Source organism: Paenibacillus sp. JGP012 (genome assembly GCF_014203995.1).
In the GTDB taxonomy this organism is placed as follows: domain Bacteria; phylum Bacillota; class Bacilli; order Paenibacillales; family Paenibacillaceae; genus Paenibacillus; species Paenibacillus silvae.
This window is the reverse complement of sequence record NZ_JACHKG010000002.1, coordinates 403,700-519,042: the sequence shown is the minus strand read 5'-3', so window position 1 is coordinate 519,042 and position 115,343 is coordinate 403,700. Positions and strand designations below refer to the sequence as shown.

Annotated in this window: 102 protein-coding genes, 1 pseudogene and 1 riboswitch (1 of these 104 cut by a window edge); of the genes and pseudogenes, 36 read left to right on the top strand and 67 right to left on the bottom strand. The window is 49.4% G+C overall.

The window, feature by feature from the left end; genetic code table 11:
* Positions 1 to 1,640, bottom strand: partial view of a tubulin-like doman-containing protein gene (locus HNR77_RS04740; RefSeq protein ID WP_184181218.1) — the 5' end (the start) only. The gene continues 1,750 nt to the left of window position 1, outside the view; 1,640 of the gene's 3,390 nt are visible here — the first part of the coding sequence; it begins with the start codon at positions 1,638 to 1,640; the stop codon falls past the left edge of the window.
* 239 nt (positions 1,641 to 1,879) lie between these two features.
* On the bottom strand, positions 1,880 to 3,673 hold the full coding sequence (locus HNR77_RS04735; protein WP_184181216.1) for a vWA domain-containing protein: 1,794 nt from the start codon (positions 3,671 to 3,673) through the stop codon (positions 1,880 to 1,882).
* Between the two features lie 268 nt (positions 3,674 to 3,941).
* Between HNR77_RS04735 and HNR77_RS29915 the strand changes: the two genes are divergently transcribed.
* A complete protein-coding gene (locus tag HNR77_RS29915) occupies positions 3,942 to 4,091 on the top strand; it encodes a hypothetical protein (RefSeq protein ID WP_216515037.1) in 150 nt (49 codons plus the stop codon).
* Complete coding sequence (locus HNR77_RS04730; protein WP_184181214.1) at positions 4,088 to 5,020, top strand: hypothetical protein; 933 nt, start codon at positions 4,088 to 4,090, stop codon at positions 5,018 to 5,020. Before HNR77_RS29915 ends, HNR77_RS04730 begins: the two co-directional genes overlap by 4 nt.
* A 1,445-nt stretch (positions 5,021 to 6,465) precedes the next feature.
* On the opposite strand, the gene HNR77_RS04725 is transcribed toward HNR77_RS04730, so the two are convergent.
* Both HNR77_RS04725 and HNR77_RS04720 read right to left on the bottom strand, forming a co-directional pair.
* Positions 6,466 to 8,019, bottom strand: a complete 1,554-nt coding sequence (locus HNR77_RS04725) for a DEAD/DEAH box helicase (protein WP_184181212.1) — start codon at positions 8,017 to 8,019, stop codon at positions 6,466 to 6,468.
* Between the two features lie 227 nt (positions 8,020 to 8,246).
* A complete protein-coding gene (locus HNR77_RS04720) occupies positions 8,247 to 8,609 on the bottom strand; it encodes a hypothetical protein (RefSeq protein WP_184181210.1) in 363 nt (120 codons plus the stop codon).
* Between the two features lie 399 nt (positions 8,610 to 9,008).
* On the opposite strand from HNR77_RS04720, the gene HNR77_RS04715 reads away from it, so the two are divergent.
* On the top strand, positions 9,009 to 9,404 hold the full coding sequence (locus tag HNR77_RS04715; RefSeq protein ID WP_184181208.1) for a hypothetical protein: 396 nt from the start codon (positions 9,009 to 9,011) through the stop codon (positions 9,402 to 9,404).
* 372 nt (positions 9,405 to 9,776) lie between these two features.
* Here the strand turns inward: HNR77_RS04715 and HNR77_RS04710 are convergent, their stop codons facing one another.
* Positions 9,777 to 11,240 carry a SulP family inorganic anion transporter gene (locus HNR77_RS04710; protein WP_184181207.1) on the bottom strand — a complete coding sequence of 488 codons (1,464 nt, stop codon included), beginning with the start codon at positions 11,238 to 11,240 and terminating at the stop codon, positions 9,777 to 9,779.
* A gap of 701 nt (positions 11,241 to 11,941) precedes the next feature.
* On the opposite strand from HNR77_RS04710, the gene HNR77_RS04705 reads away from it, so the two are divergent.
* A complete protein-coding gene (locus HNR77_RS04705) occupies positions 11,942 to 12,583 on the top strand; it encodes a hypothetical protein (RefSeq protein ID WP_184181205.1) in 642 nt (213 codons plus the stop codon).
* Positions 12,584 to 12,669: 86 nt separating this feature from the next.
* Positions 12,670 to 13,296, top strand: a complete 627-nt coding sequence (locus HNR77_RS04700) for a hypothetical protein (RefSeq protein WP_184181203.1) — start codon at positions 12,670 to 12,672, stop codon at positions 13,294 to 13,296.
* 123 nt (positions 13,297 to 13,419) lie between these two features.
* On the opposite strand, the gene HNR77_RS04695 is transcribed toward HNR77_RS04700, so the two are convergent.
* The 30 genes and pseudogenes from HNR77_RS04695 to HNR77_RS04550 form a co-directional block, all read right to left on the bottom strand.
* Positions 13,420 to 15,090, bottom strand: coding sequence for an ABC1 kinase family protein (locus HNR77_RS04695; protein ID WP_184181201.1), 1,671 nt, complete (start codon positions 15,088 to 15,090; stop codon positions 13,420 to 13,422).
* Positions 15,091 to 15,477 (bottom strand): phasin family protein, encoded by a 387-nt coding sequence (locus HNR77_RS04690; RefSeq protein ID WP_184181199.1) that lies wholly within the window; start codon positions 15,475 to 15,477, stop codon positions 15,091 to 15,093. It abuts the gene before it with no gap.
* 72 nt (positions 15,478 to 15,549) lie between these two features.
* Positions 15,550 to 16,188 carry a ThuA domain-containing protein gene (locus HNR77_RS04685; protein WP_184181197.1) on the bottom strand — a complete coding sequence of 213 codons (639 nt, stop codon included), beginning with the start codon at positions 16,186 to 16,188 and terminating at the stop codon, positions 15,550 to 15,552.
* 92 nt (positions 16,189 to 16,280) lie between these two features.
* Positions 16,281 to 16,460 carry a Rossmann-fold NAD(P)-binding domain-containing protein gene (locus HNR77_RS04680; RefSeq protein ID WP_184181196.1) on the bottom strand — a complete coding sequence of 60 codons (180 nt, stop codon included), beginning with the start codon at positions 16,458 to 16,460 and terminating at the stop codon, positions 16,281 to 16,283.
* The gene (locus HNR77_RS04675) at positions 16,461 to 16,661 is read right to left on the bottom strand and encodes an SDR family NAD(P)-dependent oxidoreductase (protein ID WP_184181194.1); all 201 of its coding nucleotides are present in this window, start codon (positions 16,659 to 16,661) and stop codon (positions 16,461 to 16,463) included.
* 9 nt (positions 16,662 to 16,670) lie between these two features.
* Positions 16,671 to 16,817, bottom strand: a complete 147-nt coding sequence (locus HNR77_RS04670; protein ID WP_184181192.1) for a hypothetical protein — start codon at positions 16,815 to 16,817, stop codon at positions 16,671 to 16,673.
* 305 nt (positions 16,818 to 17,122) lie between these two features.
* Positions 17,123 to 18,814: a cobyrinic acid a,c-diamide synthase CobB gene (locus HNR77_RS04665; RefSeq protein WP_311768575.1), complete on the bottom strand. Its 1,692-nt coding sequence runs from the start codon at positions 18,812 to 18,814 to the stop codon at positions 17,123 to 17,125.
* A 953-nt stretch (positions 18,815 to 19,767) separates the two neighbouring features.
* Entirely contained in the window at positions 19,768 to 20,856 is a 1,089-nt protein-coding gene (locus tag HNR77_RS04660) for a cobalt-precorrin 5A hydrolase (RefSeq protein WP_184181188.1), read from the bottom strand.
* A complete protein-coding gene (gene cobM / locus HNR77_RS04655) occupies positions 20,849 to 21,646 on the bottom strand; it encodes a precorrin-4 C(11)-methyltransferase (RefSeq protein ID WP_184181186.1) in 798 nt (265 codons plus the stop codon). The genes HNR77_RS04660 and cobM overlap by 8 nt, the downstream gene beginning before the upstream one ends.
* Positions 21,643 to 22,476 (bottom strand): precorrin-2 C(20)-methyltransferase, encoded by an 834-nt coding sequence (gene cobI, locus HNR77_RS04650; RefSeq protein ID WP_184181321.1) that lies wholly within the window; start codon positions 22,474 to 22,476, stop codon positions 21,643 to 21,645. Before cobI ends, cobM begins: the two co-directional genes overlap by 4 nt.
* Positions 22,477 to 22,659: 183 nt before the next feature.
* Positions 22,660 to 23,943, bottom strand: a complete 1,284-nt coding sequence (cbiE, locus tag HNR77_RS04645; protein WP_184181184.1) for a precorrin-6y C5,15-methyltransferase (decarboxylating) subunit CbiE — start codon at positions 23,941 to 23,943, stop codon at positions 22,660 to 22,662.
* Positions 23,906 to 25,060 (bottom strand): cobalt-precorrin-5B (C(1))-methyltransferase, encoded by a 1,155-nt coding sequence (locus HNR77_RS04640; RefSeq protein ID WP_184181182.1) that lies wholly within the window; start codon positions 25,058 to 25,060, stop codon positions 23,906 to 23,908. Before HNR77_RS04640 ends, cbiE begins: the two co-directional genes overlap by 38 nt.
* Positions 25,061 to 25,337: 277 nt before the next feature.
* Complete coding sequence (locus HNR77_RS04635) at positions 25,338 to 25,985, bottom strand: precorrin-8X methylmutase (RefSeq protein ID WP_184181180.1); 648 nt, start codon at positions 25,983 to 25,985, stop codon at positions 25,338 to 25,340.
* A gap of 128 nt (positions 25,986 to 26,113) precedes the next feature.
* The gene (gene cobK / locus HNR77_RS04630) at positions 26,114 to 26,884 is read right to left on the bottom strand and encodes a precorrin-6A reductase (RefSeq protein ID WP_184181178.1); all 771 of its coding nucleotides are present in this window, start codon (positions 26,882 to 26,884) and stop codon (positions 26,114 to 26,116) included.
* 290 nt (positions 26,885 to 27,174) lie between these two features.
* Positions 27,175 to 28,287: pseudogene (locus tag HNR77_RS04625) on the bottom strand (sirohydrochlorin chelatase); the annotation flags it as partial.
* 921 nt (positions 28,288 to 29,208) lie between these two features.
* Positions 29,209 to 31,146 (bottom strand): precorrin-3B C(17)-methyltransferase, encoded by a 1,938-nt coding sequence (cobJ, locus tag HNR77_RS04620; protein ID WP_184181319.1) that lies wholly within the window; start codon positions 31,144 to 31,146, stop codon positions 29,209 to 29,211.
* 403 nt (positions 31,147 to 31,549) lie between these two features.
* Positions 31,550 to 31,740, bottom strand: a riboswitch (cobalamin riboswitch).
* Between the two features lie 374 nt (positions 31,741 to 32,114).
* The gene (locus tag HNR77_RS04615) at positions 32,115 to 32,942 is read right to left on the bottom strand and encodes a uroporphyrinogen-III synthase (protein ID WP_184181174.1); all 828 of its coding nucleotides are present in this window, start codon (positions 32,940 to 32,942) and stop codon (positions 32,115 to 32,117) included.
* A 131-nt stretch (positions 32,943 to 33,073) separates the two neighbouring features.
* Entirely contained in the window at positions 33,074 to 34,303 is a 1,230-nt protein-coding gene (locus HNR77_RS04610) for a GerAB/ArcD/ProY family transporter (RefSeq protein ID WP_184181172.1), read from the bottom strand.
* 18 nt (positions 34,304 to 34,321) lie between these two features.
* Positions 34,322 to 34,543, bottom strand: a complete 222-nt coding sequence (locus HNR77_RS04605) for a hypothetical protein (protein WP_184181170.1) — start codon at positions 34,541 to 34,543, stop codon at positions 34,322 to 34,324.
* A complete protein-coding gene (locus tag HNR77_RS04600; RefSeq protein ID WP_184181168.1) occupies positions 34,536 to 35,735 on the bottom strand; it encodes a Ger(x)C family spore germination protein in 1,200 nt (399 codons plus the stop codon). The genes HNR77_RS04605 and HNR77_RS04600 overlap by 8 nt, the downstream gene beginning before the upstream one ends.
* A 4-nt stretch (positions 35,736 to 35,739) precedes the next feature.
* Positions 35,740 to 37,338 carry a spore germination protein gene (locus HNR77_RS04595; RefSeq protein WP_184181166.1) on the bottom strand — a complete coding sequence of 533 codons (1,599 nt, stop codon included), beginning with the start codon at positions 37,336 to 37,338 and terminating at the stop codon, positions 35,740 to 35,742.
* 149 nt (positions 37,339 to 37,487) lie between these two features.
* A complete protein-coding gene (locus tag HNR77_RS04590; protein ID WP_184181164.1) occupies positions 37,488 to 37,826 on the bottom strand; it encodes a hypothetical protein in 339 nt (112 codons plus the stop codon).
* Between the two features lie 50 nt (positions 37,827 to 37,876).
* Entirely contained in the window at positions 37,877 to 38,578 is a 702-nt protein-coding gene (locus tag HNR77_RS04585; RefSeq protein ID WP_184181162.1) for a pirin family protein, read from the bottom strand.
* Positions 38,579 to 38,694: 116 nt separating this feature from the next.
* The gene (locus HNR77_RS04580; RefSeq protein ID WP_184181160.1) at positions 38,695 to 38,868 is read right to left on the bottom strand and encodes a hypothetical protein; all 174 of its coding nucleotides are present in this window, start codon (positions 38,866 to 38,868) and stop codon (positions 38,695 to 38,697) included.
* Positions 38,869 to 38,951: 83 nt separating this feature from the next.
* A complete protein-coding gene (locus HNR77_RS04575; RefSeq protein ID WP_184181158.1) occupies positions 38,952 to 39,365 on the bottom strand; it encodes a DoxX family protein in 414 nt (137 codons plus the stop codon).
* A 65-nt stretch (positions 39,366 to 39,430) separates the two neighbouring features.
* The gene (locus tag HNR77_RS04570) at positions 39,431 to 40,294 is read right to left on the bottom strand and encodes a M56 family metallopeptidase (protein WP_184181156.1); all 864 of its coding nucleotides are present in this window, start codon (positions 40,292 to 40,294) and stop codon (positions 39,431 to 39,433) included.
* 1 nt (position 40,295) lies between these two features.
* Positions 40,296 to 40,712 (bottom strand): BlaI/MecI/CopY family transcriptional regulator, encoded by a 417-nt coding sequence (locus tag HNR77_RS04565; RefSeq protein WP_184181154.1) that lies wholly within the window; start codon positions 40,710 to 40,712, stop codon positions 40,296 to 40,298.
* A gap of 236 nt (positions 40,713 to 40,948) precedes the next feature.
* The gene (locus HNR77_RS04560; protein ID WP_184181152.1) at positions 40,949 to 42,400 is read right to left on the bottom strand and encodes a catalase; all 1,452 of its coding nucleotides are present in this window, start codon (positions 42,398 to 42,400) and stop codon (positions 40,949 to 40,951) included.
* A gap of 358 nt (positions 42,401 to 42,758) precedes the next feature.
* Complete coding sequence (locus HNR77_RS04555) at positions 42,759 to 43,571, bottom strand: winged helix-turn-helix transcriptional regulator (RefSeq protein ID WP_184181150.1); 813 nt, start codon at positions 43,569 to 43,571, stop codon at positions 42,759 to 42,761.
* A complete protein-coding gene (locus HNR77_RS04550) occupies positions 43,547 to 43,942 on the bottom strand; it encodes a Fur family transcriptional regulator (RefSeq protein ID WP_111272302.1) in 396 nt (131 codons plus the stop codon). The genes HNR77_RS04555 and HNR77_RS04550 overlap by 25 nt, the downstream gene beginning before the upstream one ends.
* 304 nt (positions 43,943 to 44,246) lie before the next feature.
* On the opposite strand from HNR77_RS04550, the gene HNR77_RS04545 reads away from it, so the two are divergent.
* Positions 44,247 to 45,341: a diguanylate cyclase gene (locus HNR77_RS04545; RefSeq protein WP_311768571.1), complete on the top strand. Its 1,095-nt coding sequence runs from the start codon at positions 44,247 to 44,249 to the stop codon at positions 45,339 to 45,341.
* A 136-nt stretch (positions 45,342 to 45,477) separates the two neighbouring features.
* On the opposite strand, the gene HNR77_RS04540 is transcribed toward HNR77_RS04545, so the two are convergent.
* Positions 45,478 to 46,416, bottom strand: coding sequence for an aldo/keto reductase family protein (locus HNR77_RS04540; RefSeq protein WP_184181146.1), 939 nt, complete (start codon positions 46,414 to 46,416; stop codon positions 45,478 to 45,480).
* A gap of 203 nt (positions 46,417 to 46,619) precedes the next feature.
* Positions 46,620 to 48,257, bottom strand: a complete 1,638-nt coding sequence (locus HNR77_RS04535) for an ATP-binding response regulator (protein ID WP_184181144.1) — start codon at positions 48,255 to 48,257, stop codon at positions 46,620 to 46,622.
* A 526-nt stretch (positions 48,258 to 48,783) separates the two neighbouring features.
* Between HNR77_RS04535 and HNR77_RS04530 the strand changes: the two genes are divergently transcribed.
* Together HNR77_RS04530 and nrdG are read left to right on the top strand one after the other, a co-directional pair.
* Entirely contained in the window at positions 48,784 to 50,745 is a 1,962-nt protein-coding gene (locus tag HNR77_RS04530) for an anaerobic ribonucleoside triphosphate reductase (RefSeq protein ID WP_184181141.1), read from the top strand.
* Positions 50,742 to 51,251 carry an anaerobic ribonucleoside-triphosphate reductase activating protein gene (gene nrdG / locus HNR77_RS04525; RefSeq protein ID WP_184181139.1) on the top strand — a complete coding sequence of 170 codons (510 nt, stop codon included), beginning with the start codon at positions 50,742 to 50,744 and terminating at the stop codon, positions 51,249 to 51,251. Before HNR77_RS04530 ends, nrdG begins: the two co-directional genes overlap by 4 nt.
* 110 nt (positions 51,252 to 51,361) lie before the next feature.
* Here nrdG and HNR77_RS30155 read toward each other — a convergent pair whose 3' ends face one another.
* Positions 51,362 to 51,493, bottom strand: a complete 132-nt coding sequence (locus HNR77_RS30155) for a hypothetical protein (RefSeq protein ID WP_260410288.1) — start codon at positions 51,491 to 51,493, stop codon at positions 51,362 to 51,364.
* Between the two features lie 5 nt (positions 51,494 to 51,498).
* Entirely contained in the window at positions 51,499 to 54,330 is a 2,832-nt protein-coding gene (locus tag HNR77_RS04520) for a glycoside hydrolase family 3 C-terminal domain-containing protein (protein ID WP_184181137.1), read from the bottom strand.
* A gap of 381 nt (positions 54,331 to 54,711) precedes the next feature.
* Here HNR77_RS04520 and HNR77_RS04515 point away from each other — a divergent pair, with 381 nt between their 5' ends.
* The 6 genes from HNR77_RS04515 to HNR77_RS04490 all read left to right on the top strand — a co-directional run bounded on the left by HNR77_RS04515 (position 54,712) and on the right by HNR77_RS04490 (position 59,589).
* On the top strand, positions 54,712 to 56,256 hold the full coding sequence (locus tag HNR77_RS04515) for an FAD-dependent oxidoreductase (RefSeq protein WP_184181135.1): 1,545 nt from the start codon (positions 54,712 to 54,714) through the stop codon (positions 56,254 to 56,256).
* A 338-nt stretch (positions 56,257 to 56,594) separates the two neighbouring features.
* Positions 56,595 to 56,924 (top strand): PadR family transcriptional regulator, encoded by a 330-nt coding sequence (locus tag HNR77_RS04510; protein ID WP_184181133.1) that lies wholly within the window; start codon positions 56,595 to 56,597, stop codon positions 56,922 to 56,924.
* Complete coding sequence (locus HNR77_RS04505) at positions 56,917 to 57,522, top strand: DUF1700 domain-containing protein (protein WP_184181131.1); 606 nt, start codon at positions 56,917 to 56,919, stop codon at positions 57,520 to 57,522. The genes HNR77_RS04510 and HNR77_RS04505 overlap by 8 nt, the downstream gene beginning before the upstream one ends.
* A complete protein-coding gene (locus HNR77_RS04500; RefSeq protein ID WP_184181129.1) occupies positions 57,519 to 58,424 on the top strand; it encodes a DUF4097 family beta strand repeat-containing protein in 906 nt (301 codons plus the stop codon). The genes HNR77_RS04505 and HNR77_RS04500 overlap by 4 nt, the downstream gene beginning before the upstream one ends.
* A 129-nt stretch (positions 58,425 to 58,553) precedes the next feature.
* The gene (locus HNR77_RS04495; protein WP_184181127.1) at positions 58,554 to 59,273 is read left to right on the top strand and encodes a 3-ketoacyl-ACP reductase; all 720 of its coding nucleotides are present in this window, start codon (positions 58,554 to 58,556) and stop codon (positions 59,271 to 59,273) included.
* A 118-nt stretch (positions 59,274 to 59,391) separates the two neighbouring features.
* Entirely contained in the window at positions 59,392 to 59,589 is a 198-nt protein-coding gene (locus HNR77_RS04490) for a hypothetical protein (protein ID WP_184181125.1), read from the top strand.
* Positions 59,590 to 59,847: 258 nt separating this feature from the next.
* Here the strand turns inward: HNR77_RS04490 and HNR77_RS04485 are convergent, their stop codons facing one another.
* On the bottom strand, positions 59,848 to 60,396 hold the full coding sequence (locus HNR77_RS04485; RefSeq protein ID WP_184181123.1) for a helix-turn-helix domain-containing protein: 549 nt from the start codon (positions 60,394 to 60,396) through the stop codon (positions 59,848 to 59,850).
* A 249-nt stretch (positions 60,397 to 60,645) separates the two neighbouring features.
* Between HNR77_RS04485 and HNR77_RS04480 the strand changes: the two genes are divergently transcribed.
* From HNR77_RS04480 to HNR77_RS04465, 4 genes are all read left to right on the top strand, one after another.
* Positions 60,646 to 61,323 carry an alpha/beta hydrolase gene (locus HNR77_RS04480; RefSeq protein ID WP_184181121.1) on the top strand — a complete coding sequence of 226 codons (678 nt, stop codon included), beginning with the start codon at positions 60,646 to 60,648 and terminating at the stop codon, positions 61,321 to 61,323.
* Positions 61,320 to 62,093 carry a DODA-type extradiol aromatic ring-opening family dioxygenase gene (locus HNR77_RS04475; RefSeq protein WP_184181119.1) on the top strand — a complete coding sequence of 258 codons (774 nt, stop codon included), beginning with the start codon at positions 61,320 to 61,322 and terminating at the stop codon, positions 62,091 to 62,093. The genes HNR77_RS04480 and HNR77_RS04475 overlap by 4 nt, the downstream gene beginning before the upstream one ends.
* Positions 62,094 to 62,389: 296 nt before the next feature.
* Positions 62,390 to 62,998, top strand: coding sequence for an SMI1/KNR4 family protein (locus HNR77_RS04470; protein WP_260410287.1), 609 nt, complete (start codon positions 62,390 to 62,392; stop codon positions 62,996 to 62,998).
* Positions 62,999 to 63,167: 169 nt separating this feature from the next.
* Entirely contained in the window at positions 63,168 to 64,172 is a 1,005-nt protein-coding gene (locus tag HNR77_RS04465; protein ID WP_184181115.1) for a cation diffusion facilitator family transporter, read from the top strand.
* A 136-nt stretch (positions 64,173 to 64,308) separates the two neighbouring features.
* Here the strand turns inward: HNR77_RS04465 and HNR77_RS04460 are convergent, their stop codons facing one another.
* Complete coding sequence (locus HNR77_RS04460; RefSeq protein ID WP_184181113.1) at positions 64,309 to 64,896, bottom strand: NAD(P)H-dependent oxidoreductase; 588 nt, start codon at positions 64,894 to 64,896, stop codon at positions 64,309 to 64,311.
* Between the two features lie 134 nt (positions 64,897 to 65,030).
* Here HNR77_RS04460 and HNR77_RS04455 point away from each other — a divergent pair, with 134 nt between their 5' ends.
* Both HNR77_RS04455 and HNR77_RS04450 read left to right on the top strand, forming a co-directional pair.
* A complete protein-coding gene (locus HNR77_RS04455) occupies positions 65,031 to 66,065 on the top strand; it encodes an AraC family transcriptional regulator (RefSeq protein ID WP_184181317.1) in 1,035 nt (344 codons plus the stop codon).
* Between the two features lie 186 nt (positions 66,066 to 66,251).
* Entirely contained in the window at positions 66,252 to 66,752 is a 501-nt protein-coding gene (locus HNR77_RS04450) for a hypothetical protein (RefSeq protein ID WP_184181111.1), read from the top strand.
* A 366-nt stretch (positions 66,753 to 67,118) separates the two neighbouring features.
* Here the strand turns inward: HNR77_RS04450 and HNR77_RS04445 are convergent, their stop codons facing one another.
* The 5 genes from HNR77_RS04445 to HNR77_RS04425 form a co-directional block, all read right to left on the bottom strand.
* Entirely contained in the window at positions 67,119 to 67,643 is a 525-nt protein-coding gene (locus HNR77_RS04445) for a hypothetical protein (protein ID WP_184181109.1), read from the bottom strand.
* 251 nt (positions 67,644 to 67,894) lie between these two features.
* On the bottom strand, positions 67,895 to 68,968 hold the full coding sequence (locus tag HNR77_RS04440; protein ID WP_184181107.1) for an ABC transporter substrate-binding protein: 1,074 nt from the start codon (positions 68,966 to 68,968) through the stop codon (positions 67,895 to 67,897).
* On the bottom strand, positions 68,965 to 69,774 hold the full coding sequence (locus HNR77_RS04435; protein ID WP_184181105.1) for an ABC transporter permease: 810 nt from the start codon (positions 69,772 to 69,774) through the stop codon (positions 68,965 to 68,967). The genes HNR77_RS04440 and HNR77_RS04435 overlap by 4 nt, the downstream gene beginning before the upstream one ends.
* Positions 69,758 to 70,582: an ABC transporter permease gene (locus HNR77_RS04430; protein ID WP_145404555.1), complete on the bottom strand. Its 825-nt coding sequence runs from the start codon at positions 70,580 to 70,582 to the stop codon at positions 69,758 to 69,760. Before HNR77_RS04430 ends, HNR77_RS04435 begins: the two co-directional genes overlap by 17 nt.
* Positions 70,572 to 71,681: an ABC transporter ATP-binding protein gene (locus tag HNR77_RS04425; RefSeq protein WP_184181103.1), complete on the bottom strand. Its 1,110-nt coding sequence runs from the start codon at positions 71,679 to 71,681 to the stop codon at positions 70,572 to 70,574. Before HNR77_RS04425 ends, HNR77_RS04430 begins: the two co-directional genes overlap by 11 nt.
* A gap of 255 nt (positions 71,682 to 71,936) precedes the next feature.
* Between HNR77_RS04425 and HNR77_RS04420 the strand changes: the two genes are divergently transcribed.
* Complete coding sequence (locus HNR77_RS04420) at positions 71,937 to 73,199, top strand: MFS transporter (RefSeq protein WP_184181101.1); 1,263 nt, start codon at positions 71,937 to 71,939, stop codon at positions 73,197 to 73,199.
* 15 nt (positions 73,200 to 73,214) lie between these two features.
* On the opposite strand, the gene HNR77_RS04415 is transcribed toward HNR77_RS04420, so the two are convergent.
* The 4 genes from HNR77_RS04415 to HNR77_RS04400 form a co-directional block, all read right to left on the bottom strand.
* On the bottom strand, positions 73,215 to 74,471 hold the full coding sequence (locus tag HNR77_RS04415) for a nitric oxide synthase oxygenase (protein ID WP_184181099.1): 1,257 nt from the start codon (positions 74,469 to 74,471) through the stop codon (positions 73,215 to 73,217).
* Positions 74,472 to 74,598: 127 nt separating this feature from the next.
* Complete coding sequence (locus tag HNR77_RS04410) at positions 74,599 to 75,078, bottom strand: Dps family protein (protein WP_184181097.1); 480 nt, start codon at positions 75,076 to 75,078, stop codon at positions 74,599 to 74,601.
* 419 nt (positions 75,079 to 75,497) lie between these two features.
* Positions 75,498 to 76,244 carry an HAD family hydrolase gene (locus HNR77_RS04405; protein ID WP_311768570.1) on the bottom strand — a complete coding sequence of 249 codons (747 nt, stop codon included), beginning with the start codon at positions 76,242 to 76,244 and terminating at the stop codon, positions 75,498 to 75,500.
* Positions 76,245 to 76,341: 97 nt separating this feature from the next.
* Positions 76,342 to 76,569, bottom strand: a complete 228-nt coding sequence (locus HNR77_RS04400; RefSeq protein ID WP_184181095.1) for a hypothetical protein — start codon at positions 76,567 to 76,569, stop codon at positions 76,342 to 76,344.
* Between the two features lie 191 nt (positions 76,570 to 76,760).
* On the opposite strand from HNR77_RS04400, the gene HNR77_RS04395 reads away from it, so the two are divergent.
* The 3 genes from HNR77_RS04395 (at position 76,761) to HNR77_RS04385 (ending at position 81,197) form a co-directional block, all read left to right on the top strand.
* Positions 76,761 to 77,696, top strand: a complete 936-nt coding sequence (locus HNR77_RS04395) for a zinc ribbon domain-containing protein (RefSeq protein WP_184181093.1) — start codon at positions 76,761 to 76,763, stop codon at positions 77,694 to 77,696.
* 324 nt (positions 77,697 to 78,020) lie between these two features.
* The gene (locus HNR77_RS04390; protein WP_184181091.1) at positions 78,021 to 78,770 is read left to right on the top strand and encodes a DUF3105 domain-containing protein; all 750 of its coding nucleotides are present in this window, start codon (positions 78,021 to 78,023) and stop codon (positions 78,768 to 78,770) included.
* Between the two features lie 750 nt (positions 78,771 to 79,520).
* Positions 79,521 to 81,197 carry a methyl-accepting chemotaxis protein gene (locus tag HNR77_RS04385; protein WP_260410304.1) on the top strand — a complete coding sequence of 559 codons (1,677 nt, stop codon included), beginning with the start codon at positions 79,521 to 79,523 and terminating at the stop codon, positions 81,195 to 81,197.
* A gap of 202 nt (positions 81,198 to 81,399) precedes the next feature.
* On the opposite strand, the gene HNR77_RS04380 is transcribed toward HNR77_RS04385, so the two are convergent.
* Entirely contained in the window at positions 81,400 to 82,353 is a 954-nt protein-coding gene (locus HNR77_RS04380; protein ID WP_110895788.1) for a nucleoside hydrolase, read from the bottom strand.
* A gap of 265 nt (positions 82,354 to 82,618) precedes the next feature.
* On the bottom strand, positions 82,619 to 84,850 hold the full coding sequence (locus HNR77_RS04375) for an MMPL family transporter (RefSeq protein ID WP_184181087.1): 2,232 nt from the start codon (positions 84,848 to 84,850) through the stop codon (positions 82,619 to 82,621).
* 232 nt (positions 84,851 to 85,082) lie between these two features.
* On the opposite strand from HNR77_RS04375, the gene HNR77_RS04370 reads away from it, so the two are divergent.
* Positions 85,083 to 85,727: a TetR/AcrR family transcriptional regulator gene (locus HNR77_RS04370; RefSeq protein WP_184181085.1), complete on the top strand. Its 645-nt coding sequence runs from the start codon at positions 85,083 to 85,085 to the stop codon at positions 85,725 to 85,727.
* Positions 85,728 to 85,795: 68 nt separating this feature from the next.
* On the opposite strand, the gene pdxR is transcribed toward HNR77_RS04370, so the two are convergent.
* Positions 85,796 to 87,253, bottom strand: coding sequence for a MocR-like pyridoxine biosynthesis transcription factor PdxR (gene pdxR / locus HNR77_RS04365; RefSeq protein ID WP_184181084.1), 1,458 nt, complete (start codon positions 87,251 to 87,253; stop codon positions 85,796 to 85,798).
* A gap of 185 nt (positions 87,254 to 87,438) precedes the next feature.
* Between pdxR and HNR77_RS04360 the strand changes: the two genes are divergently transcribed.
* A complete protein-coding gene (locus HNR77_RS04360; protein ID WP_184181081.1) occupies positions 87,439 to 88,026 on the top strand; it encodes a GNAT family N-acetyltransferase in 588 nt (195 codons plus the stop codon).
* Between the two features lie 52 nt (positions 88,027 to 88,078).
* Here the strand turns inward: HNR77_RS04360 and HNR77_RS04355 are convergent, their stop codons facing one another.
* Positions 88,079 to 88,975 (bottom strand): diacylglycerol/lipid kinase family protein, encoded by an 897-nt coding sequence (locus tag HNR77_RS04355; RefSeq protein WP_184181079.1) that lies wholly within the window; start codon positions 88,973 to 88,975, stop codon positions 88,079 to 88,081.
* A gap of 321 nt (positions 88,976 to 89,296) precedes the next feature.
* On the opposite strand from HNR77_RS04355, the gene HNR77_RS04350 reads away from it, so the two are divergent.
* Positions 89,297 to 89,866 carry a hypothetical protein gene (locus tag HNR77_RS04350; protein WP_221443683.1) on the top strand — a complete coding sequence of 190 codons (570 nt, stop codon included), beginning with the start codon at positions 89,297 to 89,299 and terminating at the stop codon, positions 89,864 to 89,866.
* Positions 89,867 to 90,116: 250 nt separating this feature from the next.
* Here the strand turns inward: HNR77_RS04350 and HNR77_RS04345 are convergent, their stop codons facing one another.
* The 4 genes from HNR77_RS04345 to uxaC form a co-directional block, all read right to left on the bottom strand.
* Complete coding sequence (locus tag HNR77_RS04345; RefSeq protein WP_311768569.1) at positions 90,117 to 92,000, bottom strand: ABC transporter ATP-binding protein; 1,884 nt, start codon at positions 91,998 to 92,000, stop codon at positions 90,117 to 90,119.
* On the bottom strand, positions 91,997 to 93,724 hold the full coding sequence (locus tag HNR77_RS04340; RefSeq protein ID WP_184181077.1) for an ABC transporter ATP-binding protein: 1,728 nt from the start codon (positions 93,722 to 93,724) through the stop codon (positions 91,997 to 91,999). Before HNR77_RS04340 ends, HNR77_RS04345 begins: the two co-directional genes overlap by 4 nt.
* Positions 93,721 to 94,305, bottom strand: coding sequence for a MarR family winged helix-turn-helix transcriptional regulator (locus HNR77_RS04335; RefSeq protein ID WP_184181075.1), 585 nt, complete (start codon positions 94,303 to 94,305; stop codon positions 93,721 to 93,723). The genes HNR77_RS04340 and HNR77_RS04335 overlap by 4 nt, the downstream gene beginning before the upstream one ends.
* Before the next feature lie 348 nt (positions 94,306 to 94,653).
* Complete coding sequence (gene uxaC / locus HNR77_RS04330) at positions 94,654 to 96,093, bottom strand: glucuronate isomerase (protein ID WP_184181073.1); 1,440 nt, start codon at positions 96,091 to 96,093, stop codon at positions 94,654 to 94,656.
* Positions 96,094 to 96,349: 256 nt separating this feature from the next.
* Here uxaC and HNR77_RS04325 point away from each other — a divergent pair, with 256 nt between their 5' ends.
* Together HNR77_RS04325 and HNR77_RS04320 are read left to right on the top strand one after the other, a co-directional pair.
* Positions 96,350 to 97,102: an MBL fold metallo-hydrolase gene (locus HNR77_RS04325; RefSeq protein ID WP_184181071.1), complete on the top strand. Its 753-nt coding sequence runs from the start codon at positions 96,350 to 96,352 to the stop codon at positions 97,100 to 97,102.
* A gap of 82 nt (positions 97,103 to 97,184) precedes the next feature.
* Complete coding sequence (locus tag HNR77_RS04320) at positions 97,185 to 97,379, top strand: hypothetical protein (protein WP_184181069.1); 195 nt, start codon at positions 97,185 to 97,187, stop codon at positions 97,377 to 97,379.
* 243 nt (positions 97,380 to 97,622) lie between these two features.
* Here HNR77_RS04320 and HNR77_RS04315 read toward each other — a convergent pair whose 3' ends face one another.
* Together HNR77_RS04315 and HNR77_RS04310 are read right to left on the bottom strand one after the other, a co-directional pair.
* Positions 97,623 to 99,110, bottom strand: a complete 1,488-nt coding sequence (locus tag HNR77_RS04315) for an alpha-amylase (RefSeq protein WP_184181067.1) — start codon at positions 99,108 to 99,110, stop codon at positions 97,623 to 97,625.
* 218 nt (positions 99,111 to 99,328) lie between these two features.
* Positions 99,329 to 101,647 (bottom strand): helicase C-terminal domain-containing protein, encoded by a 2,319-nt coding sequence (locus tag HNR77_RS04310; RefSeq protein ID WP_184181065.1) that lies wholly within the window; start codon positions 101,645 to 101,647, stop codon positions 99,329 to 99,331.
* Positions 101,648 to 101,913: 266 nt separating this feature from the next.
* Between HNR77_RS04310 and HNR77_RS30580 the strand changes: the two genes are divergently transcribed.
* Entirely contained in the window at positions 101,914 to 102,414 is a 501-nt protein-coding gene (locus HNR77_RS30580) for an antibiotic biosynthesis monooxygenase family protein (protein ID WP_184181063.1), read from the top strand.
* Between the two features lie 1,131 nt (positions 102,415 to 103,545).
* On the opposite strand, the gene HNR77_RS04300 is transcribed toward HNR77_RS30580, so the two are convergent.
* The 4 genes from HNR77_RS04300 to cidR all read right to left on the bottom strand — a co-directional run bounded on the left by HNR77_RS04300 (position 103,546) and on the right by cidR (position 107,049).
* The gene (locus HNR77_RS04300; RefSeq protein WP_184181061.1) at positions 103,546 to 104,217 is read right to left on the bottom strand and encodes a GNAT family N-acetyltransferase; all 672 of its coding nucleotides are present in this window, start codon (positions 104,215 to 104,217) and stop codon (positions 103,546 to 103,548) included.
* A gap of 187 nt (positions 104,218 to 104,404) precedes the next feature.
* A complete protein-coding gene (locus HNR77_RS04295) occupies positions 104,405 to 105,085 on the bottom strand; it encodes a GNAT family N-acetyltransferase (protein WP_184181059.1) in 681 nt (226 codons plus the stop codon).
* A 51-nt stretch (positions 105,086 to 105,136) separates the two neighbouring features.
* Positions 105,137 to 105,994, bottom strand: a complete 858-nt coding sequence (locus tag HNR77_RS04290) for a carbon-nitrogen hydrolase family protein (protein WP_111270688.1) — start codon at positions 105,992 to 105,994, stop codon at positions 105,137 to 105,139.
* A 161-nt stretch (positions 105,995 to 106,155) separates the two neighbouring features.
* On the bottom strand, positions 106,156 to 107,049 hold the full coding sequence (gene cidR, locus HNR77_RS04285; RefSeq protein WP_184181057.1) for a cidABC operon transcriptional activator CidR: 894 nt from the start codon (positions 107,047 to 107,049) through the stop codon (positions 106,156 to 106,158).
* A 210-nt stretch (positions 107,050 to 107,259) separates the two neighbouring features.
* Between cidR and HNR77_RS04280 the strand changes: the two genes are divergently transcribed.
* The 5 genes from HNR77_RS04280 to HNR77_RS04260 all read left to right on the top strand — a co-directional run bounded on the left by HNR77_RS04280 (position 107,260) and on the right by HNR77_RS04260 (position 110,711).
* A complete protein-coding gene (locus HNR77_RS04280; protein ID WP_145404607.1) occupies positions 107,260 to 107,631 on the top strand; it encodes a CidA/LrgA family protein in 372 nt (123 codons plus the stop codon).
* Complete coding sequence (locus HNR77_RS04275) at positions 107,628 to 108,308, top strand: CidB/LrgB family autolysis modulator (protein ID WP_184181055.1); 681 nt, start codon at positions 107,628 to 107,630, stop codon at positions 108,306 to 108,308. Before HNR77_RS04280 ends, HNR77_RS04275 begins: the two co-directional genes overlap by 4 nt.
* 148 nt (positions 108,309 to 108,456) lie before the next feature.
* The gene (locus HNR77_RS04270; RefSeq protein ID WP_111270659.1) at positions 108,457 to 108,966 is read left to right on the top strand and encodes an AbrB/MazE/SpoVT family DNA-binding domain-containing protein; all 510 of its coding nucleotides are present in this window, start codon (positions 108,457 to 108,459) and stop codon (positions 108,964 to 108,966) included.
* A 128-nt stretch (positions 108,967 to 109,094) separates the two neighbouring features.
* On the top strand, positions 109,095 to 109,772 hold the full coding sequence (locus HNR77_RS04265; protein ID WP_184181053.1) for a Crp/Fnr family transcriptional regulator: 678 nt from the start codon (positions 109,095 to 109,097) through the stop codon (positions 109,770 to 109,772).
* 102 nt (positions 109,773 to 109,874) lie between these two features.
* Entirely contained in the window at positions 109,875 to 110,711 is an 837-nt protein-coding gene (locus HNR77_RS04260; RefSeq protein ID WP_184181051.1) for a HEAT repeat domain-containing protein, read from the top strand.
* A 104-nt stretch (positions 110,712 to 110,815) separates the two neighbouring features.
* Here the strand turns inward: HNR77_RS04260 and HNR77_RS04255 are convergent, their stop codons facing one another.
* Positions 110,816 to 111,190, bottom strand: a complete 375-nt coding sequence (locus HNR77_RS04255) for a DoxX family protein (RefSeq protein ID WP_184181049.1) — start codon at positions 111,188 to 111,190, stop codon at positions 110,816 to 110,818.
* Positions 111,191 to 111,661: 471 nt separating this feature from the next.
* On the opposite strand from HNR77_RS04255, the gene HNR77_RS04250 reads away from it, so the two are divergent.
* The gene (locus HNR77_RS04250) at positions 111,662 to 111,949 is read left to right on the top strand and encodes a winged helix-turn-helix transcriptional regulator (protein WP_184181311.1); all 288 of its coding nucleotides are present in this window, start codon (positions 111,662 to 111,664) and stop codon (positions 111,947 to 111,949) included.
* Positions 111,950 to 112,196: 247 nt separating this feature from the next.
* Here the strand turns inward: HNR77_RS04250 and HNR77_RS04245 are convergent, their stop codons facing one another.
* Positions 112,197 to 113,201 (bottom strand): Gfo/Idh/MocA family protein, encoded by a 1,005-nt coding sequence (locus HNR77_RS04245; protein ID WP_184181047.1) that lies wholly within the window; start codon positions 113,199 to 113,201, stop codon positions 112,197 to 112,199.
* Positions 113,202 to 113,272: 71 nt separating this feature from the next.
* Positions 113,273 to 114,931: a glycerol-3-phosphate dehydrogenase/oxidase gene (locus HNR77_RS04240; protein ID WP_221443681.1), complete on the bottom strand. Its 1,659-nt coding sequence runs from the start codon at positions 114,929 to 114,931 to the stop codon at positions 113,273 to 113,275.
* Between the last annotated feature and the right edge of the window lie 412 nt (positions 114,932 to 115,343).

Sequence of the window (115,343 nt, the reverse complement as noted above, 5' to 3'; positions counted from 1 at the left end):
AAAGCACTCTTCGCATCACCCAGCTTCTCTTCGGACTGCTCCTGAGCCGCTTCAATATCCCGTGGAATACGGAAGGCATTCTCGCGCAGCGTTTCGATGTACGACTGAATCATTTTCAGTACACAGAAGCCTTTTTCCGTATAAATCAAACGAGATACATAGAATGGCCCCTGTTCAGGATGCAAAAACATACGCCGAATCTGCTCTGTGAATTGACCCGCAATCTCGCCTGGCAGCTGTTTCTTTGCCTTGATGTATTCCTCACGGGCACGTGCCAGGAAGTTCTGCTCCAGCTCTGTGTCCATGTTGACGACCTGGGATTTCACAACGTTGCCATAGGACAGGCGTTCGCTGTTCTGGTAACCCGGCAGCGGCTCAGGTACGCGGGATTCAAACGCTTTGACCACACTTTCGAGATCGATGCCCAGCTTGCGGGCGAACTTCTCGGTATCCTCCTGATTCGGCGCTTTGGAGAACATGGTGCTCATTTTGTCAAACATCCGGTACGCCAGATACGTGGTCATCTCTTCAATCGGCAGTACAGCGGACGAAGCACCGATGATGTTGTAATCATAGTTGGCCGGGTACACCTTGTTCATCTGTGCGATGTTAGTTCGAATGTTGCTGATATAATCATGGATGGCAAATTCCTCGCCTGACTGCTTCTCTTCGCTGGAGATAAAGTTGGTGATATTCTCCGCAGTAACGTTCATGCAGTAGTCGTAGGCGTTCTCCAGCAGTTTGCCCTCTGTATTCGTTGCCGAAATCAGGTGACACAGGTTAAATGGCGGCAGCGGCGAGTTTACAGTCAAAATATTGCCGTACTTCTGTGTAAACCGCTCACCGCGACTGTCCACGTTCATCCAGTAATCCAGCTCTTTGAGCGCAGCATATCCGTTCTTGCGAATATACTCGCGTGTGTGCTCGCTCAGGCTTTTGTTGGACAGGTTTACGTCTGGCGTGAACAAGTAACCGAGCGTATTGACACGGTCAATACCGGCCGAACCGTGATCCCGCTCGATGATGCCGCGCACGATATAGGAAATATCGAGGAAGCAGCCGCTGCCTGTACCCCCGGATAGACCGGTGAGCAGGAATACCATCAGTTTTTTGTTCGTGCCAACGGACAGGGTCTTGATTTTTTTATCAATGGCCTGCACGACTTGATTGATCTTTGTAAACAGCAGCAAACGTCCTGCCTGACGCACCCCTGCCGCTCCGTTCATGCCATCTGTAATGCTTAGCTCAGGGGACAGCCAGTCCGTGATATACGGCTCCAGCACACTGCGATTCTGCAAAAGCCCGCCAATCTCGGCATTGGACAGCAGTACAAATTCGTTGATCGGATCAAGTCCGATGCCTCTGTATTTCTTCGCCCGATCCTGCTCGTTTGTCTCGAACGCCAGAAATTCAACGTTGTCAGGCTTCTCCATCTTTTTCTTGGACACCGGGTCCTGCGGCAGCTTGAAACGGCGGTTAATCTGGTATTTCAGACGCAGCAGCGCGTCAATCCCCGTTCCACCCAGACCGATAATCAGAATCGGGTTATCAATCGTATCGACTCTGATTTTCTCACTGACAATACCTCCGCCCAGTGATACATCCAGTTGTTGAATATGTTCTCTAACAATCGGTTTCATTCAATATCCTCCCTGTATTTCAATTAAAAAGACTAAAAATCTCATTTACACTTGCCACTCCGATAACAGAATAATCTTACGATCGCTGTTATCCCCAGATATCTTTGAATATGTTTTTCAAGGTTGATATCCGGTGATAAAGGCGAACGCTTCGCTTCTCCAGATTTTTTCTGTCCTCTCCGTTAACGTGTAAATTTTATTCTGTCTTTTAAAGCTCTCATTCACTGAGCTCCAACATGTTACACCAAATACTCGATCAAAATCGTTTTATCCGCCTGTTGCAGCGGGATGCTCAGCCGATCACCGTTCTTCAGTTCAACGCCTGAGCTTGCATCTACTGCACGCCCGGATTTCTCCAGCGTACCTCCTGCGGCATTGCGGATCATCAATCGGTCCCCATTGCCAGGTGTGAAAATATATTTCTCGGTTTCCTTCAGCTCAGGGTCAAGCTGCAGCAATTGATGCAGGTGGAACTTGCCCCGGAAGGATGCCAGCTTCTTGTATTGCGGATAAGACTTGTCCCCTGTGTTCTCATCCCGGACCTCAACGATGATCTGACCTACAAAACCGCGGTTTTTGCGTTTCAGCCAGCCCATCAGGAACCAGCCTCCTACCGCCACCACGATCAATGCGATCACGCCCAGAATGACAGGCATCCAAGGGAACGGCTTGTCATTGGCAGTCGCTGGCGTTGTCGGCTGTGCCTGACTTCCGCCCGCTCCACCAGCGTTAACGATGATCGGTGCACTTTCACGGTAGAAGCTATCTTCCTCCGCACGAATAATCAATTCATAGTTATGATTGTCAGGCACCTCAAATGTGCCAGTAAAACCTGAGCCTGTGTTTTTGAGCGGCTGCTGCTCGGTCTTGCCTGTGTCCTTGTCCTGGACAACCAGCGTCGCCTTCATATCCGCATACAGGTCATTATCCTGAAGCGGCTGTCCGCCGTTTTCCAGTCTCGCGGTCAGATCGATCTTGTCGCCTTTCGTATAGGACTTGGTCTTAATTGGGTCCGCAACGAGCTGAAGATCGTAGTTAAACAGCAGGTTGATATCAATGCTGTCTTTCGGAGCCCCTTTAACCCGAAGCTTCCAGTCGCCCTCCTGCGGTTTCAGCAGCTTCACAAGAGAATAGCTTTTGGACGTCGACAGCTTGGCTTCTTTGGAATTCAGATTAATGCTCTTGCCGGAAGGATCGGTTAACTGCACCTGTACCGGCTTCGAGGACATGATGGAAATATTGGCTTCCAACACGCTGTCGTTTGGTACGTTCACGGTAACTTCCTGATAACTGCCGTTTGCGGTTACAGAGGGCAGCTTCACCACATTGAGCTTGGCATGATCGGCAAAAATTTCACTTAAAATCTGCGGCAGATCATCCGGTGTATCGGTAATGAATGACTTACCTCCTGTTTGCTTGGCAAGGTCTGCAAGTGCATTTTTGTTCAGCTTGCCGTCCGCGTTCAAGCCAATCGTGTAGACAGGAATGCCTTTGGCCTGCGCATCCTTGACGGCTTTTGCCAGATCAGCATCGGACTGAGCCTGTGTGCGCCCTTTGCTTTTGTTAAAATCGTTGTTGCCATCGGCCAGCAGCACAATCATCGGTGAATGAGACGGGTCAGCGCCATGGTTCAAGATGTTCATGGCCTCCGCAACGCCTACTGAAATATCGGTGTATGGCCCTCGGCCGAGCTGGTCGATGAAGTCCTTCAGATTGCTTTTGTCTGCATCCGACTGAATCTCCAGCATTGCCTTTTCCCGCTCCACCTGATCGGTGTAAGCTACAATGCCTACTTTATCGCCAACGGTTGGCAGCATATCTATAAACATTTTCATCGCTTCGTTACTGATCTTGTCGCGATCACTTGTATTCATGGAGTTACTGACATCGGCAACAAGCACAGCGTCAATTCCACTTGTCTGCGTCTGAGCTGCTTCCGCTTGGGGAAGCAGGGCCGAAGGCAGCAGCAAGGTCAGTAATGCCAGCAGAACCAGAGTTCCGCTGAGCCAGCGTATTTTGCGTGTCCGCAGCATGGGGTGTACTCCTTTACGTTTGAGATTAAAATGGGAATAGTTTATTATAGGCGTCAAGCCTTAAAGAAATCTTAACAGTCTTCTAATAAAATCTGAAAAGCACCCCTATTCTGAGTTACAGTTTTGTAATGTTTGACAAAAATCGACGATTCTAGGTCTTTTGTTGGAACTAATATTCCAACTATGGAAATATGATATAGTTATTGCCACCAAACTGCAATATAACAGCGCTTGGTTTCTCAACTCAAGCCTTGGAAAGGGACGGATTATGGTTACATACGTATGCCTCGCCATATTGTTTCTTTTTGTCGTTATCCGGATGATCACATTCCAGCTGCATCGCCGGAAGCCGGTTTCCCGTGAAGATACGGACCGCACCCTGTACAACATTCTGAATGGCGGGCGTGATGGAGCATGAGCACGAAAAAAGTGGTTTCTATCCGGCCATTTAACCGAACGACATATGCCTTCGAAAAGTTGCACGTATGCAAGCGCTGCGGGCAGTATACTTGCCTATGGGAAGATCACTGCACCTCCTGCGGGCGCAAAACACTTGTTACCATACAAGAGAAAGCAGGCTCCCGGGTTAAACGCCGCATGGTGCGTGATGTTTTGCTGGTTATGCTCATCGGCACAGCTGCCGTTTATTTCGGTGAGACGCTGGACCAGTCCATGATTGCTGCTACAGTGACGTTGCTGCTGCTCGGCGGCCTGATCTTCTTGCAGCAGCGTGCCTTCCCGATTGAAAAGCTGCGTCAGATGAAACGTATGCTGCAGCTGGACGAAGAAGGCGTGCGGCAGGGCATCAACCGCAACTGGGCTTTGGTTGCTGAAGCCCGCAAAGAGGACGAGGTGCTCGCCTACGAGATGCTGCGCGAGATCGGCTCGCTGGTCAACAATGACCGGATTCGGCTGCAGCAGGTGGCGCTGCTGCAATCGTTTGTTCTGCGCAGCGACATGGATCTTCAGCTCCGGCCCCTTCTGCTCCAGAACTTCGAGCGGTTGCTTGCCGAATATATCGGCGAAGTTGCAAGGCTGAAGCCGGAGCTGGTTCGTGAAGACGCGATTCGTTATATCGCGACGTATGAGGTTCACATTTTACAGCTGCATAATGGCATACAGATTCTGACCGCCGTTGCCGCAGCTGCCGTACGCAAAAGCAAATATATTGAACTGTTTCCCAGCCTGATTACCCGTTACGCTCGCTTTATGCCGAAAGACCGATTTATGCGGCTCTATCACACCATCGAGCGTTATCCAGCCAAAGCACGGGGAGGTCTCGCCGAGTCCGTGGGCCGAGTGTATAACGAGAAGTACCGGGATTCGTATGCCGATGTTCAGATTTGATGAGCACAGCCGAGGCTGGCTAAATGGCAGCACACTAGGGATGTAAACGGAAGCGTATCAGATCAAACAAGTGAAATAATGCAAAGTTACTCCCTATATATAGACGAGCCTATCACTCCGTATCCCTGCATCCTTGCGATTGTTCCATCCTTAATCATATAAGTTCCAAGCAGAAAACACCCCGTCCTTAGGTCTAGGATGAGGTGTTTTGTTACCTAGACCTGAGAATGAGCTATTTTAGTGAAAAAGGGCCGATTGCCGCATGATCGTTGTGATCAGTAACGATTAAACAGTTACGGGGAAACGCCTGACCGGGATGGAGAAAAAGCGGAACTTGCGAGATACGCAAGATGGTGGAATCCCTTGAGAATTGGGAAGCACGGGAAGGCCGCTGGATGGAGGATCGCACAGGATTGTCAGGCCTCGGAGAGGACGTTGGGTGGAGGAGCGCACTGAATTGCTAGGCTTGGGAGGAAGTTGGGGGAAGGGGACTGAATTGCTAGGCTTGGAGTTGACGTCGGGGGAAGGGCACACTGAATTACTAGGCTTGGGGAGGAAGTTGGGTAGAAAAGCGCTCGGGATTTAGTTTCTCTGCATACGCTAACGATTCCAGGACACCTTATTTGCGCCAAATGGGCCTCCTGAAAATTCTAACGATTCTCAGTAACCTTATTTCTCCAAAATGACCTCATTACACCCTCCTTCTGCCCAATATTCGCCAAATAGCGTTCCTACGAATCGTTAAAAATTTCTATCCCCCAAAAATGCCTAAATAAGACTTCTGGGAATCGTTAGCGCTCGGAGGCTTGCTTGGGAGTAAGATAAAACTGTAGGTCGGCGGTGTATGGAGATAGTGTGTGCCGTGCGATGTAATGAAGGTTCGGTGGTGTTGTGTTGATTCGTTATACGTTAGTTACTCGTACATCTGATAGAATACAAAAACTACGGCGCGAGATGTGTGGGCTAATTTCGTGGTGATCATGCGATTACGGGTGAGGAAGAAGGATGACTGGGGTGCTGTAGGGCGGCTGAGGAGAGGGCGAGATGACTTTACAGTAATTATGTGACGGCGAGATAGAAAGATATCTGAGGTGTTGTCTGGACGAATGGCTAGAAGCCAGTAATTATGTGGTGGCAGTTAAGGTCGAGGCTCAAAATAGGGCGGGGAATCCAGGTTTTAAATGCAGTGGTGGCGGGTATATAGCACAGCTGGTAAAGGTTGCGATGGTTGTGAGCTGGAGCAGTATTTACCTGTGTAAATAAGTGCATGTGTGTTTGTTGTAAAAAAGGGCCGCGACGTGGCTCCGTCGCGACCCTTGGTCCGAGCGTTCGGTACATTTTGTACACGAACGCTCTCGGTATGTGCCACGCCGCATCCGCTAATGCGGTGGCATGGCTAAGCTCGCTGGCGCAATGTGCGGCTGCTGCCGCTTGCGCCCAAGAAGTTACCGCCCGCGACGAGAATCGCGGCGGTCGCCCCTGCCCGGACCGCGTCCCGCGGAGTCCGGGCGGCCAGTGCCAGCGCCGCCGCGCCCAGCGGTGCGCTTGTCGGCGCTGCGTCCAGCCCAGCCGCTGCTGCTGCGCTCTTCGCCGCGGCTTGCATCACCGCGGCCGCCTTGGCCCGTGCCGCGGCTGCTGTCGCTGCTGCGCGCCGAACCGCGGCCCGTGCTGCGCTCTTCGCCGCTGCGGCCGCCACTACGCCCACCGCTGCGGCCTCCTGCTCCGCCGCGAGAACCCCTACCGCTGCGACCACCGTCTCTGCGGTCGTTCCGGCCAGAGCCGCGACGAGCACTGCCTGTCCCGGCAGAGCGGCCGCCACGCTCCTCATCGCCTTCGCTATGAATAGAGCGACGTGTAGCCCCCGTAGAAGCAACTGGACCTTCACTGGTCCACTGGATACGGTTCAGCTTCTGATTCGTGCCTTCCTCAATTCGGGCAAGCTCCGGTCTGTCATGCTGGGTCGCAAATGTCACCGCAAGACCTGTACCGCCCGCACGGCCCGTACGACCGATCCGGTGGATATAACTTTCCGCATCATGCGGGATGTCATAGTTGAATACGTGGGTAATCCCTTCCACGTCCAGTCCACGTGCCGCAACATCTGTAGCAACAAGCACTTGCAGCTTCGCATCACGAAACTTCTTCATGACATTTTCACGCTTCGCTTGAGACAAGTCACCATGAAGCTCATCGCTGTCATAGCCTGCTTCACGCAAATCCTCGTTCAGCTTCGATGCCCGGCGCTTCGTCCGGCAGAAAATAATCGCCAAATACGGGCGATACGTATCAATCATGCCGCAAAGCGCAGCAAACTTGCCGCGATCCGTGCATTCCAGCACCTGCTGGCGAATCTGATGGATCGGGATCACTGACTTGGAGGAAACCTTCACGTCCTCCGGGTCTTTCATATAGTTTTTCGCCAGCACACGAATGCCCTTCGGCATCGTTGCCGAGAACAGCATCGTTTGACGTTTATGCGGCAGTTCACGAAGAATTGTCTCCACATCGTCCAGGAAGCCCATGTGCAGCATCTGATCCGCTTCATCCAGCACCAGTTTTCTCACATTATCCAGCTTCAGCGTTCCGCGGCGCAGATGATCCAGCAGACGGCCCGGTGTTCCTACAACGATCTGAGTTCCGTTATTCAGCTTGCGCAGCTGCTTCTCCACATCCTGTCCACCATATACGGCAAGCACATGAATCTTGTCATCGTTCGCTGTCAGCTTCTTCGCTTCTTCCGTAATCTGCAGAGCCAGCTCACGCGTTGGAGCAATGATCAGCGCCTGCGGGGAGCGGTCGGATACGTTAATTTTCTGAATGATCGGCAGCAAAAAAGCGAGCGTTTTCCCTGTGCCCGTCTGTGCCTCGGCAATAATATCACGTCCGCCCAGCAGTACCGGAATCGAGCGTTCCTGTACCGGAGTCGGCACGGCAATTCCCTGATGCCTCAATACCTCGCACCATTCCGGGCGAATGCCTAGTTGTTCAAAGTTTGTCAATCGTTACACCTCTGTATGTTCATTTAGATAAGTTCATTTCATAGAAAAACTCAGTGACCTGAGACATGATGCGCAAGGCATCCTCGTATTAACTTGAATTCGTCTATTCCGCGGCTGATTTCCGAATACGAGCCTGCATTTTATTTCCTACGCCGGATATTGTCATGCTAGTCACATCTGTATCTGTTTCGGAAGGTATACCCACGTTCAAATTAGTTTTCCTGAATTCAACGCTGCTTATGAAATGAATTTTTAAAAAGCAATCCATCCGTTGCTCTTCTTCTCCATACCCTGTAGTTTACACGTTCATCCAGCAAAACAAAAGGGAAACCGAGCCACTGCACCAACTTGTAGCAAAGGAGCTCACCTGCTCCGGCCATTTTTACAATAAAGTTCAATCCGTCAGATGTAATCAATTCGTACCATGGACAGCAGCGGAAGCAGACCTTTGGATGGATAGAGAGACGGTCAACAGGAGTGTAAGGCATCGCTTGCAGTAGAAAAAAGATTATCTTTGCAGGCTGATGCATTTTGCTGACTGCCTCCTGTAAAGGCACTTGCTGCCTAGCAGCAGCTTGGATGATGGTCATACAGTTATCCATAAAACGGATTAACACTTACTTTGTTCTCTGAGGTAACTTAGACCGGTAAAATTGCGTTGATTTTAATGTACAGGTCAGTCAGCATACGCGTCTCAACCAGTTTTGTCAGCGCAAGTCACCGTTATGGCTATAATAAGCTGAACCATTTTATTTACACGTTAACGGAGAAGAGAGAAAAAGCTGAAAAATTGGAGCTAACAGCTATCTGCTGAGAAAGATGTATCGAAAAAATAAGCTACGCCTTTTATTACGGATTCCCCCTTTAGAAAAGGAAATAGGAAAACTCCGGGGATAACAGTGATTACAGTGATTGAAAGGTTATTCTGGTCATTGAAGTGAACTGTGTAAAATCCTTTAGATATAGAATGCAACAGGAGGAATATTGTTATGCAGAAGCAGAAAAACAGTTTACGCAAACGGTTGATGTGGGGACTGCTCGGTATATTCTTGCTGCTGCTCGCTCTCAGTTTACTATCCACCCTGAACAACGTCGGTTACAGCAATGTAAAGCAAATCATACGTTTGGAAACCAGCGGCCCTTCCATGATCCGCATTGAACATCCCAAGGAGGGGATGGAACGTTATCTGACCAAAGATGAAAATGACCCTCAAGAGCGATTGAAGTCACGTATGGCACGTGAGGGCTGGGCATATGAACAGCAGGAGGGCTCCGGTTATTTTTTCACCAAAGACGGTCAGCAAGCGATTGTGACCCTGCAAAGATGGAATCATTTTTACGTTATCTACAATATCAAGGCGGGAGTCGTGAACCTGGAGGGGTAGCTAATGAAGTATTGAACCAGCAGGAAAAAGCTCTAACGATCCCCACAAACCTTATTTGCCCCACTTTGGCATAATCCACAATCTAACGATTTCCAGAAGTCTTATTTCGCTAAAAATATGAAAAAATGGCCTCGATATCAGCAAAATGAGCTAAATAGCGTCTCTGTGAATCGTTAGAAAATTAACATGCTTGAATTTGCCCAAATAAGACTTCTCCGGAGCGTTAGCGCTCGCGGCCTACAAAAAACGGCTCCCTACCGGGTCCAAACCCGGAAAAGGAACCACTATAACACAATGTGGCCTGTTACATCTGCCAACCTTGTGCCTGCCAAAACCTGCTACTGAGTCAACCTAGCCTGCACAAGAGATTGCTTACGCGCCGTGCCCTTCAGCACCTGCACCCGAAACGGCAAAGCCGCTGCGCTCCAGCAGGAGAGAGCTTTCTTCGTTCAGGCCACGCAAATGCACGGTTTTGCCGAGCTTGGCGTATTTGAATTTCACTTTACCGATCGCCACAACCGCCGTGTTATCCCAGATATGTGAACCGCCAAAATCTATCGTGATCTCCTGGGGGTCTGTCTCTGCATTAAATTCATCCACAAAATGGGACGAGGAACCGAAGAAGAAAGGCCCATGTACACGGTATACCTTCTGACCCTGCTCATCTGCGGCCTGTACACGAATTTTGGTCTGCTTCCAGCCAAAATGCAGCACACTGAGCACCACACCCACCAGCACCCCGAGGGAGAGATCATGCGTGTATACAACGATCGCTACCGTAACGACCATGACGATCGCTTCCGCACGAGGTACACGGGCAATATTTTTAACTGAGCTCCAATCGAATGTACCAATACACACCATAAACATAACACCAACGAGCGCTCCCATCGGCACTTGCTTCACCACACCGCTGAGCAGGAGCAGTAGAATGGCGAGAAACGCACCAGCTGTAAATGTCGACAGCCTTCCGCGTCCACCCGACTTCACATTAATGACCGACTGGCCGATCATCGCACAGCCGCCCATGCCGCCAAACAGCCCATTCACAAAATTCGCAATGCCTTGACCGCGGACCTCACGATTTTTGCTGCTCTTCGTCTCCGTCATCTCATCCACAATAGTTGCGGTCAGCAGCGACTCCAGCAATCCGACCAGTGCCATCGTAAACGAATACGGCAGCAGTATCATCAGGGTATCCCATGTCCACGCAATATTCGGAAGATGGAACATCGGCAGTGTGCTTGTCAGATTGCCCATCTGACCTACCGTTTTTACATCGAGATGAAAAACAACCGTAATTATCGTCATAATAATAATGGCAATAAGCGGAGCCGGAACGGCCTTGAAAAAACGCGGCAAAATATAGATAATCGCCAGCGTACCCGCCACCATCGCATACATCATCCAGTTTGCTCCGGTAAAATGCGTCAGCTGCGCCATAAAAATCAGAATCGCAAGGGCATTCACAAATCCGGTCAAGACCGAATGAGGCACAAACGTGATGAATCTCCCTACTTTAAATATGCCTAAAATAAACTGAATGACACCCGTCAAAATCGTCGCTGCGAAGAGATATTCCACCCCATGATCCTTGACGAGCCCTACCATCAGTACCGCCATTGCTCCTGTAGCTGCCGAGATCATGCCCGGTCTGCCACCCGCAATGGAAATGACGATGGCAATCGTAATAGATGCATATAACCCGACCATGGGATCAACTCCTGCAATGATCGAGAACGCAATGGCTTCCGGAATAAGCGCCAGCGCTACCGTAATGCCAGCCAGCACATCTCCGCGAATGTTGCCAAACCACTGTTGTTTTAACGTATTCATATGTTGTTGCTTTGCCTCCTTGATTTGTCCCTCAAATAAAAGAAGATTGACGGATTTAATTCACACAGATATTATCAAATTTCTCGAAATATATATTAAGTAGTGGGAATCTCTCCGTAAATTTGTATGTGCTATTCTGAGAGTGTTGATGATCCTATACTCATTTTACTTAATAATTCTTAGATTTCATCATCTTCACAATTGAGGGGAATCCACTTACATTTCCTTTCCTGAAACTTACTAAATCTATTTCCTTAATTAAGTGCTGTATGAAATTTATAAGTTACTCCTTGTCATAAATGTTATTGACCTATTATTACAGTCACGGCACACAATAATATCAAATAAGTTAAGTATAAAAGATAAATATATTGCTTATCTCTCAATGTCTATTTGAGTTAAATATTCATTTATACTTACTCACCCTATCATATTTTGAAATCATACATTTAAATTTAAAAAATAATAAGTATTCTGAAGAAGATTTTTGTGTATTTTTTTACTTATAAATACATTAATATAACTAATATATCATTTACCCATTGATATCCATTGAAGAATAAGGTAATATTTAGGAGTATTAAAATAATAATTGAAGGAAGTGACGTGTTGAAGTCAAATTTTCTAAAAAAAAGTTTATTGGTTTTAAGTTTCTTTGTATCTTCTCAGCAGCCGCCCCTTACTCCGTTTTAGCTTCTGAAGTGAGCACACCTGAAGAGAAAGTTACAGCTAGACAACAATATGAGTTATCCAAAAAAAATAATTACATAGTTCCCAATGATAGGATTGATGAGTTATCATTAGGTGAGCCTCAAGTAAGTATTATGGCTGAAAATCCTGGTACCGGCGCAACTCGCGTAAATCTTGTTACATACGGATGGTATGGACAACCAATCGTTCAAGATCAGAAGTCGGGTAATTTCGATCTTATTAAGGGCGCTGTAATAGTCATCTTGGGGCCTCTGTTAACTACAGCTGGAAGCGTTGTATTGTCAGTTGCAGATCTTATTTTGTCTAATGTTGACACTACTCAATATGCAACTGCTAAAACAATGATTTCATATAACTATCCAACAAAACAAGGACAAGTATACTATTCTAATGCTTGGCATACTCTCTTTGAAAGCACAAATAGAAATACCTATAAACATTATTATTCCATTTTTATTGATTCAAATAAAAACTCAAGACAAGGAACAGTTGACTATGTTCCTGCAAATGGTTATTCGGCTATAAAAGTTGAGTCTGCACCTAACTATAATAATAATTCATTTATTCAGAACAAAGCTTATCAAAACTACTTGCAGGGCAAGAAGTATACCGATGAAGATTGGACAAGATAATAATTTCTGATTTTACTATAACAGATCTGCATAAATTAGCAGATCTGTTATTCATATTAAGAATACTAAAAGACGGAGGTATGACTTTGAATTCACGCTTAATTAACTCGATAATGGGCTTCTGTATTGTATTCTTATTAGTCGGCTGCACTGCAAATACGGAAGGAACAAAAGACACACCTAAATCTGATGATATCATTTATTCTCAAGAGTATACGAAGGAACTCAAAGCCATAGAAAAAAACATGCTTGAGAATCCTGAAGTATTCCATGAAACTTCAAATAAAAATTACAAAATTTCTGCAACTGTTAATTTAAGTGTTCAAGATGGGGTTGAAAGAATGGTATATGAAATTTTCGTGAAAGACCCTAAGATTAAACTTGAGGATCTTAAAATGAGTTTTAACTTGAATCCTGATATGTTACAAAGGCTTAATACGAGTAATATTTTTGAAAGTAATGTTTTGAATGATGCCCCGCTCACAATCTCTACTGATAGTGAAACTACTGGAGCTAGTCTATTTAGAGCTTTTTTACTTGATAAATCGAAATTAGATAAAGAAACTCTTAATCTGTATAAAGATATGTTTGTGAAAATATCCTATGAAATTGATGAGAAAGTCCATCAAGATTTTTTCAAACTTCAAGCAACTCCTTCAGAAGAGATACAAACCTATTTAAAAGAAGCATCTTCAGAAAATCAAAACAAATAATCGATTATAAAGCACATACGATAAACAGACTATAACTCATAAAAATAAGTCCACTTAATGAATCTGAACAAAGTGGAAATTATAAAAAATCCGACATTTCATTCTGATTGTCGGATTTTTATGTTAAAACCTGCCTGATTTGAATATCGAATACAACAGGAATGCCACCATCAGAATTGCTACGAGGAATCCAAGCTCAATCACCGGGATATCCCACAGCATCGTGGACTGGTGACTGATTGAAGAACCGATAATAAGTCCAACCATGATGATACAGAAGGCAAGCAGCACGATGCTAAACGACAAACGATTACTGATCTGATCCAGTCTGCGCATCAGCAACTCCAGCTCGGGTACACTGATCTCCAGCCTGAGCTTGCCTTTACTAATAATGGAGGAAAGCTGGCGCAATTGCTCTGGCAGTCCCATGACACTTTCCGCCATATCTGCCGCGCTACGGAACAACCGATTTTTGATGCGTCCTGCGCTAAAACGTTCCTTCAACAGCTTTCGCCCGAATGGCTCCGCCATATCCACGATACTCAAGGTAGGATCAAGATGTTCAATAACCCCTTCCACGGTCAGCAAGGATTTGCCCATCAGCAGAATATCGGCTGGCATGACCACCCGATGCTTCTGCGCAACGCCAAACAGGTCATTCAACGCCTGTCCTACACTGATTTTGGAAAAAGAAATATCATAATACTTGGAGCGCAGCTTGTCCAAGTCACCATGCAATCCGCGTATATCCATATCATCCGGCATCATGCCAAGCTTCTCAATTGCCCGGATCATGCTGTCGGTGTCCTTGCGCATCAGCCCGATAATCAGCGAAGCAAGATGTTGTCTCATCTCTTCGCTCAGACTGCCCACCATGCCGAAGTCAATAAAAGCCAGGCTTCCGTCCTTGAGCACCATCAGATTGCCTGGATGCGGGTCGGCATGAAAGAAACCATGCATAAAAATCTGATTCAGCAATGCATCAACCAGCCGCTGTGCAATGTTGTTCAGATCATGACCACGCTGGATCAACCGCTCCCGATCATTCAGCTTGATGCCTTCAATGTATTCCATGGTCATTACGCGAGAAGACGTCTGATCCCAGTAAATGACCGGAATTTTCACCTTGTTATCCTGTAGATATTGCTGCGCGATCTTCTCCGTGTTACGCCCTTCTACTGTGTAATCCAGCTCCGCCAGCAGTGCCTGGGCATACTCTTCAACCATCTGGGGAATCTGATACTGCTTCACCCAATCCCAGCGCTTCTCCGCCATCGCGGTCAGTTCCCTTAGAATATCCAGATCACGCTGTACGATCCGTGATATGCCCGGGCGCTGAATTTTGATCGCTACCGCCTCACCGCTTCGAAGCTTGCCCAGATGCACCTGACCGATGCTGGCCGCTGCCACCGGGGTATCCTCGAACCGGGAAAAGATCTCCTCCAGCGGTGTATCCAATTCCTGTTCCAAAATACCCCGTGCCGTCTCTGAAGAGAACGGCGGGACCTGATCCTGTAATTTTACCAATTCATGAATAACAGACTCCGGCAGCAGATCTGCTCTTGTACTCGCAAGCTGCCCCAGTTTGACAAACGCCGGCCCCAGCTCCTGAAGCACCAGCCTGATGCGCTCACTCAGCGTTTTGGTCGGCTGCGCTTCACGCGACATCCATCGTCTTGGCAGTGCGAGCAGCTGGAATAATCCAAGCTCCTCGACCATATAACCGAAGCCATGACGCACCAGCGCCATGGCAATTTCCCGGTATCTGCCGACATGTTTGATCCGCACAGCCATCTATTCGATCTCGTTCCCTTTGAGAGGAGGTGAATCTTCGGAAGGAGCCGGGGTTTCATTACCTTGAAGCTGCGGGGTCTGACTGTGACCGAGTTCAGCCAGCTTTTTCTCAAGTACAGCCACGCGCTGCTCCAGACTGGTCACGTCACTCTCCGATGCAACGCCTGCTTCCTGAAGCACACGTTTGACCTGCTCCTGAATGACACGTTTGAGCTGGCTCTGTTCTTCATCTCCGCGCTCCATCAACCGTTCAACAAACGCTTTGGATTCACCAGGCGCAAGCTGCCCTCGTTTAACCAAATCATCCACGGCTTTCTCGATTTTTTCCTTGCTGACTACGGTAAGACCAAGACCTAACGAGAACGCCTTCTTGAACAAATCGCTCATCTTATTCATCCTCCTCTTTGTTGTTTATATATTATACCTTTTCAACCCCTGCATGCAAAAAGGAGGCCGCGATTACACGTACCGTGCTGCCCATTTGCCTGCCTGCAATACCAATCGACGATACATTTCATTGGAAAAGGATGGAACAGAATGTCCGGGCATCAAATATACGATTCGGCCAAGCCCATATTTATGAGCCCAGGCTGCCGGCTTTGGGCCTTCTTTAGACTGATACTCCAGCAAAATTTTCGTTTCGGCGAAGGAGCCAAATTCAAACTCGTACGGCTCTTCTTCCATTGTGAAATCGGATACGCCCTCCGTGACCGGATGACTCTCCGCTGTCACCGTAAACTCCAGCGGTGCGTAAGGCGGATGATGCAGAAATTTGGCACCGATCATCTGCTTTAATTCATAACGATTCTGAAGGGAAATACCGTTATGTAAAATAACCAGTCCTCCCCCGTTGCTCACATAGGATAACAGCCCTGCTGTCTGCTGAGGGGAGACTTTCCCTCTCCAATCGTCCATGTATGAAATACACACATCAAACCCGGAAATATTTTCGAGCAGAAGCATGTTGCGGTTCTCACTGCACTGGACTGTAATTGTATCCTGAAAAATCCGGCTGATCTCCGCATCTACCCCTTGCAGCGGATGCCAGTCTGGATGAGTATAATCTCCAATTAATAATGCCTTTTTGCGATGATCCATCATCATCATCTCCTTTCATGTCGTCCCGGCTCATCTGAACTCTTCTTCAGCACCATTGGTAATCTATGCGTAAAGCATACGTCGAAGGACCACTACCAGGGCAGCATTTCCCCCTGTAATCTACATATGCGGGCTTGTTCTCCCTTGAATTGTTCATGCTGGTCGATCAGTGCTGCAATATGCTGTGCTGACGCATCAGGTGTCAGATCAGCGGAAGCATCCAGTTTGCCCCTCATATAAATCTGTACCCAGCCCGGATGCACCAGCAACACTTATCTGCCCTCTCGCTTCAGTCCATTGTGTATCAAACGTGCCTGCATATTCAAAGCCGCCTTGGACATGCAATAGGCAAACCAGCCGTCCCGGCTGCACTGCTCAATACTGCCTGTCTCGGAGGAAATATCCACGATCAGCTTGGTCTGGCCTTGAAGAAGGAGCGGCAGCAGCGCTTGTGTGACACGCAAAGAACCCAAGGTATGACGTTAAATACCTGCCATCCCTGCTATGTTCACCGGTCCGTGGATAGGATCGGTAATACTTCCTAGTATAGCCGCATTATGGATCAGCATATCCAGATGGCCGATATCCAGCTTCACCGTTTCTGTGAAGAGCAATGTCCCTTCCTTCACAGATACTCCATCCCTAACACATTCCACATGCTAAACCAAAAACCTCTAATCCCACAAGCAGCAAGCGAACTTCACGACCAAAGTCTCAGGAATGCAGCGCAGGATGCATACGCCATACGTCCCTTGTCGAAACCCGAGCTAAATCTGGAGAATCCAGGCGGATTCAGGAATTACAGGAGCATTACGCTTACAGGATCAGATAAGGATCGATAAGCGGGATTACCCTTTTGACCGAGCAAACTGAGAAATAACATACATGAATGAGAAGATGGATCATCTTATCATAGAAATTCTCGATCAGGTGACTACAGCGTCCGCTGCTGGCGATATTTTTTGCAATGATGCACCCAGCGCTGTGCCGCTGCTGGATACGAGCCAAGATGAATATGGGTGTAACCTGCCACAACACTGCCTGCTGCGTAGCCCTCCTGCTTCAACCCACGCAGTCCCTTTGTCTCATATGCGTAAGGAATCTCGTCCTCTGCACGATAGGTCATCGTAGAATAATGGAACTCATGTCCTCGAAGCACTTCCCCCTGTTTCAGCAAAAAAGAATCCTGAACCGCAGTCGCCTCCCTGTACCCCAGCGCAGCTCGCTTCTTCTGCATCTGCACCTGTGCAGGAATAATGCCTGCCATGGTATAGGTTACGCCTTCACGGTCTGTGAGCGTTTCGCCAAGCACCATATAGCCGCCGCACTCCGCAAACAGCGGCATCCCTGAACGGACTGCTTCGCGCAGCCCTTCCAGAAAACGTTCGTTTCCGGCAATCACTGCCGCAAACTCCTCGGGAAAACCACCGCCAAGGTATATACTGTCTGCTTCAGCCGGTATGCTCTCACCCGCCAGCGGACTGAAATACTGCAGCCGGGCTCCCGCCGCTTCCAGCAGCTCCAGATTATCGGGATAATAGAAGTTAAATGCCGCGTCCCGTGCTACGGCGATAACAGGCTGGTACGTGTCTGATGCGACATGCAGCTCGATGGATTGAGAAGCAGCCCCAACACTGTTCGCATGAACAACGTCTTCCGCGCTAATTTTACTTCTGGTGCGAACTTCGTCAGCCGCACCAGCCTGGTTGAGTATGCCGCTGCTGTGAGCAGTGTTATTTGTGCTAAATGAACTTGCCTGGTCACAGCTCTGAACTGTTTGATCTGAACTGCTTGAACTCGCTGTGTCACTGTTGTGAGCGGCACTGTTGGCTGTATCGACGAGGCTCACATCATTTGTGCTCGCAGCATGCACTGTATGATCTTCATTAGTTGTACCAGCTGTCTTTGAGCGGTCTTCACCATACTCGCGTCTTTCTGAACACTGGAGCGGTGAAGCACTTGCTGCCAGCTCCAGCAGCAGATCCAGATCCGTGCCTTCCAGTAGCACATCGGCTGCCCGCTGGAACAAAGGCTCCAGTTCACCGCGTTCAATTGCAGGCACCAGTCCGAGATGTCTCTCCGGGATAGACATGTCCTCATCACGTTTCAGCCAACCCACGACCGGAATGCCGCACATTTGCTCAATAGCTTTTTTAACAATCGTATAATGCCCTGCGCTTCCGCATCGGTTTACAATGACACCTGCAATGTTTAATTCAGGATCAAGTTGCTGAAACCCCAGTACAATCGCTGCTGCACTGCGTGCCATACTGCGTACATCGACAACCAGAATTACAGGTGTTTGCGTGACCATGGCAATCTCCGCTGTAGAGCCTGTGTTGCTGAGCGGGTCCTTGCCATCGTAAAGTCCCATCACGCCTTCAATAATAGAAATATCATGTCCCGCGGATGCTCGTGCAAACGTCTCCCGCACATAGTCTGGCGATGTCATCCAGGCGTCCAGATTACGGGAAGCTCGTCCTGTCACTGCCATATGATAGGTCGGATCAATATAATCGGGGCCACATTTGAAGCCTTGTACGCTCAATCCGCGCTGGGCAAGTGCCTTCATCAGGCCGAGCGTAACCGTTGTTTTGCCTGCACCGCTACCTGTACCCGCAATGATTAGCCGAGGTGCGCGAGGTGCAGCTTGGCGATCGGAAGCTGTCGTACTTGCTGCTTCGTTCGTAAATGTTGCTGGCACGTTCTGATTATGAAAAATATTTCTCTCGGCTTGGTTATTGCATGTTGTGGCAACAACCTGACTGCCGGATGTCGCTGTCACAGCTTGGTTACCAGATGCTGTTGTGACAGCCTGATGATTGTTGGCAGCTGCAGTGACAGCAGGATTGTTGGATCTCGTGTTCACCGCCTCGTGGTTGGATGCCATTGCTTCGGGTTGACTACTGGATGCCACTGCTCCGACTTGATTACTGGGTACCACTTCCCCAACGTGATTATTGGGTACCATTGTCCTTTCTTGGTTGTTGGGTACCCTTGCACTGTCTTGTTTTCCGGGTACCACTGCTCTGTCTTCATTATTGGATACCATTGCACTGCCTTGATTATTGGGTACCACTGCACTGCCTTGATTGTTGGATAAAGTAGTTTTAGTGTTCATCATGAATCCCGCCTTTGATCCGAATATAACAAATAGACCATCCCATATCGGTTCCAACGGCCTGGGACGGTCATTTATTTACATGAGGTGGTGTAGCATCATTTTTTAGGGTGCACGCTCTAACGATCTCAGATGACGCTATTTGGCTCAAAATGGGAAAAGCAAAATTCTAACGATTCCTGCAGACGTTATTTGACCATTTTGGGGCGTAAATAGCAATAATTGAGGCTTTTCGTCCCAAATAGCGTTGCTCAGAATCGTTAGAATTGAAACGTGTGCTTTTTTCACGAAATAAGCTCTCTGGGGATCGTTAGCGTTGGAGCATCGAGGTACAATCTACGTTCGGTAACACCAGCCTGTAAAAGCCTGTTAAGCCGAAAAAGTATTCGTTGGCTGCACCGCCCAGTGCCGCTTCCCCAAGGCATACGGATGGGTGCACACGCCGCCGCTAATCCTGCTTAGTCAAATGCAACTCTTGCTACGGAAATGGTCAGGTTGCCGCTCTTTTTCTTTTCCAGCAGCCAGTGGTCAGCCCCTGAAGAAAGCAGCGCAGCAGGTTCACTCACGCCATAGGCTCCAGTATATTTGAACACCGTTTCCGATGGATTCGGCAGCTTGACTGTATTCAGCTCCGCTGGGGTATAGGTTACAAGTTCCCAGCCGTATTTGGCACATAGAGCGAGCAGGCCAGCTTCATCCTTTTTCAGATCAATCGTGGCAACGTTGCGCACGCTCTTCACGGACAGGGACAGCTCTTCCAGTGTCGCCAAAACTTCCTGCTCCAGCTCTTCCAGCGCAGTGCCGCGATTGCAGCCCATGCCGAGCACAAGACTTTTCGGACGATACAGCACACCGTTTGCCAGAAAACGTTCCTCTTCCGCAGCCGTAAGCAAACGGTCGCTGACCACCAAGGCAGCATTAAACGCAAATGTTTCAGCCTCCTGCATGCTGCGGAAGACCCGGATATGGTCGGGCACAGGTTTATTGTAACGCCACCAGTTGCGTTCACCCGTCTCCTGAATGAGCGCAACCGACTCCTCGTTGACCACCGCCGCACTCACCGGGGTTGCTTTATCAAAGCTGTCCACGATCCAGCCCAGCTCACGCCCGAACATATCGACCGGAATCGTGCCCTGTACGTCCGAAGCTGTCGTGATGACTGCACGCGCACCAAGCACTTCCGCCACTTGACGCGTCAGTTCATTGGCACCGCCAAGGTGGCCGGACAGCACGCTAATGACATTCTCGCCGCGGTCATCGATGACCAGTACGGCAGGATCGACTTTTTTGTCCACCAGCAGCGGAGCAATCATGCGTACAACGGCACCCAGAGAGATAAACAGAATGATACCGTTATATCGTTTGAACAGGTCTGGCAGGATCAGCTTCACCGAACCTTCGAACAACGTGTATCCCAGCTGCTCTTCATCCCCACGCGCAAATTTGCTCATATAATAAACGTCTGTGCCCTGAAACTGTCCTTCCAGATTACGCACCATCTCCACACCATGCTTGGTAATGGCTACGGCAGCAAATGGATTACTCACCAGACTTCACTCCTTTGCGGTAGCCGTGGGTGAAGGACTTATCATACAGCTTCGAGCGGTGTGCATCCCGGTTGACCAGATCAGGGTCAAGCGCCCAGCCTGCCAAAATCATCGCATGCATCGTAATGCCTGCGGCACGCAGATCCGCAGCCAGGTTGGCCAGCGTGGTACGCACAATTTTCTGATCTGGCCATGTGGCCCGCTGCACCACCGCGACCGGTGTATCTTCACTCCAGCCTGCGGCGAGGAATTCCACCACGACTTTCTTTGCCAATGTTGCACTCAGGAAGAGCGCTACCGTACTGTGGTGGGATGCCAGATCGCGCAGCTTTTCCCGTTCAGGCACAGGCGTACGCCCTTCCGCACGCGTCAGGATGACCGTCTGCGTAAGTTCCGGCACAGTGAGTTCCGCGCCCAGCGCCGCTGCTGAAGCAAACACCGAGCTAACACCCGGAATGATCTCGTACTCCACACCCAGCTGCTTCAACAGAACCATTTGTTCCAAAATCGCACCATACATCGCCGGATCACCCGTATGTACACGAGCCACACTGCGTCCCGCCTGAACTGCAACGCACATCAGCTCAACCTGCTGCTCCAAATCCATGCCGGAGCTTTGCAGCACCTCGGCTTCGGGCTTGGCTGTCGCAATCAGTTCATCATTCACGAGGGAATCCGTGTACAGAACGAGGTCGGCATTTTTTAAAATATTCGAACCCTTTACTGTAATCAGCTCGGGGTCTCCCGGACCTGCACCGACAATATAAACTTTCGGCTCCAATGTTTTCATTTGCTCACCACCATCAGGCTCAAATATTCCAGCTCCTGCCCTTTCAGTTCACGGGCGTCACGCCAGACGAGTTCATAAGGGGACGTGACTTTGGTAACCACCGAGGCTTTGCCGCCCAGTCCCATCTCGTCAAGCAGCTCCAGCATCGGGTCAAGCACCTTTGCTACTTTAATAAACACAATTGTATCGTGATGCTCAATCGCCTGCCGCATTGCTTCTTTGTCCGCTGTAGCCGGAATAATACCGACCTGCTCATCCCCATCTGCCAGATGCATATCCAACGCTGCCGCCGCACCAAGGACGGAGGAAATGCCAGGGATCGAGCTGATTGGTACTTCAGGATGCAGTTCACGCATCAGACGTGCAAGGTGAATAAACGTGCTGTACAGGTTCGGATCACCTTCCGTTACAAAAGCGACATCCTTGCCTTGCTTCAGCGCTTCCCAGCACGCTTCCACGGTTTTTCCCCACTCTCGCTCCAGCACAACCGGGTCTTTGGTCATCGGAAAGATCAGACCCAGCATCTCTTTCTCATCCGGATTCACATATAGTTCCACGATCTCATGGGCGTAGGATTTGCCGCCTTTGCGTTTCTTCGGGTAGGCGACCACCGGGCACTCGCGGATCATTCGATATGCTTTGACGGTAATCAGTTCCGGGTCTCCCGGCCCAACACCCACGCCGTACAGTGTGCCGATCGTTTTGCCCTCCGATGGTGCAGCTGCGCGTAATTCTGACAACGCAGACGCATCTGAGGAGGGCGTGTTTGCAGTCGCGATTTCAGTTGTACCGACTCCGACTCCAGCTCCTGTTCCTGATGCACTCTCCATTTCGATTGCTGCTCCTCCTGCTGCGTTACCTTCCGAATTCATTCCTGTGATGCCTGCTGCACCGCTCGCAGTTTCGCTTGCGGCCACAGTGCCGTGTGCTGCTACACTACCTGACGTATCCCTTGTGATGTTTCCTGTTGTTGTGCTAATGCTGCTCTCCCCCTTTGGTTCCTTGGCAAAAAACTATTCTGCTCCGTTCACAGCTTCCGCTTCGTCTGCTGCGATATATTGGCCTGTAATCACATAGATCGGGTTCAGTCCGTCAAAACGGGTCATGTTCAGGATCGGCTTGCTCCGCGCCGTCTGCAGCAAAGTCACGGAGGCGTCCATGCCAGCTTCGCGCATCGCCTTCATGCTGTCATGCAGCGTTTCGATGGTCGCTGCATTGACCACGATGCGTCCCTCGGGGCGCAGCCGGGACGCACACAGGGCGATCAGCTGCGCGAGCTCGCCGCCGCTGCCGCCAATGAACACCGCATCCGGATCGGGTAGTTCGTCCAGCCCCGCTGGCGCTTTGGCATGCAGGACAGTGAAATCGGTCCGGAATTTGACACGGTTGGCCTCGATGTTCACGAGGTCACCCTCGTTTTTTTCGATGGCGAAGATCTGGCCTCGCGGCGCCAGCCGCGTGCACTCCACCGCCACCGAGCCCGAACCTGCGCCGATATCCCACACGATGCTGTCCTCGCCCAGCTTCAGCTCGGACAAGCTGAACGCGCGGACTTCACGCTTGGTGATGAGGCCTTTTTCGGGTTTGCGCTGATAGAATTCCTCATCTGCAAACCCGAAGCCTTTACGCGGCACCGGTGCATCCTTGCGGCGAAGCAAAATGACGACGTTCAGCGGGCTGCACTCAGCTGCTGCCAGCTCGTCCAGGGTGTAGTGGCGGGCACGTTCATCTGCCGCGCCCAGGTTCTCTGCAACGTAGGCATCATACTCGGTCATGCCGAACTGTTGCAGATACGCCCCGATCGCAGCGGGGCTGTTGTGCTCGTCCGTGAGCAGCGCCACTTTGGCTTTGCCATCGATGCGCTGGGCGAGGCCTTTGAGCGGGCGACCGTGCACGCTTTCGAGCACGGCGTCGTGCCAGCTCTCGCCAAGCTTGGCAAAGGCCAGCTGCAGCGAGCTGAGATTAGGCCGGATGTCCAGCTGATCCGGGCCAAGCTTACGCGCGAAATAACCGGCGATGCCGTAAAACAGCGGGTCTCCCGAGGCGAGCACAACGATGTTGTGCGTGTCCTGTAACGCTTTTATTTTCACAACGAGATCGTTTAGACTGCTCTTGATCACAATCTTCTCTCCAGCAAACGCCGGGAAAAATTGCAGCAGGCGCTCGCCGCCTACCAGCACATCAGCCTCCTGAATGAGATTCAGGCTCTCTGCTGTCAGCCCCGCTGCGCCTTCTTCGCCTACGCCAATGATGCGAATGTTACGATTCTTTGCTCCATTTGTTGTGTTCGAGTTCACTGATTTCCGCCCTCCCCAGTTCCATTCCTTTCATGGTGACCAGCACCACTTCCACCGTTACGCCGCCGCCCGCATGTTCCAGACAGTGCTGGCAGGCATATAAGCATAACTTTTCAAAATAAGGCAAATATCCCGCTTCGGTCATCATATCCGCCACCTGAGTCGCCGTGTTGGCTTCCTCGATCGCTTGCGCCAGTTCATCTCCGGCCCCGGTCTCGCGAGCCACGGACGCAAGAAATCCAAAATCCACCGGCGCGCTCTTGGAGTGCACCATCATGACCCCTTGAGCGACTTTGGCGAATTTGCCGGGCATGCCGACCAGACTGATGCGTTTCATGCCCAGTCGTTTCCCATGTTTGATCGCAAAGCCGACAAAATCGCCCATCTGAATAAAGGCTTCCTCCGGCAGTTCGGGCATCATTTTCATCGCATACTTCTCACTGCTGCCGCCTGTCGTCAGCACAATATGCTCACAGCCGGAAGCCTGCGCAACGGAAATGGCCTGTACTACACTAGCTTTGTACGCTGAAGTAGAGAACGGAACGACCACGCCGCGTGTGCCTAAAATGGAAATACCTCCAAGAATGCCAAGCCGGGCATTAAGCGTTTTCTTCGCGATTTCTTCGCCGTCCGGCACGCTGATCACTACTCGCACACCTCTGGCAGCGCCATATTCCGCAAGTACCTGAGTCACCGCTTCGGTGATCATACGCCGCGGCACGGGATTAATCGCTGCTTCGCCTACGGGCACGGGCAGACCGGGCTTGGTAACACGGCCCACACCGATGCCGCCATCCAGCTCCACTCCAGGCTCGTCCCGCCAGGACACATGCGCAATGATTTTCGCCAGATGGGTGGCGTCCGGGTCATCCCCGGCGTCTTTGATCGTGGCACAGGTCGCCGTGCCATCCGTCATCAGCCCCTGCTCGATCAGCTCGAACGAGTGGTCAAAGCCGGCGGGCAAGGAAACCACGGCTTGCGCAGGGATATGTCCCGTTAACAGGAGCTGCGTTGCTCCTTTGGCAACCGCCGTAGCACACGCCCCCGTCGTAAAGCCGGAACGCATCGGCTTATCCGGGTCCGGTGCCTCTCCGCTTTTCATGCGTTTCTTTTCCATGGCTTTGAACCTCCCGTCCTTCTTCTTCCTGTTTTTTGTTGGTCTTACGTCAATTGTTGGTTGGTTAGCTGTCCATTAGTTGCACATTAGCTGCACCCCTATTCACTTCCGTTGGGCACCCTCACCGTACCTCACGCACACGTTTTAGCCAGACTTCCGTTCACTGGTGCCCTGCACGCTAACCATATTACGATAAGACTCCTACTCACGGATGCGGACATCGCTTTGCTCCGACCTTCGACTTCTACAATGAGGCCCGCCTGAGTACTCCGGCGATCTATGCCTTTACAGCCATCAGGGAGATGGCGTTCAGGGCCGCTACCACGATCGTACTGCCGCCTTTGCGGCCGATGTTAGTGATAAACGGAATGTCCAGCTTGCGCAGCTCGTCCTTGGACTCGGCGGCGGATACAAAACCTACCGGCATGCCGATGATCAAACCCGGCTTGGCCTCGCCCTCTTTTACAAGACGAATCAACTCCAGCAGCGCAGTTGGTGCGTTACCGATCGCATAGATGCCGCCTTCATACATTTGGGTTGCTTTACGCGTCGAGATGATGGCACGGGTGGTGTTGAGACGTTTGGCCTCCTCCATCACGTCCGGGTCGGAAATATGGACATGCACATCACCGCCAAATCCACGAATGCGATCCTTGCTCACTCCCGCCTGAATCATCTGCACATCAGCAATGACCGATTGGCCTGCACGCAGCGCCGCAATTCCTGCCTGAATGGCATCAGGGTGAAACACCATGCTGCGTCCCAGTTCAAAATCCGCTGAAGCGTGAATAACACGCTGTACAACTGGATACTGCTCCTCTGTGAACGGATGCTCCCCCAGTTCCTCGGTAATCATTTCAAAGCTTTTGCCCTCGATCTCCTGCGGCTGCACCGTCAGTGGTTTAAACTCTGTTTTGAAATCCATGTACTCACACCACTCCCTGTAAAATATTATTGGATCAATATCATCATCGTATAGGTACTGTCCCGCGCTTCAAGGCAAGCCAACCCTTCAAAGCTGAACTATTCAAATTAGGCCTATCAGGCAAAGGACTACTCCCCTAAAATTCCGCTCAGCTCGTCCAATACACCGTCAAAATGATCAAACACCGTGCCAAACTCCGCCTCCGGACGCGAGATCAGCACAACATGAATGCCAAGCTCAAGCGCAGACTGGATTTTCTCGTCCACCGCTCCGGTTTTGCCGCTTTCCTTGGTGACCATCACGGTCGTTGCATAATGCTTGTAAAGGGCCTCGTTCATTTCTCGGGAAAAAGGTCCCTGCATCGCAATAATATTGCGCTGCTCCACGCCCAGCTCACCGCATTTCTCCATATTGTCGAGACGGGGGAGCATGCGTGCAACAAGGCGTATATCCGGATCACCGAGCAGGTGCTTGGTGAAGAGTTGCAAGGTTTTGCTGCCTGTCGTCAGCATGACAGAGCCTTTGAGCTCTTTGGCTTTGAGCGCCGCTTCATCGTAAGATGACACCACATGCAGCAGTGCATGGTCATCGTAAGCAAGCCCGGTACGTTCATAACGAATGTAAGGGATGCCCGCCAGCTTCGCGGCTTCCATGGCATTCGCATGGGCTTCCTCGGCAAAAGGATGGCTTGCATCCACAAGGACAGGGCTGTTTTTTTCACGAATCAGCTCGATCATTGCCTCTACTGTCAGACGGCCCGTACGAACTGGGAGACCGGCTTCTGTCAGACTTTGAGCTGCGCTTTCGGTTACAACGGAAGTCAGCACGTTATGGCCTTGCTGCTGAATTCGGATCGCGAGCTCGCGTGCATCGCTGGTGCCACACAGCATAAGGATCATGAGCGCTTCACCTGCTCTGAAGCTGATGCCACCTGTGCCTGAGCGGAGGATGGGTCAAGTTGTGCTTTTGATGCTGCGTGCTCTGCCTCCAACTGCCTGCTGTTCCGGTTGCCTTCATGCTGTGGGTGCGCAAGGTGCAGTTCTTCATCATGGTCATGATGAAAATCAGCCGTGCGGTGGATAGCAGTCTTTGCAGCGTGATCATGTGCATGCTGTTGTTCGTAATGTTCCTGGTGTGAGTGTATGTGTTCCGCTCCTGAGTCACTGTGATCGTCATGCGCGTGCCCATCATGGCTGTGGACATGCCCGTGCTCGTGGTGGTCGTGTCCATGGCTGTGGCTGTGATCATCGTGGTGATGGTCATGTCCATGCTCATGAGTATGATTCTGATGATGGTGATCATGGTCATGCCCGTGCTCGTGATGATGATGGTCATGATGGTCGTGGTCGTGCCCATGATCGTGGTCATGATGGTCGTGATGGTGGTGATGGTCGTTATCATGGTCGTGCCCGTGATCATGGTCATGGTGGTGGTGATGATGCTTGGCTGCTTCAAGTCTGAATTGGCAGTTGTCACAGTTTGCTGTCACCCGCCCGTATAATCCCTCATGCGCACGCTCCAGCACCAGCTCGACCAGCTTCGGATGGAAACCGAAATATCCGCCGATTTCAACCTGGACGTCAGGATGCGCGGCTGCAAATTCAGCCGTCATCTCATCAATGCGTTTAATCAGCACACCGGTAAAGAGAAAGTACGGCATGATGATGATTTTTTTCGCACCCAGCAGGAGACAACGTTCCAATCCATCCGGGAAGGAGGGCTGGGTTACCCCGATAAAGCTGCTTTCCGCCCATCTGTACGGCAGCTTCTCCCACAGCATGCGGGTCATTTTGAAAAAGTCACTATTGGCATCCGGGTCACTGCTTCCACGTCCAAGCACAAGCACGGCGGTTTCCTCATCCGTTACGGCTACGGGAGCGGGAGGGGCAGCAACGGCTGTGGCGGTTCCTCCTTCACTGTGAGCTCCAACCCGTACAGGCTGCGCTTCTTGCAGGCGAGTCTGCATGATCTGCACGACTTTTTCATGCACACCAATCGGACGACCATATATAAACTGCACCTGCGGATAACGTGCTTTGGCACGGTCAATCGCATTCGGAATATCAATCTTGGCATGACCGGCTGCAAACAAAATAATCGGTACCAACACGACACGTGTCGCCCCTCGGTCCACACAAGCAGTCACACCGTCAGCAATACTCGGTCTGGTTAATTCCAGAAAACAGGTCTCCACCAGTGTATTCTCTGGCGCTTGTTCAGCAACCTCACGTGCAAACTCCTTTAACTCGCGATTCCCCTCAGGATCACGACTCCCGTGTCCCACCAACAAAATTGCATCCATCTTCTTATTTCCTCCTCTGCCCGATCCGCAGATCAGATTTCTCATATCCGATTCAATTCCATATATTCGTAAGGCTCTTCACCCGGTTCCAAGGAGGAGCATCTGTTAAGACATATATCAAGTGACCCATATTAGATTAATTACCAGGCTTCTACTGAGCTACTAACGAGCTTCTTATGAGCTTCTATCGAGCTTCTACTGAGTTTTTACTGAACTACTACCGAGTTTTCACTGTGCTTCTACCCACTGCCTGCTGAGTTTATACTGGATTTTTCTGGTTTTCACTGGTTTTGGCCAAGTTTGAGTTTCTACTGGTTTTGACCAGGTTTTTGGAGTTTCTACCGGGATTCTACTGGGTTCTCAACTAGGCTTCTACCTGGCTTCTACCACTACCAGATTTTCCAGGAACACCGTATCCCTCGCGCTAACTGTAACCATCTCACTTACTTCAAACCACTACGCTTACAACCCCGCGCTAACGATTCCAGATGACGTTATTTGCACCAATTTACCCTCGCTGGAATTCTAACGATCTCAGGAGACGTTATTTCACCAAAATGATGCCTTTCACCCCAACTTTAGGCGGTTTTTAATGAAATAGCGTTCCTACGATTCGTTAGATTTTCAAACAGCCCTTTTTCCGCGATATAAGGCTTCTGGGGATCGTTAGCGCTTAGGGGCCGCAATCTGGTCTAAAAAAACTTGGCTACCCCCAGTGATTGACCTGTGTCTTCTATCTTCCTAGCTAATGATCGATCGAGTTTCCTATCCCTAGCCAGTGATCGAACAACGGTGTCCTCTATCTCATATCATCCTGTTCTTCTATCTCCTGTCTTTCTGTCTTTCTGTCTTTCTATCTTCACATCTCTCTATCTTCTATCCTGTATCCTCGTTCTCTTAGTTATCACATCAGTTACTTCATCAGTCACCGCATACCGGGTTAACTTCCACGGTGACTGGTGCATCCACGTGACGGAAGCCCTGAATGACACCCACCCGTTTGAAAAACTTGTGGAATCGCTCGTTTGGATGGCCTTTTTCTTTGTACTCCGCCACAATACGCTCTACGATGCCGCCAATCTCGTCTCCAGGAATTCCTTCTGCTACAGGCTGAGCCGGGTGCGCGTTGCGCCCGAACTTTTTGCCGCCAAGGAACAGATCGTACGCGCCTTTGCGGTAGACGATGCCGATGTCCTCCAGCACCGCCCCGTAACAAGCCATGCCGCAGCCGTTCAGCGCTACACTGGTTTCCTTGGGAGCAGATAAACCGCCAATGACTTCCTGCAGATGATTAGCCATCGGTACAGCATCGTCCTTCTCCAGGTTGCAGAAGTCACAGGCTTTGACCTTGATGACATCACCGATCGGCACCACGATAAAGTTCGCGGCACGCAGCTGCTCCACGAGCGTGTCCGGCTCAAATGTCGGCACCCGCAGAATAATCTGGTGCTCGGGTGTATACTCCAGCTCGCCGTCCTCGCTTGCACACTGCGCCAGCAGGGCCATCTGGGCGGCGGTGAATTTTTTGTTGCCCACGCCGGGCGACACGCCGATCTCAAAGAGCGGCGCCTTGCGCCCCGGCACGGGCCGAGCTGCGGTGCCAACCGCCGCAGCACCGCTGGCGCCTTGCGCGCCTCCGGCTGCCGGGCCTGACGCAGCTGCGTCCAGCCAGCGGCTTGCCGCTTCGCCCGCGAGCGCGCCGCCTGCCGCGAGCCGCGTCAGCGCCTCGGCGGCGAGCTCCGCTGCGCCGGCGCGTGGCGCCACAGCGGCTGCGCGCGGTGCGGCCTCCGCCGCCGCGGACGCGGGCCGCTCTGCGGCAAGCACGGCGGTGCCAGCGGCAGCGCTCGCCGGGCTTGCCGCAGGCGTGGCGGCCGCCCATGCGCCTGCGGGCGGCGGCCCTTGCGGAGCCGTGCCCGCTCCGGCGCTGGCGCCGCGCAGGGCTGGCTCCGCCGATGGCGCGGCTTGCGCTGGGCGCGCCGCGTCATCGCCCGCTGCCTCGCCGGAGGCGGCAGCGCGGGCTTCCCGAGCGCCGAGCGACCATGGCTCGGCTTCGGTGCGCAGCCGCTCATGTGGTCTGAGCGGCTGTTCCGCGGAGTTCAGCGTATATTTCCGCTGATATCCGCGCGGGGTGACCATGATGCCTTCGTACATCATGGTGGAGGAATTGCCGATAATCACGGTGGTCAGCATGCCGATATCGTGATTCAGCATATCCTCGAGCGTGGTCATGACCACGTCCTGACGCTCGCGGTATGCACTTTTGACCAGACCAACAGGTGTCTTCGGATCACGATAACGCAGCAGCATCTCCTGCGTCTCTACAATCTGGCGTGTACGCCGTCCACTCCGGGGATTGTACAAAGCAATGACAAAATCAGCCGCAGCAGCTGCTTCAACCCGGCGAATAATCGTCTCCCATGGTGTCAGATGATCGCTAAGGCTGATCGTACACGCATCGTGCATGACGGGTGCGCCAAGCAAGGAAGCACAAGACTGAATCGCAGATACACCCGGAATTACCTCGACAGCTACCCCTGTATCCGGTGTCCAGCCCTGCTCGATCAGCACTTCATACACCAGCCCGGCCATACCATATACCCCTGCATCTCCACTGGAGATAACCGCTACGATATGACCTGCCTCCGCCTGCTTGACTGCCTCCTGCGCTCGGCTGACCTCCTCCGTCATGCCTGTACGTACGATGGCTTGTCCGTTCAGCAAAGGCCGAATCAGATCAACATACGTGTTATATCCAATGATGACCTCGCTTTCCTGCAATGCATCCAGTGCACGCTTCGTAATATGCTCCATCGCACCCGGACCAAACCCGATGATGAGCAGCTTGCCTTGCTTTTGCATACTACTTCCTCCCTCATTCCACTTGTCTTGCTGTTCATGTCCCTTGCCGATCGATCTGAACATGCCAAAACTCATCTACCCGCATCTCCAGCCAGCCGATGTCCAATATTCCAACATGTACTGCATCTTCTTCGGATACAGCCACGATTCAATAGCTCCCATGCATTCAGCATCACTTGTTATTTCAAATATCCCGATTGGGTCCATCATTTTACGATGATAAAAACAAAAAAATCCCATCCTGATCACGGATGAGATACGCATGTACGTACACTCAGGAAAGCTGGCCTGGGCTTCCTCTGAAGAAACACACACAGCCACGAGGCCCCTGTGGGGCCTGCTGGAGCAAACCGATGTTTGCCCATTTCCTGAATTATCGTACACCACTCCTTTCCGCGAAGGGTTTGGTGACACATGCAAGGTAGGTCTCCTGGCTCTGGATCATCAGCTGTCTTTTCTGTCTTCCCCGTTCAATTCGAGTGACTTATATCGAAAAGTGCTTCACCATTACAGTGGCGGGACCGCTCGGGACTTGCACCCGATTCCCTGTTACCTCTTGCTTTATGCAAGAGCACCTTGCTGCTTTCATATTGTCTTCATCATAACATCGGTCAGGAAATAATGTCCATGCTTGTCCTGATTACAATTCACACTCTCATAATTTACAATTTATGTATGCAACCTTCACTTTCTTGCCTTTCCTGATGATGCATAATGGATAAAAAACAAAAAAGATTCCGATCCGCCAAACGGACCAGAACCTCAACATCTTCACATATAACTATTCCTAAAAAATCTTTCATAATATCATTTCAGAAAACATCTTCGATCTGTGATCTCCGAAAACCATCTTCCATCTAACTTTTCTTAAAACCACCTCCCATATGCTATTTCTTAAAACCATCTTCCATATGCTATTTCCCAAAACCATCTTTCGAATGCCATTTCCCAAAACCATTTTCCATATCTTACTCCCGGACACCCACCGGATGTGCTGCGAAGTAACGGCCAAGCTCAACAATCAAGGCCCCCATCTTCTCTTCCTCAGGTACAACGATGGCTTCGATGCCTTCCTCACGCATTGCATTCGCTGTCACCTTACCCACAGAGGCCGGGACCACACCTTCCTTGAAAGCTATCAGCATCTGCTGCAGTTTACCTTGAGCAGCTGCATATTCCGTCAAGAAGCGAACCTGTGGACCGCTGGTAAAAGCTACGGCATGCAGCTCATGCCGAATAATCTCATTCAGTAACTGCTCAAGCTCTGCTGCTTCCGGCGGTACATGACGATATGGCAGCACCTGCCTCACGGCAGCCCCCTGCTCCTCCAGCCAGGCCACCAGCTTCGGAGCGGTTTCACCGTGCAGCTGCAGCATAACCTTTTTGCCTGCCAGATCATGTGAGCCAAACTCACGAATCAACCCGTCTGTACTGCCATCATCATCCCGCACGAGCGGTGTCAATTTCAGCTTCTTGAGTGCATTGACCGTTTTATATCCTCTGGCTGCAATACAAGATGCAGCAATGACATCCCGCAGCTGCGCGGCAACATCCATATCCTCAGCCATGTTAAACAAAGCGTCCAACCCCATGCCGGTCGTAAAAATGGCCCAATCGGGCGGATCGGATATCCAGGAGACCAATCCGTCTCTAATATTGCGATCATCCAGAAATACCGTCCCCTGTGCAGGCCGCACGAGTGGAACTCCACCCATCTTCTCTACCAATATAGACATCTCTTTGGATTTTCGCGGTCCGGTTAATGCGACACGTACCCCTGCCAAATGCTGTGCCATGTAAGCTCCCCCTGTTCGTTCAGCCGAATGTTCATTAGTCTGACTACAGTATACAGGCTGCTTCTGCAGAGGGAAACCATGACCGCTCTCTTTTTGCCTTCATCAGCTATAACGATTTTTTATGGTATATATCAGGAAGGCTGCAGATTTCCGCCACCAAGGGTTTCCTTGCGTTTCTGATCTCCAGACTTTTCGTCCGTCTGATCATCCGATTCCATTGAGTTCTGCTCACGTTCCTGTCCGTGCTGCTTGCCTTTAGACGTACGCTCCCCGGAATCAGAATGCGGGGCATGCTGTGTTTCCTTTTTACGCGGACGCAGAAACAGAAAAAATACCATCGGAAATATTACCTCAAATACAATGGCAATCCATGTCCACTCCCGGGTAAATCGATTCAGCTGTATCGCATTGCGGAAAAACCAGAATGCACAGACAAAACCCATCAAGGCAATCGGCCCTGTCAGCACCTTGCCTGACACTTTGGGAATCATTCGTTTCAGTCCCCAGCACACAAAGTACAGGTCAAACGCAATCTTCGTTATTATACAAGGCAAGGTTGCCGCCGCAAGCGCCAGATCAAACCGATCCAGGAAATCACTGATCTGCAGCTGCCTTGCCAGTTCATACGATGGATACACAAGTCTGGAGGCAATCGGGACGCCAATCGAAGTAATCGTTTCAACAATAATTAACATCATCAGCAAACCTGTCAGTACGTTACCTGAGAAAATGGACTTTGTTTTGAAATCCTGGCCTCTGACCACAAAGGGCAAAGCAATCATCTCCCCGTAAAAAGAGAACAGATACCAACTTCCCCTTCCCACTCCCGCGAAATCAATATCAAAAAAGGGTTTCAGGTTATCTATATTGATCTGTTTAATTAGCATAAACGGCACAATGATGGAGTTTAATATAAAAAGAGCCACATACAGCTCCACCATCCCGATCAGGGAACCCAGACCCCCGCGCACAATAAATATAGCCATCACAATCAAAGAAAGCACAATAATGGATATAGGCGTAGTTTCCAGCAATGTGATGCTTACATAATCACCCGTCAGCCGAATATCTCTGGCAAATACAAAGAAAAAAAACGCAATGTACATGAACCCGGCGAGCCTTCCCAAAAAAGGATATCGCGTCACAAGTGATTCAAACAGATCCTTATCTGGAAAGCGCCGCTGCACACGACTAAGCATCCACATCGACGCAAACATAATTAGAATAACGGGTACATAACACAGATAAGCATGCTGTTCTGCATAGAAAATCGCTTGTGTATGAGGCTGCAGCAGTGTACCCGTAATACTCAGCAGCATAATGATTAACACCATTTGCCGGTGGGTTACCTTCTGATTCATTCTGCCTCCTCCTTTCTCTCAGGGTAACGGAAGCAATCGCTGAATGATATGACTCATCCATACCGATAGAAAAACCGTTTTTTTCAATGTCGTCACATAAAACCAGATGCCTGTTGCCATGACGATGATTCCGTAAGAAAGCCAGCGATTAACGGAGGCCGCCTGCTTCAAATGCCTGAAATCCATCACAAGTACTACAACAACCATCGCCAGGTACGTATACAACAGGGGTTTAATCATGCACAATATCCTCCTCTACGACCCCGATCGGTTTATTGACAATACCTACATTTTCAATAATGACGTGTGGTACCACATTAACCTGAACGTCCGGATAGATGACATCCCATCGATCCTTGATTTTGTCCCATTCTTTTGGTAAATGATGGTGTATGGAGCGACCCATACCGAGAATGTCTGCTTTGAATTTCTTCTGAACCAAACGAACGCCTTCCTCAATATCTTCTTTAATCTTCAGGTGTATTGCTTCATTTAGTTTTATAATTTCATTCTCACGCCGGTCACCGTAATCGGATTCATTGTCCACGATAACACCTTTGGCATAGAGTTGAATCGTCACACTCACCTTGCCATTAACCACTTTGGGGTGAAGAGACGAGTTGTTCTCATTCAGTTTAATGAACAGATCACCTTTCCCGCGCGGGGCTTTAACCATGACCTCAGGTTCATTGGCTTCACCCATGGCCAGAATGAGCGCATCAGCAGGAGCCTTGTCCATCATGCCCACCAGCTTGTCTTTTTTGAAAATAGCCAGCCCGTCGAGCTTGATGTTGGTTTTGGAGTCCTTCCAATCCTTAGGCACACTGTCCGAGACGGACGCGATGGGCAGGAAAGGGTCCACTCCATCGCTTAGTATCGAATCGATGAACGTTTTGAGCGAACGCGGATTTCGCATGTTGAGAAAACATAATTCCCGTACCATCTCGGAGGGGAACTTTTCGATCGGTGCATCCGTATCAATGACCTTATACGCTTCTCCACGTGTAACGACCGGCAATGCAGACAACCGGTTAAGAGGGTATCTTGTAAACAAATCCAGCATGGGAGCAACACCGTCACGTGCAAGCTCCTCACCAATCAGGATGGTGCGGCGGTGCGCATAATAAATTCTGCGCGAGAGTGATTTCTGACCTTCCAGCGAAGTCCCGCGCAGTGTGTTCGCTGTATTGGAGAGGATAAACCAAGGTTTGTCACCGCTTGTTCCACCACCACCACCCACGCTTCCGGATGCCCCGGATTGTCCAGGAAGAGCAATTTGCAGGCTGGATCGGTAATCATTATTTTCCTTATCCACAGCTATGCCAATGACAAAAGCAACATCATTGATCTCTTCACGATCCCAGCAGCCAGCAAGCAGAGAGGTGCATAGGAGGAGTGCAGCGACAGCCCTGTATTTTATTAAAAAACGCATGGGATTACCATCCTTCCTCCGCTTCCGGCGAACCATTAATATCTCTAGTCATCCGCTTCCGGTCCCGATTGACCGTTGAAGGACGATTGATCATTTTCCACCAAGGCACACGAACCAGAATGTCTTTGGTATCTTTTTTGCTGTACGGGCTAACACCTGACAGATACGGCACGCCGAATGACGTCATCTGTGTGAGATGCACCGAGATTAGCACAAGACCGATGACGATACCGTACAGCCCCAGCATACCTGCCAACAGCATAATCGGAAATCGCAGCAGCCGAACGGTGATCGCAAAGTTAAAGCGCGGAATCGTAAATGAGGCAATCCCCGTCATGGATACGATAATCACCATCGGTGCCGATACAATACCTGCCTGCACAGCGGCTTGTCCAATCACAAGGGCACCGAGAATACTGACCGCTTGACCGACCGTCTTTGGCAGCCTTACTCCGGCCTCGCGCAGGGCTTCAAAGGACAGTTCCATGATGAGTGCCTCGATAAGCGCCGGAAAAGGGATGGCTTCCCTTGCTCCAGCTATGCTGAGAATCAGTGTGGTCGGCAGCATGTCCTGATGATACGTTGTAATCGCGATGTAAAGTGCGGGCAGGAACAGGGCAATCGCAACAAACAAAAAGCGAATCCAGCGAATGAGATTACTAATAAAAAAGCGTTCATAATAATCCTCGCTGGCCTGTAACATCTGCCACATCGTCACGGGAGCGATCAATGCAAAGGGTGTGCCATCCACCATAATCGAAAAACGTCCCTCCAGCAGGTTCCCCGCTACCGTATCGGGACGTTCCGAATAATGCATCTGCGGAAACGGAGAATACGGATGATCCTCTATAAGTTCTTCGATATATCCTGACTCCAGAATGCCGTCAATTTCGATCTTTTCCAGACGTTTCTTGGCATCCTGAATCATTTTGGGATCAGCGATGCCCTCCAGATAGATCAGGACCACATCTGTTTTGGTATCCGTGCCCAGCGTCAAGCTGACCATTTTGAGCGCAGGTGTTTTCAGCTTGAAACGCAGCAAAGCCGTATTCATACGAAGCGTTTCCGTGAAGCCCTCCCGCGGCCCGCGAATGACAGACTCCGTTTGTGGCTCCTCTACGCCCCTTCTTACCCCGCCTTTCACATTGAAAAGCCATGCTTCGCTCTTTCCATCCATCACCAGCAGCGCGGATGAAGCCAGCACCCCTTCTGTTGCAGCATCCCATGTCTTGACTCGTTTCACCTGGGTTAACTCAATGCGTGTATCATCAATGGGCACATCCGGCTCGTCCGATCGCTGCTGCACAAGTCCCCGAATCAGCGGACGGAGCATATGCTCCTGAATATCCGCCGAATTAACGATGCCTTCCACGTAAACGAGGAGGCCTTGTACATCTGGCGAAATCATCACATTACGGAATACCACATCCGAGCAATCCGAGAAAATCTCCTTTAACGCCTGAATCTGATTAGAATGAACCGCACTGATGGGCTGTTTTAGAATAGGCGGAGACGGCAGCCCCAGTGGTACATATTGGCCCTGATTGGAGACCGATCCTGAAGCTTTGGATTTGTTATTGCCCGATGATGATTTATCTGCCATATGCCGCCCCTCCATTCTTGTTTTTATACAAGGTAGCTTGTGCCAGAGAGCCAGGAATTATGTGGTCTTTTTTCACAAAAAAAAGCCTTCCCTAAGGAAGACTTGTTGAACAAATGTGCAGAGCACACATGTTTTATTTTGATACCGATTTAGTCAGCAAAATAATCATCTGGAATATATTCAATTTCCGATTTGGCGTAAATCTTGAGTGTATGCCGCTCGCTGTCATACGTGACACGGTCGCCATCGACATAATACCAATGCTTCGTCAGCGGGCGATCTTTGCGCTGTACAAAGCGAAATACGTTTAACTCCTGTTTCAGCTCAATAATCCTGGTAATCGTCTGCTCATCCAGCCCCGTTACAGTGAACACGTAACCTGTGCCTTGCTTCTGAAAGCGATAGGACAGCTCTGCATCTGTTTTACTGTTCGCCAGGCCGCGTCCGGTTACGCCGTGCTTTACCATAAACCATTCCTGCTGTGCCATAGGTGTGTTTCCTCCTTTGATCTTGGCGTAAAAATCAGTCCTTCTGCTTGTTACGGCAGATCAATCAACATATAAAAAGTGTCCTCATGTCCTTCCAGCTTCATCGAAGGGGTTTGCTCCACTCTTGCCGTATCTCCTGTCTGCAGCACATGTTCATTTTGCAGACCAAGCTTGCCCTCAATGGAGAAAATGTACATCCGACGTCCGGCATGCTGCTCAAAATCAAGCGTCTTTCCTTTAGCCAGCCGTCCCAGATAAATCGTCATATCCTGATGCACCGTGGCGATTCGTGGTCCTCCCTCGGAAGATGCAACAGGTACAAGAGCTCCTTCCAGAGCCGCTGTATCAAAGGAGGTGGTTTCGTAGGATGGCTGCAGCCCTTTGGTATGTGGCATAAACCACAGCTGCAGCAGTCTGACCTCTTCCGTATCGGAGGCATTGTGCTCGGTATGAATCACACCACTTCCTGCCGACATTCGCTGAATGCCGCCAAAGCCGGTTACAGCCACGTTACCGAGACTGTCTTCATGTCTCAGCTTGCCGTTCAGTACGATGGATACAATCTCCATATCACTATGGGGATGTGCACCAAAACCGCGACCGGGGGCAATGACATCATCGTTAGCAACCCGCATCGGTCCAAAGGCCGTGTTGTCCGAATCGTAATATTCACCAAAGGAAAAGCTGTGACTTCCGCGCAGCCAACCACGGTCAAAGCTGGAACGTGCTTCAGATGGAATGATCTTAATCATATCGTGCAACCTCCTCATATCTATTGTAATGCCTGTCTCATTTTTCTAATGTGAGCCTGCTGGTTTGGTCTTATCTACTCTTATTTTTTCTTAGTAGCATACTTATTCTCATTATATCAGACATCAAGGGCATTCGTCCAAACATCAGATACAGTTGCATGAACGAAAAAAAACCCTTGCCCCCTCCATTCGATCAGGCAAACCTCGTTACCTGATTGAATGATTAGGTCAAGAGCTTCATTAAGCTGAAAATCCCCTTTTCCAAAGGGAAAATCCGGTGCTAAGCGCATGCTTCCGATGTATATTTCTTCCAGAAAGCTTTAAGGCGACTGGTCCGCTTTGCCGGTTTTTTTCTGCACTCGCCTTACACAGATCAGGCGCTCACGTTCTGTCGTGCATTCCCTTGTCTGTTAAACAGATAATCCACTGCCAAGAAACGGCTCCCTGTAAGAAGCAGCGTTAACGATCCTGCCATCAGCATATAATCCAGCTCTGTCCCATTCAGGAAAGGCTGACCTGCCTTGGCCGTGAACAACGCTCCCACCATTACAGCGATGAATAAAGCTGCAAATATACGTGTACCCAGACCAAGAATAACAGCTGCGCCACCTGCAAGCTCAATAATAGCAACGACAGATGCCATAAAACCCGGAATGCCTATACTTTCAAAGAAACCTACCGTTCCACTAATTCCACCCTCGAATTTGCTCCAGCCGTGCAGTACAAAGATCAAACCAATCATAATTCGTAAGAAAAAGAGGCCCATTTCAATACTTTTATTATTCATTATTCATCTCCTCATTTCATTCAAAATTAGTTTCATTATGTCTCTTTCTTGTTCCAAACACACTCCTATCCGATCGACCAGACAAACAGAATGGACAGCAACAGAAATACCATTGCCGAGATGAGAATCGCATAACGCGGTAAACGCAGCTTGACATCCCGTTCAGGGTCCAGCAGCCGTGAGATGCGCACGTTCACTGACGTATCGGCAAACGAAGACTGGATAATCTGCGTTCTGTTTTCTCCCGTTGATGGTGAACATGCACGCAGCAGCTTCAGAAGTGCACTGCCAATCCCAACCGCATTCCCTGTACGTTCAATGGCTTCGTTGTCTGCCAGAATCTCTCTCACAATGCGATATTGCTGTGACGTATGCTTGAGCACAGGGATATAAGGCATCATCGCAGCAAAGACGGAAAGCAATGTCGTTTTGAGTGGATCACGATGCCACAGATGATGAACCTCGTGATATACGACCGCCTTCTCTTCTTCCGTATCCAGCATGTGCAGCAAACCTGTGGAGAGCACAATGCAAGGCCGCCACAACCCGATTGTAAAAGCAACCGGAGAGGACTGCTCTACCACAAGAAACCGCGGCCTTCTCAGATGCTCATATCTGGCATTCAGCGTTGCCGACCAGATGTGATTCTCCATTGAACGCAGCTTGGTCACCGCCGCACGTGTTTGAATCATTCGTACAGACAGAAGCCAGCTTGTCCCGGCAAACGTCAGCAGCACCAGCAGCAGCAGGAAATGTCCTACGGACATCCAGCCCATGCGGCTCATCCAGTGATTGCACAGCCAAAGCAGATTGAGCCGGATGTCCCACCCAAATAATTTGTACATCGCATACATAAACATCTGCACCAGCACCAGCAGCGGAATGCCAAACCCGACGGTGAACAACATCTTGGAGCGGGTCTTCCACATATTACTCGTTATCCTTTTTCCACTGTTTGATCTTCATTTCGAGTCGTTCAATCAAACCCTCGTCAGCTTCATCGAGCGCGTCCAGCATATGATTCAATGCCAGCGTCCCGAATTCGTCCACCAGTTCCTGGGACAATTCCTTGGATTGATCGTTCATAAATGCCTCCTTGCTCTGAACGGGCTGATACAACGATGTGCGGCCCTTTTGTGTTTTGCCGAGCAATCCCTTATCCACCAAACGATTCATTACGGTCATAACGGTATTAAAGTTGACGTCTTTGTCTTGCTCCAGTGCAGTCTGTACTTCACGAATGCTGCTGCCGGGACGAGCCCACAGAATGTCCATAATTCTGGCCTCCAGCGGACCAAAGAAACGGTTCAGCCCACGCTCACCCACTTTGAAATTGTGTATTCTCATATTCTGACACCCCTCACACTACCCATTGTAGTGTCCATGGATAAGAAGTCAACCTCTATGTCAGCTATTTTTATGTAAATGATTAGTAAAATTGTTTTTCATTTGAGTGAAAACAATGCAAAAAACCGGGCCATTCCGCACAATGCGGTCCTGCCCGGTGCATATGACTGACCTTGATGTATTGTTCTAAACCTTCTTTACATCCAGATCAACAAATGGATGCCTTCGTGGGAGTGTTACTTCGGCATATGTCCAGAAATGTCTACACCCAGACCGTTAGCGAGTCGCCCACCGAGCTGTGCATCGGCACGGAAGAAGTGGCACAATGCTCTCATCTGAATATCGACCGGCACTGCTTTAAGATCATTCGTCAGATTATCCAGCAGATGCTGCTGCTCCACAGGTGTGAATGAACGGAACAGTTCCCCTGCCTGCGTATAATCATCAGTCTTCTCAATTTTTTCTCTTGTTACATGCCCGTGTAAAGGAACCTGGCTATCCCGGTAAGCCGGGTCCTCCTGCGGGCTGCTCCCAGAGCTATTAGGCTCATAGTTTACCGGGGATGGGTCCTGATTAACATTCATCAAGCCATCGCGCTGGTGATTACGGACTGGCGCATAAGGGCAGTTAACCGGAATCTGAAGATAGTTCGGTCCAAGACGGTGACGCTGTGTATCCGGGTAAGAGAACAGTCGGCCTTGCAGCAATTTATCCTCAGACGGCTCAATACCTCGTACAACTGCACTTGGTGAGAACGCCGCCTGTTCCACTTCCGCGAAGAAATTCTGCGGATTGCGATTTAAGGTCATCGTGCCTACGGTTTGAAACGGAAGGACGTCCTCTGGCCATGTTTTGGTCGGGTCCAGCGGGTCAAACGAGAAATCATTCATCTGTTCCGGCTTGAGCAGCTGCACCTGCAGCTTCCACTGCGGATAATCCCCGTTTTTGATATGGTCATACAGATCACGTGTTGCATGGTTAAAGTCCTGGCCCTGAACTTCAGCAGCCTCCTGACGGGAGAAGGCACGAACGCCTTGGGCAGATTCCCATTTGTATTTCACATAGTGCACTTCGCCTTGGGCATTGATCCATTTAAAAGCATGCACACCGAAACCATCCATCTCGCGGTAACTTGCCGGAGTTCCCAGATCAGAGAACAGCCAGGTCATCATATGCGTGGATTCCGGTGACAGCGTCATAAAATCCCAATAACGTGCCGGGTCCTGAATGTTGGTATCTGGAGCTGGCTTGAGTGAGTGTACCATATCCGGAAATTTAATCGCATCCCGAATGAAGAAAACCGGCAGATGGTTTCCGACAAGATCATAATTGCCTTCACGTGTATAAAATTTAACGGCAAATCCGCGTGGGTCCCGCGCAGTCTCGGGAGAACCTGTGCCGTGGATAACGGTCGAGAACCTTACAAGCACATCTGTTTCGGTACCCGGCTCTTGCAGAAAGTCAGCTGTAGTATACGCCTTCATGCTCTGCTCCAGCTTGAACACCCCATGTGCTCCAGCTCCTCTTGCGTGTACAACGCGCTCAGGAATGCGTTCACGGTCAAAGTGTGCAATCTTCTCGATAAGGTGGTAATCCTCTAACAAGGTTGGGCCTCTTCTGCCCGCTGTTCGTGAATTCTGGTTGTCTCCTACGGGCGCCCCCTGATTAGTCGTCAAACGATCTGTCATCCTGTCGTCCTCCTCTGAAATGGGTATTTCTTGTTGTATCTATCTACTAATTCATCATCTAATTCCAATCATATTCGTCATCAGCTTAAATATACATTTAGACTTGATCTAACTGTTAAATTGATTCTAGCATGTCCTATGCTCAAACTGCATGAGGTTTACATGAGGTTAAGATGAGATTGCTTCAACAAAAATGAATGAAGTATGAAGGGTCTGAACAAATATGCCGTCATCTCGTGATACCTATTCTAAAAATATAAAAAAGCGCTGATCGTTATTAAACGATCAACGCCAGGTTCAAACCATGATGCACAGGGAAAGGTTCCCCACGTACGCTGCATCTTTTCACTATGAGAGGTTAATCCGCAAGGCGGTAACCTACACCTCTTACCGTAACGATGTACTGCGGCGAAGACGCATTATCACCCAGTTTTTTGCGCAAGCTCTTGATATGAACATCGACTACGTTGCTTCCACCCGTAAAATCAGTCTCCCAAATGTCACTGAGCATCTCTTCACGCGAGATGACTGCACCCTTGGCATCAATTAATTTGAGCAGCAGATCATATTCCGTCTTGGTCAGATGAATCCGGGTATTGTCACGCTGTACGCTCATCCGTTCCCGATCCAGCAGCAGATCCTTAAAGCCGATTCGCTGTCCCTCTTCCGGCAGGAATGCACGCTTTGGCAGGACAGGACTGCTGCCAATCATGCGCTGAACCCGGTAAAGTGCTTCCTGCGGGCGTGCCGGCCACACGAGCAGCTCCTCCTGCAGCATAGGACCGCTAGCACTGCCAATCATCTTCTCACCAACCAGGTAGAGACAAGGTGTCGTATGCTCGGCCTCACGATTCAAACGACTGCTGATTCCCGTAAACGCGTCAATAGTTCCGGCCACGGACAGATCATAGATCAGCAGATCAAATACCAGGCGTTCATGCAGGTCCGGTTCCCAGCGATGGAACACAAGCACGTCAAAGCAGCTGTCGGTCAAGGCTTTCACCAGTTCATGCACCTGACCAGGCATTGGACTAATCAGGATGACACGTCGGGTAATCGGACAATTATCCACTAACGGTGCAGGCTCGGTCTCAGCCAGGGCAGGCTTGACCCGGAGTGGGAGCCGGCGGCCCGACCATTTCACTTTTACTTGATCCGTTTGTTTCTGCATTCCCCGCAGACACCTCCAAATACCACATGAGCGTGATCAATTGCATAACCGGTCTCTGCCGCAACCTGCTGCATCCATTGTGGAGGAACCTCTGTCATCACCTCGTCCACTTTACCACATACTTCACACATAATATGCTGGTGATCGTCCATCCGGGCATCATATCGGCTTGCTGTTTCGCCAAGCTTAAGCTCTCTAATCAGCTCTTTATCTGTTAAATAACGAAGTGAATTATATACCGTACCATAAGCCAGATTATACCCTTGCTCAACCAGCCGATTCATCACATCGGCAGCGGTCGGATGGTCCTCTGATTTACGCACGACATCATATACGGCTTGCCGCTGTATTGTCAGATTTAATGTTTTCACAACCCATACCCCTTTATATTATTTTCAGAAAATATATCGAATTTGAACATTCTTATCGTTAATTTACTTATCTATACACAACATTTATTTATTTTGATTTAGATTAAGTATAAATCTTAATGTATATCGAGTCAATATTGTGATGTTTATATTTGCTTTTGGAATTTTATAACGACTAAGAACCAAACCCTTCAAACATTTGGGATTATATGGTTCGCTAGAGCACCGATTTTCAGATAAAATAGAGTGATGTGCGTAAAAGGGGGAATGCTGGTTGTTAAGCACGTTTTTTGTAAATCTCTGTGTGATAATTACCTTTATGTACCTGTCAGGAATTGTCGCTAAATTCTACAGCATTCGGTTGCCTTTTCCCTCGCTGCGTGTTCAGATGATCGGCGGCTTGTTATTTGGTTTATACGGTACTGTGCTTATGAACTACTCCTTTCATATAAATGACAGCACCATTGTCGATCTGCGGCATCTGGCTGTTGTGACTGCAGCAGTATATCTTGGCGGACTTGCTTCCGTTATTTCTGGTGTCATTATCGCGATTCTTCGCATCCTTATGTTTGGCATAACCTCATCTGCTATTGATGGAGCATTCATCATGATACTGCTTGGACTATCGGGCGTATACTTCGCCTACGCTTCATGGTCCAGATTAACCAAGATTATCACCATGAACCTGCTAGGCATGATGCTGATTTTTGTCGCGCTCCTGATGAATACGGACAGCATGAGCACCTTAATGAAGGTTTATCCCATTCAGATGACCATTGCCTTTACCGGCGGTATTTTCATTTATTTCATTGCCGAATTTATTAACAGATCCAATGAGATGTTATTTATGCTGGAAAGACGAGCATCAACGGATCACCTGACAGATTTAAGCAATCGGCGGCAGTTTGAGCAGTCCCTTCGGGCTGAACTCCACCATGCAAGACATTATCATCAGAAGCTGTCTCTGCTGGCGATTGATATTGACCGTTTCAAAATAGTAAATGATACGTACGGTCACTCTGCTGGAGACGCTGTACTCAAGCAGCTCGGGCAGCTTCTCGTTGCGCATGCACGCTCTACTGATCTCGTCTCTCGCCATGGCGGGGAAGAATTCGCCATCCTGCTGCTCGATTGCGGATACCATCAATCCATAACCATTGCAGAATCTGTGCGGAAAGCTGTCGCCAGATTTTTGTTTGCACTGCCTGACGGTCAAACCGTAAAGCTGACTGTCTCGATTGGTATCGCCGTCTATCCTGATCATTGTGACGATCACGACGACAATGATCTGTTTGACCAGGCTGACCGTGCTCTGTACGAAGCCAAAAATACGGGACGTAACAGGGTGTGTTCATTACCCCCTCGTAATACTACCGTTGCTGACGAAGACTGGTTATAGAAGACGAATGCTGGTTATAGAACCTGATTTTTTTTCACAGCAAAAGGGATGCCGTCTGCCTGTTCACAGGCAGATGGCATCCCTTTGATACATCCTTACACTCTTTTCGTAATTATATCCCGTTTCGCTTCTTATCTTAAACCAGAATCTGTTCAATCCTCTCAATCACAGAAGCGTCCAGCTTCACTCCCGAAGCGGCTGCATTCTCCTTCACCTGCTCCGGGCGACTGGCCCCGACCAGTGCACTGGAAACATTGCTCTGGCGAAGAATCCAGGCCAAAGCGAGCTGGCCTACCTTCAGATTCAGCTGATCTGCAATCTCAATCAATTGACGAACCTTGCCGATTCGATCTGCGCTGATCTTGCCTTCATCCCAGCCAAGCTTCGCAGCACGGCTGTTCTCCGGAATATCTGAGACCGATGTATATTTGCCTGTCAGCAGCCCCTGTGCGAGCGGGGAGTATACCACTTGTCCTATGCCTTTACGTTCACCCAGAGGAATAATTTCGTTCTCAATGTAGCGGTCAAACATGTTGTATACCGGCTGGTTCACCACAATGCGGTCTAACAGCATGCGGTCCGCTGTACCTAGTGCATCCTCCATCTGAGCTGCTGTCCACTGGCTAACACCGACATACAGCACTTTACCATGCCGCACCAGATCATCCAGTGCACGAAGAGTCTCCTCAATCGGTGTCTCCGCATGATAACGATGGCAGTAATAGATATCAACATAATCCGTGCCAAGGCGCTTCAAGCTGGCCTCACACTGCTCCATAATATGTTTGCGGGATAATCCATGATCGTTTGGCCCATCACCCATTTTGTTAAAAACCTTGGTTGCGAGCACATACGAGCTTCGCGAGTACGCTTTCAACGTTTGACCCAGCAGCACCTCGGCAGCTCCCCGCTCATAGGCATTAGCCGTATCAAAAAAATTAATGCCTTCATCAAATGCAGTTTCGATTGATTTGACCGCATTCTCCCGTTCAACATATCCGCCGTACGTCAGCCAGCTACCCAAGCTGATCTCGCTGACTTTCAGTCCGCTTCCACCCAATCTACGATATTCCATTGAATGCTTGTCCTCCTCTTCATGAGATGATGAAGTTCCACATCCTATTGTAACCTAACTGGAGTGATGTGAAAACGCTTGCAGTAATGAAAGCAACAAAGGAGAGCACTGAAGAACACATTCAGATTGAATGTGCCGCTTTGTGCCTCCAGACTCCAGGAACCGACAAAGATATTCGCCGAGCAGCTCATCGATAACCGCTTCTATGGCAAAATACTACTTAGTGCATTCAACAGTTCGGTCTGCCTTACCGGTTTGGTTAATACGGCATCAAAAGCCTGCGTTTCATGCAGATCCATATGCATCCCATAGGGGACAAGCATAATGACAGGCAGAGCTTCAACTTGCCGTTTCAAGTCCATAACGAAATCGTCCGTAATTCCTTCAGCCAGCCCCATGTCCACAACGGCAACGTCCGGCTTGAAGCCTTCTTTGAGCCACTGGTAAGCAACAGCGGAATCAGAAGTCATGTGCACATCCATCTCCCATCTGCGCATCAAAGAGGATACACCCTGCAACATATCAGGGTCTTTGGCGAGCAGCACTTTTTTCCCTTTTAATCGTTGCTGTACACTGGTGACTTGTGGCAAATCCCAATATCTGCGCAAGGGAAGGTAAATTTGAAATTCGGTCATCATCCCATCAAGCGCATTCACCTGAATGCGCCCATGCATCAAAATGGCCAGGTTCTGACTGACAGCCAGCCCCAGATTACTGCCAATGAGCTTCTCCGTGCTTATGGTCTCCGTTTTGGCAGTGGATGCACGCAGACGATTGTCCGATATCATCTGTCCTGTATATCGAACCCGAAGCAGGAGAACATCTGTATCCCCGTTTGCCTCTTCATTGAGATCACCTGTCACAAGCACAGCACCCTCCCGGGTGGAATCCATTGCGTATTGAATGACATGACCGAGCAGCTGACCAAGCTTGATCTCATCGCCAATGAAAACCTGGGATACATTCAGATTCAGGTTTAACCCCAGTTCTATATTTTTGCTGGTTGCTGTACCGGCATAAAGATAGACCGTGTTCTCAATTGTGCTGACCAGATCGAAGGGGTCATCATGAATCACCGTTTTGCCAGCATCATTCGTGTTAAAGTTCATCATATTGTTAAGCAGCGAGAGCAGAATGTTGCCGCTCGTTTCGATCATGTTGACATACTCGGCTTGTTCCTCCGACATATCGGGAGTGCGCATCAGATCCGTTAATCCCAAAATTCCGTTCAGCGGATTACGAATCTCATGGCTCATCAGCTTCAGCATCTGTGTCTTGGTCAACGCTTCGGATTCGGCACGTTCTTTCTCCGCTTGCAGCTTCTCCTGCAATTGTTCTGAATCGCTCAGCTTCTGCTCCTGAGCCCGAAGTGCACTCTCCAGATCAACCACATATCCCAGAAACAAGGCCATCGCTTCCAGGGTCTTCATGTCCTTCTCATGGATCACGTATCCTGGGTCATCCATTATGCATATTGTGCCGAAGGCTTCACCTGATCTTCGCATGATCGGCAAACCCACAAAAAATCGGTTCCCCAGTCCAGTCGTAACATCCATTGAACGTGTGACAGAATGCTCACAGGTATCCTGAATCGTAACAACACTGCCGTTATCCTTCAATACCAGGCTGCAATAGGATTCCATAAATGGAAGTGCTGCACCTTTAACAACTAATTCCTCCTTGCGGTTGAAGGCTTCGAGAATGACATTGGTCACTCCGTCATTCGTGGCTACGAAGATGGTATTCACTCCTAATATGCCACTTAATACGTCCACAATATGGGCCGCTGCTTCTTCAATGTTTTTATAGAAGCCTTGGTGTCTGCCTTCTACCGTCCCCATGATCCACCCCACTTTGCTTGTCTTGGCTGCTATACTTTAATTCACGAATCAGAATATTGCATCACATTCAGAGCTCTAACAAATCCGAACAATTGTCACAAACTATACTTATATGTTTAACACCACAGAAGTATAAGAGAATCATACTGATATCCATAATCTGTTTTATCATTAAGGCTTTTTTTAAAGCACTCCAATAAAGCGTTTGTACAAAACACCCCCATAAAGCGTCTCTGTACGCGTACTTTAATCTATGATCTCTGACGTGGATGTTTATACTTGCAGGATAAGTAGAGATTATACGCCTCCGCTTGAATTTTGGAAACCTTTAAACCCGCATCAGTTCAAGGCAAATGCTGCCTCCTCATTAGGAGTGTGATGATAATCACACCCAAAAATCCACATATAGTTTATAAATGGATAATATCAATCTACATCTAGTATATAACATCCATATTTAACGTATATAACGCAAACGTTTATAGGCTTATACAATCTCAAAAAATCCATTTAGGAGGCACGTTACATGACTATGCTTGAGTATACCGCACCACCGGCACCTGATCTATTATCCGACCTGGGAAGACGTATTATTGGCGCTGAAGATGCTGATACGCTGAGAGAGAATGCCAATCTGAACGGAGATTCCTTCAGCGGAAAAATGAGCAGGCTCGGTTCGGAGACGGCAAAATGGCATGCGATGCGTCATGTGCTGCCTGAGGCGCTTGCAGAAGCCGTTGAACAAGGGGATCTGTATGTGCATGATCTGGATCAGTACGCCCTTGGCACAACCAACTGCATCTTTATTCCGTTTGATCGGCTGCTGGCTTCCGGCTTCAATACAGGCAATGGCTCCGTCCGCACACCACAGACGATTATGTCAGCCATGGCCCTTGTCGCTATCATCTTCCAGTCCCAGCAAAACAGTCAGTACGGCGGTGTGTCTGCCAACAAGATCGACTGGGACCTCGCCCCTTATGTGAAGCGTTCATTCGTCAAACATTTTCGCAAAGGGCAGCGGCTCTTTAACGAACCTGCCGTCATTACAGATGAGCAGCTGCATCTGGACAGTACGGCAGCCAAGCAGCAATGTCCACGATCCTTTGCGTTTGCCTGTGAAGAGACTGAAGTCGAGACTGGACAGGCAGCAGAATCTCTTATACATAATCTCAATACGATGAGCAGCCGGGCAGGGGGCCAGATTCCTTTTACCTCGCTCAACTATGGAATTTGCACCTCGGCAGAAGGACGGCTCGTCTCCCGTTCCTTGCTGGAGGCCACGATTCGGGGACTGGGTCATGGGGAAACACCTGTGTTCCCACAGCATATCTTCCAGTGCAAGCAGGGTGTTAACCAGGCTCAGGGTGACCCCAACTATGATCTGTTCCGCTTGGCGGTAACCTGCTCCTCGCGGCGCATGTACCCTAACTTTGTCAATGTGGATGCTTCGTTTAACTTGCCTTATTACCACCCGGAGGACCCGGATACAATTATTGCAACGATGGGCTGCCGCACACGTACCCTTGCGGATCGGTTTGGACGGAATCGTCAGAGCGGCAAAGGAAATCTCTCGTTTAACACCGTTAACCTGGTCAAATTGGGCATTCGGTATGGTATCTGCCGGGGAAACCGGGCTGTCGCGGATCGGGAAGGCTTCTACGCGGCATTGGAAAAGGTCATGCATACGGCAGTGGATGGCTTATTGCACCGATATGCCATTCAGACAAAACAGCCCGCCAAATCATCTGATTTCATGATGCGGGAGGGGGTGTGGGAAGGGGGCGAGCAGCTCGACCCCAATGAACCGGTAGCGGATCTGCTGAAGCACGGAACGTTATCGCTTGGTTTTATCGGGCTGGCTGAGTGTATGACGGCCATGTATGGACGACATCATGGACAGGATATGCATGTGCATCGCGAAGCGCTGAACATCATTCGCACGATGAGAGAATTCTGCGATCACATGAGTGAGCACCATAACCTCAACATCACCCTGTTTGCTACTCCAGCAGAAGGCTTGTCCGGCAAATTCACCAAGTTGGACCGGGCACAATACGGCCCCATCTCTGGCGTAAATGATCGTGAATATTATACCAACTCGTTCCATATTCCGGTCTATCATAACCTTCCGGCCTACCGTAAGATCGAGCTGGAGGCTCCGTTCCATACCTTGTGCAACGCTGGAGCGATCTCTTATGTAGAGCTTGATGGCAATGTGCGGGCCAACACGGCAGCTTTTATGCGCATCGTGCAGTATGCACTCGCACAGGATATCGGTTATTTTTCCATCAACCACCCGATTGATCGCTGCCCTGAGTGCGGGTATGAGGGGGTTATCGGGGATATCTGTCCGGGATGCGAGGTTCATGAAAATGATGTGCACTTCCAGCGCCTGCGCCGCGTAACTGGCTATCTGACAGGTGACTATAAAGTACGCTTCAATGCTGCGAAGCAGGCCGAGGTGCGGGATCGGGTGAAGCATCGGTGAATCTCTACGGTTACATTCCCGAGTCAGTCAATGAAGGCACGGGCCTGCGCGCTGTATTGTTTATCAGCGGATGCAGACACGCTTGCCCAGGCTGCTTCAGCTCGGACTCATGGAGCTTTCGAGCCGGTGAACCCTTTACGGAAGAGCGACAGCAGCAGATTTTGCAGGAAGTGACGACCCATCCCCTGCTGGATGGCGTGACGTTATGCGGCGGTGATCCCTTTTTCTCCGCATCAGGCTGCAGCCGCTGGGTTCGACAGCTCCGGGAAGCGCGTCCTGACCTGACGGTGTGGGCTTATACGGGATTCGATTACGAGGAACTCGTCACCGATCCGGGAAGAGCCGAGCTTGCACAGCTATGTGACGTCATTATTGACGGACGTTACCTTGTAGCTGAACGCGATGTGTCCCTGCCCTTCCGCGGAAGCCGGAATCAGCGTTTAATCGATGTGCGTGCCACCCAAGCCGCCGGAAACATCGTTACATTGCAGCTGGATGCAGTGTAGCGATGTTTTTGTTGTCTCGTCATAACAAAAAGCAGGCTCTGCCACATTTAAGTGTTCAGAGCCTGCTTTTATATAGCTGTATTGTAGGTTACCTGTAATAACCTGCTTTGTTACACCTGGAACCTCTGTATCACCTGATTCAACTCGTATGCCAGGCTTCTCAGCTCTTCGGACAAACTGGATACTTCCTGCATCAAAGCAAGCAGCTTCTCTGAAGACAGAATCCCCTCATCCATTGGCAATAATTTTAACGAATCTCAAAATGACAAACGCGCACACCTGCTGACATCAGCAGATAGACATCCTGTACTCCCGCTGGAGCGGTAAGCTCAGCCTTCACCGTAGACCACTGTTGTGCCCCGCTTGCTGTCAGCTCTGCATGCCCTGCGAGTGTGCCGTCCGGCGCACCCAGCCTCACTTCCAGCACAGCTCCCGGCTGTTCTGCGGATACACGCGCTTCGAGGACAGATGCACCATTGCCAAGGTCTGCATCCTTGAAGGCAATCCATGCCTGTTCTCCGGTCACGCGGACGGCTGTTCCGCCTTCTTTGCACTCATCCAGCTCCACATTCCGGTAAGCATCATAGTTCCCGGCCCTTGTGGTCACACTCAGATTACGTGCAGGGATGGTCTCTCCTGCAACCTTCAACTCTGCTACCATCTGCACATCCGAAGAGGACTTGGCAGCCATGATGGAGTAGATGCCCTCCTCCACAACATACCGATCACGCGTAACGTCCCAGATCGCCAGCTCCTGAACAGGAAGGTCAAAACGTACAGTTGCCGTTGCCCCCGCTTCAATATGCAGGCGGCGGAAAGCCTTCAGCGTTTTCAGCGGGCGTTTCACACGGGACTTGCCTGCACGTACATACAGCTGCACCACCTCGTCACTGGCAATCGAACCCGTATTCGTCACGTCCACGCTAATCTTAACCTGCTCATCCGGACCAGCCTCCGCAGGGGTTACCTGCAGATTGCTGTATTTAAACGAAGCATAGGTGAGCCCGTGTCCGAACGGATACAACACATTTCCTTCAAAATACTGATACGTACGGCCCGACTGGATAATGTCATAGTCCTTGATGTCCGGAAGCTGATCTTCTGATTGAACCCATGTCATGTTCAACCGGCCTGCCGGTGCATAATCTCCATACAGCACATCCGCCACTGCGTTACCCAGCTCTTGTCCTGCATGTGACGTATACAAAATCGCAGGAATGTTCTCCTGAACCCAGTTGCACGTAAAAGGATAGCTGCCAACGATGACAACAATCGTGTTCCGATTGGCTTCGTATACGGCCTGAATGAGACGCTGCTGGGATTCAGCCAGGTCCAGGCCGGGGCGGTCAATCTCTTCCTTACCGTTGACAAGCGGGTTATTGCCGACAAATACAATCGCAGTCTCCGCTTCCTTGGCTGCGGCTACAGCTTCCTCAACTCCATCCACTACGACATTGCGCTGGAAAGTCTCGGCTGCACCGAAGGTTTGCTGCTCTTGGCATACCTTGAGGGCATCGTGACCCTCATTTGCTGCTGTCACGATTTTGCCATTCCATGTCGTCAGTCCCACACTGCCATCCGGCTGCGGAAGAAGGTGGAACACTTCTTTTACGAACCATCCATATACTTCACTTGCTGACGCCATAACAGACTCTTCATCTGTCGTTACATATTTGCCATTGCTCTCGGCCTGCAGGGTACAGCTGCCAAAACCCCAATCCGTCACCCGGAACGTCTCCGCATCCTCCGAGGCTTTAACCACCATCTCTGGTGAGCTCTCGGCTCTGACAAGCCCTATTTTCTTGCCGCTTGCTGCTGATGTAAGTGTGATGCGATCGTCACCGTCTCTAAACGTCACATTGTCACTCCCCACCTTGCTGCGGATGCCGTCTACAGGGGAAACACGGTACGGCAGCGTTCCCGCATACCAGTCCCGGTATACCGTACCTCCAAGCTGACCAATCACAGCCACCTTGCCTGCTTTGGTCTTGTCCAGCGGAAGGATTGCATTGTCATTTTTAAGCAGCACCACTTGCTCTCTTGCCGCTCGAAGAGATAGCGCCTTGGCTTTATCTGTCATCATGGCTTCCTCGCCAATGGCAGCATACGGATTGCCTTCTTCCGGGTCAAACTCGCCCAGACGGAACCGGACGCGGAACGTGTTAAACAAGGCCTTGTCGATATCATCCATCGTAAGCAGCCCCTGCTCCAGCCCTTCACGAAGGGCTTGCTTGGACAGCTCCGCATCATCGGTGATGCTGTCGATGCCTGCTTTGACCGATTCCACCGTGCCCGGTGTATGAGAATCATAGTAATGGTGATCATTTTGGATACCCATCACGTCGCCGGCGTCACTAACGATGAAACCGTCCATGCCCCACTCCCCTTTAACAATCTCGTTCACATAAGGATGAAGGAGAGCCGGTGTACCGTTTATCGAGTTGTAGGCCGTCATCATCGACTGTGCCCCGCCCTCCTTAAAAGGCTTCTCGAACGCTTTCAAATAATATTCACGCATATTACGCGGATCAATGCTGGATGAGCCGCTGCCCCGGTCCACTTCGTTGTTGTTGCCAAGGAAATGCTTGAGCGTGGCCACTGCTTTGTAATACTTGGGATGATCGCCCTGAATGCCCTTAACCAGCGCTGTGGTCAGCTCCGCTGTCAGTTCCGGGTCCTCGCCGTAAGCCTCTTCATTCCGTCCCCAGCGCGGATCACGCTCCATGTCCACCGTGGGCGCCCACAACGTAAGACCGTTAACGGCGGGATTTCGTTTGTAAAATACACGTGCCTCATCTCCAATTACAGAGCCGATCTGCTGCAGGAGTTCCGTATCCCACGTACATGCCAGCCCGACAGGCTGTGGGAAGGATGTCGCTTCACCAAGCCAGGCCAGACCATGTGCAGCTTCGGTTCCATGCTTGTAGGCTGCAACGCCCAGACGCTCAACGGCTGGCTGGTATTGCAGCATGGATTCTATTTTTTCATCAACTGTCAGACGGGACACCAAGTCCTTCACCCGGGCATCGAGCTCAAGATCTGTGTCTTGAAACGGATATTTCGTTTGATGAGTTGTCATGTGTGATCTCCTTCGATAAATGAATTTATCATCGTTATGATAGCGAATACATTTTAAAATGTTAAAAACAATTGTATCTCTTGAATTACATCTCTGAAATATACGTTAAAACCTCATCTAAAAGCACTAAATTCAGAATGAAATCAATTATACGCAATTAACCTAAAACGATTTCGATAATCCTACTATAAAACATATTGACCCAAAAAAACAGAGGTTCTTCTCAGGAAAATATAAACCTTCCTCCCGTTAAATATGCGTATACTCGTTTTTTTCCGGCACACTCTGGCAATCCTGATGAGAAAGCACAAGGACACAGGCCCCTTCATGCCTTAATGTCCTATATCATGGTCTGATCAAGATCGAGGAGGAAGAGAATCAATGAGTGACAATGAGCCGTTAAAAACAAATCTCCCGCCAGCTCCGGAGTCTCTATGGCGTGCAGCCAATACATTCGATACCTATCCCAAGCTGACAGAAGATACTACGGCAGACGTAGCTATTATCGGAGCGGGAATTGCAGGCATTACAACAGCCTATCTGCTTGCACAGTCCGGGCTGAGCGTGGTTTTGCTTGAAGCGGGAAAAGTGCTTGACGGTACGACTGGTCATACGACAGCCAAAGTATCCGCACAGCATGGAATGATCTTTGATGAAATTATGCATCACTTTGGGCATGAACAGGCACGGATGTACTATGAAGGCAATGCCGCGGCCGGGGAGTGGATGCGCAAGCTCGTCAAGGAAAAGCAGATCGAATGTCAATGGGCCGATGAGGATGCCTACGTCTATATTCAGTCAGAAGATAACATCAAAAAGCTGGAGGTCGAGCTGACCGCTTACGGCAAGCTGGGTATTCCCGGAGAGTGGGCAGACCCGCTCCCCATCCCGGTTCCTTCCAGAGCAGGGATTCGCATGCCCGGACAAGCCCGTTTTGATCCTCTTGCCTACCTGCACTACCTTTTGACATCAGCTGTCAAACAAGGTGTACGTATCTATGAGCATACAACCGTAACCGATGTAGAGGAAGAAGCTTCACTGCGTATCAGAACATTTGGCGGCTCATTTGTCACAGCAGAGCATATCGTGGTCGCTTCTCATTTCCCTGTATACGATCCGGGGTTTTACTTTACCCGGCTGCATGCCGAGCGTTCCTATGCAGTAATGGTTGAACCTGAGAAACCCTATGCAGGAGGTATGTACATCTCAGACGATAATCCGGCCCGCTCACTCCGCGCTGTCATGCATAACGGCAAAGAGCATATTCTCTTCGGCGGGGAAAACCATAAAACCGGACAAGGCATCTGCACCTTCGGACATTATGAGCGGCTGGAGCAATATGCGGCGGAAACTTTCGGTATTCGCAACATCCCGTTCCGCTGGTCCGCACAGGATCTCATCTCCATTGATAAAGTGCCTTATATCGGACCTATTACCGGGAGACATGAACAAATCTATGTGGCTACCGGTTTTGCCAAATGGGGGATGACCACAGGCACTATGGCTGGACATCTGCTGGCTGATCGCATTAACGGGCGGGTTAATCCGCATGCAGACGTTTTTGATCCGGCAAGATTCAAGGCTGACCCGGGCATCAAAAACTTTATAGTGGAAAATGTAAATGTGGCGAAGGAGTTAATTGCTGGCAAGGTCGGCATCGTACACAAAAATATAAACGAGCTTGGCAGCGACGAGGGCGCAGTCGTGCGTTATAACGGCAAACGTGCTGGTGCCTATAAAGATAACAGCGGCAAGCTGTTCCTTGTGGATACAACCTGCACCCATTTGGGATGTGAGGTCGAGTGGAATAAAGGCGAGCGTTCCTGGGACTGTCCATGTCACGGCTCGCGCTTCAATTATGAAGGCCATGTCATTGAGGGACCTGCGATAGAAGACCTTCCCCTCCTGGATGTGCAGGAGCAGTGATTCTTTGAGCAGACTTAACTGACTAGAACATCCATATCAGGACTTCAGCCTTTAACATGTACATGTACGTTCACTCCCTACCCCATCTTTGTGAAACGTACGTCTCCACGCGTACATTTCATCTCCTAGACCGGATCGGTTCTCCGTCTCCAGACGGAAGCAAACGATCCGGTTTTCTCGTATGCTGGATTCTATAGGTGAGCAGCAGCAGCCAAAAATGATTCAGAACTAATTTATAGACACTACCTTGCATTAAATAGTACCGGGTGCTATGATGACTCCAACACTACTGAATAATACATACTAGTGATCATTGGATCAACCAAGGAGGAACCTGTGTGAACGTAAATATCCAGTTCAAAAAAGGAGTGCTGGAGCTGTGCGTCCTGGTCTTGATCCATCGTCAGGATCGGTACGGCTATGAACTGGCTCAGGCGGTTTCCAAACATATCGAAGTGGCCGAAGGTGCACTATATCCTTTGCTTCGCCGGCTGGTGAATGAGGGGTACTGCACGACCTATCTTCAAGAATCAAGCGAAGGCCCTCCACGCAAATATTATCGCTTGTCTGATAAAGGCCGTGAATATATGACGGCACTATCAGCGGAGTGGAACGCCTTTGTGCGCAGCGTGACCAATCTAATGGAGGAAGGAAATCAAGATGAATAAACAACAATTTATGCAGACGATGGCACTGTATTTACGTCCGATGGACGAAGCCGAACGAGCTGAACTGCTTGCAGATTATAATCAGCATTTTGCCCTTGGACTGCATGAAGGCAGAACCGAAGAAGAGATCGCCCGTGAACTGGGGCACCCGGAGCAGATTGCACGAGAAGCGCTCGGTGACCGTTATGATGCATACATGCATGCTGACTTGCCTGATACTGACCCTTTCTACGCATCAACGTTCAAAGAGATGAAACCCGCGAGCAATCCTACAAAAGCCACAAGGAATTTCTTCACAGCTGTCGGGCTGCTTTTCCTGAATCTGATGTTCGGCATCCCCATCGGTTTAACCCTGTGGTCGGTATGGCTCACCATTGCAAGCATGTCTTTGCTGGCTCTTGCCCCTGTCGCTGCCGCTGTAGATGCTCTATTTCTGAGTCAACTTGAAAAAGCAGAAATTTTTGTAGCTATTGGCCTGTTTGGTCTCGGCATTCTTTTTGCGATTGCATCCAAATATGTTTTCAGAGCATTCAAAGTCCTTACTGTAAGCTACATTCGATGGAATCAAAAAGTAATGAAAGGGGATGCTCCTGCATGAGCACTAAAAAATGGCTGGCACTCGCAATCATCTGTATCGGAATAGGTTTGTTTGGAACGTCTATGTACGGCTTTCAGTTCGGAGATGAACGGGAGACATATAGCAAACGGTGGGATTTCAAGCCTGGAGAGCTGCAGAATGTCCGAATGGATGGCGACTTTAATGCGGATATCGAATTTATGGTCAGTTCAGATCAGAATGCGTATATCGAAGTGGATGGCAAATGGGATCAGGGCGTAATCAAAAGCTTCGAACAAGCGAAATTTGCCAATGGTACATTTGAGCTCTTGCAAAATCAGCGGACACGCTGGCAATTTTTCAGCCTAAATTGGAATGAACAGGATGCCCGCATTACGGTAGCTGTGCCCAAGGGATATCCACTGAATGACGTTGCCTTGAAATCCTCTTCAAGTGACTGGAATCTGACCGGGTTGAACGCTCAATCACTGGAGATGAAGAACTCGTCAGGCTCTATTCGTTTACAAGAATTAAACGTTCCCAGAATCGAATTGTCACTCACCTCTGGAGACATCGCAGCTTATACCATTCATGGCGATATGACGGTCGAACAGACATCTGGCAGCTTCAATGCAGAACAGGTTACGGGAAAAGTGAACAGTCAGATTCGTTCAGGAGATATCGAGATCACCCGATTAAACGGCGCCGCTAATGTTGAATTCACCTCGGGCAGCATATATATCGAGCAGTCACAATCTGCTCCCGTAAATGTATCAGGAACATCGGGAGATATCTTCATCCAGGCAGCGCCTGATTTTGACGGTATTTATGATGCCAGAGCTACTTCAGGTGATGTTGACGTGCCCGAATCGCCGATGGTAAGTCAGGAACTGATCAAGGCACGTACAACCTCTGGCAGCATCAGGATTGTGCAGTCACGCTAGATTGTATTGTGCAGTTAAGTTAGGTTATTTTATACAGTTACGTTAGGTTATAATGACGCATATTTCCGATCGTTGGGTAAAGTATAGTATAATCAAAAGCCAACCCAAATGCTGAGGAGGATTATTTTCATGCAACTTAAAAATAAAACAGCCATTATTACTGGAGCAGGTAAAGGCATTGGCCGTGCCATCGCTGAAGCACTTGCCAAGGAAGGTGTACATCTTGGACTGATTGCCCGCACAGCTTCCGATCTGCAGGCCCTGCAGGAGTCTTTAAGCCAGGAGTATGGCGTGAAAGTAACAAGTGCAACAGCCGACATCTCCGATCGTTCACAAGCCGAAGCCGCTGTAGCAGCGATTGAACTGGAACTTGGAGCGGTCGATATCCTGATTAACAATGCAGGTATCGGCAGCTTTGGTACGTTGCTGGATATGGACCCTGAAGAGTGGGAACGCATCCTGCATGTCAATGTAATGGGTACATACTACGTGACACGCGCCGTTCTTCCAAGCATGATCAAGGAGAGCAGCGGCAGCATCATTAATATTGCTTCTACTGCAGGTGAGCGTGGATTCGCTACAGGCTCTGCTTACTGCGCTTCCAAATTCGCAGTACTTGGCATGACCGAATCCCTGATGCAGGAAGTTCGCAAATCAAATATTCGTGTAACGGCACTGACACCAAGCACGGTGAATACTGAACTCGCTGTGAATGCCGGACTGAAAATCGGAGATGAGGATCGCATGATGCAAGCTGAAGACGTAGCCGAGCTTGCGCTGGCAACACTCAAGCTCTCCGACCGTGTCTTCGTGAAAGCGGCAGGTATCTGGACAACGAATCCACAGTAAGCATAGCTTCAAGTGAAGATTTGCCTTGTTTGTTTATGACACCACCAACCAGCGTTCGGTTCGGTGGTGTTTTTGTTTATGATATAATAAAGCATACATTGATATTGGGGGTTTCAAGATGTTTGAGAATCGAGAACAGCTCCAGGAAATTTTAAAAAAGGCGAATCAACATGCACGTAAACAGGCTAAAGAGTCAGGTGCCTCTATTTATTATATAAAGGATAACAAACGCGTTCGTGAGGATGCTGAAGGTAATAAATTCGAAATTAGATATGATGCTGCTGGAAAACGTCAGGAGCTTGAGTACCATGAGTGAAATCAGACCAGTTATGACTGTGTTTGCTGGAACCAATGGAGCGGGGAAAAGCACACTCAGAGTTGGATACTGAAGCTCGAGAGAATCGAGAAAATTTCAAGGCATTTTGCTATTTCATTTAGTTCATCAATTGAAAACTATATCTATTAGGTGAGGGATATGGATATGTCCCTCACTTTTTTATTTTTGTAATACGCGTGATTTATATCTCAACTAACAAAAGAAGGCGTTGCCTACCATGTTTCTCTCCCCCTGCACTTATGTATCCAACAGATGATCCAGCTCCAACTCCTTGGATACCGCAATCAAGACTACCGCTGGCTCATCACCAATATTGGTAACCTCATGAGGTACGATCGCATTCCACGTAAATGAATCACCCGCTTCCAGCGTTTCCTCATCTTCTCCCTGCTTGGCTCGAATCACCCCTTGCATCACCAGATGGCTTTCCTCTCCCGCATGTTTGCTGATACCTGTAGAAGCCCCTGGCGGCAGTTCTACTATCGACATGCGCATGGCACCCTTAGCGGTCAACTGCTGAACCTTGATCTGCCCGCTGCCTGCTGTAGTCTGCTTGCGTTCATGCTTGCGCACCACGTTCATACGCTGCTCCGGTGTTAACAACAGGTAAGGCAGCGGTACGTCGAGATAGTCCGCAATGCTTTCCAGTGTAGCGATGGACGGTGAGGTTTTGTTATTTTCCACGTTGCTGATAAAACCTTTGGACAAACCCGTACCCTCACACAACTGCATAATCGTAATCTGCTTCTGTTTGCGTATCGTTCGAATGGCCAAGCCAATATCCATGTGACCGCCCTCTCTTCTCTCTCATTTCTCGTGAACATCAAGTTCCCTTATACAAAACATATTTTCATCATACAAAAAAAGTGTTGACCCTACAATGAAATCATGATAAATTTTGTTCATCAATAAGAATATTATTTTCACATTAGTAAACTTTATGCTACAGATCTATTCGTGCCATCGGCGTTTAAGTTTTTTGTCTTATACAATTAACTCACACGTAACCCTTATTCCATCTGGAGGTGCATTGGTTTGAGTTCTACTTATATTCATGAGGTGAAGCTGCCTCCTCATTACGATAAAAACAAGCAGTATCCGGTTATTTTTGCGCTGCATGGCATGGGATCGGACGAACGGGACATGCTTCAGTTAATGGAGCCTTTGTCCTCCGATTTCATTATCATTGCCATTCGCGGTCCTCTTGTACAGGGCGGAGGATATGCATATTTCCAGATTAAAAGTATAGGAAACCCTATTCGCGAGCTGTACGATGCCTCGGTTCAAGGGCTACAGCAGCTCATCCTAAAGTTGTCAGCTCAATATGCGACCGATCCTGCTCGGCGTTATATTGCCGGCTTCAGTCAGGGCGCAATCATGGCGATGACGCTGTCCCTGATCATGGGGGATGCCATTAAAGGCATCGTTGCCATGAGCGGATACATTCCGCAGTTCGTAAAAGACGAATATACGCTGCAGCCTTCTCCCAACCTGTCCGCATTGATCTCACACGGCGATCAGGATCACCTTTTCCCGTTACATCTGGGCGAAGATAATGCTGCATTTTTCCGCAACCACACCGATCATGTCACTTATATGCCTTATCGGGGCGGTCATACAGTAACCCCTGAATTATATGCCAAACTCCAACACTTCCTTCGGACGGATGCTCAGGTAACTGCCGAAGATACGAAAGGAATGAACGAATCATGATGCCATCCCTGTTTATTGCTCATGGCGCGCCTTCACTGGCGCTGGAGGAGAATGTATACACTGAATTTTTGCAAAAGCTTGGACAGGAGCTGCCGAAACCGAAAGCCATTGTCCTGTTCTCGGCACACTGGGAATCGACTACACAGCTTGTATCGTCAGTCCCTGACACCTACGAAACCATCTATGATTTTGGCGGTTTTCAACCTGAGCTGTATCAGATCAAATATCCGGCTAAGGGTCATGCTGAGACAACGTCCGAGGTTGTGAAGCTGCTCACCGGAGCGGGCATTTCTGTGCAAACGGATGATACCCGCGGTCTGGATCACGGCGCTTGGGTTGTGCTGCGCCTGCTGTATCCTGAAGCAGACATCCCGGTGGTTGCCCTGTCCGTCAACCGTTATCTGACGGGTGAACAGCAGTATCAGGTCGGGCAAGCCCTTGCTGCGCTACGTGAACAGGATATTCTTGTCATTGGCAGTGGGGGTACGGTACACAATCTGCGCCGCCTGAACTGGGAAAGTCAAGGCGTTGATTCATGGGCCATGGAATTCGACAGCTGGATTCAGGATAAGCTGGAGCGCTGGGATACGGAATCTCTCTTCGCTTATGACAAGCTAGCTCCATCCGCTCAGGCAGCGGTTCCTACACCAGAGCATTTCGTGCCGCTTCTGCTGGCAATGGGTGCAGGTGATGAGAAGAAACAGGCCTCCCTCTTGTTCCGGGCGTATCAGCTCGGGAACCTGAGCTTGTCCTGCTGGAAATTTGAATAATAAGTTACATGTGAAAACGTGAGTTGCAGGGTTTCCCTGCTGCTCACGTTTTTTGGATTGTTTGGAGATGACAAACTACCGATGACACAGACCTCAGGTGCACTTTTACACATTCCCATTAGTTCATTCTATAGAGACACCACTTGGGTCTATAGTTTCTTGTACGTGCTTTTGGAGTAATTCTATACTAGTAGAGAGAAGATCATGCTGTAGATGAACCGCCTGAACCAACTGAGCTAGTCTGGATAAAACAACCGAATGATCTGAAAAATCACTCTCTCGGGGAGGAATGCATGATGTCAGAGCCGACGCCAGAACAACGTATGGATGAACTTATGGGTGAGCTGCTGGAGCTGCTGGAAGAGAAGGTGCAGGACGAGGAAAACCAGGAATTGCTCGAAGCCTACAGGGAACGTGAAGGGGCAGCAGACGAGGAGCTGGATGTGTTCGAGCAGCATTACGGCATTCGTCTGCCAGCAGATTTACGGGCATTTTACAAACGCAAAAATGGCAGCGGATATGCCTTTCATGTCCTGTTTCCAGGCGATGCGGCACAAAATGAGGACCACGTCTTCTATATGTTATCGCTGGAAGAAATGAAGCAGGAAAATGACGGTACGGTTGAGATTCGTATGCAGGATTATTTCACCCCGGAAGAGATGCATGAACTCGACCCCCGGATCAAGCCCTATCTTCATCAGAAATCGTGGATTATCTTTGGCAAGCTTGGAGGCGGCTCGCTGTATCTGATGCTGGATTTTGACCCGACAGAGCAAGGTACATACGGTCAGATCATTATGTTCGAGCATGACCCTGACTTTGTCTATTATGTCGCTCAAACGTTCACGGAACTGCTGGAGCAATCCAATCGCAATCTGCGTGAGCTGGAGAGGATTGAATATTAACTTGAGGTAACTGGAGAATGCCTATGTTGATCAGATGATGATATGACCATTTTTTCATAATGCTGGGAGATGTAAAGGCGGTTATAATAACATTTAGTGGAAATGCACAAGCTACCGGAATAAGGACTGTCTTTCTACATCAACTACATCTCTGGGAGGAACTACCGAAGTGGCTGAATTACCAAAGTCTGAGAGCTTTATGTCTCTCGTCAAAAAAGGAAACACATCCTCCGCTGTAGCCATGGCCGGAAACGCCATACTTGCGTTGTGTAAAGGAGGAGCCTTTATCTTCAGTGGCAGTGGCGCCATGTTTGCATCAGCAATGCACTCTCTGGCCGATGCTATTAACCAAGGGTTTGTTTTTGTCGGCAGTGTGTTATCCGAGAAGCAGCCTACACGCCGCTTCCCGACCGGATTCGGACGGGTCATCAACATTTTCTGCATGATTGCTGTCATTGTCGTGACCATCATGGCCTATGAAACGATTCACGAAGGTATTCATCTGCTCCGGCACCCTGCCGGGCACTCGGGGGATGGTCTGTGGATCAACATTGGCGTACTTGTGCTTAATATCCTGATTGATGGGGCTATCCTCATCAAAGCGATGAAGGAGATTCTCAAGGAAGCCCGTGCTCCTAAAGCAGCAGGCTTCGGACTCGTTCCAGCCGCAATTAAAAATGTAGGACGCGCGGCGCCTCCAACCCGCCTCGTATTTTACGAGGATGTCGTAGCTGTACTCGGGGCAACCCTTGCGCTGGTATCTGTCGTGGTTATTGCACTGACGAACTTTGCTTTGCTTGACGGTATTGTCACCACCATCATTGGATGTCTGATGATCGCCGTTGCTTTCCGTGTCGGCTATGACAACATGATTGGTCTGATCGGTGTCGCTGCACCGCAGGATATCGAGGACAAAGTGTCTCAGATCATTCTGGCAGACAGCCATGTAGCTGATATCCAGATGATGCGTATCGTTCAGGAGGGCCGCTATTACCATGTCGAGGGCCTGATTGAGCTGACGAAGGGACTCACCTTGGCCGATGCCGATGATATCAAATTCCGCATTCAGGAGAAGCTGATGCTGGACCCTGATATTGCCGATGCGGCGATCTCTATTATTGAGGATGACGGCGTAAGCAGCTGGGACAAAAAATCTTCGGACATTCAAAAATAAAGGGATCACTCACCATTCCTATAACCGCCGCTACATGGCATGAGATGATCAACAATCTATAAGGAAGACAAAGAGACGAAACAGGCGCCTTATCCTGTATCGTCTCTTTTCTTTACGTTCTACTCTCTTCCCGCAATTATCGCCCCTGCTTCATGCCCATTTGCATCACTTTATCCAGCCACTTCTGACGGAACGCCTCCGTAGACTTGCGGATCGGACTAACTTCGGTCACACGCACAGGGGACACCCCGCTGAATTGAAGGATATTGGATTTCATGATTCTGTGACCCGCGTTTCTGTATACCAGTGCATTGTACAAGCGCGGCGTGTCTGAAGTCACAATAAGCTGCGCAGATTTGCCCTTTAGCAATTTGTCCGAGAGTGGCGAATTATCGCGATATCTCATGGCAAATCCGGGTAGGAATATCCGGTCAATAAACCCTTTCAGGACAGCAGGCATCGTTCCCCACCACGTCGGATAAACAAACACCAGATGATCTGCCCAGCGAATCAACTCCTGTGCTTTCAGCAGATCAGGCTCCAGCTCTGTCCGCTGACGATAGCCGTACCGCAGATTAGGATTGAATTCGATCTCACTCAGATCGATCATTTCCACAGACGCTCCCGACTTTCTTGCCCCCTCTGCATAAGACGTTGACAGTGCTTTACAATAACTTTGCGGGTCAGGGTGACCGTTAATGATCAGAATTTTATTTGCATTCATCCTTGTGTTCCTCCTGTATAATAGAGTTCATAAAAGCCGATGAAACGGACATATCACAAGCATAGAATGAACGAAGGCATATACCAATGATCAACGGCGCTGAACCATTGCGGATTCGCGCAAACGGAGGAATTATGAAACATCTCAATCAAAGCGTCTCGATTAGCATGGTGTACCCCATTCTGAAAACGCTGGTGCACAAAGGTTTCGACCCCGAATCTTTTTTCAGAGACATGGCAATTGATCCTGTCATGACGGAGAACCCCGATGCAAGGATTCCCGTCAACGAACTGGAACGAATCATGCGTCGCGCCGCCGAGTATACAGATGATCTGTATTTTGGATTAAACCAGGGGCTAACGTTGGATTTTGCGGACCTGGGCCTGCCCGGATACGTCATGATGCATTCCAGAACGATCGGAGATGCGCTATCAGCTTATCAGCGGTATAACGATATTATATATAGTGGATTTCAACTGGAGTGGGAGATAAGTGGACCGGATGTAATCATTCAGCTGTCTGTACAAAATGACAATATGCCTATGTCCCGTCATTGTGTCGAGGATATGGCTGTTTCGTTGCTGCATCTGATCAACAAGCTGGCTAATCACCGGGCAGTCGTGAAAGAGGTGCTTTTCCAGCATGATGCGCCTGATGCTGCTGGTGACCTATCTCCTTACATCACTTCATTCGGGGTCACCCCTCAATTCGGTGCTGCTCACACGCGCCTGCGGTTGTCCCAGGATATTTTGACACAGCCTGTATTGTATTCGGATGCCAGGCTGCTGAAGGTTTTTGAGTCTATGGCCGAGGAGAGCAAAGCCGATTTGTATGCTTCCCAGCCCTTCTCAAGCAAGGTAAGCAGCTGGATTATGGAGAGTCTGCCCTCCTTCTTTCCCACATTACAGCATACCGCATCGCATCTGGGCGTGAGCATTCGCACACTTCAGAGCAGATTGCGTGAAGAGGGCACCACATTTAACGAAATTTCTGTCCAGGTACGGAAGCAAATCGCACTTCGATATTTACAACGAGGAACCTACTCTGTCGGAGATATTGCGTATGCCCTGCATTTTTCAGAGCAAAGTGCCTTTCAGAATGCGTTCAAAAAATGGACTGGACAAACCCCGGGACAATACCGGGCAAGTCTCGTCAAAACCGGGCTGTAACAGTCTGGATGCACGTCCAGTCGTTATAATTAATGATTACAGGCATCTAACCTAGACTTTAGTCTAGGTTAAGTTTAACGCCAAAGACGGAGGTTGTTGTTTTCCAGTCCATGGTATGCTGTGAATAACGAAAATCATAAATACATACGTACGGAACGATGATTCCATGTTAAAAGGAGAGACATTATGGCTAAACGTACAATTCTTGCACCTGTCCTGATTCTGCTTGGTGTATACCTCATTCTGAATCAAGGGGGCAGCCTGGGGCCGGGTACGATCTTTGCTACCTTCTGGCCCACACTATTTGTTATTCCGCTCGGACTGTTCTTTCACTGGCTGTACTTCTCCATGATCGGCCGAGGGGTCGGGCTGCTTGTTCCCGGTGGCCTGCTGCTGACCGTAGGTATCGTCTGTCAGATTGCAATGCTGTTTGATAACTGGGGTACGATGTGGCCGGGCTTCCTTCTGGCACCAGCTGTGGGTCTGTTTGAGCTCTACTGGTTCGGGGGGCGTAATAAATGGCTGCTCATTCCGATTAACATTCTGACGGTTCTTTCGCTGTTATTCTTCACTGTCATGTCCATCGGCTCGGTATTAAGCAACATGAGCTATGTTCAGCCTTTTGTGGCTATTGCGTTGATTGTGGGTGGGGCTTGGATCATCATGGGCCGCAAAAAGCATATGTAGTGGCAATGATATAAGATGTAGAGGCAGAATTACACTAGACCACTCCGCATGCAGAGCAATCTTTCGATCGCTGTTATCCCCAGATTTTTCTGAATCTCATATCATATGAGAAAATCCGGGGATAAAGGCGAACGCTTCGCTTCTCCATCTTATCTCTGCCCTCTCCGTTAACGTGTAATTACATACATCTGATATCGCACTTCCATGCTTTTGCTCTGGAGTAGGGTAAAAGAAAGGAACCTCCCCTGAATCATTCGTGATCAGGGGAGGTTTTGCGGTTATGCGGGTCCCACTGGCGTGGGATTATGATTGAACTTGAATTTGACTTCATTCGTGCCGATCATTACTGAAGGATTTTAGCTTGCTCTAATCGATCATTATAACCTTCCAATCCCCTGATGCATCCTTTTTAAAATTGTACATAATTCCCGTTTCCTTAAAGTTCTCTCCCACTTCAGACCCTTTTACCCTATATCTTACACCAACATCAATACGGTCTTTATCTTCCTGCTCTATTATGGTCGGTTTCCCTACAAACTGGTACCGATCCTGGGTATCCAGAAAGAAACGGTTACTTTCAAAATCCTTTTGGGATAGAAATGTTTTTTCAAAAGCAACAGCATCTTTTTTTACCATAGCGTTCATGTTACTTTCCAACGTTTGCAGCAGCTCCTTATATTTTTGTTCGTTCTTATAGGCAGAAACATCAATCATCACACCTTCTTGAAATGTATCTGCTCCTTTCTCTACGACCTTCTGCGGCGAAGACTGTCCGACTTCATCCGTATTCTTTGGCGTTCCTGCATCAGGATTCTGTTGGGAACAGCCGGCCCCAATAACGAGTAACAGCGTTAAGAGACAGATGCCAGACCTTTTTTTATTCTTTTTCATGCATTCACCTCCAAAGTTATATTTACAGGAACAAACAACATTTTTTATCTATAAGTTTACTGTGAATTCTGTGAGCTTTTGAGTAGCTTTTAATGAAGGTGCACGAAAAAAAACGACAATAAAAAGAAGCAGCCCCCATTGATGCAGGAGCTGCTTCTTTTTTGGCACATTATATCCACAAAGCTGGAGGTCAGCAGTCAGACATTTGTTGCTGGACTCTATCTGGCATTTTAGATGATCTATATTGCCAACTATTTGCTGTGCATTTTAAACTCCAGAAACAGGTCGTTATAATGCGACAGCATTTTTTTGCCCAGGTTGTTGTAGACCTCCAGCTTGCTTGTCAGCGTCTCGTCCGGGTAGAAGCGCTCATCCTGCGAGATATCCTCTGGCAGCAGCTTGAGTGCCTCCGCATTCGGTGTGGAGTATCCGACATACTCGGCGTTGCGAGCCGCATGGTCCGGGTCCAGCATGAAGTTAATGAACTGGTGTGCACCCTCTACATTTTTGGCTGTTTTCGGGATAACCATGCTGTCGAACCAGAGGTTGGAGCCTTCCTCCGGGACCTTGTAATCCAGCTTGTCGTTCTCATCCATAATCTCGGACGCATCGCCTGACCATACCAGCCCGACTGCCGCTTCTTCATTGGCGAGAAGCATTTTGATCTCATCCCCGACGATAGCTCTTACGTTTGGCGTCAGGGTTGATAATTTTTTCAAAGCAGCCTGAAGATGATCCTCGTTGGTATCATTGAGCGAGTAGCCCAGACTGTTCAGGCCCATGCCGATAACTTCACGAGCGCCATCAAGCAGCAGGATCTGGTTTTTCAGACGGGGGTCCCACAGGTCATTCCAGCTGTCAAACGTCAAATCACCCACCAGCTCCGGGTTGTACACGATACCAACCGTTCCCCAGAAATACGGGATGGAGAATTGGTTGTTTGGATCGTAGTTCAAGTTCAGGAACCGGGCATCGATATTTTTCAGGTTGGGCAGCTTGTTGTGATCGATCGGAACGAGCAGGTTTTCTTCCTTCATTTTGCTAATCGCATACTCGGAAGGAATCGCCACGTCAAATGTCGTGCCGCCCTGCTCAATCTTGGTCAGCATCGCTTCGTTGGAGTCAAACGTCTGATAGATGACCTTCATGCCTGTCTCAGCCTCGAATTCCTTCAATAGCTCAGGATCGATATAATCGCCCCAGTTGTAGATCGTCAGCGTGTTGCCGCCGGAATACCCCTGGCTTTTGTTGAGATAGGAAGCGAGAATCATCAGGGCAAAGGCGGCCACAAACACAAGTGCAAATGTCCGTACCAGCTGTTTCATGGACGCAGCCCCTTTCCTCCAGGTGGTATGCGTGTTGCCCGGCGGTTAATGAAGTAATATCCAACCACCAGCAGCACCGTGAGCAGGAACAGCAGGGTGGAAAGCGCATTGATAGACAGCGACACACCCTGCCTTGCTCTGGAGTAAATTTCCACTGAAAGCGTGGAGTATCCGTTGCCTGTCACAAAGAACGTTACAGCGAAATCATCGAGCGAGTACGTCAGTGCCATGAAAAATCCGGCAAAAATGCCGGGCTTCACATAAGGCAGCACGACACGCGTCAGTATCTGCCATGACCCTGCGCCGAGATCGCGAGCCGCATCCATCAGGGTTGGGCTCATCTCCTGCAGCTTCGGCAGCACCATGATGACCACAATCGGCACGCTGAATGCGATATGTGACAGCAGCACGGATGTAAAGCCCAGCTTGATGCCAATCATCGTAAACAGAATCAGGAATGATGCACCGATAATGACATCCGGGCTAACGATCAGCACGTTGTTCAGGGACAACAGCGTATTTCTAGTCCGTTTGCGACGCACATGATAGATCGCCAGTGCTCCTGCCACACCCAGAATGGTTGAAATGGCAGAGGACAACAGCGCGATAATAAACGTATTTAAAACGATAATCAGCAGCCGGGTATCCGCAAATACTTCCCTGTACCACTCCAGTGTAAAGCCTTCAAACCCGCGCATATGCCCGCCGCTGTTGAAGGAATAGAAAATCAAATAGGCAATCGGTGCGTACAAAATGGCAAATACGACCGCCAGATAGACGTTAGACAGTTTACCGTTTCTTCCCATTTCGCACCTCCTTCTTGCCTGATCCGGTCAGAAACATAATGACTGCCATGGCGATAATCAAAAAGACGGCAATCGTCGAGCCCATGCCCCAGTCCTGGGTGACAAGAAAATGCTGCTCAATCGCTGTACCCAGCGTAATAACACGGTTCCCAGCGATCAGACGGGTAATCATAAACAGGGACAAGGCCGGGATAAATACTGCCTGACAGCCCGATTTCACACCACTGAGCGTCAGCGGGAAAATGACTCGCCGGAACGTCAGCCAGGATGAAGCACCGAGATCCCGTGCAGCATAGATCAGGGATGGATTCATTTCTTCCAGCGCGTTAAAGATCGGCAGAATCATAAACGGAATGAAGATGTACACCGAAACAAAGATAAAGCTGAAGTCGGTGAACAAAATCTGCTGTGTGCCAATGCCCACCACTTCCAGCAGGGAGTTGGTCAGCCCGTACGTACCGAACAGGCCGATGAAGGCGTACGCTTTTAACAGCAGGTTGATCCAGCTTGGCAAAATAATAAGCAATAGCCACAGCTGCTTATGCTTCGTCCGGGTCAGCATATACGCTGTCGGATAAGAGATGAGCAGTGAGAAAGCCGTAATCAGAAACGCATACCAGAACGAGCTGAGCGTCATCTGCATGTACACCGGCGTGAAGAACCGCGCATAGTTGCCGAATGTGAAATTACCCTCCACATCAAAGAACGAATAATAGATCACCAGCAGCACAGGCGCTACAACGAACAACACCATCCATAACACATAGGGAATCAGATACGCATTGCGCGTGCCGGCTTTAGTCTGCATGAGCGGCCTCTTGGTAGGCTTCGAGTCGTCTGTCGAACTCTTCCTCGGTTTCATTGAAACGCATCACATGAATGGCTTCCGGGTCAAAATAAAGCCCGATGCGCGATCCCACGACCGCTTTCTTCGTGGAATGAATCAACCATTCGTTGCCTGCGTCATCGTAGGTCGAAATCTCGTAATGCACGCCGCGGAACAGCTGGGAATCCACCTTCACCTTGAGCTTGCCCTGTTCCTCCGTAGTAATCTCCAGGTCCTCTGGCCGAATGACAATCTCAACAGGCTCGTCCGGTTGCAGCCCCTGATCGACACATTCATACTGTGCGCCTGCGAATTCAACGACAAAGTCCTGCTTCATCTTGCCTGCCACGATATTCGACTCGCCAATAAAGTCCGCCACAAAGCGGTTAATCGGCTCATCATAAATATCATTCGGTGTGCCGCTCTGCTGAATGACACCGCTGTTCAGGACAAAGATTTCATCGGACATCGCGAGTGCTTCTTCCTGATCATGCGTGACAAAAATAAACGTAATGCCCAGCCGCTGCTGCAGCTCTCGCAGCTCATACTGCATCTCGGTACGCAGCTTCAGGTCGAGCGCCGATAAAGGCTCGTCCAGCAGCAGAATTTCCGGCTCATTCACAATGGCGCGGGCAATCGCTACACGCTGGCGTTGTCCGCCGGACATCTCACCAATCTCCCGGTTCTCGTAACCGGACAGATTGACAAACTTGAGCGCTTCGAGCACTTTGGTGCGAATCTCGGCTGTTTTCATTTTTCTAATACGCAGGCCAAAGGCTACGTTCTCAAATACATTCAAATGTGGAAATAATGCATAGTCCTGAAATACCGTATTTACCTGACGCTGGTGCGCAGGCACACGGTTAATCAGTGCACCGTTAAAATAAATGCTGCCCTCCGTCGGCTCCGCAAAGCCGGCAATCAGCCGCAATATCGTTGTTTTACCACAGCCTGACGGCCCCAGAAGGGTATAGAATTTACCCCGTTCAATCTCAAAGCTGACCGCCTTCAATACAGCCTCATCCTGGTCATATTGCTGCGTCACGCGTTCGAACCGAATGATCGGTTGTTGTTCTGACATGTTATCGTCGCCCCCTTATTCTTGAGGTACACCTTACTCTGTACACTAATAGAATACATTCCTGAATAACAAATGCCCATTTATTATATATGATTCAGGTATAACCGCAATGGTTTTGATGTAAACGCCTTGTGTAATTTCGTCTTATTTTCACTATTTATGCATACATTACGGGTATATGTCGATATCTACGCATGTCGTTAGGAGAACCGCTGATTTATCAGTTGGTTGAGACGCACGAAAGGAGTCCTGGGCTTGGAGGTTCGGCGCAATCTTCCTTTACTTCTTATGATATGTTTCCTGAGTCAGATGGGCGGATTCATGATCCTGCCCTTGTTTCCTCTGTTTATGGAGGAATTCGGCTTATCCGGCTGGACGCTTGGGGTCATTTTTGCCCTGTTTTATGTTGGAAAAGTTATCGGTGGCGTTCCGGCAGCAGCCCTTTACCGTAAATTTGGGGGTAAACGAGCACTTATCGTCATGCTGGCTGTACTCGCCTTGTGTATGGGGGGATTCGCCGTATCCAAGTCCGCCATTCTCTTCGGTCTGCTTCGGCTGCTCCAAGGACTCGCCTCTTCCGGCCTGACCGTAGTGGTGCGCTCCATCATTGGGGATGGCGGCAGTGTGGAGAACCGGGGCTTGTACAACGGTTATATTAGCAGCAGCGAAGGAGGCGGTATGATTCTTGGCCCGGTGATTAGCGGCTGGCTTGCCATACACTGGCCATTGTCTGTGCCTTTTCTGCTGGTCGCACTCTGCTGCCTCATTGCAGTCGTTACAGCCATGGGAATCAAAACCTCAGCACAGAATCTCCCTGCATCATCATCTATAGCTTCGCGTAAAGTCAAAGACGATCATAACAATCAGAACCAGCAGAAGAATGTTAATGCTCCCGCAGCTCCCACGACCGAGTCCATTCAGGCCAAATCTCTCCCTGTTACTATGACAATGAAACAACAGCTTATCGGTTACATCACCGTACACGTTCTCGAGATGAGTGCCTATGCTGTATTCCTGACGTACTTCGCGCTGTATGCCACGCAAGTGATGCAGTGGGATGCTTTGTCCGCCAGCCTGGCGTTCACCGTAGCAGGAATATCTACTTTTGCGGCTGCACCCGTTGTCGGTCGACTCTCGGATCGTATGGGTGACAGGCTGCTGTTATGTATGCTGGGCATGTTCTTGATCGGGGTCGAGGTGCTTGTCTTTCTATGCACATCCTCTCACATTTGGGTATACATTGGCATGTTCATCGGCGGGATTGGCGGGGCATGTTACATGGACTCCTTCTTTGCACATATCGGCGACCATACGCCGGAGGAGCAGCGAAGCCCGGTCATTGGTCAGATTGTGTCCGCAGCCGAGATCGGCTCCATCGCCTCACCCCTGATCGCAGCACTTCTGATGGAAGCGGGCTCCCTCTACACCGTGTTTATCTTCAATCTGCTTCTGATTGCGGCTGCGATCGCCGTTCAAGCCGTTATGCGGAGCAGGTATTGGGTGAGAATAAAAAAATAAACCCGCTCACACAATTTAATGTGCAAACGGGCATTTCATTAGCGTGTTTTCGGTCTGTACCTTCTCTGCCTGTGACCGAGTAAGTTCTTCAGATGGATGCTCTTGGTGTCCCTGATTTGCATGCTCATCATACTGCTTGCTGCTGCTCCCGTCAGCGGCCACGGCGATCCCGTCCCGAAATTGATATGCAGGGTTCTGGTGAAAAAAGTTCGGCTTCACAATCTCATTCCGATAGGAGCTGTGGAAAATGTGGGTCGTGGCTGGCGACACAGGGGGAATCAACCACACCCAATCGCCGGTCAGCTCACGTCCAGCCTTCTCCTCCCGCTGTTCAAACAGAGCAAATTGCGCCGCAGCCGTATGATGATCCACAATACTCACGCCTGCCTTCTTGAATGAATGCAGTACAGCAACATTCAGCTCTATCAGTGCGCGATCCTTCCACAATGTCGTTTCACTCGACGTGTTCAATCCAAGGGCGGCAGCTACCGCTGGCAGCTTGTTATATCGAAACGTGTCAGCCAGATTACGCGCACCAATCTCGGTTTCCATATACCATCCGTTAAACGGTGCAGCCGGGTAATTAATGCCCCCAATCTCCACCCGCATATCCGCGATCATTGGTACACCGTACCAGCGTAAACCAAGCTCGGCGATCTCGGCACGCTCGGGATGCTCAATCTGTACTTCAACAATCTCATCGTCAGGAATGACGTACCATTCAGGAGCTTGTCCTTGAGCCTGAATGATGAGCGGCAGCACATCATAATCACTGCCAGCACCCTGCCAGCCCAGTGACAACGCTGCCTTGGTCAAGTCCACCGAAGCCGGATCACCGACAACGCCCTGTTCCGTCTCGTATCCCGCATAACGAATCAATTGATGATTCCAGATGCGGATGGGTGCTCCGTCTGGGCCTTCCGGAGGCAAAATCGTGATGGTCGGAATAATCTTGCCGCCGTTGGAGGCGTTATGGATATGATCGAATACAGCCTGCGCAGCCGCCCCTGCGGTACGCACATCACGACCATCCACGATGCGCAGCTTGTCCCAGAACAGACGACCGATACAGCGGTTGCTGTTCCGCCAGGCCATTTTGCAGCCATGCTCCAGCTCTTCGATCGTGTGGGTGTAAGTACCTCTCTCTTCTATATCGCGTCTAACGGCAATAAGCCGGGCCTCCGCGTCTGCACGCGTATAGCCCAGCTCTTCATAACTTGTATATATAAACCGTTCAGCTTCTTCCTGCAATTGATCCAGGCCTGTCCGCATTGTTCATTCCACCATTCTGTACATCTTGGATGCCACTATTATACGGGAAGCGCACCGGATTTGTAAGCGAACGGGACGTTTGTTCACGGACTCTACATATCGTTGTCAGGAGTAAGGGTGCCTTAGGTTATTTGCCCAAAAATGCGTTTAACATCCAGATCTCTTTATCCAGCGCAGCTGTGAAACCAATTCCCATATCTTCGGTTGCATTATCCCCGGCTTCGCCAGCCTCATCAATACCTTGACGAATAACCTCCTTCATCGCATGCAGATCAGCGACAACCTGTTCCACCATCTGTTCAGCGGAAAATTGTGCTTCTGCCTCTTTGATTGGAGATAAACGCAGCTGTTCTGCCATCGTTGCTACAGGACGACCTCCAATGGTCAGCAGGCGCTCAGCCGCTTCGTCCATATTGGCAGTAGCCAGATTGTAAAGCTCTTCGAATTTCGCATGAAGCGTGAAGAAATGCGGGCCTTTAACATACCAATGGAAATTATGCAGCTTGGTGTACAGCACAGACCAGCCTGCGATCTGACGGTTTAATACCTCTTGAAGTCCAGTTGTGTTACTTGTAAATGTGTTGTAGTTAGCTTGCATTGTGCTCATGGAATTTATCCCCTCTCAGAAAATGAATTGAAATGGTAGTGTAGTTACTGAACATGTGCCATTTGATGTGAAAACATCGGCCGGTAAATGATACCGAATCAATATTGGTTCATCTTTTAATTTAGACTTAATCTAAATCTTGTTTTAATTATAGCACCACTTATATCCTTTGAAAAGAGTTTTGCGCTCTCCTGCAAATGAAGATTCCATGAAGCTGAGCTTCATCAAAAACAGGAGGTGGAACCTTCAAGGGAACAGCGAACATTCTCACAGATCGGCTATACAAATAAAAAAGCCCCTTATCTCCTTAAAGATGAGTGGGCTGATGCTCTGCACTGACACTGACACTGACACTGACACTGACACTGACACTGACACTGACAACAATATTATGGCTGTATTCTGTTTTCATTACATAGTTACTTATAAGCTTGTGCTGGCTCAAACGTGAGAATCCGGCTGATGTCCTCATAACTCTGTGCTGTAAAATGAGGCTCATGATCCGATTCAGGCAATGCTCCGCGATGATTGAACCAGATCACTTTCCAGCCCGCGTCTACAGCTCCGGCCACATCGTTGCGCCACGAATCGCCGATATAATAGCTGTTATGCGCTGCGGTTCCGGTCTGCTGATTCACATGCTTGAACAGCCTCCCGTCTGGTTTGGCGTAACCAACCATGCCCGAGATAAAAATCTGCGTCTCGTCTACCAGACTAAACACATCTAACGCTTTAAGTTTTCGCCGCTGATGCTGTCCTTCACCGTTCGTGATCAATCCCACCGTGTGCCCCTCCGCCTGAAGCCTGCGAATCAGATCATAAGCTCCTTCAAACGGGGTAATCTCGAATTGTCTGCTCAGATACTGCTTCTGCAGCTCTTGTGCTTGTGCAGCTTGCAGAGATAATCCGAATTCCTCCATAGTCAATTCAAATCGACGACGGCGCATACGCTCCACCGCATCCGGTTCAGGCACTGCCGACAGGTCTTCTTGTGCAGACAACCAGTCGCTGTAATACCGAAAACGATGATACGCCAGCGCATAATCAAACGTCTCTGGCAAACCCAGTACTTCCTGAAGCACCACACGAAGCGGCTGCAAATGATCATATAACGTATCGTCCACATCAAAAAATATCGCTCTGGCAGCACTTGTTGTATTCATCATCGATGCTTGTCCTCCTGCTCTCTGGAGTTAAATCCATATCTTCTGATGTAATTATACTATAAAATAGATGAACTTCTCGGTTACCTTCACAAACGCATCAATCTGCTCTACAGCAAACGTCCGGTAACCCGTACACGGCGACGGAATAATTCGCTGCTGCTATCTCTATCCCTGCCTTGCTGATATCCTGCGAGTTTATCTGGCTCTCACTAGTTACAGGGGTCTCACCAGACACCTTTGCCGGGGATGCCGCATCATTACCACACGCCGTAAGCAGCACCAAAGTTACCAGCACTACAGCTGGCAACGTTACATTTGTTCTCAATTTTGATAAAACATCAGAATCGGGTGTTCTCCTTATGTCAATATGAAAATATGGCCTGGTAATTCCTCTATTTCACAAGTGTTTTTTGGGGTATTTAAAGGGCGATACATAGACAAAGTTCGGCATCGAACGGTAAAATGAGACACAATGTATCCACTGTTCAATATTCCAATAAATTGGAGGCTTATGACATGAAATGTCCAGTATGTAATCACGAAAATGGAGATGCCCGTTTTTGCGAGAGGTGCGGCTCTAACCTGAAAGGAACCCATGCATCAGATAATCCTGTGGAATCTGCAACACACACAGACTCATCTGATGCAGGGGCGGAATACACCCGCTGGTCCAGCACGCAGGAGCCCGCAACGAATAGAAAGGTATCCGAAAGCTCATCCATCTCACCAATCCCGTCGCCTGCTCATGATCATGACGATGCCAGTTACAATGATTCCCGGGAGCATGGTTCTGCACACAGCAGTAGTGGAAATCAATGGAACAACCTTGTACAGAATGAGAAAGTACAGCAAGCCAAAGAAGTAAGCAAACAGTACCTGTCTTATTTCCTCAGTATACTGGCCCGTCCGTACCAAACGATGAAAACCGTCGGTGAACAGCATGCCCTGCACGGCTGGATAACGATGGCCCTGTTTGCTATTTTGACCTCTACATATATTCTGATTATGTTTGGCCGCCTTGGTGCGGATGGGCTATTTATCGGTGGATTCCTTCGTCCACTTCTGTTTACTGCGATTATTCTGATCGCCGCCGCGGCACTGATCTACGGTGTATTGAAGCTGGAGCGGATCACTTTTCGTCCTAAAATCATGATTTCCCAGTTTGGAGCGCTGCTGGCTCCAGCAGTCGTGACTCTATTACTTGCTAACCTGATGATTGTGATCTCGTATTCCTTTGCAATCTCGCTGCTGGTGCTGTCCTACATCATTGTGTTTGTTGCTATGAATGCTGTGCTGTTCCATCATCCGCTGAATCGCACCCAAGCCGCCCTTGACAGCATGTACAGTGTACTGATTGCCAATGCGGTGCTGTTTTATGTAACCTATCGTCTGTTATTTGCAGTTTTGACCGGTCTGTTCGGCCCATTGTTCTCGCCGTATGGACGCTTGTAATATGTTCTTTTGGCAGTAGAGGTGTTAGAGGCTATAGCTTAAGAGCTCAGGCTTCTTTATACGTGGGGAGGTCTTTTTTCTTTTGCATTTGTAATGTGGCATTGCGCAGGGATTATTCCATACACTATAATGTGTAGTGTAAATAATATGTTCCTATTTACTTATTTACCTTGTTTATTTATTAACGTTGTTTGCTTGAGTGAACGTGGCACTGCGTGCGGGTATTACAAGTTCACACATCTATACGCTCGTGTATAACTAAAACACTACATAATGTAGTGTTAGGTGTATTTTTTATTTTATAACGAAAGCTGAGGAATTGGAATGGACATGACCCAAATGGATCATATGCAAATGGAACAATCGACTGGCACCTCATACTTGTGGTTGATCGTTGGAGCAGTGGTGCTGGTGCTCTCCATCGCCGCTTATATCTGGGCATCGCGTACATGTGGCAGTATTCTTGGTCATATGAAAAAGAAGGAGCGTGCTGCTATTCAGAAGAAAGGTCGTTTCATAAAGAATACCGCTCATATTCTGATTGGTGCTTCAATCGTGGCATTCGGATTGTTTTTCCTGCAAAATGCTGGCGGCGACACATATGATGTCTCCAAACTGGATAACAACGCCGTGATTGATGTGACCAATGATAAATACTATGGAGCCACCCATACGGAGGAACCGATCCACTATGAGATGAAGATTCCGACCTCGGGGCCACATAATCCACATGACATTCAGTTCGGCTTTTACACCGACTTCCCGGGTTATCCTTATCTGGTACACAATCTGGAACATGGTGACATCATCATCTATTATCGTGAAGATGCCAGTGACATGCTCAAGGAGCATCTGAAATATCTGACCAAATTCCGTAAAGCAGGCTCAGGCATCCTCGCCGTGCCCAATAAAGACATTCCCGATGGCAGCGAGGTTGTCGTAACCGCCTGGACCAAAACGATGAAGCTGGGCAAGTTCGACGACGCCAAGGTAGGCACTTTTATTCATCGCTACATTAATCAGGGACCCGAGAAGATTCCAGCTTCTGTTCGCCAAGGCGGCGGAACGATGTAACAGGAGCTGGGACAACCTATTGGTACATTGGTACGCACGTCTAACGATTCTCAGAAACCCTATTTAGGCATTTTCACACGATTTTATTTTTTAACGATCTCAGGGAAGCTTATTTAGGAGGAATCATGGTAAAATGGGCATTAATCGTTGTTTTTTAGCGAAATAAGGTTTCTGGGAATCGTTACATTTCCTGAAGCACCCATATCGCCCAAATAAGCTCATCTGGGATCGTTAGAATAATCGAGGATCACTCCGAAACGGTAGCACCTACTCGCTCACCCTATAATCCTTTGTTAATCCTATGCCGATAAAATAAATAGGAATATATACATAAAAGAAACGTGCATATGTTTGAGCAAAACGTAAGGCAATCGTTAAAATGCAAACACATCTTAAGGAGTAAATGGTGCACATAAAGGATATTTTGCACAAAAGCATACGAAACACTCATAGCACGAAATTAAACTCATCACATAATCACTTGATGCACCTGACATTCATTCAGCACTAAAACATACGAAACACTTGGAGATCATAAAGCGCATTAGCTCGTAAAGGACAATAAGCACATCCGGCACTTGGAGTACGATACTACATTGACCACTGAAGTGTCCGATACGCTTGAAGCACATTTAGCAAAGGCGTTCCATTTCTCAACTTAGTTACAGGATACAGTTACATATACAAGGGGGAACTATTCGTACGATGAACAGCTTGTTTATGCGCATTTTTTTATTTTTTTCATGTTTGATGTTAGCCGCAGGTGCGATTCTGGGTGTTACTATGTATCGATCATCCGCACAATTAGTAGAGCAGTCGATGGGGATGCAGGCCCAGGCGGTGGCTGAACGGGCAGCAGCTTTAATTGACATTTCGCTGTACACCCCGCTCAGCACCGGGCAGGACAAAACGACGTATTACGATACGCTGCGTCAGCAGCTCAGTCAGCTGCGTGAGGCCAATGGGCTCAAGTATTTATACACCCTCGGAACACGTGAGGAAAATGGAAAGGCGTCATATTATTACGTAGTGGACGGAGCCGCGCCAGATGTGGCCGAGGATGATTTCTCGCCATATGGCACACTTGAGGAAACGCATTATGCAGGCATGCTTCAAGCCTTTGCACAGGATACCTCCGTACGTGGAGAGCTTACACGAGATGAGGATTATGGAGCAACAATTACAGCTTATGTGCCCATCCATGGAGCGAACGGACAGATGTTGGGCGTGGTCGGTGCGGATCTCGATTCTACAGCCGTCTATGAGTTAATGTCACGCAACCGCATTACAATGATCTGGACGGCGCTAGTGATTGTGCTGCTCGGTGTATTGCTGGTTTACATCTTTGCTCGTTATCTGACCCGCCCCTTGGTAAAGCTAAAAAAGCTCATTACCGAGGTAGGCAAAGGGGATCTTACCGTCAACGTAGACCTGGCACGCAAGGACGAAATTGGCCAGCTCGCCTCCGAGTTCAAACATCTGGTCACGGATACCCGGCAAGTCATGACAGGTATTCGCCAAAGCTCGGACTCCCTGCTTCAAGCCGCAGAAGGGGTATCGCAGTATTCACAGGCAACAGCCGAAGCCAGCCAGCGCATTGCCGAACACACCAATCATACCGCACACGGGGCTTCCGAGCAGGTCGTTCGCGCTGGAGAGGTCACTGTTGCCATGGAGGAAATTACGCGCAGCATGCAGCATATCGCCCATTCGTCTTCCAAAGTGGCTGACGTGTCACAACAGACCACGAATAATGCCATTCAGGGACAGGCCAAGCTGGACACCGCGATCAGCAGTATGGACGTTATTCATCAGGCCAATGTTCAGATGGCAGCATCCACCACTGAACTTGCCGAATACTCCAGCAAAATTGAATCCGTGGCACAGCTGATGCAAAACATTGCATCCCAGACGAATTTACTTGCCCTTAATGCAAGCATTGAAGCAGCACGGGCGGGTGAGCATGGCAATGGTTTTGCTGTCGTCGCCTCCGAGGTGCGCAAGCTCGCAGGGGAATCCGAGCAATCCTCACAGCATGTCTCTGAACTGATCGCCGAGATGACCCGTCTGACCTCCGCACTGGCTGAGCATATGTCAGCAAGCACAACAGCGGTACAAGCCGGCATGACGGTGGTTCAGGAGGCCGATCAGTCATTCTCCTCCATCCATAGTGGGATTGAGACGATTAACGAGCGCCTGCATGAGGTATCTGCTGCGTCCGAGCAACTCTCAGCAAGTTCTGAAGAAGTGTCCGCCTCCATTGAAAACATGGAGCATATCTCGCGGGAATCGTCATCCAGCATTCAGCAGGTGTCCCAGGCTGCCGAAACGCAGCTGCAATCCATGGATGAGATCAGCGCCTCCGCCGAGTCACTGCGCGTGTTATCCAGTGAGCTGAATAGACTGATCAGCCGCTTTAAAATCTAGAACAAAAAGCCGCACGGCAGCGTTCCAACCCATCGGGATTTACCCGATCACTGGAACACAGCCTGCGGCTTTCTTTACTTTCTTGCCTCTATACAATGCGTATCGTTCGTTGATTACGTATGGTAGAAAGGTCTTTTTGCCATCAATATCTGCAACTCATAATGGCTCGTCATGATACAAGGCCAGCTGCGGCTGCCGATCATTAGTAGCGCTGCGGAGCAGCTTTTTTGCCCAAATCCGTCATATAAGTGAAGAATGCTTCCGGGTCAGTATCATAGACCAATTGCACCGGACGACCGTCTGCCTGCTCCACCGTGCGGCCTTGGCTTGGGCCATCTGGAATGACGATGCAGTTCACGGTTTTTTTCTTCACGATGTCCTCGCGGCCTACGGAAGCCGTAGTCAGCACATCCCACAGATAATACGTGGAGTTGGTTTCACTGTACACGAGCGGCGGACAACCTGCATAACAGTTCCCCAGGAAATCTACACCTTCGAAGCGGCGCTCTGCTGCCCAGCGGTTACGAACAGCGGGTGTAAGAGGCACTTTGTTCGTGCTCTCCAGGGCAACCAGATCAATCTGGATGCCGCTCTGCCACACGCGATATGCCGCTTCCGGGTCCCAGAATACGTTCCATTCCGCTGTACCGTCATGCTCCGGTTCTTCGACGTTACCACGCTCGAACGTACCGCCCATCCACACCAGCTTGTCGATTTTCTCTTCGATGTCGGGTGCTTCGTCCAGCGCACGCGCGAGGTCCGTCAGCGGGCCGGTGAACAACAGCAGTGTTTTGCCTTCCGTATTGCGCACTTTCTCGATCAGATGCTGATGTGCTGGAATTGCCGATAGCGGCGCTTCCATTTTGCCGGATTCATTCAGAACAGGCAGTGCATCTACATAGAACGAGTGCAGTCTCCACGCTGGCGGGAACGGATTTTTGCCTCTGGAATTGGATTTGGATACTTCAACGGAATACGTTCCGAAACGGTCGATAATTTTACGGCTCGCATCTGTCGCCGGCTCCAAATACCCGTCTGCCGGAATGACCGATACACCGGTTACATGTACATTGTCCATCTGCAAAAGCATAAACAGCGATACGAGATCATCCACACCGCCGTCATGATTGAAATACACATTCAGTTTGTTCGTCATGCTTGCTTTCATCCTTCCTCTGGTTACCCCATTGATGTGAACTTGTCCGTCTGCCCGTAGCCGACGCTTCCTCTATTATGTCCTATAACCCCCGGTCGAGTAAACCTTACGCACCCAAAGAATACCGTCACCACGGCGTTTCTGCGCATTTTTTACCAGCTAACCCATTCCATCTCAAACATCCATCCCCAAGCCTCTTCCACTGGAAAAAAGAAAGATGGACCACGGGCATGAAGCCCCGCCGTCCATCCACCCCTCTCCTGTATTACAGGGATCGGGTTTGTTTTCTTTCTTGATGCTCCGCAACCGGCATATACTTGCCTGGCCAGAAAGCCCATTTGCCAAGCAGCGCTGTAATTGCCGGCACCATAAACGGACGAACCAGGAACGTATCCAGCAGCACACCTACAGCAGTGATGATGCCGAACTGTACCAGCACCTGAATCGGCAGGGTCGCCAGCACGGCGAATGTACCAGCCAGAATCAGACCTGCCGAGGTAATAACCGAGCCCGTCTCGCCAACACCTTCCCTGATCGCCTGACGAAGCGGCATCGTTTTGCGCTTCTGCCAGATGCTTGAGATCATAAAGATGTTATAATCCTCGCCCAGTGCCACAAGGAAGACGAAGGAGTACAGCGGTATTGCACCCTGAATTGCCTCTGCGCCGAGCCCGTAGTGGATGATAATCCAACCCAGACCGAGTGCGGAAAAATACGAAAGTACAACGGTCGCAATCAGGTATGCGGTAGCTACTACGGAGCGAAGGTAGAGCAGCAGCAGCAAGGTGATCAGGCCAATGACCACCGGGATAATAATTTTGGCATCCCGCTCGCCCGCAACTTCAATGTCATATTGCTCAGCGGTCTGCCCGTCAATCCAGACCTGATTGTCTGCATCAGATACTCCAGCATCCTTCAATGCACCTTCTGCCGTAGCCCGCAGATCGGGAATATGCTGCATCGCTTCCATCGAGTACGGATTCAGATTGAATTCCACATCATATGCTGTAATATTGGCATTCACCGCGCCCTGCTGCGCATCGCTTACCTTGCTAATATAATCAAGTGATTCAAGACGATCTTTCAGATCAGTCTCTTTGCCGCCAGCATCTACAATCACTTTAACCGGGGCCAGTTCGCCTTGGGAGAACTGCTCACCAATAACCTTGAAGCCTTCGCGGGAAGGTACATTTTCCGGGAAGGAAGATAACAAGTCGTACGTAAATTTCACTTGGGTTGAAAAAGCAGCCAGTCCGCCAAGCAGCACAACCGTAATCGCCAACACTGTCCACGGTTTGGTTGTAACAATCCGTCCGATCCAGCTTTCACGGACTTTGCGTGGGGCGGGCGCTGGTTTACCTTTTTTCTTCGCCCGTTCTACTTGCATCTCGTGAGTACGTGGAACAAATGGATAGAATGAACCCCGTCCAAAGATCGCAAGCAATGCCGGAACGAGTGTCAAACTCGCAATAAACATAATGAAGATGGACAAACTGAACGGTACAGCAAAACGGTGATATGCCCCATACTCAGCCAGCAGCAGCACCAGTAAAGCGGCAACAACCGTCAATCCACTCATTGCAATCGCGCCGGATGAACCGGTGATTGCCTGGAAAATAGCTTTCTTTTTGTCCGGCTCATGATACAGAATTTGACGGTATCTGGAGATCATGAACAGACAGTAATCTGTTCCGGCTCCGAAGAGCAATACGGTCATAATCGAGATGGACTGTGCATCGACCGTGATCCAGCCTTGATCTGCCATGAATCCGAGAATCGGACTGGTGACCATATAGGCGAAGCCAACCGCAATGATCGGAATAATCGCCAGTACCGGTGAGCGATAGATCAAGAGCAGCAGGACAAGCACAAGCACGACGGTTGCAATCAGCAAAGACACATCCGCGGAGGAGAACAATCCGCTTGCATCAATGGATATCCCCACAGGGCCCGTTACACGGGCGATCAGCTTGTCTTGATTGTCTATAGCCGTATCAAACGGATTCATGCCGAAGATGGCTTTTGTTTTTTCCTCCAGCCCTTCGATGCCTGCCTTCAGCTGTTCGGAATCGGCATCCTTATTGAAGAACAGCGGCATGACGATCGTGCTGCCGTCCTCCGAAAGCTGCCCCTTGAGCGCTTGCGGTGGCAGCTGATACAGTGGCACAACAGACTGCTGCTGCTCCACCGGGTCCTGGTCCAGGCGCTCGGTTAACGCCTGAATCTGTTGTATCTGATCATCTGTAAGGCCCGCAGGGTTACGCCAGACGATGAGTGCTGGCAGCCCCTCACCGCCAGGGAATTCTTTTTTCGCCAGTGCAGCGGCCTGAACGGATGGTTTCGAATCACCCAGGTCCTGTGCATTATTCGTCTCGCGGTCACCTACTGCTGGCCACACCATACCAAGCACAACCGCAATCATAATCCATACGAGCAATGTGATCCATTTACTTCGTTTGCCCGCTACAAAGCGGCCATAACCTGAACCTTCCTGCATGGTCTATTCATCTCCCTAGTTTTGTTTGAATCCATATAAGTTGAACGAAAGACCAACTTATACAAGCAATCATTCGATCAAAACAGTCTTAATTATTGTCATGGTATAGAAATGAACCATGGGTCATACTATAATTGAGTTAATTATATATACCGGAAGGTTAATTTTGCAATCCCTAATTTTATGTATATTATGATGCAGCTTATTTTATCCAAAAATGAGGTCGGTGTTCATGAGCAAAAAACCAGCAAAAGATACAAGCACAGCGCGCGCCCCGGGCAGACCCAAAGCGGGAACAGATCAGACATCTGCTTACTCCAGCATCCTATTAACTGCATCTCGGCTGTTTATGGAATACGGGTATGAGGCCGTTTCTCTACAGCAGATTGCTTCGTTATGCAAGGTAACCAAAGCATCGATCTATTATCATTTTTCCAGCAAGCCCGAGCTGTTCACTGTAGCAATTACCCGCATGATGGCGATGGGGATGGAGCAGACGGCACTGCGTTTAGAGGAATCAGGCACATTGCACGAGCGACTCGTCAGCGTGGCTGTAGCCAAGATGCAGCATTCACATGTCGATATGGAAACGATGATGCGTGAAGCCGATGCGTATCTGAATCCCGAGCAGCTTGCCCAAATCCGTGAAGCAGAAAATCGCATTTTCGATGTACTCGCCACACATTTTCAGCGGGAGATGGATAGCGGTTATCTGCGTCAGAGCAATACTTTGCTGCTCGCTCAAGCTTTTACCTCCCTGCTGATGCTGGCTAACCGCGAGGATGTGCGCAGCATGCATGAAACCATCGCAGAGCTCGCGCAGGAGTTAGTGGGACTCTTTTTGAAGGGCGCGGTTAACCAACCAAGCCAAAATTAAATAGACGAGCAGCGGCCGTATGACTTCTGCCCTTCTGTGTGGACATCTGGACCATACTTAGCCGCGCTTTATGTCCTCCATATTCGGGCCAGCGCGGCAATGCCTGGCTCAATGTTCTCAGGTGTTATGCCAGCAAAGCCAATCATGAACTCCCGTTTGCCATCAGCGGGGGTGCTTTCGTTTGCCCACAAGTATTCTGTTGAAGCCACGCGTATACCCGCATTTAGAGCCATCTTCACCATGTCCTTCGCCGGGATTGCACTTATTAACCGCAGTACCAGATGAAATCCGGCATGTTCACCCTGAAGCTGCATTCCGAGCTGATCTCCGAAATGCAGCTGAATGGCCTGTACGATCAAGTCACGCTTCCGTTTATACAGACTGCGCATTTTACGAATATGTATACCAAGCTCCCCCTCCCGCATGAACAATTCCAGAGTCCGCTGATGGTGACGTGAAGCCGACTGTTCGAATAGAACCGTTCTATATACCTCGGCAAAATAAGGCAGGAGTTCTTTCGGTAACACCATATAGTGTACGCAAAAGGCTGGTGCAAGCACCTGAGAGAATCCTCCCATATAGATGACTGGGGTGTTCTCTCGCAATCCCTGCATCGAAGGAATGGGACGGCCGGAATATCTGAATTCCCCGTCATAATCATCCTCGATCAGATACGCCCCAACACGTTCCGCCCAGTCCAGCAAAGCCAGTCTGCGACTGATCGGCATCGTCATGCCCATAGGAAACTGATGTGACGGTGATACACCAGCCACCGACACGTCTGCTCCAGCAAGCTCATTCAGGTTGATGCCTTCGCTGTCCAATGAGATCGGGATTACCTCATATCCATAATTCCGAAATGTTCCGGGCAACAAGCGATAACCGGGGTTCTCCACAGCGATTGAGCGTTGTCCACCCTTCTGGAGCATCGTCTGTGTGAGCAGTGACATCAGCAGATGCTGTTCCGCACCGATGACAACCTGCTCCGGTGTGCATCTCACTCCCCGGAACTGCCCCAGATAGTCCGCTATCTCCGACCGTAATCCCCATTCGCCCTGTGGATCTCCGTAGAATAACAAGCTGTGAGATTCTTCACGCCAGACCCGATTGGCGTACTGCTGCCATTTCGCATAAGGAAACAGAGTGAAATCATTGTGCGACATATGAAAATCGTAGTGAACATGGCTCGCGGGACGTAAACGCTGCGTATCCGATGATGACACGGCTGGGGCGTTGGCCGGCACTGATGATTTGCCCAGCAATATATCGTGATAACCTTCAACCACAGCACGTACACGATAACCTTTGCGCGGCTCGCTGTAGACGTACCCTTCCGCAATTAACTGCTGGTACGCCCACTCAACAGGCGTAGTGCTAATGCCCAACAACTCAGCCAATTTACGCACGGAAGGCAGGCGGCTGTGTGCTGCCAGTGCCCCGCACAATATCTCCTGTTTCATATGATCCGAAAGCTGAACAAAAACAGGTCTGCTGTCGTGCTCATCCAGCTTGGGTAACTGTATCATATCTGCCTCACTCCATCTGTCCTGTTCATTTTGTGAAATCTGTATATTTGGAAGTATACAGGATTGGGATATACTTTGGTCAGCAGCAGTATAACAGAACAGCATACAAACGAAACAACATGCCATGATCACGATGCATCACACTTCGCTTGTGCTTGCTTGAAAATATGACAGGAGGATGACATATGTCACAACCTACACCTACGAATCGTACCGCCAAATTAATGCAAACCGAGCGTATTTACCTGCGCCCATTTGAATTAACCGATGTCGATGCTTACTACCCAAGTCTGTTTGATACCGAGATGCGAAGACTCACAGGAACCCAGGGCAGCTTTACCCGTGCCCAGGTTGAACGTTATGTAGAAAGTGCAGCGCAGGATGACTCCAGGCTGATGCTGCTCATTGCATTACAGGCAACACACGAAATTATCGGTGAAGTTGTACTGATGGATATCCATGATAAAAACCGCAGTGCTCATATCCGCATTGCCATTGATCAACCCGCCCATCAAGGCAAAGGCTACGGTAGTGAAGCGATGCTGCTGATGCTTGATTATGGATTCGGTATCGCCAATCTGCACCGGATCGAACTGGAAGTCTTTACTTTTAACGAGCGCGCCATTCGCACGTATGAGAAATTGGGATTTCAGCAGGAAGGCGTGAAGCGGGACGTTTTGTATTACAATCATGAGTATCACGATGCGATTCTGATGAGCATGCTTGAAGACGAGTTCCGGCAGAGATATGTGAAAGCGAATGCCCTCCTATAGTTCGGGTTGTGAACAAAACCCCAAACAGCGTTCTTGCAAAAAACAGGGGAGGTCATTCCCCCGTCCCGGTAAGGAAACGCAGATGGCCCGCCAGCACAGACAGCTCGGCGGGTGTTTGCATGTACAATTCGCCATCCGTATCGGCGGGCATTGGTGCATCTGTTTTTATTGTTAGCGTAGACGCCTTGAAATAGGAAATGCTCTCGTTACGGGGCTGCCATGCCCCCTCAGGTTTATGTGAAAGCACCTCACGCAGCAGCGGAATGCCTGTCTCATGGATAATGAGCACATCGAGCTGGCCGTCCTGTAAAGCATCCGCTGCAAAAGGCAGTGCATTGGTGCCCAGAAAACGGCCATTGGCTGCGTAGATCATCACAGCCTCGCCTTCGGCACGTTCCCCGTCCACCTCTAGCTCATAATGAAATGGCTCCGAGCGGCTGATGGTTTGCACCGTACTTATGAAGTAGCTGACTTTCCCCAGCGCACCCTTCAGATTCTCGTTAATATTTTGTGATGTCTCACTAATCAGCCCGATTCCGAAAAAGTTCGTGAACACCCGGTCATTCGCTTTTCCCACATCAACCGTGATCATCCGTCCTGATAGAAGCTCCTGAGCTGCTGTCTCCACGTCTGGCGAAATGCCGAGTGATCGTGCAAAATCATTACATGTTCCGCCCGGCAATACACCGATGGGTGGAGGTTGCTGGAGGGAGGCCAGCCCGTTTACACACTCATGCACCGTGCCATCGCCGCCCAGAATGAATACCACATCGAACTCTTCTCCGCGTTCCCGGCACAGCTGCTCTCCCTCACCAGGCTCATCCGTCCGCACGACAACCATTTCGTGCACAGCTGGAGCAAGCACCCCCGCTGCCAGACCTACGGTATTCTCCCGATTCGCTTTCCCGGCATGCTGATGATGAATTAACAAGGCTTTATTCCATTCCATGCCCCTCTGCCTCCATTCCAATGCTTGTCTCCATTTACCCAAAAAGGTTAAAATATTAAACAAATCCAAAGCTCAGAACATGATGTGCAATACATGAACAAGCTCCGAAAAACAGAAGAACAGAAGACAAGACGCATTATGCATCCTTTGTGTTTTCCATACGTAATACCAGATAGCTGTATGCTATTCAGGCTTGATGTATGCATGATAAAAAAGGTTACTCCGCAACCTATGGAATACAGACTTGAACTTCGCGGGAGCAACCCATTCAATTCACCTTCAATTGGTTATATGTACATTATACGAATGGAGGAATTCCCTATGATTCCACAAACATTGGAACAATTAGAGCAGGTACGCAAGGAATGCCGTACGATGGTTCACAAAAGAGCTGCCGCTTCAGCCGGGTCAACCCTAGTTCCCCTTCCCGGTACAGATGTACTGGCTGATGTGGGGATGCTGATGCAGCTGTTGCCTGCCATCAATGATAAATTCGGATTATCGCAAAAACAGCTCGATGGCATGGACCCTGAAACCAAGTCCATGATATACGGTTTTGTGATGTCGATCGGAAGCAAGGTCATCGGACGTATGGTCACGAAGGAGCTGGTTGTTCAAGTGCTCAAGCGGGTAGGGGTACGCGTAGCGACCAAATCCGTCGCCAAGTTTGTACCGTTTGCAGGACAAGGCCTCGCCGCGGCACTCAGCTTCACCGCCATGCGTTATGTGGGCAACAAGCACATTGACGACTGTTTCGAAGTAGTTAAACGGATGATTGAACAGCGTGAAGGGCTGCCAGGTGAACCTTTGTCCGTATCACTGAAGGAAGGCAGTCGCCATAGTTCTGAAGATGAGGAAAAGCTGGACACAAACGCGCATGTAAAACCTTAAAGCTGCTATATGGCGATCATCCATGCAACAGACTGAGGTTCACTCTGTGTGAGCTTCAAGCTTATTTACGGCAGCAAACAAAGTGCGCGCGCAGCGGTATAAAAACAAAAGGGACGAGGCAGCAGAAATAACTGCCTCGTCCCTTTGTTTTGAGGTTCCTTACACTTGTGGTGCGCTGTGGCAACCATGGTGCAGGTTCTATTTTTCGAAAAGCCGTCATGTTCTCGATCTGTTACATATCCCGAGCATTCTAGATTGCCTGCGGCTGCTGCTCCGAGAATTGACTGTTGTACAGGTCGGCATAGAAGCCCTGCTTCGCCATCAGTTCCTCATGGTTACCCTGTTCAATCACGTTACCATGATCCATGACCAGAATCAGATCAGCACCCCGGATGGTGGATAAACGGTGAGCAATAACAAAACTTGTACGGTTCTTCATCAGTTCATTCATCGCTTTCTGGATAAACACCTCGGTCCGGGTATCCACACTGCTGGTTGCCTCATCCAGAATAAGGATGGACGGATTCGCCAGAATCGCTCTCGCAATCGTAAGAAGCTGCTTCTGACCTTGAGAGATGTTCGATGCCTCTTCATTCAGCACCGTATCGTATCCGTCAGGCAGCGTGCGAATGAAATGGTCTGCATGGGCAGCGACAGCGGCCTTGACCACGTCCTCTTCGGTTGCACCTTCCCGTCCATAGGCAATGTTGTCCCGAATTGTACCGTTAAACAGCCATGTATCCTGTAGCACCATACCGAACATACTGCGCAAGCTGCCACGAGACATCTCTTTGATGTCGATCCCATCAATTGTAATTCGTCCGTTCTGGAGCTCATAGAAACGCATCAGCAGATTGATCAGTGTGGTTTTCCCTGCTCCAGTTGGCCCGACAATGGCCACGGTCTGCCCTGGATTCACATGGATATTCATGTTCTGAATGAGCAGTTCATTTTCTTTGTAACCAAAATCCACCCCTTCAAAAGCGACAGCTCCTGCCGGGTGACGCAGCGTTGAAGGTTGTTTTGATTCTGGAACCTCTTCTTCTTCATCCAGCAGTTCGAACACCCGCTCTGCCGAAGCAATGGTCGACTGAATAATGTTGGAGATGTTGGCAATCTGGTTGATCGGCTGAGTAAATTGGCGCGAATATTGTGTAAAGGCCAGAATGTCCCCGATGGAGATAGAGCCCCTTGTAACAAAAATCCCTCCGACTACACAGATCAGCACGTACCCTAGGTTCCCGACAAAATTCATCAAAGGCATAATAATCCCGGAAATAAACTGCGCTTTCCAGCCGGATGCATACAGCTCTTCATTCACCTTCTCGAACTGCTGAACCGACTGCTCCTCACGTCCAAAGGCTTTGACAACCTTATGGCCGGTGTACATCTCTTCTACATGACCGTTCAGTTCACCAAGTGATTTCTGCTGTCCCGCAAAATGCTTCTGGGAACGGGAAGCTACCAGCATCACCACAATGACACTAAGCGGCAGCGTCAGAAGTGTAATCAGCGTCATCCACGGACTGATGGTCAGCATCATAATGATGACACCAACAATGGTCACCACGGACGTAATAAACTGAGCCAAGCTTTGCTGCAGCGTGTTGCTGATATTATCGACGTCATTTGTTGCCCGGCTTAGCGTCTCCCCGTGTGTACGGGAGTCAAAATATTTCAGCGGCAAACGGCCCACCTTGGCACTGATCTGCTCACGCATATCATAAACGACTCGCTGAGCTACACCAGCCATCAGGTATTGCTGAACATACGCGAAAGCAGCACTAAACAGGTACAATCCAAGCAGCAGGTACAACACTCTCATCAGGGCTGGAAAATCAATCCCGGCTCCCTGCACACCCTGCATAATTGCAATAGCGCCTTTAGCAAGAATATCTGTACCCTCAGCCATAACTTTCGGGCTAATAATGCCGAATACTGTACTTAAAATGGCAGCAACCAAGACTCCAATCAAACGAGAGCTGTGCGGCCGGAGATACTGAACCAGGCGGCGCAGTGTACCCTTGAAGTCTTTGGCTTTTTCAGCCGGAGGGCGCATGCCCATACCACCGCCGGGATGACCCGGTCCGCGCGGAGCACTTGGTGCTTTGCGTTCTGCTGTACGTTCACTCATGCGATCTCCTCCTCAGTCAGCTGGGAGGATACAATCTCGCGATACACTTCATTGTTCTCCAGCAGCTCTTTATGTGTTCCTGAACCGACAATTTGGCCTTCATCCATCACGAGGATACGGTCTGCATCCATTACCGTGCTTACCCGCTGGGCTACGATCAGTACAGCCGCTTCTGTCGTTTCCGACTTGAGCGCAGCGCGAAGTTTGGCATCGGTTTTGAAGTCCAGGGCCGAGAAGCTGTCATCAAAAATATAAATGTCTGGACGACGGACCAGTGCTCGTGCAATGGACAAACGTTGCTTTTGTCCACCAGACACGTTATTTCCGCCTTGTGCAATCAGGCTGTCATACCCGTCCTTCATTTCGGAGATGAAGTTCTCGGCCTGTGCTGTGCGCGCTGCATGAATGACTTCATCCATACTCGCATCATCTTTGCCATGACGAATGTTCTCTGCAATTGTGCCCGTGAACAGGACCGCCTTTTGCGGCACGAACCCGATCTTGGATCGCAGCTCCTCCTGCCGAAGCTCGCGTACATCCGTTCCATTGACACGAACCGTGCCTTCCGTTACATCATAGAAACGCGGAATGAGGCTGAGCAAGGTGGTTTTACCTGAACCCGTACCACCAATAATAGCTGTCGTTTCACCTGAACGAGCCGTGAAGGAAATATCGGAAAGTGCCGCATTCTCTGCACCCGGGTAACGGAAAGTGACATGATCGAACTCAATGGTTCCCTGCATGGACTTCATGGTGGAAGGCTGTACAGGATCGGACAGGTCTGGCTGCATATCCAGCACTTCATTAATACGTTCCGCCGAAGCTGACGCTCTTGGAATCATGACAAAGATCATGGACACCATAATCAGAGAGAACATGATCTGCATCGCATATTGCACAAAGGCAATCAGAGCACCAATGTTCATATGACCACCATCAATCCGCAGGCCACCAAAGTACAAGATGGCAATCATGGAAAAGTTCATAACCAGCATCATTACAGGCATAACCGTAGCCATGAGGACGTTGACCTTGATCGATGCATCTCTAAGTTCGGTATTGGCCTCATTGAAACGAACACGTTCATGCTCGCCGCGATTAAAGGAACGCACAACCCGAATACCTGTCAGCTGCTCACGCAGCACCAGGTTAAGCCGATCCAGCTTTTTCTGAATTTGCTTGAACAATGGAAAGCCTTTGGAACCGATCAATGCGATCGCTCCGGCCAGTACAGGCAGAACAACCAGGAAGATGGTGGACAGCTTTGCATCCTGAGATACCGCCATGAAGATCCCCCCGATACACATCATCGGAGCCATAATCATCATGCGCAGCATCATCGTTAATACGTTCTGTACCTGTGTAATATCGTTGGTTGTGCGAGTAATCAGAGAAGCCGTGCCCAGCTTGTCGAACTCCTGCAGAGAGAAATTCTCCACATGCCGGAACACTCTGCTGCGCAGCTGCTTGGCGAATCCGCCCGCTGTGCGTGAGGACAGATAACTCGCGATAATAGAACATGTCGTTCCGCCAATAGCGATCAGCAGCATGAAACCGCCAATTTTCCAGATATAGGACACATCGCCTTTGACGATACCGAAATTCACGATATCTGCCATTAAGGTAGGCAAATACAGCTCAGCCATCGTTTGCAGAAAGATAAGGCCCAAAATGAAAATAATCGGGGTTCGATATGGCTTGAGCATGCGAAACAGTTTCATCATGGTGTATCATCTCCTTGTTCAGATGCGTCATTTCCTTGTTTGGATGCTTTGCTTGCATGTTCATCTGCTTCACTCGAATGGGTAACCTGTGTATCAAAGAAGGTGTACACCTTGCTGAGCAGTTCAGCCAGCTGCAAGCTGTCCTCTTCACCCAGATGCTCCACCAGTCGATTGAAGGTTGCCATACGTTCGTCATGTGCAGCCCGAATGATGGCACGGCCCGCATCTGTAATCGTAATCCGTACAGCCCGCCGATCCTCCGGGTCCATTGTACGCTCCACCAGACCTTCATCCTCCAGACCGCGAATAACCGGGGTAATGGTTGGTGATTTCACGCGCAGCAATGCGCTGATTTCCGAGACTTTCAGCCCCGGATGCTCCTGATTCAAGTGGCTCTCGAAATCAGGTGGATTATCGCGCCAATCCATACGCTCACCCGGATGTGAGCCATGAAGCAGACAGGCCAGCACCATAATCTCATTATGGTTGCGCCCGTGCGGCTTATGCTGTCTCCATTTGCCTTTGTTAAACTGCATGATGGAGTATAAAAGCTTCTGGGCCACCGGATCTATGCTTGTCATCACATCTTCCTCCTTTTCAGTTCTTGCCGGAACAGAACGTCCGTCAGAATAATCATAGTCTGTCTATTAAATAGGTCACATATTTAATAGTATTCCAATTTAATAGCCAATCAATTAATTAGGTATACTAAGTATATGTTCAGCTTATGGTTATGTCAATCATTTCATGTGTGACAAATGCATCCATATTTCCATGGCCTGTTCAGACCAGTTAAGACCAGTTCAGGCAAATCAAAAAGCCCTCAATTCCCTCCACTTGGTTGTACCACGCGGAGAAATTGAGAGCCTATTCATCATCATATGGATCTAGAATGAATGACATGTCATACAGATCAATGAAACACGATGTTATTTGGAGACAGAGACCTTCTCCGGCACAGCATGAAACGGGAAATAAGCCTTCGCATTGTTGTATGCAATTCCCTGTACAATCTGACCAAGCAGCTCCATATCCTGCGGTGCTTCGCCTTGTTCCGCCCATTCACCGATCAGATTGCAAAGCAAGCGGCGGAAGTATTCATGTCTCGTATACGAGAGGAAGCTTCTGGAGTCGGTTAACATGCCGACAAAACGGCTGAGCAGCCCTACATTTGCCAGTGCTTTCATCTGAGCGAGCATGCCATCCTTCGTATCATTGAACCACCATGCCGCACCGAGCTGAATTTTGCCCGGAGTTCCCCCGCCCTGGAAGCTGCCAATGATTGCTGCCAGCACTTCATTATCCCTTGGGTTGAGGGAGTAGAGGATCGTTTTCGGCAAAGCATCCTGCTGCTCCAGCGTATCAAGCAAGCCGATGACCGCCGCGGATAACGGTGTATCATTTACAGCATCATAACCCGTGTCAGGACCGAGCTGTTTAAACATTTTGGTATTGTTGTTACGTGCTGCATTGATGTGGAACTGCATCACCCATCCGCGCTCTGCATAGAGCTTGCCAAGGAACGTCAGCGTTACGGTTTTATACCCGTCCTCTTCCGCACGGGAAACCTTCTCTCCGGCAAGTGCTTTGGCAAAAGCTGCAGCTGCTTCCTCACGAGTGGCTGCTGCGTACGGTACATAATCCAGTGCGTGGTCAGATACACGCCCGCCGACGGAGTGGAAAAATTCAACACGGGATTCCAGCGCTGCCAGGAACGAGTCATAGTCTGTAATCTCAGTGTCCGCTACCTGCGAAAGCTTCGCCACCCATTCGATAAAGGTGTCCCGGTTCAATTCCAGGCCTTTATCCGGACGGAATGACGGCAGGACTGCGGTATCAAAATCTTCAATCTCCTGAATCTTCAGGTGATATTCCAGAGAATCTGTTGGATCATCGGTGGTGCATACAACCGTGACATTGGATTTGGTGATCAGATCACGTGCACCGAAGCCTTCACCGGTCAGCTTCGCATTTACCTTTTCCCAGATCGCGGGAGCGCTTGTCTCATTTAAGATATCGTGAACATCGAAATAACGCTGTAATTCCAGATGAGACCAGGCGTACAGCGGGTTGCCGATCATCATTGGCACCGTTTTGGCATAAGCGAGGAAGCGATCGTAATCTGTCACCCCTTCGCCGCCTGTTACATATTTTTCTTCAATCCCGTTAGCTCGCATCAGACGCCATTTGTAATGGTCGCCGTATAGCCAGGCCTCCGTCAGATTGCCAAATGTTTTGTTTTCGTAAATTTCCTGAGGACTGAGGTGGCAGTGATAATCCATAATCGGCATGTCTTTGGCGTATTCCTCATACAGCCTGACTGCCGTTTCATTGTGAAGCAAGAACTGTTCATCCAGAAAAGATTTCATTCGCCTTGCACGCTCCCTTTAGGTGAGTTTACGTTCATATAAGTGCACTTCCCATCTTTACGCTACACCGTTTGCGCGCAAAGTTCAATATAAAATGATAGCGTTCTCAAAAAAGGTTGATTTAGGCATATGCCGGAGAACACGGTATACTGATTTTAACGCAAATGATACCGATATGAAGATCGAGATGGATATAAATATCCAGGATTGACTATATACCGATCTTACACTCGCTCAAGCAAGGAGATGAACAAAGATGAAACTCACTTTTCTTGGTACAGGGGACATGTTCAGCGTAGAGCAGCACCACAACAGTATGCTTGCCGAATTCGGAGACACTCATCTGGTGATCGATTTCCCGGAATCCAATGCCAAAGCACTTAAAGAATATGGATTTGCCATGACTGGCATTCATAATGTGTTTATTACTCATCTGCATGAGGATCATATTAACGGAGTACAGATGCTTGGTTATTATGCACAGATTGTAGGAGATCGCAAACCACGCCTGTTCATTCATGAGGAACTGGTCGACCCGCTGTGGAGCATCCTTTCTCCAGGCATGCGATATACAACAGATGGGGAGCGCACGATGAGCCATTATTATGATGTTGTGCCGCTGCCGGATGGAGGGAGCTTTGAGCTGGGAGGGGTAACATTCGAGACATTTCGCACGCAGCATGTTCCCGGCATGATCAGCAACGGGCTGATGGCAAAGCCTTATTTTTACTACAGTGCAGACAGCACTCTCGATCGTGAGTTGGTGGAGCAGATTGCGCCAGATGTACAGCTCATATTCCATGAATGTCACATGCATGATCTGGTAATCAAATCCCATACTTCTCTGAAGGATCTGGAGCAGCTCTCCGCTGATGTCAGGAAGAAAACGGTGCTAATGCACTACCATGATGAATATGCCGATGCAGAGAAGCGGGCCGCTTTCAACCGCGAGCACCCTGATGATCTGCGCATGGCTGGCACACTGGAGTCCTTCAAACTGGTGGAGTAGGGAGTAGGAAGTAGAAGTAACCCGAGAGTTTGCTGCGAGCACTTGGCTAGAAGATTGTGAAAATAGGTGGCGATGGCGGTTAATGAATAGAGTGGCTGACCACCATCGTCATGAAGCAGGGCACTGCGTGCTGGGAACTGCACGCAGTGCAAAATGGTACGCTTTTATCCGTCCATCTCCTCTCTGCGCTAACGATCCCCAGAAACGCTATTTAGGTGAAAATGGGGTAAATGAGGCGGTTTTGACCGAATTTTCGCAAAATATGGAACTAGAATAAAAAGTGGACACCCGTTAAAAGAGAGGAAAGAGAGGTTTCGGAAAAATAAACCAATTGCTTGAAATCTCCCTGAAGAAAGCTACATCGAATTACATCGAAGCGTTAAAAAACAACAAACCACCCGAATCAGCGCACGGCAGCGCGTCTGTACGAACAGCATCCTCACGTCAAAAAGCATTGCGCGAATGAGGAGACTATTCAGCTTCAGGTGGTTCCTTATTTAAAAATCAACACTAATCAGCACTAATTACCCGCACTGGTGCCACAATCGTCATGCTGCTCTGGCAGCGCCCAGACGGAGACACCTCCGCCACATACGTGGAAGGTAGCCCAGCCATCGGCCTCGATCGTAATTTCATTTTCGCAGCTATGCGTCAGATCGACCCACACTTCCCCGGCCCGATGCTCTCCGACAAACATTCTCTTCTCACCGTCATCTCCATTGGAGATCACAACGGCACAGCCGGAGCCTTCAATCTCTTCTACGCCCCGGCGCACCCAGCCGATCGTGTTGGCATGATCGAAGTAATCCTCCTGCTCTCCGTAAGCCTTGTTGCAGCGGGCTGACAACAGAATGTCCAAAATTTCTTTTTTGCCCTCCACCGGCTCTGGTCCGCCAATCCCGTAATAATCACCGTAAAAGACAACCGGGTATCCATCGCGACGCAGCAGTGTCAGCGCATACGCACTCGGCTTGAACCAATCGCCAACCCAGGATTCCAGCGCCTCATGCGGCTGTGAATCATGGTTGTCCACGAAGGTTACCGCATGGGTCGGATGTGTCTGAACGAGGGTATCCTCAAATATTTTGGAAAGATCGAAATTGCGCCCCGCCAGGGAAGCCTCATGAAATTTATAGTGAAGCGATACGTCAAACAGGTCAATCTGGTAGTCCACGGTGTCCAGAAACGTACGACAGGCGTCCAGGTTCGAGTTCCAGAACTCTCCTACGATGTAGAAATCCTGCCCGCGTTTACGGATCATCTCCGCAGCAAATTCCTTGATAAACTCATGGTTGATATGTTTGATCGCATCCAGTCGAAAACCGCCGCACTGCAGCGTATCGATCAGCCATTTGCCCCACTCGATCATCTCACGCCTCACATCGGGGTGGTTGTAATCTATATTGGCAAACATCAAATAGTCATAGTTCCCAAACTCATCATCGACATTCTCATTCCACATTTTGTTCTCTCCGGCGATGCGGAAGACACCCGTCCGTTCTTCTTTGGCATCAAAATCAGTACCGTTGAAGTGTTCGGACGTCCATTTGAAGGAGGAGTACTGGTCGCCGCGTCCGGGAAAAGTGAATTTGGTCCAGCCTTCAATCTCAAACGGTTCAGAAATCTCCTTCGTACGGTCATGAGGATCAACCTCAATCACCTTGAATACTTCCTTCTCATCTGCTCCAGCCTTGTGATTCATAACCAAATCCACATAAACGGTAATACCGCTCTTCTGACACTCGGCAATGGCCTCCACCAGCTCTTGCTTGGTGCCATACTTGGTGCGTACCGTACCCTTTTGATCAAATTCGCCCAGATCGTACAGATCATACACACCATAACCGGTATCGTCTGCCGACACGGCTTTGGTAACAGGGGGTACCCATACCGAGTCTATGCCTTTTGCTTTCAGTTCCGGGGCCATCTCAGCCAGTCGCTTCCAATGATTGCCGTCTGCTGCCAAATGCCATTCAAAAAACTGCATCATGGTATGATTTTTCTTCATGACAAACCGACCTCCTTGATTTGCATTCGAAGCGGACCGCGAAACGGATAGGGGATCGCCGTTGTTCGTTCGTGCTAACCAAGTTATAACCCGTTTACCCCATGTTTCAATCATGAAAATGAAAGAATATTGAGAAAATTCACAAAATTATTTCATTAAATATGAAAAATCAGCAAAACGGGTGAACTAACGTCACGCCTTTTGATCATTCAACAATGTCAAATTCGCTTATAATCCAGCCATTCTTCAGGCAGCAAAGAACGATAAGGCTCCTGTGTAAACCGGTCATCGACCAGCACCAGCACACCCTTGTCCTCTTCGGTTCGAATGAGCCTGCCTCCAGCTTGTAACACCTTATTCATACCCGGAAACACATAAGCGTAATTAAAACCATTGCGTCCCGACTTGTCAAAATAATCCCGCAGCACGTTGTTCTCCAGACCGATCTGCGGCAGTCCCGCACCGACAACGACAACACCGTTCAGACGGTCTCCCGGCAGATCAACGCCCTCCGAGAACACACCGCCCATAACAGCAAAAACAAGACGTGTACGCTCGGGATGCGGCTGAAACGCCGCCAAAAACTGCTCACGCTCCTGCTCATTCATCCCCTGCTCCTGCATAACCGTATCCGCATCACGTGCATCCGGAAGCTGTGCATATGCTTCATACACCTCCCGCATGTACGGATAGGAAGGGAAAAACACCAGTAAATTGCTGTGCGGCCATTCAGAAACAAGCTGCTTTAACATTTCGGCAATCGGACGTTTAGTGCGCTCCCGGTCTTTGTAACGCACGGACAGCGGCATTAGCCGCACATCCAGCTGTTCCTTATTGAACGGGGATGGAATCTGCAGCGTGTAATCCTCCTCCTCTGCCCCCAGCATATCCCGGTAATAACGAAGCGGTGACAAAGTAGCCGAGAAATGAATGGTCGAGCGAAATCCCTTCGCCGTTTGACGCAGCTGCTGGGACGGGTCCAGACAAAACAGCTTCACCCGTACCTCGCTGCGCACACACTCTGCATACGTAATGAAACGCTCGTCATACAGCTTGGCAATGCGCACAAAATTTTGTGCCGTAAAATAGGCATCCAGCAGCAGCTGATCCGTCTCGGCATTGCCTGACCCACCTTCAACCAGGCACTGCTCGGCTACCAGAATAAACGGCTCCAGCCGTTCAATCAGCTCCTCCGGCGCCTCCTGCTGAATGATCTTGCCTTCTTCCCCGCCGTTCTTGCGAAGCGTGATCAGATACTTGTCAATCGCTCCCGTATAATCCACAATCGCTTTGGCGGCAGGCACATGGCTGCCCAGCGTCTGGAATTCTCTTTTAACATCGAGAAAAACAGCCTTTTCCAGCTCTGCGGAGAACATCATCCGCCCGCGGTCCACCAGATTATGCGCCTCATCCACCAGCAGAACGGTCTTGCGCTTCTGTTCCTCCAGCATACGTTTGAGCGATATACGCGGATCGAAAATGTAGTTATAATCGCAGATTACCGCATCCGCCGCATAAGCCGCATCAAGTGAAAACTCAAACGGGCACACCCGATGTTTACGTGCATACTGCTCAATAACGGGCCGTGTCATCAAGGTCTCATGCTCCAGCATGTCCAGCACAGCGCCGTTAATCCGGTCATAATACCCTTCACACATGCCGCACTGGCCAGTATCACAGGCTTCCTCGTCCTTGAAGCAAATTTTGTCCTTCGCCGTCAGACTGATGACATGCATTTTCAATCCTTCCGCCTGCATCCGGGCAAAGGCTTCCTCAGCCGCCACTCTCGTTGTCGTTCTCGCAGTCAGATAAAACAAACGGCTGGCCTCACCTTCACCGATGGCTTTCACCGTAGGGAAAAGCACGGACATCGTTTTGCCTATGCCTGTGGGTGCCTTGGCCATGAGTCCCTGGCCTTCACGTATCGTTTTGTACACTGCCCCTGCCAGCTTGCGCTGTCCCTCCCGGTATTTGCGAAAAGGAAACGGCAGCTCGCGCACACTAACGTCCCGCTCCGCTTCGTAAGCGGCAATCATCTCCGCATATGGCGCATATCCGGCAATCACCTCTGCAGCGAACTGCTCCAGCTCCTTCCGCTCGGCCATACGTCGAAACCGCCGCTCTTCGCCCGTCACCGAATGCACATACGTCAGCTGCACCTGCATGCGCGGCTCATCGTGCTGAACAGCATACATATACGCATACATCATCGCCTGCGCCCAGTGTACCTCAAGCCCGCCATCCAGCTCGTCCAGATTGCCAGCGGTCGACTTAATCTCATCCACCGTCAGCTGGCCTTCCAGCCGAATCAGACCGTCACACCGTCCTTCGATGACATAAGTCAGCTCTCCATGCCGAAGCTCGGCTTCCAGTACAATTTCCTTCAAATCCTCTTCGGCATATGCCTTCTGCACCCGCTGGTGAATCCGCGTTCCCTCCTGCATTGAAGCGTTAGTGCGGAACCCCGGACGTATACTGCCGCTGCGGTACACGTACTCCACCAGTGGTCTAACTGATATGCGAATTGTTGTTGTCATACGATCACCCGTTCTGCTTGTAGTCTATATACTTTATCATGAAACGGTATGCCCTAACCAGATTTTTGGAAAATTGGACTCGTCCGTTCCCATATGCTATGTTGGGGATATACGCTGAACTGGGGTTGAACTGGAAAGTTACACTTGCCTATCTGATCGAAGGGCTGGCTTCAAGTTACGGATGTTTATCGATGCAAATTCCAACCAGACATTCATTTATTCTATGGTCCGATCTGATACGACTATAATAAGGAGGCATATTTTCTATGTACATTTATTTGGTTCCATCCCCATTGCCCGATGCCCTTGCTGCGTATCCACATTTGACGTTGAAAGGCGCAGAAGATCAGGTCCGTCTTGCAATTGAATTGGCGGATCGCCTGCCGAACATCGAGTCAGATAAGCAAGTGGCTGCTTATGAGGCATTCGATGCCGCAGGATCATGGACAGGCGGCGGATTCGCTGTGCTGAACAACATCCCGGTTACGGAAGATGGACGGCCTGATTTTGAGGAACGTTTCAAGAACCGTGCCCGTAAAGTGGAAGACGAGCCTGGATTCGTCGGCATTCGAGTGCTCCGCCCGCTCAAGGATGATACTTATGTCGTGCTTACGCTCTGGCAATCGGAGGAACATTTCAAGGGCTGGCAGCAGTCGCAAGCCTACAACCATGCTCACCGCAACCGCAGCACAAGTGAAGGCCTGACGGCGCAGAAGCCAACCATGTTCCCGCGTCCATCGTTTGTAACGACGTATACGATTGAGTAGGGCAGAAGCATACTCATTATTCATTGTAGCGGTCGTTTTGCAATGAAATTTACTGACAAACCCGCAGCGTAGTGTCTACTTTCTTGACATAGGTCCAAATGATCTCCAACATTTTAGCGATATGAATGGAACGAACGGATACTCCCTTAACATTCTAACGATCTCAGGAAACGCTATTTGGCTCATTTCAGCTCTGCTGAAATTCTAACGAATCCAGCAGAGCTTATTTGGTACAAAACAATGCTTTTGGGGCGAAAATGGGCTTATTTCACTGAAATAGCGTTTCTCAGAATCGTTAGCTTTGGAAAGTGCCGCCAAACGACTATATAAGGCTTCCTGAGATCGTTAGCGCATCTCACCCTCTTCAATAAGTGATCCATCACCATAATCGCTCTTGGACTAGAGATAATCACCCTCGTTGCGTTGAATCTCTACTTAATAAAATTTCGCTGCACTCCCACTCCCGGATATGCCCCTCGCTGTAAAACAACCAGCATGATCTTCGCACTGCTTCTCATCATCTCTCATCTTTATAGAAATTAGAAAAGAGTAAAGACCCACGCACAAACCATCTGTGTGGTCTGAAAAGTGAGTCTTTACTCTTACTGATGTGGACTGCCATGTGTTAACACTGCACCCATCGCCCTTAAAATTCACCTGCAAGATACTGTAATTTTACTTTTGCAACTCTGTTGCTGGTACGGGTGCTGGTGCTGGTACTGGTACTGGTGCTTCTAGTTGTCGCCGGTACTTGCATTTATACTGACACTTCTGCTTGTATTTGTACGGATGTTTTTGCTTATAATGATACACTTACTGGCTGTCGTGTTTTTACTTGTAGTCGATAATTGTACTTGTACTTTTGATCGGTGCTTGTGATTTTACTTTATCGGCACCGTACTTTACTGGTGGTACTTGTACTTCCGCTTCTGCTGCTACTCTCTGGCATCTTCTACTTGTACTTTTAGCTGACAATTTTACTTGTAGCAGGGCTTGTTCTTTTCTTGCCTGCTTACGTTTACCTGCTTACATTTGCCTACCTACACTTGTCCAGGTTCTAGCTATCGCATCTATATCATCGTGTCACTTCTTAAATAATGAATTGTACGCCTCGTCTCCGCGCTCATTCACCTACAGCGGACGCAATGCTACGGATTCACGAGCGTTCAGCTGCTCTACCATGGCAAGCCATTCCTGCGGTTTGTTTGGCAGCACAGCATAATAGCGATTCAGGAAATCAGCCACCAGACTTGCGGGCAGCTCCACCAGCGACTCGTCGCCAGGCATAAAGCACAGATCCAAGCCCCCTACGGCTTCACCGTCACCTTGCCAGGATGGATGCACATATGGAAAATCCAGACGGTGATAGCCCAGATGCGACAACACTTCGCGCCGCACGTACGGGTCCATCGGTTTAATACCGCCAAACGCATGATCCTGACTCAAATACGGATTGTAGATTTCAGCGAACATGCCGAACAGCTCTTTACCGTTTGCAGCGGCGAGCTGCTGCAGATCACGCTTGCGGTGATTCGCCAAAAAGGTACCAATGCCCAGGCCTTCACGTCCAATAATCGTAAAATCCGTCATGGCTACGTTCCAGTCCTCATAATAGCGGTACTCTGTTGCACCAACGACTTGGCCTTCATGTACAGCAACAAACACCCGGATGCCGGGGTCTTCCAGCGGCTCAGCCCATAGCTGAAAGTCCAGCACTTCCTCTGGCGGGAAAATCTCCTGCATCAGCTTGTGCATCTGGGCGAACAATGGGTCCTGAATAGATGTAATACGTGTAAATTCCATAGATAAATCCTCCTTATTTTTAAATATGTATTCAGTGCAACAGTCTGGTTCAACAAGTAGCGATCTGGAGAATAATAATCGAACCTGGTACAGCAGACTGTGGACAATCACATAGACATGGGGATTCATGAACACAGTGCATAGACACGCGGACCCGCTGACACAGTGCACATGCACAAACCTCTTTTTATCGGAACGGATTACGCCACTCCATCAGAGCCGCATAATTGCAGGATTCCTCGTCATCCAGATAATCCGCAGCTACTCCAACAGGCATACGCCCGCAGCGGAGCAAAAACGAAATAACCGGGTCATGCCTTTCGCCAGCAGCAACCTGATCCAGGTACTGCTTTGCCGAAAACTGTTCGGCCACCAGATGATAACCTGGCATTCGTCCTGCCCCAAGCAGACGATCCATCCCCTGCGCGATCACAAGATGATACATGGACTGCATCATAAGCTGAGCTAGTCCCCACTTCCGATATTTCGGCCGCACACAGAGATCAACGATGTACAGTGTGTTTCCATCCGGCTGATGATTGCGGATATACCCGTCATCCGTTATCTCGGCCCACGTATGGCTGGCTGGGTGTGCCGGGTCCCACTGCATCCGCAGTGAGGTCATTGATCCAGCCAGCTCCCCATCAACCTCAATGCAGATCGCCCCTTCGGGGTAATGCTGCACATGGCTGCCGAGCTGCTCTTTGTTCCAGAGCAGCTCCTCCGGATATGGCGGCGGGAAACTCTCCGCCTGAATGCGAATAAGCTCTTCAAAGTCGGGCGCTGCATAGTTGCGAATGACTGCTTTAGCCCTGCCCTTTTTGCCATCACCAGCGGGTGCAGTTATCAGTAATTCCTTCATATACATTCTGCCTGTGCCTCCTTCCCAAGCTCAGATGATGAAACACATGTTACTCCTCTACTCCCAATCCGTGTAGATATCTGTGCGACGGTCACGCCAAGTCGTTACCGAACCGCGTTCACGCACCTCGTACAAGAGATCCAGATCAAGGTCAGCGGTGACGATCATATCGTTGTTGATCTCACCTTCCGCGAGAATGCCTCGCGGCGGGAAGGGTACATCATTCGGCGTAATAATAGCGGCTTGTCCATAATTGGCACGCATGAAATCCACCGTCGGCAGATGACCCACCGTTCCCGTTAATACAACGTATACCTGATTTTCCACCGCACGGGCATGACTTGTATAGCGTACCCGATAGAAGCCGTGGCGATCGTCCGTACAGGAAGGACAGAAAATAACATCCGCCCCCTTTGCTTTTGCCATACGTACGATTTCTGGAAATTCAATATCGTAACAGGTCAGCATCGCTATGCGCCCTTTGTCCGTGTCAAACACTTCAAGCCCGTCACCCGCAGCCATGTTCCACTCCGTCACTTCGGTTGGCGTAATATGAATCTTCGCCTGGCGTGCAATCCGTCCATCCGGGTAAAACATATGCGCTGTATTGTACAGCTTGCCTTCCTTGCGAATGACATGTGTGCCCCCGATGAGATGCATGTTATACTTGGCCGCAAGTGAGACGAACAACTGCTCATACTGCTCCGTAAATTCGGGCAAATCTTCAATGGTCAGCGCATTCCCCTGTGCGTCTCCAATGGACATTAATTGGGTTGTGAAAAATTCAGGGAACAGCACAAATTCCGTTCCGAATTCGGAAGCTGTCCGTATGTAATGCTCCGCCTGTGCGGCAAATTCCTCAAATGAACGAATCGTTTGCAATTGATATTGTACAGCGGATACCCGCAGTTTCATAAATTTCGCACCTCCATCAGTATTGGTATTACCTCTATGCTGTCACGCTGGTCCATCATCTTACTTATTCTTATTATCTCATCGCGCTCTTCCCCTCTATTATCATCAATCTCTTTCTCTTTTCCTACATTCCGTTTCCTCATTGTATCAATGATCCGCCATCATTTCACCTGTTCTCCGAGCTTCGACTGGGTAAAGGCAATCCACTCTCTCGCGGCAAAAGAAAGATACCGGTCCTTCCGCCAGATCATGCCGAGCTGCCACGGAATAACCGGCTCCCCGACCGGAATAATCCGCACACGCATATGGTCCACCTCACGACAGATCGTCTCTGGCAGCAGAGCTACACCCAGATTGGCGGCTACCATCGCGCTCAGCAGGTCCCATTGCGAGCTTTCATAGACCACTCGCGGCTGAAAACCCGCCTGCTGACAAGCCACAATAATGCGATCATGGAGCGCAAAGTCCTCCCGGAACAAAACAAACGCATCCTGTTCCAGTTCTTGAAGCGCCACCGACTCTTTTCCTGCAAGCGGATGTGAAGGATGTACGAGCAGATTCAGCTTTTCATGCACAAATACAAAATGATCCAGCACCTCATCCACTGTAGGCAGCACCGCCACACCAATATCCAAAGCCCCGCTGATCACATCTGCCTCTACTTTTTTGGCACCATCCTCGAACAGCTGTATGCTCACCTGTGGATACGCTTTGTGGAATTCCCCGATAATCATCGGGAAAAAGCTCGATCCAACCATTGGCGGCAGACCGATACGCAGATGACCCTTCTTCAGATTCATCAGATCGTCAAGCTCGGAGGAGAGACTGCGGAACGATTTTTCAATCTCCAGTGCCTGCCGAAAAAAGACATGCCCCGCATCCGTTAATTGAACTTGCTTACCGTAGCGATCAAGTAATGTAACGCCCAGCTCATCCTCCAGACTTTTCACGGTTTTACTAATGGTAGGCTGCGTGATATATAACACCTCGGCGGCCTTTGTGAAGCTCTGCTGCCGGGCAACCTCCAGAAAATATTGCAGATGGCGAATATCCATGGCCTAACCCCACTCCTTCTTTTACCATCGTAAGCTCATGTCCTTGTCATAGATAAATGGAATAGAAAACATTCTTAATATGCATTTTACTCATGAAAAGATGCACTGTAAAATTTGTGATACGAAGCAACGTTTCCTTTCATTTTCAAAAAAATCATTAATCATATCAAATTCATGAAATCTTACACGGATATACAAGGAGGGATTCAGGTGAAAAAATGGGGCATCGGTATTGCGCAGGTTGCGCTGTTAATGGTTTTCTCACTGCTCATGGACCAGCTGGCCCGTGCTCTCCATCTGCCTGTACCCGGTTCAATAATCGGAATGGTCATTCTATTTATTCTACTGCAGACCGGTATTGTAAAGCTGCGGTGGATTGAGGTGGGAGCGGCGTGGCTGCTCGGCGAACTGCTTTTATTTTTTATCCCGTCGGCCGTTGGCATCATGAATTACATGCCGATGCTGGAGCATGACGGACTGCAGATTTTATTTATCGTGCTGCTGAGCACGTTTCTGGTTATGGCCTGCACGGGCCTGGTTGCTACACGTATTGCCAAACGAAAGGAGCGTCACACGGGATGATTGGATTTTTATGTTTGCTGTTAACGGTCGGAATCTACTGGGTTGCCAAACGCATGTATCGCAGCCTGCCCAAAGTATACCTCTCGCCTCTGCTCATCACACCACTGCTGGTTGTAGGTGTACTGCTCGCCACCGGGACAGATTACGCCGCTTATAGCAGCGGGGGGAAATGGCTCAGTCTGCTGCTGCAGCCCGCTACAGTTGCATTTGCCGTGCCCCTATATACCTTTTTTCATGTGTTAAAAAAACATATATCCGAGATCGTGGTCAGCGTGATGACGGGTTCGGTCGTTGCCGTGCTCTCCTCCGCCCTGCTCGCCAAATGGCTGCATCTGGACTCCGGCTTGATTCACAGCCTGATTCCACGCTCGATTACAACACCGATTGCCATGAATGTGTCGGCTTCCATCGGGGGAATTCCTGCGGTTACAGCAGTATTTGTGATCATGACAGGGCTTCTCGGCGCAATTATGGGACCCTCTATAGTCAAAATGCTGCGCATTGATGGCGAGATCGCACGAGGTACACTGCTTGGAACAGGTGCTCACGGCACGGGAACTTCGAAAGCCTTTGAACTGAGTTCTTTGACAGGCACCATCTCCAGTATTTCCATGGTATTGGCAGCTCTCTTCACGTTGGCCGTCGCTCCCGCGCTTTCCAAACTTATTTTTCCGTAAACACAAACTTATTTTCCCGTAAACACAAACTTATTTTCCCATAATAGTAGAAACAATCCCTATTTTTTGAAATATTATTGTTGTATTAAAGCCCTTTCTTCCTTACAATAAGGACAGGTTTTAATGTTAATATTGCGGGGGAGATGCGATGAAAAGAACCGGAATGAAGAGATCTCTGGACCGTCTCGGACGAATTGTGCTTCCCAAAGAAATGCGGGATACAATGGAAATCCATATCGGCGATCCGCTTGAATTTTTCATTGAAGGGAAAGAGTTGATTTTAAGAAAGTACAAATCAACATTGTGTATTTTTTGCGGTGACGTGGATACGGAAATGTATTTCAAAGAGCAATTCATCTGCAGGACTTGTGCAATTCAATTAAAACACCCAGATGACACTCCCGACTGGTTCGTACCTGAGAATAAACAGGCTTCTCCACCTAAAGAGCGTCCTGCTTCCAAACCCGCTGCTCCTTCATGGAATGATGGAGATATGGCGGCAAGCCAGGACTACCCCGACTTGAGGCCCAAGACAGCACGTATGCTGCAACAGATGAAAGAAATTATTGAACAGCATCCAGGCCTGGCTCAACAGCAAATCGCGGAGAAACTTGGCATCAGCCAAGGACGCGTCTCTCAACTCAAAAAGCTACTATAGTCAGAACAGCATATGATCATAAATAAACAGTTCACCTTCCATGTATAGGAAGGCAGAATGCGAAAGAACCCTGGCTTCATCGGGTTCTTCTTTTTTTATACTTTTCTACGTCCAGTGAAAGGAGCCCTATGAATAAGATCCTGTACCTGTCTCAATTCGACCTCATGTCCTCCTTATCTGAAGCAGATCTGATTGAGATGGACAGCATGACGTCTATTACAACGTTCCCTAAACATACAACGATTCAGACACCCGATACGTTTACGGAAGGTTTTTATTTTGTCAAAAAGGGAAAGGTTCGCTTGTACACGTTAAATCCGGAAGGCAAGCAGTTCACCGTGGATATTTTGGGTGAAGGTAACGTCTTCGGAGAGATGAATGAACTTTCGCTTGGTACACGCGCTTTATATATTGAAACAACAGAAATTTGTGATATCTGCTTGATGGACAGAGGACGATTCGAGCAGTTTTTAGTGGAGCATCCGGCATTTATGATGAGCATGATGAACGTGCTGAGTGCGCGGATCAAGCAAATGAGTGAGCTGACACAAACGCTTGCACTCGGGAATTTACATGACAAAATCATGCATAACCTGTGCCGGCTGGCGGAACGGAACGGTTGGACGAAAGAGGATGGGTACTGCCGTATCCAGTTCGGCATAACACATCAGGAAATTGCCTGGATGGCTGGCGCCTCCAGAGAATCCGTTACGGCTGCGATGAAAGAGCTCTCGCAGGCAGGCCGCATACGTACCTCGTTTAAATCGGTTGCTCTTCATGCAAGTGAGCTCGAGACATTCCGTTAAACACCTTCTCCATGCTTAGAGATGTAAGCCAGCTTACATCTCTGCACTCTGTTCCATTGTATGGTATACATAATGAGTTCAGACAAGCAAGGAGGTTATACAATGAATAATCACTTAGATGTTACTATCCCTGAAGATATTCTGCTTCGCAAAGGTGCGCGTAAAGCCACTGAAATCCCGGCACACATCCACCGTCTGCTGCAATCAGGAACGATTGAATCCGTGAATTTAACCGAATGGCTGGCCGTCAATCATGTTCTTCTGTTGGAGCAAATTACGCGTGAATTAGCTGTACCTGTCTCCACTCGGGAGGTTACCGCAAGACTCGGAAAAAAGGATGAACAGCGCATTATGAAAGTCATCCCCGAGATTGGCAGGCAGTGGCTGGAGTATATGGAGAAACGGCCTGAGCAAGAAAACAAACAACTCTTCAACTTTCTTGCAAAGCACCGTTCAGACAGTGTTCGCTGCTGGGCAGCTTATATTATCGGACTTCATCCCGAACTGCAGGTGACAGAGAAGCTCGAACAGATTCGTGCTTTCGCGGCTGATCATCACTTTGGCGTGAGAGAGATTGCCTGGATGGCTGTACGGGATTCCATCCGTGCTGATCTATCGGCAGCTCTTCAAGCGTTGATCCCCTGGAGCACCGACCCTGATCCGATGATCAGACGCTTTGCTATTGAATCTACCCGGCCTCGCGGGGTATGGGCGAAACATATTCAGCCGTTGAAGGAAAATCCGGCGATGGCTCTTCCGTTATTATCCGCAGTAAAATCGGATGACCACTTGTATGTACAAAATTCTGTCAGCAACTGGCTTAACGATGCCAGTAAAGCTACCCCGGAGTGGGTACGCCATGTATGTGCCGACTGGATCGAGCAATCGGACACCAGGCACACACAGCGAATCGTAAAACGCGGGCAGCGAAGCATCTGATCCCATCACACTTGAAACATGAAACTGGCCCTGCTTGAATACAAAATGCAGAACACAGCGAGCGCCAGCTCCTCATTCTGCCCTGGAGCTTTGTCAGGTCGGCATTAGGCCTGTACCATCTCCAGGCTTTCCTCTTCTTCCAGTTGGCGCAGGCTTACCAGCAGCACTCCAATGTTAGCTACAAGCAGTACAGCCGGGAACGGAACAGCCGCATATTGTGCATAGATCAGGTGGCTGCCTACAGCTCCAATCAGAATGAAGGTCAGTACACCTGAAGCCAAAATACGGGTACGCGGAATAAGCAGTCCTACTGCACTCAGCAGTTCCAATGCGCCAAGCAAATACATCGTCCAGGTTGGATAAGAGAAGCTCTCGAATGTTTCGATCATCATCTCGGCTCCTGTCACTTTATTAACCCCCGTCATGACAAACACTCCCGCCAGTACGACTAAGAAAACATATCCCAACACTTTTTTCATTTCCGTGATCCTCCTATAACTAGATGCTATTTTTAAAGTTTAAAAAATTGGGGTGGATACCCAACAATGCAATAGTAATATATGTAAAAGTCCTCTAAAGGAACTGAGTTTTGGGAAGAACTATCCGCTTCGTTTTCACTAAACATTAGAAATCAATTCAATACACATTATTATTCACAAACTTACTTTTATGAAGTGAGTATATAATAATAAGATAATTTCTTCAAGTAATTTTTCTTGAAATGATGTATAATACATACAAAAGGTATGTTACAGTATATTTTGTAGTGACCTTTCATCATACTTGGAAGTAACCCTTTATCTTTATGGAAGGTGCTTGTATTTTGTAGAGCGGCAGAACGTTTTGTCCTTTTATATAGCGTAATATGTCATATCTGTTATGAATCGAGGTGAAACACGTTGAAGCTGAGAAAAGTTAAATCTCCAAGTCCCTGCTTGATTACTCAAGCGATGGATATCATCGGGAAAAAGTGGGTGCTGCTGATCATGTATCAGCTGTTGTCCGGACCCAAACGGTTCACAGAGCTGGAGGCCGAAATGGCCATTAGCGGGCGACTGTTATCAGAACGTCTGAAAGAAATGGAAATGGAAGGCATTGTCACCCGGCATATGTATCCCGAGATTCCTCCCCGTGTGGAATATGAGCTTACACCTAAAGGCAAAGCCATCGAACCTGTCATTAGTCAAATCTACAGCTGGTCCTCGGACTGGTTGAAAGAGCAGCAGCAAACGAAGTAGCTTGGTTAAAGAGCGTAGTCCCTTATTCTCATGTAACGGCGGCTGCCTACCATTTTTCCAATAGCATAAATACGCCTGCACCAGGACCATAGAGAAAAAGGTTCCGATTGCAGGCGTATTTGAGTTTTGCAGCTTTCGGTAAAAGCTCTGCTGAAGCGTGTTAAAACTCCATCGAATATCGGTCGAAGCTTTAAGTTACAACTAGCATACCGCCTCTGAATTCTTTACGGCAGCTATGACTTCTCTTCTAACGAGCGATGTGCGATGAAGACTGGAGCTGCACAGGCAGCCCTGACTCCACCGATGCCTGTGCAGCGGTTGTGATCTCTTGTGTGCGGCAGGCATCCGCATAGTCGGACAAAATGCGGGAACGGTCACCTGTTCGCAGGGCATGAATAAATGCCTCGTTCTCCCGTTCATACGGGTTATGCCCCGCTGCAACCTCAAGTCCTGCCATCGGATGTGAAGCTGCATCCGGCACAAGCAAACGCTCTGGCGTCCAGTCCCATACACCGGCATCCGTGTAAAATTGAAGTCCCGCCCCGCCTTCTCCGTCAGGCAGCAGGCACGTATTCGCAATGCTTGCAATAGCACCACTCTCCAGCTTCAGCGTCACATTGGCCACATCGGCCACGGTTACATGCTCATGCTTCTCATGAATGCTGCGCTGGGCTGCCACGGCGTAGACCTCTGTCACTTCACCTGCACAGAAGCGGAGCAGATCGACGATATGTGTCGTCTGTTCGACAAACTGCCCTCCCGAGCCTTCCTGGCGACGCCACCAGCTGACTCCAGGCATTCCGCCCATCCAGCGCCCCAGTGCCATGCCCACCTTCTGCTCCTGCATCGCTTGCTTCATCACCTGGACCGCCTCCTGATAACGGAAGTGATACCCTACAGAAGTTAATAAGGTTGACTGCTGCACCTGCTCTACGATGTGGAGCGGTATGTCCATTCCGGTACTCAGCGGTTTCTCCACCAGAAAAGGTATTCCTCGCTTAATCAACTCAGCTTCAATGGACCCGTGAGACATCGGAGGTACACAGATGTATACGGCATCCAGCTTCTCCCCATCCAGCATATGTTCCAGCTGCTCGTATCCGGCAGCATCATATACGGAAGCCATTGCTTCCGCCTTTTCAAGCGTTGTCCCGCATACACTAGCGACACGAACATCTTCCATACGAGTAATAATATCTGCGTGTACTTTACTGAACCAACCCGTGCCAATGATACCGATCTGTAATGTCATGGATGTAATCCCCTCTCTGTGTTACGCGCTTACATGTTCCATTCGACCCAGATCTACAAAATCCTGCCGCCCTAGCTCTTTCCGGATGCTTCCAGCAGCAGTTGATCCAGCTGTTTCATGTAAGCTTCCGTCTGCTGTTCGGACCAGCCAAGCTGCTCTGCCATATAAGCGCTGACTGCTGATTTGTAACGACGGACCTCGTCGATGCGAAAAAATAAATCTGCCGTTCTGCGCACCCAGAAATCTGCTGGCGTAGCCGCCATCTCTTCCTCCATTGCATAACGAAGCATCAGCAAAAGCTCTTGCGGCATGCCATGAAGCTCCGCCTTTGTCCGCGGTTCAGGCATGCGCTCATACAGGGCATCAACATTGGAACCATAGGTGCGGGCAAGACGCTCCGCCACACGCCGATCCAGTCCCAATGCAACACCGTCCTTGATTTTGCGCTCGGTATACGATACGTATCCGGCCGAGCCGCCAACGTGCCCACCAGAGATGGGCATCTTTTTGGTGACACACGGGCCAGTGCTGTCCCCATATTCCTGTTGCAGCTGACGTGCAACCAGATCAACCACCATCTCGGCCATTTTGCGATATCCCGTCAGCTTACCGCCAGCAATCGTAATCAGACCTGAATCCGATACCCAGACTTCATCCTTACGTGAAATCTCGGAAGGGCCCTTGCCCTCCTCATGAATGAGCGGACGCACACCTGCCCATCCGGATTCGACATCCTGTGCACGAATCTGGACATCCGGGAACATACCGTTCACCGCATCAATGACATAATCACGATCGGCTTCCGAGATTAACGGATGCGCCGGGTCTTCCCGGTACACTGTATCTGTTGTACCTACATAGGTTTTGCCGTCTCGCGGCACAGCAAAGACCATGCGTCCATCGGGTGTATCAAAATAAACCGCCTGCCGCAGCGGAAAGCGTGCACCATCAAATACCAGATGAATACCCTTGGTCAGCTGCAGCGTTTTGCCTTGGCGCGAGCCATCCACTTCACGCAGCGTATCCACCCATGGCCCCGAAGCATTAATCACTTTTTTGGCCCGAAGTGTATAACCGCTTCCGTTCAGTTGATCCACCGCCTGAATGCCTGTAATGATCCCATCTTCCTTCAGGAAGGTGGATGCCTTCACATAGTTGACCGCCAGCGCTCCGCGCCGGACGGCTTCCTTCATGACTTCAATGGTAAGTCTAGCATCATCTGTCCGATACTCCACATAACGCCCGCCTCCCAGCAGCCCCTGCTTCCGCAGCAAAGGCTCAGCCGCAGCAGCTTCACTGGCATTCAACATCTGCCGCCGTTCACTGCGCTTCACTCCCGCAAGCGTGTCATACACCATCAAACCGATGGATGTGCTGAAACGGCCAAATGTACCGTCCGTGTAGATGGGCAGCAGCATCGGCTCAGGTGTCGTGACGTGCGGACCATTCTCATAGACAACCTCCCGCTCCCGCCCTACCTCGGCGACCATTTTCACTTCAAACTGCTTCAAATATCGCAAGCCCCCGTGAACCAGCTTGGTCGAGCGGCTTGATGTACCTGCCGCAAAATCCTGCATTTCCACCAAAGCCGTCTTCAGCCCACGAGACACAGCGTCCAATGCAATGCCTGCTCCCGTAATGCCGCCTCCGATAATCAAAACGTCAAATTGTGCATTCGACATTTGCTCCATCATTTCTGTTCGTTGTGCTGCCGAGAACATGATCGTCATATGATGCCCCCCCATTATTTCCCTTATTTTCTCTAAAAAAACAACAAAAAAAGGACCACGTCATTCGCTCAGCAATTGCTGAACGCACGTGGTCCCTCCCGATCTCCAGACATCATTTTTTAACTTGTAACATAATCCTATCACAGATTTTCGGCGGCGTGAAGGCCTGATTTGACACAATATTCAAAAAAATTTCAAAAAGTTTTTTTAGCACAAGGATGTATTTTCAAAGCAATCCACTAAATTTTCAATTTTCCTTATTGTGGGCAACCCCTTCATGCATACCAGGAATATAATCCCTGTAAATCATACATCTTTTTCCACCAATAAATCTCATTAATAACATAAGTTTAACGAAAAAGTACAAATGACCATTTGTGTAATAGAGAAAAATTCTCCGCTGTCCTTGTCT

What these genes read in the sequence shown, in the direction of transcription:
- HNR77_RS04460 (WP_184181113.1), bottom strand. Translation starts at nt 64,896, where the DNA reads ATGAATGCAAATAAAATTCTGATCATTAACGGTCACCCTGACCCGCAA.
- HNR77_RS04595 (WP_184181166.1), bottom strand. Translation starts at nt 37,338, where the DNA reads ATGGCAGATAAATCATCATCGGGCAATAACAAATCCAAAGCTTCAGGA.
- HNR77_RS04490 (WP_184181125.1), top strand. Translation starts at nt 59,392, where the DNA reads ATGTTTGAGAATCGAGAACAGCTCCAGGAAATTTTAAAAAAGGCGAAT.
- HNR77_RS04260 (WP_184181051.1), top strand. Translation starts at nt 109,875, where the DNA reads ATGAATAATCACTTAGATGTTACTATCCCTGAAGATATTCTGCTTCGC.
- HNR77_RS04470 (WP_260410287.1), top strand. Translation starts at nt 62,390, where the DNA reads ATGTCAGAGCCGACGCCAGAACAACGTATGGATGAACTTATGGGTGAG.
- HNR77_RS04590 (WP_184181164.1), bottom strand. Translation starts at nt 37,826, where the DNA reads ATGGCACAGCAGGAATGGTTTATGGTAAAGCACGGCGTAACCGGACGC.
- HNR77_RS04600 (WP_184181168.1), bottom strand. Translation starts at nt 35,735, where the DNA reads ATGCGTTTTTTAATAAAATACAGGGCTGTCGCTGCACTCCTCCTATGC.
- HNR77_RS04570 (WP_184181156.1), bottom strand. Translation starts at nt 40,294, where the DNA reads ATGTGGAAGACCCGCTCCAAGATGTTGTTCACCGTCGGGTTTGGCATT.
- cobK (WP_184181178.1), bottom strand. Translation starts at nt 26,884, where the DNA reads ATGATCCTTATGCTGTGTGGCACCAGCGATGCACGCGAGCTCGCGATC.
- HNR77_RS04575 (WP_184181158.1), bottom strand. Translation starts at nt 39,365, where the DNA reads ATGAATAATAAAAGTATTGAAATGGGCCTCTTTTTCTTACGAATTATG.
- HNR77_RS04295 (WP_184181059.1), bottom strand. Translation starts at nt 105,085, where the DNA reads ATGTATATGAAGGAATTACTGATAACTGCACCCGCTGGTGATGGCAAA.
- HNR77_RS04380 (WP_110895788.1), bottom strand. Translation starts at nt 82,353, where the DNA reads ATGACGAACAAACTGAATGTGTATTTCAATCATGACGGCGGTGTGGAT.
- HNR77_RS04430 (WP_145404555.1), bottom strand. Translation starts at nt 70,582, where the DNA reads ATGCAGACTAAAGCCGGCACGCGCAATGCGTATCTGATTCCCTATGTG.
- HNR77_RS04315 (WP_184181067.1), bottom strand. Translation starts at nt 99,110, where the DNA reads ATGAAGAAAAATCATACCATGATGCAGTTTTTTGAATGGCATTTGGCA.
- HNR77_RS04395 (WP_184181093.1), top strand. Translation starts at nt 76,761, where the DNA reads ATGAAATGTCCAGTATGTAATCACGAAAATGGAGATGCCCGTTTTTGC.
- HNR77_RS29915 (WP_216515037.1), top strand. Translation starts at nt 3,942, where the DNA reads ATGGTTACATACGTATGCCTCGCCATATTGTTTCTTTTTGTCGTTATC.
- HNR77_RS04355 (WP_184181079.1), bottom strand. Translation starts at nt 88,975, where the DNA reads ATGGAATGGAATAAAGCCTTGTTAATTCATCATCAGCATGCCGGGAAA.
- HNR77_RS04535 (WP_184181144.1), bottom strand. Translation starts at nt 48,257, where the DNA reads ATGGGGACGGTAGAAGGCAGACACCAAGGCTTCTATAAAAACATTGAA.
- HNR77_RS04695 (WP_184181201.1), bottom strand. Translation starts at nt 15,090, where the DNA reads ATGGCTGTGCGGATCAAACATGTCGGCAGATACCGGGAAATTGCCATG.
- HNR77_RS04405 (WP_311768570.1), bottom strand. Translation starts at nt 76,244, where the DNA reads ATGATGAATACAACAAGTGCTGCCAGAGCGATATTTTTTGATGTGGAC.
- HNR77_RS04455 (WP_184181317.1), top strand. Translation starts at nt 65,031, where the DNA reads ATGAAACATCTCAATCAAAGCGTCTCGATTAGCATGGTGTACCCCATT.
- HNR77_RS04485 (WP_184181123.1), bottom strand. Translation starts at nt 60,396, where the DNA reads ATGGATATTGGCTTGGCCATTCGAACGATACGCAAACAGAAGCAGATT.
- HNR77_RS04385 (WP_260410304.1), top strand. Translation starts at nt 79,521, where the DNA reads ATGTTAGCCGCAGGTGCGATTCTGGGTGTTACTATGTATCGATCATCC.
- HNR77_RS04710 (WP_184181207.1), bottom strand. Translation starts at nt 11,240, where the DNA reads ATGAATACGTTAAAACAACAGTGGTTTGGCAACATTCGCGGAGATGTG.
- HNR77_RS04685 (WP_184181197.1), bottom strand. Translation starts at nt 16,188, where the DNA reads ATGGATCATCGCAAAAAGGCATTATTAATTGGAGATTATACTCATCCA.
- HNR77_RS04270 (WP_111270659.1), top strand. Translation starts at nt 108,457, where the DNA reads ATGAAAAGAACCGGAATGAAGAGATCTCTGGACCGTCTCGGACGAATT.
- HNR77_RS04275 (WP_184181055.1), top strand. Translation starts at nt 107,628, where the DNA reads ATGATTGGATTTTTATGTTTGCTGTTAACGGTCGGAATCTACTGGGTT.
- HNR77_RS04475 (WP_184181119.1), top strand. Translation starts at nt 61,320, where the DNA reads ATGATGCCATCCCTGTTTATTGCTCATGGCGCGCCTTCACTGGCGCTG.
- HNR77_RS04530 (WP_184181141.1), top strand. Translation starts at nt 48,784, where the DNA reads ATGACTATGCTTGAGTATACCGCACCACCGGCACCTGATCTATTATCC.
- HNR77_RS04445 (WP_184181109.1), bottom strand. Translation starts at nt 67,643, where the DNA reads ATGAAAAAGAATAAAAAAAGGTCTGGCATCTGTCTCTTAACGCTGTTA.
- HNR77_RS04375 (WP_184181087.1), bottom strand. Translation starts at nt 84,850, where the DNA reads ATGCAGGAAGGTTCAGGTTATGGCCGCTTTGTAGCGGGCAAACGAAGT.
- HNR77_RS04440 (WP_184181107.1), bottom strand. Translation starts at nt 68,968, where the DNA reads ATGAAACAGCTGGTACGGACATTTGCACTTGTGTTTGTGGCCGCCTTT.
- HNR77_RS04585 (WP_184181162.1), bottom strand. Translation starts at nt 38,578, where the DNA reads ATGATTAAGATCATTCCATCTGAAGCACGTTCCAGCTTTGACCGTGGT.
- HNR77_RS04555 (WP_184181150.1), bottom strand. Translation starts at nt 43,571, where the DNA reads ATGCAGAAACAAACGGATCAAGTAAAAGTGAAATGGTCGGGCCGCCGG.
- HNR77_RS04335 (WP_184181075.1), bottom strand. Translation starts at nt 94,305, where the DNA reads ATGACAAGCATAGATCCGGTGGCCCAGAAGCTTTTATACTCCATCATG.
- cobJ (WP_184181319.1), bottom strand. Translation starts at nt 31,146, where the DNA reads ATGCAAAAGCAAGGCAAGCTGCTCATCATCGGGTTTGGTCCGGGTGCG.
- HNR77_RS04310 (WP_184181065.1), bottom strand. Translation starts at nt 101,647, where the DNA reads ATGACAACAACAATTCGCATATCAGTTAGACCACTGGTGGAGTACGTG.
- HNR77_RS04690 (WP_184181199.1), bottom strand. Translation starts at nt 15,477, where the DNA reads ATGAGCGATTTGTTCAAGAAGGCGTTCTCGTTAGGTCTTGGTCTTACC.
- HNR77_RS04370 (WP_184181085.1), top strand. Translation starts at nt 85,083, where the DNA reads ATGAGCAAAAAACCAGCAAAAGATACAAGCACAGCGCGCGCCCCGGGC.
- HNR77_RS04410 (WP_184181097.1), bottom strand. Translation starts at nt 75,078, where the DNA reads ATGAGCACAATGCAAGCTAACTACAACACATTTACAAGTAACACAACT.
- HNR77_RS04520 (WP_184181137.1), bottom strand. Translation starts at nt 54,330, where the DNA reads ATGACAACTCATCAAACGAAATATCCGTTTCAAGACACAGATCTTGAG.
- HNR77_RS04735 (WP_184181216.1), bottom strand. Translation starts at nt 3,673, where the DNA reads ATGCTGCGGACACGCAAAATACGCTGGCTCAGCGGAACTCTGGTTCTG.
- HNR77_RS04325 (WP_184181071.1), top strand. Translation starts at nt 96,350, where the DNA reads ATGAAACTCACTTTTCTTGGTACAGGGGACATGTTCAGCGTAGAGCAG.
- cobM (WP_184181186.1), bottom strand. Translation starts at nt 21,646, where the DNA reads ATGAAAACATTGGAGCCGAAAGTTTATATTGTCGGTGCAGGTCCGGGA.
- HNR77_RS04300 (WP_184181061.1), bottom strand. Translation starts at nt 104,217, where the DNA reads ATGGAATTTACACGTATTACATCTATTCAGGACCCATTGTTCGCCCAG.
- HNR77_RS04500 (WP_184181129.1), top strand. Translation starts at nt 57,519, where the DNA reads ATGAGCACTAAAAAATGGCTGGCACTCGCAATCATCTGTATCGGAATA.
- HNR77_RS04565 (WP_184181154.1), bottom strand. Translation starts at nt 40,712, where the DNA reads ATGAGAATACACAATTTCAAAGTGGGTGAGCGTGGGCTGAACCGTTTC.
- HNR77_RS04730 (WP_184181214.1), top strand. Translation starts at nt 4,088, where the DNA reads ATGAGCACGAAAAAAGTGGTTTCTATCCGGCCATTTAACCGAACGACA.
- cidR (WP_184181057.1), bottom strand. Translation starts at nt 107,049, where the DNA reads ATGGATATTCGCCATCTGCAATATTTTCTGGAGGTTGCCCGGCAGCAG.
- HNR77_RS04515 (WP_184181135.1), top strand. Translation starts at nt 54,712, where the DNA reads ATGAGTGACAATGAGCCGTTAAAAACAAATCTCCCGCCAGCTCCGGAG.
- HNR77_RS04290 (WP_111270688.1), bottom strand. Translation starts at nt 105,994, where the DNA reads ATGAAACTGCGGGTATCCGCTGTACAATATCAATTGCAAACGATTCGT.
- HNR77_RS04580 (WP_184181160.1), bottom strand. Translation starts at nt 38,868, where the DNA reads ATGCGCTTAGCACCGGATTTTCCCTTTGGAAAAGGGGATTTTCAGCTT.
- HNR77_RS04605 (WP_184181170.1), bottom strand. Translation starts at nt 34,543, where the DNA reads ATGATTAAACCCCTGTTGTATACGTACCTGGCGATGGTTGTTGTAGTA.
- HNR77_RS04505 (WP_184181131.1), top strand. Translation starts at nt 56,917, where the DNA reads ATGAATAAACAACAATTTATGCAGACGATGGCACTGTATTTACGTCCG.
- HNR77_RS04245 (WP_184181047.1), bottom strand. Translation starts at nt 113,201, where the DNA reads ATGACATTACAGATCGGTATCATTGGCACGGGTTGGTTCAGTAAAGTA.
- HNR77_RS04450 (WP_184181111.1), top strand. Translation starts at nt 66,252, where the DNA reads ATGGCTAAACGTACAATTCTTGCACCTGTCCTGATTCTGCTTGGTGTA.
- HNR77_RS04720 (WP_184181210.1), bottom strand. Translation starts at nt 8,609, where the DNA reads ATGACCATCATCCAAGCTGCTGCTAGGCAGCAAGTGCCTTTACAGGAG.
- pdxR (WP_184181084.1), bottom strand. Translation starts at nt 87,253, where the DNA reads ATGATACAGTTACCCAAGCTGGATGAGCACGACAGCAGACCTGTTTTT.
- HNR77_RS04345 (WP_311768569.1), bottom strand. Translation starts at nt 92,000, where the DNA reads ATGAGTGAACGTACAGCAGAACGCAAAGCACCAAGTGCTCCGCGCGGA.
- HNR77_RS04560 (WP_184181152.1), bottom strand. Translation starts at nt 42,400, where the DNA reads ATGACAGATCGTTTGACGACTAATCAGGGGGCGCCCGTAGGAGACAAC.
- HNR77_RS04390 (WP_184181091.1), top strand. Translation starts at nt 78,021, where the DNA reads ATGGACATGACCCAAATGGATCATATGCAAATGGAACAATCGACTGGC.
- HNR77_RS04495 (WP_184181127.1), top strand. Translation starts at nt 58,554, where the DNA reads ATGCAACTTAAAAATAAAACAGCCATTATTACTGGAGCAGGTAAAGGC.
- HNR77_RS04610 (WP_184181172.1), bottom strand. Translation starts at nt 34,303, where the DNA reads ATGAATCAGAAGGTAACCCACCGGCAAATGGTGTTAATCATTATGCTG.
- cobI (WP_184181321.1), bottom strand. Translation starts at nt 22,476, where the DNA reads ATGGAGAGTGCATCAGGAACAGGAGCTGGAGTCGGAGTCGGTACAACT.
- HNR77_RS04240 (WP_221443681.1), bottom strand. Translation starts at nt 114,931, where the DNA reads ATGACGATCATGTTCTCGGCAGCACAACGAACAGAAATGATGGAGCAA.
- HNR77_RS04350 (WP_221443683.1), top strand. Translation starts at nt 89,297, where the DNA reads ATGATTCCACAAACATTGGAACAATTAGAGCAGGTACGCAAGGAATGC.
- HNR77_RS04540 (WP_184181146.1), bottom strand. Translation starts at nt 46,416, where the DNA reads ATGGAATATCGTAGATTGGGTGGAAGCGGACTGAAAGTCAGCGAGATC.
- HNR77_RS04250 (WP_184181311.1), top strand. Translation starts at nt 111,662, where the DNA reads ATGGATATCATCGGGAAAAAGTGGGTGCTGCTGATCATGTATCAGCTG.
- HNR77_RS04425 (WP_184181103.1), bottom strand. Translation starts at nt 71,681, where the DNA reads ATGTCAGAACAACAACCGATCATTCGGTTCGAACGCGTGACGCAGCAA.
- HNR77_RS04320 (WP_184181069.1), top strand. Translation starts at nt 97,185, where the DNA reads ATGAATAGAGTGGCTGACCACCATCGTCATGAAGCAGGGCACTGCGTG.
- HNR77_RS04635 (WP_184181180.1), bottom strand. Translation starts at nt 25,985, where the DNA reads ATGGATTTCAAAACAGAGTTTAAACCACTGACGGTGCAGCCGCAGGAG.
- HNR77_RS04360 (WP_184181081.1), top strand. Translation starts at nt 87,439, where the DNA reads ATGTCACAACCTACACCTACGAATCGTACCGCCAAATTAATGCAAACC.
- HNR77_RS30580 (WP_184181063.1), top strand. Translation starts at nt 101,914, where the DNA reads ATGTACATTTATTTGGTTCCATCCCCATTGCCCGATGCCCTTGCTGCG.
- HNR77_RS04715 (WP_184181208.1), top strand. Translation starts at nt 9,009, where the DNA reads ATGCAGAAGCAGAAAAACAGTTTACGCAAACGGTTGATGTGGGGACTG.
- HNR77_RS04435 (WP_184181105.1), bottom strand. Translation starts at nt 69,774, where the DNA reads ATGGGAAGAAACGGTAAACTGTCTAACGTCTATCTGGCGGTCGTATTT.
- HNR77_RS04640 (WP_184181182.1), bottom strand. Translation starts at nt 25,060, where the DNA reads ATGGAAAAGAAACGCATGAAAAGCGGAGAGGCACCGGACCCGGATAAG.
- uxaC (WP_184181073.1), bottom strand. Translation starts at nt 96,093, where the DNA reads ATGAAATCTTTTCTGGATGAACAGTTCTTGCTTCACAATGAAACGGCA.
- HNR77_RS04265 (WP_184181053.1), top strand. Translation starts at nt 109,095, where the DNA reads ATGAATAAGATCCTGTACCTGTCTCAATTCGACCTCATGTCCTCCTTA.
- HNR77_RS04615 (WP_184181174.1), bottom strand. Translation starts at nt 32,942, where the DNA reads ATGGCACAGCATTTGGCAGGGGTACGTGTCGCATTAACCGGACCGCGA.
- HNR77_RS04255 (WP_184181049.1), bottom strand. Translation starts at nt 111,190, where the DNA reads ATGAAAAAAGTGTTGGGATATGTTTTCTTAGTCGTACTGGCGGGAGTG.
- HNR77_RS04415 (WP_184181099.1), bottom strand. Translation starts at nt 74,471, where the DNA reads ATGCGGACAGGCCTGGATCAATTGCAGGAAGAAGCTGAACGGTTTATA.
- HNR77_RS04340 (WP_184181077.1), bottom strand. Translation starts at nt 93,724, where the DNA reads ATGATGAAACTGTTTCGCATGCTCAAGCCATATCGAACCCCGATTATT.